We start from the raw sequence: 112569 nt of genomic DNA, 5'->3' as shown, positions 1-112569 counted from the left end.
GAGCTGGGCGGCATAGATCAGCGGCAGCCCGGTCTCGATCACCTGCTTCAGCACCACCTGATGGCGGATATCGACCTTGCCCCGATAATAGGGCGAACCGTTCGGCGACAGCAGGATTTCAGCCCCGCTTTCGGCCAGCGTCTCACAGACGCCGAGATCGCCCCAGATATCCTCGCAGATCGGAATGCCGATGCGCACGCCACGAAAATTCACCGGCCCCGGCATGGCGCCCTGATCGAAGACACGCTTCTCGTCGAACTCGCCGTAGTTCGGCAGGTCGATCTTGTCGCGCACCGCGATCACCTTGCCGCCGTCGAGCACGGCGACCGAATTGTAGCGCCCGGTCTCGTCCTGCCGGGGAAAGCCGATGATGACGCCCGGTCCGCCATCGGCGGTATCGGCCGCGAGATTCTCGACCGCCTTCCAGCAGGCGCGGATGAAGGCGGGCTTCAGTACAAGGTCCTCCGGCGGATAACCGGAGATGAAAAGCTCGGTCAAGACGAGCAGATGCGCGCCCTCCCGGGCAGCGTCAGCGCGCGCCTCACGCGCTTTGGCGAGATTGGCTGCGACGTCGCCGACAGTTGGATTGAGCTGGCCGATGGCGATGCGGAAGATATCAGAGAGCGCGTTTTCCTGTGTCATGTCATTTATTTAGCCTGCAGCTTCCGCAACGGCAACATGTTCGCTGCGAAAGCACCACCCGGCAGTGACCAAATTTTTATGAAGGGTGCGCCAGAGCGCCGCGGGACTCGATACACATTGCAATTTACAGACGGAGCGGAATACTGCGCCGGAAGCGACAGCATCGGAAACACAGCCATGAATAACTTTTCGAACTTCGTGCACCATCATTTCGACAAGCCAGCCGAAGAGCTCGGCACGATCGAGAAGCGCGTGCTGGCAAAAGCGCACGCGCGCAAGATCATCTCGACCGACGTCAATGCCGCCTTCTCCGCCGAAGCCTCATTCGGCGAGCGTATCGCCGACGGCATCGCCCGCGTCGGTGGCTCCTGGTCCTTCATCATCGCCTTCCTCGCCTTTCTCGTCGTCTGGACTGTGATCAACACCATCATCCTGGCGACCGGCGCTTTCGACCCCTACCCCTTCGTCTTCCTGAACCTGATCCTGTCGATGCTTGCCGCCATCCAGGCGCCGATCATCATGATGTCGCAGAACCGCCAGGCCGAGCGCGACCGCTTCGAGGCCGCCAAGGATTACGAAGTCAATCTCAAGGCCGAGCTCGAAGTGCTCTCGCTGCACCAGAAGATCGACATGAGCGTGCTGACCGAACTGACGGCCCTGCGCGAGGATGTGACCCGCCTCACAGCCGCGCTCGCCGCCAAGGGCTAGTGCATGTCGCCCAAAAGTGTGCCGCGGTGGGATAACGACATGCATCGGATAAAGACTTAAAGGGCGTCGCATGAATCGATGCGACGCCCTTTAAGCCGGATTCACCGCATATTGCGGCAAGCCGTCCGATATCTCGTAGAAATCGCCCTTGTCGGCGCAGTAGATATGATGGCCGAAGGCAAGGCCGCTCGGCGTGTCGAAGGCGCCCGCCATGACCGAAATCTCCGCCGATCCATCGGCCTGCCAGAACAGCGCGGAGCCGCAATTCGAGCAGAATCCGCGTTGCGCCTCTTCGCTCGACCGGTACCAACGGACCGCCTCGGTACCTTCCAACGAAAGAGCCGCGCGGGCGACGTTAACCGCAGCGTAATAAAGCCCCGTCTGCCGGCGGCATTGCGAGCAATGGCAGCCGACGACGGGTCCGGGCTTTGCCGCACTTGAAAATCTTACAGCGCCGCAAAGGCAGCCGCCTGTATGTCGCTCGGTCATGGTCGCTCCCCTGTTCCCCGGGCAAGGTTGCAGCCGATCGCCCCGTCGTCAAATCCATTTCCCTGAACGAGTCATCAGGAATCCTGAAGGCGCAGGCCCGTGCGTATCACAGCGAGACACAGGCTCAGTAGGGGACTGGTGAGGTTCCTTTTGCGTGCACCTCCACTGCGAATACCCGTTGAAAACCTATAGTTGCAACAAAAGAGGAAACCCACAGGAAATTTTGCTTTTTCGGCCAAAATATGAATTTGATAACATTCTAATGCATCCAATACGTTTATTAGATAATGCAAAATTAATACTTTACGATCTAGGGTCACAACCGTTGATCGATATCAAGACCGGTCGGCATGAGAGGTGAAAGATGAAAATTCTCCAACGTCTCCCTTCGAACGAACGCGGCGCCGCAGCAATCGAATTCGCCATCGTCGCGCCGCTCTTCCTCCTGGTGGTCCTGACGATGATCGCCTACGGCATCTATCTGAGCGCTTCCCACGCGGTACAACAGCTGACCGCCGATGCCGCGCGCACCGCCGTTGCTGGCATGACCAGCCAGGAACGATCGCAGCTGGTCAATGATTTTATCAGTCAGTCGACCATCGACCATCCGCTGCTCGATAAGAGTAAATTGTACGTCACCGTTACTACCGACCCCGGCAATGCCAACCAGTTCACCGTGACGGCGGAGTACGACGCCAACAACCTGCCGATCTGGAACCTCTACACTTTTCCTCTGCCCGACCACATGATCCGACGCTTCGCTACCATCCGGATGGGAGGGCTTTGAGATGCGTACCTTCAAGGCCCGCCTGCGGTACCTCGCCACCAATGCGTCAGGCAACATCGCCATCATGGCAGCGCTCTCAGCTCCCCTCATCCTCTATTCGCTCGGTCTCGGCGTTGACTACGGCATGATGACGCTGCAGCAGCGGCGCCTGCAGCAGCTGAGCGATATCGGCGCCATCGTCGCCGCCGCTGACATCAACCACGCCGCCGATAACCTCGTCGCCAATTTCGACCAGAACGGCCTCAACATCGCCGTCCGCACCGACACGGCGTATGCGACGAAGAAGGGCTCGCTGCCGCTGACAGCGGACGTCACGCAATTCGACGCCGTCGCCGACTTCACGCCCGGCACCTATCTCGCCGATGTCTCGGTGCCGCTCGGCAGCCGCTTTGCCGCTGGCGCCCAACCCTACGACGCCGTCAAGGTCGGCATCACCCAGAAGGCGGAGCTGATATTCGCCACTGCCTTTGCCACCGCTCCCAACCTCAGGGCAATCGGCACAGCCTCGGCCTCGAAGCTTGCCGCCTTCTCGATCGGCTCACGGCTGGCAAGCCTCAATGACGGCGTGCTGAACACGCTGCTCGGCAGCCTGCTCGGCACGAGCATCTCGCTGAAGGTGGCCGACTACGAGGCGCTAACATCAGCCGATATCAAGCTGCTCCCCTTCCTCGACATGCTGGCGACCGATCTCAACCTCACCGCCGGCACCTATGACGACCTGCTGGCAACCGACATCTCCTATCCCAGGCTCTTGAAGACGCTCGGCAAGACCGGTGGACTAACGCCCACCGTCACCAATGCGCTCAACACGATCGAAAAGGCGCTCGGCACGACGCAGGTCAAGATCAAGCTCGAGGATCTCTTCGACCTCGGCCCGACCGGCGAACGCGTCATTGGCAGCGGCTCCCAGCTTTCAGCCGAGGCGAGCGTCATGGATATCGTTTCGGCGGCAGCCGTTGCGGCCAACCAGAAGAAGCAGGTCGCCGCCAATCTCAACGGCTCCGTGCCCGGGCTTGCCACGGTCAAACTGACGCTTGCCATCGGAGAGATGCCGAAGGGGGCAGCTTCGAACGGGATCGGCGCCGTTGGCGCCACCGTCCGCACCGCGCAGGTGCGCCTGGCGCTCGAAGTGTCGGTGCTCGGCGCCAATTCCCTCGCCGGGCTGAAGGTACGCGTGCCCCTCTACCTCGAGGTCGCCCATGCCGAGGCCAGGCTCGCGGCCATCACCTGTCTCGGCGGCAGCGCCAAAAACGCGGGCGTTGGCGTCGACGTGGTACCCGGCGTCGCCGAACTGTCGCTCGGCGACGTCGATCCCAAAGCCTTCGTCAACTTCGACAGCCCGCCGCGCGTCACCCGCGCCACGCTGATCGATGCGTTGCTACTCAGCGTCTCCGGCATGGCTCATGTCAACCTGAGCAACCTCAGCAAAAGCAAGCTGACCTTCCAGCCGACCGACATCGCCGCCAAGACGATCAAGAACGTCTCGACCAAAGATACGCTGACTTCGGCCTTGCAGTCGCTGATGAAGGAAACCGAGCTTCAGGTGAGCGTGCTCGGACTCGGCGTCGGCCTGTCGAAAACAGTGGTGCAGGGTGCCGTCGCCGATACGCTCTCGGGCCTGACCAAGCCACTCGACGAACTGCTCTTCAACCTCCTGACCCTGCTCGGTATCAAGATCGGCGAGGCCGACGTGCGCGTCACTGACGTACGCTGCCAGCAATCGGTGCTGGTGCAATAAGACCCCTTCCATCGCCCGAGCCTTGTCCGAAATTGCAGCTGGAATCTGTTGCCGGTCGACAACACCCGCCAACCTCGTCCCATCGCTGCATTGAATCGGCGGCAGTTGTCGGCGATACTTACAGCACCGCACGTCTTTTCAGACGCGCAAAGGACGCTGTAACACCTAGAATTTCTCAATCAACCTCAGGAGACTGACATGAGAGCGACCCTGTCCGAACAGAAAGGAAACATCCCCGACAAGGACATTCAGCTTCATGAACATTCGGTTCTCCCGCGCGAGGAAAAGCTCGCGACGCCATAATTCCTTCCTGAAATTCTTCCGCGATGATGCGAATGCCGCCGACCGCGAGCAGCGTTGGTCGCGTATGTGCAAATTCCTCTCCTACTACCGTCCGCACCTGCCTTTGCTGCTGGCGGATCTGCTTTGCGCCATCCTGATCGCCGGCACGGCAGTCGCCCTGCCGCTCTGCGCCAACGTCGTCACGAGCCGTCTTCTGGCCCTGCCCGACGCGCCGCAGGCCTTCGTACAAATCTTGGCGATGGGCGGCGTCATGCTGGCCGTTCTGGCGGTCCAGATCGCTGCGATCTTCTTCGTCGATTATCGCGGCCACGTGATGGGCGCGCGCATCGAAGCGACGGTGCGGCAGGAACTCTTCGAGCACTGCCAGAAGCTCTCGTTCAGCTTCTACGACCGCCAGCGCACCGGCCAGCTGATGAGCCGCATCACCAATGACAGCCTGTGGCTGGGCGAACTCTTTCACCATGGTCCTGAGGATATCTCCATCGCCTTGCTTAAATACGGCGGGGCCATGCTGGTGCTGTTCTTCATCGATCCGCCATTGGCAGGCATCATCCTGCTGCTCACTCCGGCGGCGGTGACCTATGCGCTCTATTTCAACCGGCGCATGAACCGCGCGCTCGAAGCAAGCAAACGCCAGATCGCCGCCGTCAACGAGCGAGTGGAGGATGCTCTTGCGGGCATCCGCGTCGTCCAGTCCTTCGCCAACGAGGCGCTGGAGAAGGAGCGCTTCGCCGAACAGAACCGGCGCTTCCTGCAAAGCCGCGCCGAGGGCTACCGCAGCGAGGCCTGGTTTTCGGTCGGCACCGAAACCTTCGCCCAGCTCATCACCATATTGGTGATCATCGTCGGCGGCCTGCGCATCCTGGCGGCGGAGCTGACCGTCCCTGATATGCTGACCTTCCTGCTCTGCGTCGGTGTGCTGGTCGATCCCGTGCAGCGGCTGGCGAATTTCGTGCGCCTCTGGCAGGAGGGTTACACCGGCTTCGTCAGGGCCATGGAGATCCTGGAGATTGCCCCTGACATCACCGATCGGCCGGGAGCGCGGCCGATACCGGCGCCACGGGGCGAGATCAGTTTTTCCAATGTCGCCTTCGGTTACGAGGCCGATGGCCCGCGGGTGCTCGAGCAGCTGTCGCTGACCATCGCCCCCGGGGAGTTCGTTGCCCTGGTCGGCCCTTCTGGGGTCGGCAAGAGCACGCTTTGCGCACTGATACCGCGTTTCTACGATGTCGAGGCCGGGGCAATCCAGATCGATGGCATCGATATCCGCGAGGTGACGTTGGCCTCGCTCCGGCGCCATGTCGGAGTGGTGCAGCAGGATGTCTATCTGTTTGCCGGTACGGTGGCGGAAAACCTGCGCTACGGCCGACCCGACGCCAGCGATGCCGAGCTGGAAGCGGCCGCGCGCGCCGCCAATGCGCACGACTTCATCATCGCCCTGCCTCATGGCTATGACACCGATATCGGTCAACGCGGCGTCAAGCTCTCGGGCGGCCAGCGCCAGCGCATCACCATCGCCCGCGCCTTCCTCAAGAATCCGGAGATCCTGATCTTCGATGAGGCGACCAGCGCGCTCGACAACGAGAGCGAACGGGCGGTGCAGCAGGCGCTGCTCAGCCTGGCAAACGGCCGAACCACCCTGGTCATCGCCCACCGCCTGTCGACCGTCCGCCATGCCGACCGCATCCTGGTTCTGACGACTGATGGCATCGTCGAACAGGGCACCCATGACGAGCTCATGGCGCAAGACGGCGTCTACGCCAATCTGCACAGCGTCCAGGCGAGTATATGAGGGACTGGTGCGCCTCCACTGCAATAGAAAAGCCCGGCATCGCCGGGCTTTTCTTCATCATCTGAGGCTGATCTCACCCGTTGGCAACCATCCGCTTCTCGTCGCGGCCGCCCTTCATGCGTTCGGCAAGCAGGAAGGCCAGCTCGAGTGCCTGGTCGGCGTTGAGGCGCGGGTCGCAATGGGTGTGGTAGCGGTCCTGCAGGTCTTCTGCGGAGACCGCGCGGGCGCCGCCGGTGCACTCGGTCACATCCTTGCCAGTCATCTCGATATGGATGCCGCCCGGATGCGAGCCTTCGGCGCGGTGGATCTGGAAGAAGCTTTCGACTTCCGACAGGATCCGCTCGAAGGGGCGGGTCTTGTAGTTGTTGAGCGTGATCGTGTTGCCGTGCATCGGATCGCAGGACCAGACGACCTTGCGGCCCTCGCGCTCGACGGCACGAATGAGCTTCGGCAGGCTGTCGGCGACCTTCTCATGGCCGAAGCGGCAGATCAGCGTCAGACGTCCGGCTTCGTTGGCGGGATTCAGGATGTCGATCAGTTGCAGCAGGTCGTCGGCCTGCAGCGACGGGCCGCATTTCAGGCCGATCGGGTTCTTGATGCCGCGGCAATATTCGACATGCGCATGGTCGGCCTGGCGCGTACGGTCGCCGATCCAGATCATGTGGCCTGACGTTGCATACCAGTCGCCCGACGTGGAATCGACGCGGGTCAGCGCCTCCTCGTAACCGAGCAGCAGCGCCTCATGGCTGGTGAAGAAGTCGGTCTCGCGCAGGCTCGGATGGTTTTCCGAGGTGATGCCGATCGCCTTCATGAAATCCATGGTTTCGCTGATGCGGTCGGCAAGCTTGCGGTAGCGCTCGCCCTGCGGGCTGTCCTTGACGAAGCCGAGCATCCACTGATGCACGTTTTCGAGATTGGCGTAACCGCCCATCGCAAAGGCGCGCAGTAGGTTCAGCGTTGCAGCCGACTGGCGATAAGCCATGGCCTGGCGTTCCGGATTCGGAATGCGCGACTCCTCGGTGAATTCGATGCCGTTGATGATGTCGCCGCGATAGGCCGGCAGCGTCACGTCGCCCTGCTTCTCGACATTTGAGGAGCGCGGCTTGGCGAACTGGCCGGCGATGCGGCCGACCTTGACGACCGGCAGCTGCGCGCCGAAGGTCAGCACGACGGCCATCTGCAGGAAGGCGCGGAAAAAGTCGCGGATATTGTCGGCGCCGTGTTCGGCGAAGCTCTCGGCGCAGTCGCCGCCCTGCAACAGGAAACCGTTGCCTTCGGCGACATTGGCGAGATGCTTCTTCAGGCGGCGCGCTTCACCTGCAAAGACAAGCGGCGGATAGCTGGCGAGCGTGGCTTCCGTTGCCGCCAACGCGGCTGCGTCGGGATATTCGGGAACCTGCAGGATCGGTTTTTGCCGCCAGCTGCTCGGGGTCCAATTGTCTGCCATCTCACTCACCTGTTCTCACATCCATACCTCAGGATGCCCTCAATATGCGGCGGCTTATAGACCTTTAGTTCAGGCTTGCAAAGACCATTCGCCGAGAGTTGTCGCCTCGCCGCCGCCCGCCCTGCTCTAGTTAAACCAGCATATACCATGTCGATTTTCCCATATTTTAGACTTTCAATGTAGAACCGGAGAGAGTTTCAATTTCGGGGACATGGCATGGCAATCCTTCCGCCCGGTTTCATATCGGACCGCTCGGGCAATTTCGGCATCATGACGGCACTGCTGGTGGTGCCGCTTTTCGGTGCGGCCGGCATGGCGGTGGATTTCGCCCACGCACTCAGCCTGAGGACGCAGCTCTACGCCGCTGCCGATGCCGCCGCCGTCGGTGCGATCTCTGAAAAATCCGCCGCCGTCGCCGCCGCGATGAAAATGAGTGGCGACGGCACGATCTCGCTCGGCGAGGACGACGCCCGCAACATTTTTACGTCGCAGATGTCCGGCGAGCTGACCGGCGTTCATGTCGATCTTGGCATCGACGTCACCAAGACCGCCAACAGGGTGAATTCGCTGGTCTCCTTCAGCGCCACCATGCCCACCACCTTCATGCGCATCCTCGGCCGGGACACCGTCACCATCTCCGGCACGGCCACGGCCGAATACCAAACCGCCACCTTCATGGATTTCTACATTCTGCTCGACAACACCCCCTCGATGGGCGTCGGCGCAACCGCCAACGACGTCGCGACCATGGAAAAAAACACCAGTGACACCTGCGCCTTTGCCTGCCACGAAACCGAGAACAAAAACAATTACTACAAACTCGCCAAGAAGCTGGGCGTCAGCATGCGCATCGACGTCGTGCGCCAAGCGACCAAAGAACTGACGCAAACCGCCAAGACGACGCGTGTTTCCGACAATCAGTTCCGCATGGGCGTCTACACCTTCGGCACCAAGGCCGAAGACGCAAAGTTGACGACCATATCCGACCCAACGGACGATCTTGATCAGGTGCGCACCTATACCGATGCCGTCGATCTGATGACCATCCCGAGGCAGGGCTACAACAACGACCAGCAGACGAGCTTCGACAGCGCGCTGGACCAGATGAAAACCATCATCACCACCCCCGGCGATGGCAGCACCTCCGCGACACCTCAAAAGATCTTGTTCTTCGTCTCGGACGGCGTCGGCGACAGCGAAAAGCCGCAGGGCTGCACGAAGAAACTCACCGGCAAACGCTGCCAGGAGCCGATCGACACATCTTTCTGCCAGCCGCTGAAGAACAAGGGAATCAGAGTTGCGGTGCTTTACACCACCTATCTGCCGCTGCCGAAGAACAACTGGTACAAAGACTGGATCAGGCCCTTCCAGAACGAGATCCCCACGAAGATGCAGGAATGCGCCTCGCCCGGCCTTTATTTTGAGGTATCGATGACCCAAGGCATCACCGAAGCGATGAAGGAACTCTTCCTCAAGGTCATCCGCGCGCCCCGCATCACCAGCTAAGTGGGCTCAGAGGCAGAGGTCAAATCCGCTTGCCGTCGCGGATCCGATAGCTCGGCGCATACATGGTGACGAGCTCTTCGGCCGCCGTCGGGTGCAGCGCCATCGTCCGGTCGAAATCATCCTTGGTGCAGCCGGCCTTCAGCGTGACGCCGAGCAGCTGTGCCATCTCGCCGGCATCGTGGCCGAGGATATGGGCGCCGACCACCTTGCGGCTCGCCGCATCGACGATCAGCTTCATGATCATCCGCTCGGCCCGCCCGGAAAGCGTGGCCTTCAGCGGCCGGAACTGGGCGCGGTAGACCTCGAGTTCGGGAAAACGCTTGCCCGCCTCCTCTTCCGAGAGGCCGACGGTGCCGATCTCAGGCTGCGAGAAGACGGCAGTCGGGATCAGCTCGTAGTCCGGCCGGGTCGGATTGTTCTTGTACTCGGTCTCGATGAAGCACATCGCCTCGTGGATCGCCACCGGTGTCAGCTGTACCCGGTTGGTGACATCGCCGAGCGCATAGATGTTTTCGACATTGGTGCGGGAATATTCGTCGACGATAACGGCGCCACGCTCGTCGACGGCGACGCCGGCCGCCTCGAGGCCGAGGCCTTCGGTGTTCGGATCGCGCCCGAGCGCCAGCATGACGACGCCGGCTTGCAGCGTGCCGTTGTTCAGCGTCTCCAGAATGAGCCCGTCCTCACCCTTCGAAACCTTCTGCAGCGTGTCGTGGCAAAGGATGCGGATGCCCTTGGCGGCCATCGCCTCATGCAGCCCACGCCTCAAATCCTCGTCGAAGCGGGACAGGATCTCAGCGCCGCGATAGATCAGCGTCGTCTCGACGCCGAGGCCATGGAAGATATTGGCGAACTCGACAGCGATATAGCCGCCGCCCGCGATCAAGATCGATTTCGGCAGCTCTTCGAGATGAAAGGCCTCGTTGGAGGAGATGCAGAGCTCGTGACCGGGAAGCGCTGCATGCGGGTTCGGCCGTCCGCCGGTGGCGATCACGATGGTCTTTGCCGTCACCGTCTGTCCGGTCTTCAGCAGCCGGACCGTATGGGCATCGACGAGTTCCGCGCGCGTTTCCAGGATCTCGGCATTGGCGCCGGCGAGACCTTTCTTGTAGAGGCCCTCCAGACGGGCGATTTCAACATCCTTGGCCGCCACCAGCTTCTTCCAGTCGAAGCTGCTTTCGCCAACCGCCCAGCCGAAGCCCGCCGCATCCTCGAAATGCTCGTGGAACTGCGAAGCATAAACGAAGAGTTTCTTCGGCACGCAGCCGCGGATGACGCAGGTGCCGCCGTAGCGATACTCTTCGGCGATCGCCACTTTCTTGCCGAGCGATGCGGCGACACGGGCGCCGCGCACGCCTCCGGAACCGCCGCCGATGACGAAGAGGTCGTAGTCGTAGGAAGACATGAAGAGCTCCGGAAGGGAATCGCAGGAAGGATGTCCCTGATATAGGGGCGATCGTCATGAAAACAAAAGCCCGCTCCTGCGTCATCCGGTTCCCATCATCGAATCTTCATTGTAAACGGCTGCACCGTCTGCGGTTGACCCGGTCACCGTTTACGGTTGACCCGGTCACCGTTTACGGTTGACCCGGTCGGCCGAGGCTGGCAGGCAATCCATGGGATGGAAAAGAATGGCGGAGCAAAAGATGGATCAAACTCTCTTCAGCAACCTGTGCAAGGCTGGCAAGTTCAAGGAAGCGCTCGGCCTCGCCATTCAAGGCCACGAGCATGAAAAATATACCCCAAGCCGCTTCTCGATCGACAAGAAGACGAGGCTGCCGATCTTCTATCGTGGCAACAAGCGCGTAGAGCCGGATGAGACGGGTGAATGGCAACTTGCAAAGAACCCGAACCCATAGGGGCTGAGTTGCTGCGCACATGCGTTGCCAATTACATCTGCCTAGATCGGGATGATTTTAGGCCCGATCGGCTCTAGCGATTGCTGCTGTCAACGGGTAATGCGGAAATCCGTCGGGTTCTTCTCAAGCTGGGCCATTTCCGTCTCGACGCCCGAAACCGACGCCCCCGGAGGCCCGCGCCTGAGACGCTCGATCATTGTCGTGACGGCGGCGTCGGGTCCTGCGATCACAGCGACGACGGCCCCGTCCTCTTCATTGCGAACCCAGCCCGTCAAACCGAGCCGCACCGCCTCATCACGCGTCCAATAGCGAAAACCCACACCCTGGACCTTGCCGGATATCCGCACTCGGACGGCCTTATCATGATCGGACATGTCTGCAGTCACCTGAAGCCTCGTCAGCGTCATTTGCCGCATCATAACAAAAAAGCCCGGACGATGCCGGGCTTTCGCAAATTTGATGGACCAGGCCTTACTGCTGGGCAGCCGGCGCCGGAGCCGGAGCGGTCGGGCTGTCGGTTGCCGGCGGCGGTGCCTTGATCACCTTGGAAAGCTCGGCGTTGCTCTGCTTTTCCAGGTCGCGGGAAATGCCCTGCGCCCAGATGTCGGCAGCCTTCGCCGTCTCGCGCGAGGCGACCGGGCCATCGCGCAGCAGCTTCTTGCCGACGTCGGAATTATAGAAGTCGGCGATCGCCTTCAGCTCGTCGACGGTGAAGGTCTTGGCATAGGTCAGTGCCGCCTCCTTCTCCAGATCGCCGCGGCGCGGCGCCAGCGCCAGCGCCTGCGCATCGACCGTCGACGAAATGATGTCCTGGTAGTTCGGCGAATCCTGGATCAGGCCGGCCTTCAGACGCTCGGCCAGACCGGGCAGGATGTTGTCGAACTGGGCAGTCGCGCCGATGGCGTCGATCGCAGCGCGAGACGCCTTCAGCTGCTCCTCGGAGACTTCCTGCGCCTTGACGGCGGAGCCGAAGGCAAGCCCGGAAAGAACGACGGTCGCAGCGGCGAGACGGCCAAGACCTGCAATGTTCATCATGAGTATATGCTCCTGTTATCTGTTTGCCTGCAGCGTGCGCGCACCCGCAGGACCGGCAATGATCGCAAGTGCCGCCATATTGATAAAGAGCCCGTGTTCAACGACGCCGGGTATGGAATTCAGCTCGCTCGAAAGCGCCTCTGCATCAGGAATGCGGCCAAAAGATGCATCGATGATGTGATGGCCGCCATCCGTGGTAAACTCTCCGTCACCCGACTGTCGCAGATCGAGTTCACCGGAAAGACCGAGCCGGGCCGCGACCTTTTCGATGGCGATCCGCGTCGAGACGAGCCCGAACGGATTGACCTCGATCGGCAGCGCGAAGGCCCCGAGCGTTTCCACCAGCTTGCTCTCGTCGGCAATGACGATCATTCGCTCTGAGGCGGCCGCGACGATCTTTTCGCGCAGCAGCGCGCCGCCGCCGCCCTTGATCAGCCTGAGCGCCTGATCGACCTCGTCGGCGCCATCGATCGTCAGGTCGAGTGCCGGCAGTTCGTCGAGCGACTTCAGCGGCACGCCGAGTTCGACGCAGAGCCGCGCGGTTCGTTCGGACGTCGGAACGCCTTCGACCCTGAAACCGCCCGCGACCTTCTCCGCCAGCAGGCGAACGAATTCCTCCGCCGTGCTGCCGGTGCCGATCCCGAGGCGCATCCCGCTTTCGACATGGGCGAGTGCGGCCTCGGCGGCCTTGATCTTCATTTCGCGGGCATCCATGCGCCGCCAGCTCCTGATATTGCGTTGGATGTGCTGTTTACACGGCTCGCCTGGCAAACGAAAGTCAAAATCATCACGGAAAATGAAAAGCCGAAACAGAGGCCTGCAGCCTTCCCGACCATCGCCGGACGTTGCTTTCCGCCGCACGATCGCCTACCTCAGGGACGATCCATCGTTCCCTAAGACGATCCATCGCTCCTCAAGACGACCATCGCTCAAAGAGACATGCCCTTGACCTCTGTTTTCGCTCGCCCGGCGCTCGTAGTCTTCGATCTCGACGGCACCCTTCTCGATACCCATGTGGATCTGATCGAGAGCCTGAACCATACGATCGCGGCCCTTGACCTCGAACCGGTCAGCTACGACGACCTCACTCATCTCGTCGGCCAGGGCGCGCGCGTCATGATCGAGCGCGCCTGTCGGCTGCGCGGCCATCCGCTTGAAAGCGACGCCTTGCCGCCGCTGGTCGAGCGTTTCGTCGCCCATTATGCCGGCAACATGCCCGGCCGGACCGAACCCTATCCGGGCCTTGTTGCCGCGATGGACCGGCTGAAATCTCAGGGCTACCGCCTCGCCGTCTGCACCAACAAGATGGAGAGCCTGGCGCTCGGCCTGCTCGGCAAGCTCGAGCTTACCCGATATTTCGACGCCATCACCGGCGGCGACAGCTTCGAATATCGCAAGCCCGACGCCCGCCACCTCACCGGCACCATCGAACGCGCCGGCGGCAACATCACCCGCACCGTGATGATCGGCGACAGTGTCAATGACATCGCCGTTGCGAGAAACGCCGGCGTACCGTCGATCGCCGTGCCTTTCGGCTATTCCGACGTGCCGGTTTCGAGCCTCGATCCGGATGTTATCATCACCCATTTCGATGAGTTGACGCCGGAGCTGGTGGAGAGGCTGTTGCGAGAGTACGCTGCGAAGGTTGCTGTTTGAGGCTTAGCGACCAGGCCGATGTATTTGCGACCGCGGCCCCCTCAACCGACCCTTCGGGCCACCTTCTCCCCGCTGGGGAGAAGAGGGGAGCCAGCGGCACGGCTGCAACCGCATGAACCGCTTTGATCAAGAGCGAGGCGTCGCCGCAACGTCCCTTCTACCCAGCGGAGAGGGTGCCGGCAGGCGGATGAGGGGGCCATACGGCGCGCCCTCTCCTCTTATTTCTTGCACACAGACACCCCAAAACAAACCGGGCGGCCCGAAGACCGCCCGTTCGCATAACAATCAAATCCGATATCAGATCTGCGCCCCACGCGCCTTAGTCGTCGCTTCGAAAGCCTTGTCGACATAAGCGTCGCGGCCGTAGACGTCGTCGAAATATTCCACCACGCCGTCCTTGTTCGGCCAGGCGGTGAAGTAGGAGACGTAGACCGGGATCTTCTGCGGCACGCGGACCGCATGGTTCTGCCCACTGGCGATCTGCTTGGCGATGTCGTCGACCGTCGTACCGAGCACGGCGGCCGCCATCGCCCGCGGATCGGCAAGGCGTACGCAACCGTGGCTCAACGCCCGCATGTCGCGCTTGAAGAAGCTCTTCGACGGAGTGTCGTGCATGTAGATCGCGTGGCTGTTCGGGAACAGGATCTTCAGTTCGCCGAGCGCATTGTCGCTGCTTGGCGGCTGGCGCACCGAAACATTATTGGTCGAGCCGTACCAGTCGACACTCGACGAGGCGACGGCGTGGCCGTTCACCTCGACCTCATAACCGAGTTGGTCGAGATAGTTCGGATCCGAGCGCAGCTTCGGCAGCATCTCGTTGATGATGATCGACTGCGGTACGCCCCAGAAAGGGTTGAACTCGACCGTCTCGATTTCGTCGTCGAAGAAATAGGTCTGGTTGTTCTTGCCGCCGACCACCACGCGCATCGACAGCTGTTCCTTGCCGTCATTGTGGTAGTAGACCATGTAGGCCGGCTGGTTGATCATGACGTAGCGGGAACCGAGATCCTCCGGCAGCCAGCGCGCCTGTTCCATGGCGACGACGAGCTTGTCGATCTTCGAGGCATTTGTATCGCCGCCGGTCATGGCACGCACTGTCGCCTGGCCGATGACGCCATCGGGCTTCAGCCCACGCTCTTTCTGGAAATCCTCGACCAGCGAAACGATGTCGGGCGAATAGTCGATGCTGCCGGCGTAAGCAGCAAGCGTTGCCGCATGATCGGTCCTCAGCGTTTCGGAACCGTGCTTCCCGATCGCCTTGACGATATTGGCGATCTCCGGCGAGCTGTCGCCGGGCCTCAGCAGCCTGTCGAGCGAAACGACGATTCGCTCCTCATTGCCGCCGTCGGCGGCGCGAAGCTTGGCAAGCTCCGCCTTCAGCGCCTGGAATTGCGGACTATCAGGCGAGCGGCTGGCGAGGTAGGCGCCGACATCTGGGCTCAGGCGGGCAAGCTTCAGCACCGGGGCCAGATTGACCACCTTGCGCTGGAAGTCGTGATAGCCGGAGATCTTGTTCGGATCGATGCGGCCGCGCACCGTGTCCTGCACGAAGGCGAGCACCTTGGCGGAGAGATCGAGCTCGAACTGTGTCAGCGCCCGGTCGCGGAAGGCGGGATCGGGATTGGCCGGGTCGATATCTGGCGTCTGGACGGCGTAATCCGCCGGGTCGAGGCCAACGAGGGCCGCATCGGCAAGTGCCAGCATCGCCGACTTAGCGCGGTCGTTGATCTGGTTGCCCTCGACCCAGACGAGCGGATTGCGGCTGTCGCCGTAATAGGCTTCGAGCGCCTTTGCGACGTCGGCATTGGCCCTCACCTTGGCTTGTGCCAGGAAACGACGCTGCACGGCGGGTTCGGCGGCGGCATCGCCGCTGCCCGAGACATCGGCGACTGCGCCGGTGACGACGGGATCGGCGAACCTGCCGGTGTCGACGAACTGCAGCGTCTCAGTTTTATAGGTGTAATAACGCGGACCGCTCACCTTCGGCAGCGGCGCTTCCGGGTCGAGCCCGCCAAGCGATCCGCCAACGCCGCCTCGCTGGCCTACGCGGCCGGGCGGCATCTGGTCCATGAAGATAGTGCTTTGGGTCCGCTGCCTATCGCCGCGCAGCATATCCATCAGTGTGTAAGCATGCGCGGGAGCGGCGCTCATCACTGCCACGCCGCAGGAAATTGCCAACGCGGATGCCGCGCTTTTAAAAACGAAGGTCATATATATTCCAGTCCCGGTGTCATGCTGTTCTCAGCTCAAATCCCGCGAAACTCAAGCAGCGTAGGGCCTCATTGATCAGAAACCGGCCTGCGCCGCCAGCGCCGGCGGACTCAATTTTGTGTGACGGAGATCCTGCACGGCGCCGTGCAGCAGTTCACACAAAATTATGAAATTATTAGTTAATTTTTTACCGAATTTTTGCCGGCAGACCAGTGCGGCGAAAACGCCTCGGCGCATAAAATATCCAAAGTGGCCTAAAAAGCACGCCGCCAGGCCAGGGCAAACATGAGTTCCGCTTTCAATATTTCGCACGGCGTCCGGTTTTCTTATCAAGCTTTCCAACCTATAAGACCTCATCTTCGAAAATGTCCGAAAACAGCATGTAAAGGGAAGGCAAGGCTGATGACCGCAACCCGCACCGAAACCGATACTTTTGGCCCGATCGAGGTCGCCGCCGACCGATATTGGGGCGCCCAGGCCGAGCGTTCGCTCGGCAATTTCAAGATCGGCTGGGAAAAGCAGCCGCTGTCGATCGTGCGCGCGCTCGGAATCGTCAAGCAGGCCGCCGCCCGCGCCAACATGTCGCTCGACCAGCTCGATCCTGCCCTCGGCAAAGCGATCGTCGACGCCGCCCAGGAAGTGATCGACGGCAAGCTGAACGACCACTTTCCGCTGGTCGTCTGGCAGACCGGTTCAGGCACGCAGTCCAATATGAATGCCAACGAGGTGATCTCCAATCGTGCGATAGAAATGCTCGGCGGTGTCATGGGTTCCAAGAAGCCGGTGCATCCGAACGATCACGTCAACATGAGCCAGTCGTCGAACGACACCTATCCGACGGCCATGCACATCGCCTGCGCCGAGCAGATCGCCCATCACCTGCTGCCGGCCCTGAAGCACTTGCATGCCGCCCTCGACATGAAGGTCACCGAATTCAGCCACATCATCAAGATCGGCCGCACCCACACCCAGGATGCGACGCCGCTGACACTCGGCCAGGAATTTTCGGGTTACGCCGCCCAGGTCGGCTCCGCCATCAAGCGCATCGAGATGACCCTGCCCGGCCTTTGCGAGCTCGCCCAGGGCGGTACTGCCGTCGGCACCGGCCTCAACGCGCCGGTGGGCTTTGCCGAAAAGGTCGCCGAAGAGATCGCCGCCATCACAGGCATGCCTTTCGTCACTGCGCCGAACAAGTTCGAGGCGCTCGCCTCGCATGACAGCATGGTCTTTTCCCACGGCGCCATCAACGCGGCAGCCGCCGCCCTCTTCAAGATCGCCAACGACATCCGCCTGCTCGGTTCCGGCCCGCGCGCCGGCCTCGGCGAGCTGGCGCTGCCGGAAAACGAGCCTGGCTCCTCGATCATGCCCGGCAAGGTCAATCCGACCCAGTGCGAGGCGCTGACGCAGGTCTGCATCCATATCTTCGGCAACAACGCGGCTCTGACCTTCGCAGACAGCCAGGGCCATTTCGAACTCAACGTCTATAATCCGATGATGGCCTATAACTTCCTGCAGTCGGTGCAGCTGCTCGCCGACGCCGCCGTCTCCTTCACCGACAATTGCGTCGTCGGCATCGAGGCGCGCGAGGACAATATTAAGGCGGGCCTCGAACGCTCGCTGATGCTGGTCACTGCACTTGCCCCGAAGATCGGCTACGACGCAGCCGCCAAGATCGCCAAAACAGCGCACAAGAACGGCACGACGCTGAAGGAAGAGGCGCTTGCAAGCGGTCTGGTGACGTCGGAAGAGTATGACGCGATCGTGCGCCCGGAAACGATGATCGGGCCGAAATAACAAGGTCGGGGGACACGCCCTAGATGCCGGTGCCTTTTCCCCTCTGCCAAGGGGAGAAGGCTTACGCTGCAGCCGACACCGCAAGCAGCGCCTCAATCACGTCCTTTGACTCGGCCGTCCAGCCGAATAGACGCTCGATGGCGAGCAGTGACGCTTCATGGTTGCTGCGTGGAGCATCCGCGGCAATTAGTTCCGCCGTGCAGTCGCGAAGCACGATGGGGCGGTAATCGCGGAATGTTGCATCACGTACAGTCGACTCGACGCATATGCTGGTTGTCGCGCCGACGAAGATCAGCGTGCCGATCCGCCTGGCGCGCAGGATGGCGTCGAGTGGCGTTTCGAAGAACGCACTGTATCGATGCTTGGAAATCACCACGTCGCCTGGCTGAGGCGCGAGTGCCGGAACGATCGCCGTATTCCAGGTATCGCGCACCAGAACCATGCTTGCGCTACCGTCAGGGGCCGTGACAGTGCGCCCGATATTCATGCGCCTGTGTTTGATCCTGTGCGGAGCATCATCGTTTCCGGCATCAGAGAGGTCGGAATTGTGCTCTTGCCTGGTGTAGACGATGAGCAGGCCGGCTTTGCGCGCAGCGTCAAGCACCAGCGAGATCGGCTGGACGAGGCGCTCGATCGGCGAAATGTCGAGGCCGGCAAGATGGAACATGCCGCCGCGGCTGCCAAAATCGTGCTGCATGTCGATGACCATGACGGCCGTTCGATCCGGATCGAAGCTAACCGGTTCAGGCCGCGCCGTGATAGAATATCTGCTTCCCATGTGGCAACCCCTCCGCAGGTGTGGACATCCGACGTCAAACCAACAGCGAAAAATTATCCATCACCACCGAATTGCCCATGAAGTCGAAACGGATTTCTTCGATGTCTTCGAGATTGACCTCGAGATTGGGGCCGGTGACCTCAAGCTCCTGCTGATAGACGACCTGGCCGTCGTTCAGCGCAGTCAGCGTCAGGTGAAACGGCGATGCCGACAATTCGGCAATCGAAACGCTCTGAAAGGTGAACTCCCCGCCGTCGAGCATTTTCAAGCTTACCGACGCGGAACCCGGAGATAGGACGGTATCGCTGAAACCATCTTCGGTGATGGCGTCGACGCCTGGAATGGTATCATAAACGATACCGTTCAGAAGCGTGAGCTCTTGACTTTCGTTCACGGACAGGGCGAAGCCCCGGTAATCGGGGAGAACGAAGTCATCTGCTCTGGATGTAACGCCCAGGTCGTCGAAATCCAGGACCTCGTGATACTTGTCCTCTTCATTGACGCCATCGATCGCCAGCGTCAGAACCGCAACATCCGTGCCGCCTGCGCCATCGGAGATCTTGTAGCGGATCTCTTCGATCAGTTGTTCGTGCGCCCGCAAGTTTTTCACGATGTCGAGCGTGTAATCCAGCTCGTAGGTGAAATGACCGTCGGGGCTCACGGTGAAGGTTCCATAGTCCCCTCGTATGACCGTTTCCTGTGCAAGCCCCTGTTTCGCGTCAACGCGCACGCCGTCGAAAAAGCGAAGATAAATGGTCGATCCCTCGGGATCGCTGTCATTGGGGAGCAGATCCCCTCGGATCCAGTCATGCTCGAAGAAAATGAAGAGGTCGTCGTTAGCAGTTGGCTTTGCATTCGTCATCGGAAGCTCCAGCAAGTTAACGCGGCTGGGAATATGGACTGGCTTCGAACCGTAGGCAACTTCGAGTCGTCTTTGTCGAGGCGATTACGCTAGCCTCATCCGCTGCGCGTGGTGCAGCGCGCGCGACCCTGGCTTAACCGGCCGGACTCCGGCGCATCCTGATTGCTTTTGCCCCGCGGCGGATTTAGACCGGTTCCAATCTAGCGACGCCCTACCAGAAAGGTCACTTCGATGGCTGACGATCTCTTCCCTCTCGGCAAGGATACCACCCCCTATCGCAAGCTCAGCGGCGACCACGTCTCGGTCGACACGTTCAAGGGCCAGGAGATCCTGACCGTCGAGCCGGAAGGCATCCGCCTGCTGGCCGAAACCGCCTTTGCCGACATCAACCACCTGCTGCGCCCCGGCCACCTGAAACAGCTCGCCTCGATCCTCGACGATCCAGAAGCGACCGACAATGACCGTTTCGTTGCCTACGACCTCTTGAAGAACGCCAATATCGCCGCCGGCGGCGTGCTGCCCATGTGCCAGGACACCGGCACGGCGATCATCATGGGCAAGAAAGGCCGCAGGGTCTGGACCGAGGGCGAGGATACGGCGGCGCTCGCCCGCGGCGTCATGGACGCCTATGAGAAGAAGAACCTGCGTTACTCGCAGCTCGCGCCGGTCAAAATGTTCGAGGAGAAGAATACCAGGAACAACCTGCCGGCCCAGATCGACATCTACGAGGAAGGCACCGACGCCTACGAATTCCTCTTCGTCGCCAAGGGCGGCGGCTCGGCCAACAAAACCTTTCTCTACCAGGGCACGCCCTCGCTCTTGACCCATGACCGGATGATCGACTTCCTTAAGGAGAAGATCCTGACGTTAGGGACGGCAGCCTGTCCTCCCTACCATCTGGCGATCGTCATCGGCGGCACCTCGGCCGAAATGAACCTGAAGACCGTCAAGCTCGCCTCCACCCGCTATCTCGACGAGCTGCCGACCGAAGGTTCCGAGAGCGGCCACGCCTTTCGCGACGTCGAGATGGAGAAGGAAATTCAAAAGGTGACCCAGCAGATGGGCGTCGGCGCCCAGTTCGGCGGCAAGTATTTCTGTCATGACGTGCGTGTCATCCGCCTGCCCCGCCACGGCGCCTCGCTGCCGATCGGCCTCGGCGTCTCCTGTTCCGCCGACCGTCAGGCCAAGGGCCGCATCACCCGCGACGGCATCTTCGTCGAGCAGCTCGAAACCGATCCTTCGAAATACATGCCCGAGATCGACGAGGCGAAACTGTCGGAATCAATGGTGCGCATTGATCTCAACCGGCCGATGGCCGAGGTGCTCGCCGAACTCTCCCGGCATCCCGTCAAGACACGCCTGTCCTTGACCGGCACCATCATCGTCGCCCGCGACCTCGCCCATGCCAAGATCCGCGAACGGCTGGAAAAAGGCGAAGGCATGCCCGATTACCTGAAAAACCACCCGGTCTATTATGCCGGCCCCGCCAAGACGCCGGTCGGCTACGCCTCCGGCTCCTTCGGCCCGACCACGGCAGGCCGCATGGACAGTTACGTCGACCAGTTCCAGTCCTTCGGCGGCTCGATGGTGATGCTCGCCAAGGGCAATCGTTCGCGCGCCGTGCGCGAAGCCTGCAAGAAACACGGCGGCTTCTATCTAGGCTCGATAGGCGGCCCCGCCGCCCGTCTTGCCCAGGACTGTATCCGCAAGGTCGAAGTCTTCGAATATCCCGAACTCGGCATGGAAGCGGTCTGGAAGATCGAAGTCGAAGACTTCCCGGCCTTCATCGTCATTGACGACAAGGGCAATGATTTCTTCCAGGAGCTGAATTTGGGGTGATGGGCAGGCTGTGTTGGCGCCCGCTCTACCGTGCCGACGCCTTATCCGACGCGCTGACATTCCGCGCCGTCACCGCCTCGCCCACGCTGACCACATCCCCGGCATCAACCCTTGCCAGGATCTCCGTGCGGAACGCGTCGGCGAAGAAGCCGGTGTGCTCCAGCAGCAAGGTGCCGGCGGCGACGACGGTGAAGGTCAGGATGGCGAAAGAAATATGACGGGAGGTTTCCATGATCTCACGCCCTGATTTGTGGGCTACGATTGGGTCCGTTGCAGAAAATACGACCCCAAAAATGTCGAGACTGCAATACGAAACGGCCAAAACCAAATGTCGACAAGATGAATACGGTCTCCGGCAGAGAAGAACTGTAAGTTTTTCAGACACTGTACCCGCTCAGCGAGTATGCCCTGCCCCACTAAAGATACGTTTTTCCATGGAGAATCATAGGCCTGATCGAACTATTGCCCCATGGGGCATTTGTCGTCTGTAATCTTTGGTATATATCGCTTTAATCTTTTCCCAAGAAATTTAAGCTAACAAATAGAATATTGCCTTTGAATATATGAGGAGTTCGCCGGATGAACACGGCTGTCGCGCCCAAGGTGCCGGTTCCCGACGTTGCGGGTCAGATCACCTATGCCATGCGCTCCATGGGCGTCGCGCCGATACCGCGCAATTACCAACTCTTCTACGAAGCCTATATCGGCTCTAATCCAGCCCTTACCCGGGAGCTTGCGGCCCTTGGCGGCCAGGTGACCCAGGCCGAACTCGATGCGCTTGGCGCGCAGCACTTCACCCACAGCCCGGCCCGTGTCTTCGATGATGCCCATACGCGCATTGCCGGCGAGCTCGATGGCCTGCTGCGCATTCTCAGGCAGGAGCAGAGTTCGCTCGAAAGCTACACCAGACTGCTCGGCGAGACCCACAAGCGCATCACCTCCAAGAGCAACGCCAGCGTCGAACTGATCGAAAACGCCATCGATCTCCTGAGCCAGGCAACCGGAGACACCATGGCGCATGGCGAACGCACCGTCGAGAACGTTGTCCAGCGCTCGCAGGAGATGGATCAGGTCCGCAAGGAACTCGACGAATACAAGCGCATCGCCAACACCGACTCGCTGACGCGCCTTTCCAACCGCCGCGCCTTCGACGACCGTCTCGCCGCCATCTTCGACAATTCGAGCATGCGGCCGGTGACGGCGTTGCTGCTCTGCGACATCGACAATTTCAAGAAGATCAACGACACCTACGGCCATCCGGTCGGCGACAAGGTGCTTGCCACCGTCGCCTCTGTCATCCGCAGCAATGTTCGTCGCGACATCTTCGTTGCCCGCACCGGCGGTGAGGAGTTCGCCCTCATCATCGATGGCAACACGCCCGAGGAAGTGACCGCGATCGCCGAACGCATTCGTCGCACGCTGGAGACGACGCCCTTCAAAAACTCCCGTACGCGAGTGAATTACGGTCCGATTACCGTCTCGATCGGCATCTGCATGGCCTCCAGCGCCGGGGATGCCGGCGAACTCTACAGCAAGACCGACATCGCGCTCTATGGCGCCAAGAATGCCGGCCGCAACTGCACCATCCTCTATCAGGACGGCATGCAGAAGGATTTCACCAAGAGCTGGCTGATTTATAAGACGTGAGGGTAGTGCCGCGCCGCGCGCAGTCACCGGCAGGTGACGGTTTGATTTGTTGACAAACCTCGTTGCTTACCCGGCGCCATCCTCGGCCTTGTGCCGAGGATCTGCTGCACCGGCTGCAGATGCTCGAGACAAGCCCAAGCATGACGAAAGAAAAGTTGGCCGACTTTGTCAGCAGCCTGAGCCGGGTGACGATGCCCTACCACATCGTCTTCGCCGCCCGCCCCGGCCATTCCCGGTCGTAGGTTTCCTGATCGAAATCGCCGGTTGCGGCCTTCAGCATCTGCCCGGGCGTCGGCAGCTTCGCCGGATCGGCGAAGTGTTCTCCATTCCAGAGCTCGGCGCGCATCACGGCACGCGCGCATTGGAAATAGACCTCGTCGATCGAAATCACGACGACGGTGCGCGGATGTTTGCCGTCCATCTCGAAGCTCGAAAGCAGCGCCTCATCGTCGGAGACGACGCCGCGGCCGTTGATGCGCATCGTCGTGTTCGAGCCAGGGATCAGGAACATCAATGCCAGGCGCGGATCGCGTACAATGTTGGAGAGCGAATCGACCCGGTTGTTGCCGCGCCAGTCCGGCAGATGCAGCGTCTCGTCGTCGACGACGCGCACCACGCCGCCGAGATCGCCGCGCGGAGAACAGTCGAGACCCTCGGGGCCGACAGTCGCAAGCGCCGCAAACGGTGAGATCTCGATCATCTCACGATAGAGCGGGGTCAATTGCTTCGTCACCTTGGTGACGGAGGCCGGCGAAAGCCCCGCGCCATAGATCGTATTGAGCTCTTCGATGCTGCTGATGATTCTCATGAGGCGTCCCGCCGCGGCTTGATCTTCGCGACGGACGCTACAATGCCGCGCGCCTTGCCGGAAGCTCAAAAACGGAATGATCTCCGCATCTTTTTTGATGCTTTCATCGGGCGCTTCATCCACGCCCCGATCGCCGTCGAGAAACGCCGCGATCGCGGCAAGAACCGGCGCGGCGCCGATGATGCGCCGGTGGCCGAAGCCGTTCGCCCAGAGAAGTCGAACGGCCTTTCCCGCCGCGCCGTAGCGCCTGGCATGGAGTGACGACACCTCCTTGTCATCTTCGGCATGGATGACGAGCACCGGCCGGCCGATGACGCTCGCCGCTGCGCCGGCGTCGAAATCCTCAAGTCTCCGCCTGGTGACGCGATGGACTTCATTTTCCAGTGCCGCTTGCGCTGCAGCGCGAAGGCCGATCATCCGGCCGAAATCGGTAAACAGCCAGCCCATCTCGCTCGGCGCGCCGATCAGCACCAGGCGATCGCCGCCGACAGGGGTCACGCCGGGCAGCAGGCCAGCCGCCGAAACCATCAGCGCCGCCCCACCGAAGGAATGGCCGATCGCCGCATCGAATGCGCCGAAGCGCGCCTCGGCCGCCGCGATCGTCTCGACGGCAAGCCCCATATGCAGGAAGCGCCCGCCCGAACGGCCGTGGCCGGGAAAATCGAGTGCCACGACCTCCGCGCCCGTCGCCGCAAGCATCGAGACGAGTTCGGCCATGTAAGCCGCGCTCGATCCCCAGCCATGCGTCACCAGATAGCGCTTGCGTTTGCCCCTCGCCCCGCCGTTCAGCCGATAGGCATGCGCTTGGCACCCGCCGGCAAGCCGGAGGCTGAAGCGTTCGGCACCGGCAAGCCGGGCCGCGCCCGCTGCATGCGCCGCCTTCGCCTTTGCTCCCTTCGGCTTTGTCGATGGCGTCCGGCAGAACAGCTGGAACGCTGCTCTGCCTGCCAGATCAGGAGAAACCGCCTGCAGAACCGAAAACCCGAGGCGGGTGACGTCAAGCGCAAAGTTTGCCATAGTGGGATTCCAAAAGACTGTTCAACACTGAACAATAAAGTACAACGATGAACAAAAATCAATCCCTTCCCTGGGATCATCCGCGTTTTCGCAGCTGGATCGCGGTGGCTCGCGCCTGCCAACTGATGCAACAATCCCTTGCCCGCTCACTTGCCGATCTCGACATCAAGCCGCCGCACCTCGATATCCTGGTCAATCTCTATCGTTTCGAAGGCATCTCGCAGCAGGAGCTGGCGCGTAAGCTGCTGGTCGGCCGCTCCAATATGAGCATGCTCTTGCCACAGATGGAGAAGCGCGGTCTGATCCTTCGCCGCGATGACGAGCGCGACAAGCGCGTGCTGCGCCTCTATTTGACGCCAGAGGGTCGAAAGCTGAGTGAGGAAGCCATGGCCATCCAGACCGGCCTCATCGACCACGTGCTGTCGGACGAGCCGATAGAGCAATGCATGGCGACCGCCGCATCGATGGAGCGGATCATCACCGTGCTGCTCAGGGACCTGCGCGACGAAGATCGAGCAGAGAGCTGAATTGGTTCCGGCATCGCGTGGGTGTGTGCTATCTTCGAAACCTGTAGCGCACAAGCGGAGTAAGCGATCATGTCGGGATGGGACGACAAGCTTGCAATCGATGAGCTTCTCCACAACTGGGCGATCCGGCGGGATGCCGGACATTGGGAGCGTTTCCAGACCGTGTGGCACGACGACGGGTGGATGATGGCAACTTGGTTCCAGGGGCCCGCAACGGAGTTCATTCGGGTCAGCAGGGAGGGCTGGGACAAAGGCGTCAATATCCTCCACTTTCTCGGAGGCAGTTCGATCGACATCAGAGCGCATCGGGCGATCGCTCAGACCAAGATGACGATCTCCCAGCGGGCATCGATTAACGGCTGCCTTTGCGACGTCGTCTGCACCGGCCGTTTCTACGATTTCCTTGAAAAAAGAAACGACCGCTGGGCGATCGTGATCCGGCAACCGATCTACGAGAAAGACAGGATCGACCCCGTTTCGCCGGCTGACGTACCCGAGCTCGACCAGGGGTCTTTGCAGGCATTTCCGGAAGGATACCGGCATCTCGCCTATATGCAGGAGCAGATCGGCTATCGCGTAAAGCGCGACATGCCGAGTCTGAAGGGTAAGCAGGTGGAGGCGCTCTATCAGCGCGGCGATCGATGGCTGGAGGGGCTTGCCGTTACGCCACAGGAGTTTCTGTCGGTTACGTGAGCTTATGCCTCGGCGCCAGACGACGCTAGTGCAGCGTCGGCGCCGCCTCCGTACCCGTCAGCGAGCGATATTCCCAGGCGGCGACGATGATCAGCACCAGCGTCGCCAGAATGCCCATCAGATAGACCTCGATGAAGGGCGCGACAAAGGCAAGCAGGATCAAAAACACCAGGCCGGCAAGATGCGACAGCGGCATCCGCCCGCTGGTCGCGCCCTTGAACCAGAGATTGCCGATCAGGAACAGGCCGGAGCCGCCGAGCACCGCCGCGGCGATGCCGAGATTGCCCGTCTCGTGCGGATGCGAGAACATGAACTCGACCGCAACCGCATGGACGATGATGCCGGCAAGAATTGGGATATGACCATAGGTGAAGGCCTGCCGCGCCAAGCTTCCCGGCGTCTCTTCATGCTCGATGCGGTGGGCGGCGCGTCCATGGCCGAAGCGGAAGTAGAGCCACCACATGGCGACCGTGCCAATGAAGGCGGTGACGAAGACGATGCTCGTCAGCCCGGAGAACGGCAGCTCCGAAAATGTGCGGCCGGAAACGAGGATCGCTTCGCCGAGGCAGATGATCACGAAAAGTGCACAGCGCTCCGCCATGTGCGCGCCGGAAACGTCCCAGTCCCGCGCCGTCGAGCGGCCGAGCCCCGGCACCGCAAAACCCGCGGCCGGCCCGGCATATTCGATCGCAAGCGCTATCACCCAGGCGATCAGCCGGGCTTCGTGCTCGAGCAGCCCGCCGGCGATCCAGAAGACGCCCGCTGCCACGAGCCAGGCGGTGATGCGCACGAAATTCAGCGTATTGGCGCGGTCGACGCGCGTCATCGCATAGGTGGCAAACAGCGAGCGCCCGACCTGCATCGCCACATAGGCGCCGGCAAACAGCAGCCCCTTGTCGCCGAAAGCCTCGGGGATGGAGGCAGACAGCAGCAGCCCGAGCATCATCAGCGCCACCAGCATCCCGCGCACCGGCATCTTGTCCGGATCGAGCCAGTTCGTCACCCAGGTGGTGAATATCCACACCCACCAGACGGCGAAGGTCATCAGCGCCGCTTCGGCGGCACCGAGCGGCGTGTAGTGGGCGGCGAGCGCATGCGAAAGCTGCGAAATCGAAAAGACGAAGACCAGGTCGAAGAACAGTTCGAGGAAGGTCACCTTGTTGCCGCTGGCGCTGCCCTTGGCGCGCAGCCAGTTCTTTCCGTTCGTTTTCGCCATATGGCCCCCGATGGCTGGAATTATGGGTCTATTGAAACTGATAGCGGCGCTCTCGTAAGCGTCAGCGTGGCTTCTCCGCCGTGTCGCGGTTCATGCCCTTTTCGCTCAGCTCGGCCTCATAGGCGGAAAACAGCTCAGCGCCCCGTTCACCCAGTTCGCGCAGATAGGTCCAGGTGTAGATGCCGGTATCATGCATGTCGTCGAAGCCGATCCGAACCGCATAATTGCCGGTCGGCATCATCGAGATAATCGCAACATTGCGTTTGCCGGGCACCGTCACCTTCTGCCCCGGCCCGTGGCCCTGCACCTCGGCCGACGGCGACAGCACACGCAACAGCTCGGCCGACAGGTCGAAGCTCTGGCCGTCGTTGAAGGTCACCACCAGCCGCTGCCTGTCTTTCGAGACGCGAAGTTCGCTCGGCCAGATATCGCTCATCATTTTGTCCTCTTCTCATGCGAGGAGTAGGCGCTGATCTTTTTAAGCGCAAGCTGAAATTGGCATGCTCACGCGGGCTGTTTCCCTTGACGCGACAATAGCATATGCCCACATTGATGAGAGTACGGAGATACAGGTGAACACCAGAGTCGGAACGATAGGCACTGCATCGCCGCTGGTGGCGGATGCACATCCGATGATCGACCCCTTCGGGCGGGCGGTCACCTATCTTCGCGTCTCCGTCACCGACCGCTGCGATTTCCGCTGCACCTATTGCATGGCGGAGAACATGACCTTCCTGCCGAAGAAGGATCTCTTGACGCTGGAAGAACTCGACCGGCTCTGTTCCGCCTTCATCGCCAGGGGTGTCAGCAAGATCAGGCTGACCGGCGGCGAGCCCTTGGTGCGCAAGAACATTATGTATCTGGTGCGTCAGCTCGGCCAGAAGATCGGCTCCGGCCTCGACGAATTGACGCTGACCACCAACGGCTCTCAGCTTTCCCGCCATGCCGAGGAGCTCTATGATTGCGGCGTGCGCCGCATCAACGTCTCGGTGGATACGCTCGACCCCGACAAGTTCCGCAAGATCACCCGCTGGGGAGACTTCGCCAAAGTCATGGAAGGCATCGACGCGGCTCAGAAAGCCGGTCTGAAAATCAAGCTCAACGCCGTGGCGCTGAAGGATTTCAATGATGCCGAGATGCCGGAGCTGCTGCGCTTCGCCCATGGCCGCGGCATGGATCTCACCGTCATCGAAACCATGCCGATGGGCGAGATCGAAGAAGATCGCACCGACCAGTATCTGCCGCTTTCAAAGCTGCGCGCCGATCTCGAAGAGCAGTTCACCCTTGCGGACATCGATTACCAGACCGGCGGCCCGGCGCGTTACGTCAGGGTCGAAGAAACCGGCGGCCGCCTTGGCTTCATCACGCCGATGACCCATAATTTCTGCGAAAGCTGCAACCGCGTGCGCCTCACCTGCACCGGCACGCTCTACATGTGCCTCGGCCAGAACGACGCCGCCGATCTCCGCGCCGCACTCCGCGCCACCGAAGACGACGCCCTCCTCCACGCCGCCATCGACGAGGCCATCACCCGCAAACCCAAAGGCCACGACTTCATCATCGACCGCAAGCATAATCGCCCTGCCGTGGCCAGGCATATGAGTGTTACTGGTGGGTGAGAAGCGGTCCCGCAAGCGGGAGCAATCGATCCAGTGAATCGATTGCAGCTTCGAACGCCCTGAGCCATGCGAAGGGCCGGGATAGGGTGCGGCAGACTCCATCTTCTCTTCTCCCCAGCGGGGAGAAGAGGGAGCAAGTGGCACCGCCGCGCCAACCCCATCACCCAGGCTTACGCGCACAAATCGCAAACCGCTCCTGCACCATCCGCTCAAGCCCGCGCAGAAACGGCATCTTTCGAGCCTGCGCCCAGTGGATATCGCTAAGCTTGCGGTCGACCACGATTTCCGTAAAGCCGGCCTTCTGCAGAAGATCGACCACCGCTTCGGCCGGCATCTCATTTGCGAAATGCACGCGTGAGCGGATCTTCTGGTGGCGCGCCAACATCTCTGGCGACATGTGGCTTGCCGGCGGTTTGCCTGTTACCTTCGACCATAGCTTCTGCAGGCCCTTGACCCAGGTCTCCCTACCCATGTTGCCGTCGAGGATCAGCACTTTGCCGCCCGGCTTCAGCACCGAGAACCATTCCTTGAAGGCCGACGCCGGGTCCACCAGTGTCCAGACGAGATGCCGGTTGGTGATGACGTCGTAGCTGTTCTTGGGCTCCATCGTGTTTTCGGCGTCGCCGGAAACGAAGCGGATATCGGTGCCGCGCTTCTTCGCCTTGGCGCGCGCCTGCGCGAGCATCGCATCCGACCAGTCGAGCCCCGTGACCGCAAAGCCGGCATCATGCATCAGATGCGAGATGACGGCGGTGCCGCAGGCGAGATCGAGGGCCGCGCGCCCCTTCCCTTCGCCGAGATGTTTTCTGATCAGCCGCTGCCAGCCTTTGCGCTCCGCTTCCGAAAAGATTTCATGGCCGACGCTCTGGTCGAAGGTCGCCGCCCTTTCCGACCAGAAGTCGCGAATTTCGTCGCGGATCGAGTAGTTCGTATTCATGGAATTCATCTTGGGCATCCCGGCTTTGGATCACTTTGGAAACGCTCTAAAACATAAAACTTGATTCACAAAGTCATATTTCATATGCCTGCGGACATTATTCAGACATCGGGGGAATTTCCAGATGAATTTCGTAAAAATGCTCGCAGTCTCCGCAGCTGCGATTGCCGGCTTCATGCCGCTTTCGGCTTGGGCGCAGTCCTTCACCATCAAGGACGTGGCAGGCCGTGAGGTGACCTTCGACAAGCCGGTCGAGCGTGTGATCCTTGGGGAAGGCCGCATGCTCTATGCAATCGCGCCGATCGAGAAGGAAGATCCCTTCGCCAAGATCGTCGGTTGGCGCAACGATCTCTGGACCACCGACAAGGACGGCTTCAACGCCTATGTCGAGAAGTTTCCGAAGGGCAAGGACCTGCCCTTCCTCGGCAACCTGACCGACGGCACGCTGCAGACCGAAACAGTCGTCAAGCTGGATCCCGACGTGCTGCTGCTGCCGATCGGCAACAAGACGGCCGCCGACGAGGTGAAGCTCGAGGACATGCTCGCCGGCATCGGCGTGAAGATCGTCTACATCGATTTCCGCGAGCACATTCTCGCCAACACCGAGCCGAGCCTGAAGATCCTCGGCCAGATCTTCGGTCATGAGGACCGCGCCGAGGCCGTCGCCAGCTTCTGGAAAGAGCAGATGGCCCGCGTCACCGACAAGCTCAAGGCCGCCAATCCTCCGAAGCCGAATGTCTTCATGTACCGCGCCGCAGGCCTCGTCGAATGCTGCGGTACCTTCGGTCCCGACAATTTCGGCCTGATGGTCGATTGGGCCGGCGGCCACAATCTCGGCTCCGATTTCCTGCCGGGCTATACCGGCTCGATCAATGCCGAGCAGGTTGTTGCCTCCAATCCTGACGTCATCGTCGTCACCGGCTCCAACTGGAGCCAGACCAAGAATGCCAAGGACTTCGTGAATGTCGGCCCGAATGCGGCCGCCACCTTCGACGACAGCCGCAAGGCGCTGAACACGCTGATGGAAAACCCGGCCTTCACCGGCTCCAGGGCGGTTGCCGGCGGCAATGTCCATGCGATCTGGCACCAGTTCTATACGAGCCCCTACCAGTTCGTCGCCGTCCAGCAGCTGGCCAAATGGTTCCATCCCAACCTCTTTGCCGACCTCGATCCCGATGCCACCTTCAAGGAATTCCACGAAAAATTCCTGCCCGTCGCCTACCAGCCGGGTTACTGGGTGGACGCCAAGGCGGGTCGGTAATCCGAAATGGTCGAGATCGCCGCCATATCGATCGAAGCCGAAGCCGGGAGGGAGCGCTACCGCGCCCTCGCCCGGCGCAAGCTGCTGATCCTTGCCATTATGACGACCGCGCTCTTCCTGTCCTTTGCCGTCGATCTCGCCTGGGGCCCGGCCCGTTACAGCCTCGGTGAGGTCGTTTCCGCCCTTCTCAACCCCTCCTCCGTGTCGGACCAGGTGCGCGCCGTCGTATGGGGCATCCGCATGCCGGTTGCCGTGATGGCGATCGTGGTCGGCGCCTCGCTCTCCGTCGCCGGCGCGCAGATGCAGACGATCCTCGCCAATCCGCTCGCCAGCCCCTTCACGCTCGGCATTTCGGCCGCGGCGAGCTTCGGCGCAGCCCTTGCGATCGTCACCAGCGTTCCACTGCTGCCGGTCGCCGCCGGCCTGCTGGTGCCGGTCAATGCCTTCATCATGGCGCTGATCGCCACGCTCTTCATCCATTTCGTCTCGCAGGCCCGCGGCGTCTCGGTGCAGACGGTGGTGCTGCTCGGTATCGCGCTGGTCTTCACCTTCAATGCGTTGCTCGCCTTCCTGCAATATCTCGCCTCCGAACAGGCGCTGTCGGCTGTCGTCTTCTGGACGATGGGCAGCCTCACCAAGGCCACCTGGCCGAAGATCTGGGTGACGCTTACGGTGCTGCTGATCGCGCTGCCGCTCTTTGCCCGCAATGCCTGGGCGTTGACGGCGATCCGCCTCGGCGAGGACAAGGCCGCAAGCTTCGGCGTCAATGTCCGCCGCATCCGGCTGGAGACCATGCTCGTGGTCTCGCTGCTTGCCGCAGTCCCCGTCAGCTTCGTCGGAACGATCGGTTTCGTCGGCCTCGTCGGGCCGCATATCGCCCGCATGATCCTCGGCGAGGATCAGCGCTTCTTCCTGCCGGGCTCGATCCTGTCGGGCGCGCTGCTCTTGTCGCTGACCTCGATCGTCTCGAAGTCGATCATTCCAGGCGTCGTCTTCCCGATCGGCATCATCACCGCGCTGGTCGGGGTACCCTTCTTCTTCTCGCTCATCCTCTCGAACAGGAGCCGGTCGTGGTAGCGCTTCAGTTGCAGTCGGTCGGCGCCTATCATGGCCGCAAGCTCTTCGTCGAAGACGTGACGACGCCGGTGATGAAATCGGGCGAGGTCGTCGCGGTGATCGGCCCGAACGCCGCCGGCAAGTCGACCCTCTTCAAGCGCATCACCGGCCTGCTCAAGGGACCGGGCCATGTCATCGTCGAAGGCTCGAAGACAAGAAACGCCATCAGCTACATGCCGCAGGATACTACGGCCAACGCGGTGCTGACGGTCTACGAATCCATCCTGCTTGCCCGCAAGCAGGGCCAGTCCTGGGCCGTAAGCGACAACGACCTACGTTTCATCGACGAGATCATGAAGGCGCTTGATATCACCGCCATCGCCTTCCGCGATCTCGGCGCGCTCTCCGGCGGCCAGCGCCAGCTCGTCTCCATCGCCCAGGCTCTAGTGCGCGAACCTGAGATCATGCTGATGGACGAACCGACCAGCGCGCTCGACCTTCACCGCCAGGTCGAAGTTCTCGATTTCATGCGCCGCCAGGCCCGCGCCAAGGGCATGATCGTCCTGATCGCCCTCCACGACCTCAACCAGGCGCTCCGCTTCGCCGACAAAGTACTCATCATCGCCAACGGCCGCATGCACGCCTGCGGCGCCCCAAGAGATGTCGTCACTGCCGAGATGCTGCGCAAGATCTACAGGGTCGAGGCCCGGGTGGAGAAATGCTCGATGGACCACGATCATGTGATTGTGGATGGGACGGCGCATTGACCCAAGAGAGCCTATCCGGAGGCGCGTAGCCCATAGGGCGAAGCCTCGAGGGACGAGGCGGGCGCCCCACCCTGCCCCGTCAGTCGATCAATCGCTGCGCGGTAAACTTGTCCGTAACAAGCATGTCGATGACGCCCACGCGGAGCGCGCCTGCGATAGCGTCAGTCTTTTTGGACCCGCCGGCAAGAGCAATGACCCGGTCCACCCGTTCGAGATCCTCGAGTGGAAGCCCTATGACCCGGTCGTCCAGGGGCGTCTTGACCGGCTTGCCGTTTTTATCGAAGAAGCGAAGCGAGATGTCGCCGACAGCTCCAGCTTCCGCGAGATCAGACAGTTCGCGAGATGAAAAGATGTTGCCGGACCGTGCAAGAAGTTCGGACGGTTCGACTGCTCCGATTCCGACAATCGCAAGCGTTATGCTGCCGAAGAGGTCCATCGTCTCCCGCACGTATGGATCGGCCTGCATAAGAAATTTTGCCTCTCTGGACGTCGTAACACCCTGCACAGCGAGCAGTTTTGGCTCAGCGCCAGTCAGCCGAGCAAGCCGCGTGGTAAGCTGCGTCGCATGCGTCTGCACTGAAGGATCGCCCATGCCTCCAAGGGTCTGGACGACGTACTTCGCCTGAGCGCTCTTCAGGGGATGAATGTTCTCGACCATCTTGGAGATGGTCTGGCTCCAACTCGAAACGCCGATGATTTCCCCTGGCGCAAGCGTCACCTCGAGGAGATGAGCCGCTGCCTCTCCGATACGGGCCATGATGGCTCCGTCCCGATCTTCCGTGCACTCCACGACGACCGCCTCCGGCAAATCGTATTTCTCGCGAAGGGCGCCCTCAAGCTCGCTGTAGGTGCCAACGGGGGGCGTCACGCTGGTTCGCACGATATCTTCAGCCTCGGCACGCTTGAGCATGCGCGACACCGTCGCCTGCGACAGGCGAAGGTGCTGTGCGATCTCCGCCTGTCGCCGTCCCTCCAAGTGGTACATCTGGGCGACCCTTGAGATGAGGCGGAGTTCATTGAGGCGAGTCATCGCTAATCCTAGGGTGAATTTTTATTCATCATTAGCCGTTGTTTCGCGTAACGTCGAGCGGGCAAGCGCATCATTCCAGGTATTCAGAAGCACCGCTCGATCCACGGGTTCCGGGTCAATGATATGTGAGCTCCGGGGGAGCTCTGCGATAGCCTGAAGATCGCTCCACAGGCCAAGTGAGAGACCCGCGAGATATGCGGCCCCCAAGGCCGACGCCTCGGGTGCTTCGCATTGGATCACGGGATGTTCGATGAGGTTGGCGACACTCTGCATCAGGAATCGGTTTTGACTCGGTCCGCCGTCTACATAGAGCGCCCCGAGCTCGCCGCCGCTTTGTGCCCGCATGGCGGCGATCACGTCGTGCACCTGGAGGGCAATAGAATCGGTTACCGACCGCGCCATTTGCGCACGTGTCGTATTGAAGTTGATCTGGGAGAACAGGGCACGGGCGCCGGAGTTCCAATAGGGTGCGCCCAGTCCCACGAATGCCGGCACGAAGCCCGGTCCGCCCGGTTCGGCGCTCGCCGCAAGTTCGACAAGGGCCGCGACGTCCGAAAGGCCGAGAATGCCTGCCATCCAGGGGAGACTGGCGGCGCAAACGAGAATATTGCCTTCGAAAGCGAAAGTCGGCCTTCCCTTGATACGCCATGCGACGGTGGTTGTGACCCCGTTGCGTGGGGGAATGAATCGCGAAAGCGTCGTCATCACCGAAGAGCCGGTACCGAAGGTTACCTTGCCATCACCCGGCTTGAAAGCTCCATGACCGAACAACGCTGCATGACTGTCTCCGATCGCGGCCATTATTGGAGTTCCATCAGGCACGCCCGACAATCCTTGCGTCGCGCCGAAATCGGCAGAGCTGTCGAGCACCTCGGGAAGGAGCGCGATATCGACGTCGAAAATCTCGCCGAGTTCCTCGCTCCATCTCTGCTCCTGGAGATCGAACAACTGGCTCCTGGCGGCATTGGAAGCATCGCAGACATGCCGGCGCCCACCCGTCAGGCAGTGCACGAGCCAACTGTCGACCGTTCCCAGCCGCACTGATCGCCCGGCTGGAATACGGTCGAGCAGCCATCGGAATTTCGAACCCGGGAACATCGGATCCAGCGGCAGGCCTGTGAGCGCCTGCACACGGTGAAGGTGGCCTTCGACAATGAGACGTTCGCAATCCTGTGCCGTTCGACGGCACTGCCAACTCACCACCGGTCCAAGTGCTTCTCCCGTTTCGGCGTCCCAGGCAGTGACCGACTCGCGCTGATTGGAAATCGCCACGGCCTCGATAACCACGTCGGGGGCGGCCTTCAGGCAGACGTCGATCGCCTCGCAGACGGATGCGTAGAGCCGGCGTGGGTCTTGTTCGACCCAGCCTGGCCTCGGATAGGTGATGCCGACAGCAGCCGAACCTCTGCCGACAATTTCTCCCTTTTCGGAAACGAGAACGGCCTTTGAATTGGTCGTGCCCTGGTCAATTGCCAGAATTGCCCGCATTCTATCCTCCCCAGATCAGACGGCAGCCGGGATGACAAATAGGCGTCCCGGCCGATACGTAATCCCAGTTACTTGCGCCTGATCAGCGACTGCGCGGCGTCGGCGATCGCGGACGGCGCCATCCCGAATTCGTCGAGCAGGAACTCTGCCGAACCGGTCGGAGCGTAGACGCCGGGAACGCCGAGACGTTTCATCGGGACTGGAGCATTGTCGACCACCACTTCGGCGACCGCGGAACCGAGACCGCCAAAAATAGAATGTTCTTCGGCTGTGACGATCGCTCCGGTTTCCTTCGCTGCAGCGATGATGGCGTCCTCGTCGATGGGACGAACCGTTGCAAGGTTGAGCACTCTGGCGTTGATGCCGCGTTCTGCGAGGATCTCGGCAGCCTTCAGAATTCGATGGGTCAAAGTACCGTTTGCGATAAGGGTGACGTCGGACCCCTGGCGAAGGAGGTTTGCCTTGCCAAGTTCGAACTTGTGACCCTCCGGAAGGAGATCCGGCACCCCTACGCGAGACAGACGCAGAAAGCAGGGACCGTTGTAGGTCGCGGCCCACTCAACCGCAGCAGCTGTTTCGATCCGGTCACAAGGCGCAATGACCGGAAGATTAGGCAGAACCCGCGTCCAGGCGAAGTCCTCGATAGAGTGATGGGTCGGGCCGAGTTCGCCATAGGCCATTCCAGAAGAAATGCCGACCAGCTTGACGTTGGCATTCGAATACGAAATATCGGCTTTGATCTGCTCCAGCGACCGTCCCGTGAGAAACGGAGCGGCAGCGCACACGAACGGAAGGCGTCCGCCGTTGGCGAGGCCTGCTCCAACCCCCACCATGTTCTGCTCGGCGATACCGACATTGACCAGGCGCTCTCCAAACTTCGCCTTAAAGCCGCCGAGCTTGGAGGAGCCGACGGAGTCGTTGCAGACGGCAACGATCATTTCGTTTTCGGCTGCCAGCCGCTCAAGCGTAGAGGCGAATGCGTCGCGGCAATCGTAGAGCTTGGGTGCGTTTATTGGCGCGTTCATTACTGTGCCTCCGACAATTCTGCCAATGCGATTTCGTATTGTTCCTTGCTCGGTACCTTGTGGTGCCAGTCGACTCGGTCTTGCATGAACGAGATTCCATGCCCCTTGTTGGTATGGGCCACGATGCAATGCGGTCTCGATCCCCGGTGTTCGAGGGCTGAAACCACTTCGCTCATATTGTTCCCATTGATCTCGGTGACTTCCCAATCGAAAGCTTCAAGCTTCGGACGAAGCGGGGCGAGATCGTTGGTTTCCGCCAGGGCGGCGCCCTGCTGGAACCTGTTGTGGTCGATGACCAGCGTCAAGTTATCGAGCTTGAACTGCGCGGCCGCCATGATCGCTTCCCAGTTGGAGCCCTCCTGCATCTCACCGTCGCCGGTGACGACGTAGGTGTGATATTTCGCGCCCGAGAGTTTGGCGGCTTTCGCCATTCCTATTGCGACTGGAAGACCGTGCCCGAGCGGCCCGGTATTCGTTTCGACGCCAGGAACCTTGTTGCAATTTGGATGCCCGTTCAGCCTCGAATGCGGCTGCAAGAAGGTGGAAATCTCTTCCTCCGGGATGAAGCCGCGTTTTGCGAGCGTCACATACAGAGCGCATGCAGTATGTCCCTTTGACAGAACGAACCTATCGCGGTCGGGGTGCTTCGGCTGATCGGGCCAAACATTCAGCACGCGAAAATAGAGGGCAGTCAAAATGTCGATAACCGACATTTCCCCGCCTATATGGCCGGCGCCCGCTTCGAAAACCGCCTGGAGATCGCGCAATCGGATCTCGCGAGCGACCCGCTCGAGTTCTGTCGTATTCATGGATTCCTCTCATGCATAAATATTCAGTTATCAATATTTTTGCACACGGCGCCGATTAGTCAAGCCCTTTAAGCAGTGTGCCGGCAGTTGCAAGTCCAGAAAATCCTATTGACAGCTCGGAGGCAACTTGTTAATGAATTTTCCAGCATCGGTGAATATTTATTCGCGGCGTGATTTAGCGAATAGCCTAGGCATAGGGAGGAACAATGGTGGCGCTCGATATCAATGAACACGGGCTCTCGTCCGGCGCCTGGTTGAGCAAGCTCAAGGGCGCCACCGGCCCACTTGTGGGGCTGCTCGCGCTTTGCGTCTTTCTGAGCCTTAGCACCGACACGTTTCTTTCGGTTCGGAACGGCCTCAACATCCTCGATCAGATCACTGTTCTCGGCATCATGGCCGTCGGTATGACCTTTGTCATTCTGATCGGCGGCATCGATCTCTCCGTCGGCTCGGCACTTGCTCTTGCGATGATGGTCATGGGCTGGACTGCGAATGTCGCCGGCCTACCGCTGCCGGTCGGGATCGCTTTTGCTCTGGTCGCATCGGGCGTTTCGGGGCTGATCGTCGGACTTCTGGTGACGCAGTTCAGGGTTCCAGCGTTTATCGCCACTCTTGCGATGATGTCCGCGGCTCGCGGCGTCGCAAATATGATCACGGACGGCCAGCAGATCGTCGGATTCCCCGACTGGTTCATGATGCTGGCAATCGATCGCCATTTCGGCGTGTTGACAGCCACTGTGTTTCTCATGCTTGCGGTTGTTCTTGCCGCGTGGCTTTTCCTGCACTTCCGGTCTGAAGGTCGCATGCTCTACGCGGTGGGAGGAAATCCGGAAGTCGCTCGGCTGGCGGGTATCAACGTCCCGCTCGTGACGATTGGCGTCTACGTCGCAAGTTCAGTCCTTGCGGGGCTCGCAGGCATCGTGCTCGCCGCGCGGCTGGATTCCGTCCAGCCGTCCAGTGGTCTGGGGTATGAGTTGGACACCATTGCCGCGGTCGTCATCGGCGGGACTTCGCTCTCTGGCGGTGCGGGCGGCATCGGTGGAACGCTGATCGGCGTTCTTATCATCGGCGTCCTTCGCAACGGTCTCAACCTTCTCAACGTCTCACCGTTCCTGCAGCAAGTGATCATCGGCATCGTCATCGTGCTCGCGGTCGGCGCGGAGACCATTCGTCGGCGTCGCGCCTGACGAGCGGGGTTCGCCGGGTTGGCGCACCCAGAATTCCGCTCCAAAAATTTGGGTCGGATCAATACCCCGAGGGGGAGGACATACCCGAGGGTTCCATCTAACAACGGAGGAAATACAATGAAAATTGCGCGCACCATGCTCGCGTCTGCTGCACTGCTCGGTCTCATGCTCGGCCCAGTACACGCGGCGGAACTGAAGAAGCTCGGCTTGGCCGTTGCCAACCTTCAGGCAAACTTCTTCAACCAGATCAAACAATCCGTCGAAGCCGAAGCCAAGAAGCGCGGCATCGAAGTCATCACGGTCGACGCAAAGGGCGACGGGCCGACGCAGGTCAATCAGATCCAGGACCTCCTGACCCAGAAGATCGACGCGCTGATCTACATTCCGGCAGGTGCGGCAGCTGCGACCGTTCCGGTCAAGCTCGCGAAGAGCGCTGGTATTCCGGTCGTGAACGTTGACCGCAACGCCGAGGGAGCACCCGGCGATACCTTCCTTGCAACGGATTCCGTCGCGTCTGCCAAGGCCGTGTGCGACTACATCCTGAAGGAAGCCGGCGGCAAGGGGAAGATGGTCATCATCCACGGTCAGAAGGGCACAACGCCGGAAGTCGATCGTTCGAAGGGTTGCGCTGAATCTCTCAAGGCATATCCGGACGTCAAGGTTGTCGCCGAGCAGTTCTCGAACATCTGGAGCCAGGACGAAGGATTCCAGATCATGCAGAATATGCTGCAGGCAAATCCGGACGTTTCGATCGTGTTCGCCCAGGCCGACGGCCTCGCCCTTGGCGCCGCGCAGGCGATCAAGGTCGCCAACCCTTCCCAGAAGATCGTGGTTGGCGGCTTCGATGGTGACACCGCAGCTCTCGAAGCGCTCAGCAAGGGCGTCTTCAACGTAACGGCGACCCAGCAGACGCAGAAGATGGGCCGCGAAGCGGTTGAAAACGCCGCCAAGCTTGTCGCCGGAGAAAAGGTGCCACCGGTCCAGCTCCTGGATGCCACGCTGACAACCAAGGAAAACGTCGCAGGCTTCATCGCCAACCATCCGTGATGAAGTTGAGGTCTTGAGGAGGTGTGCCGTGACTGATCCAGTTCTTTCCCTGAGGGGCATATCCAAATGGTATGGGCCGCTCCAGGTTCTGAAGAATGTCAGCTTGGACGTTTATCCCGGCGAAGTGGTTGCACTTCTCGGTGAAAACGGCGCAGGCAAGTCAACGCTATCGGGCATTATCGCCGGGTCACGCACGCCGTCCGAAGGATCAATGACATGGCTGGGGCAGCCTTATGCCCCGGCCACCCCAAGGGAAGCGATCGACAAGGGCGTTGTCCTGATCCATCAGGAGCTGCAGCTTCTGCCGCAGCTGTCGATCGCGGAAAACGTCTTCATCGGACGTTGGCCGATGAAGAATGGCGTCGTCGACCGCGCCCAGATGGTTCGCCGGGCCCAGGACCAGCTCGCTCGCTTGAACCTTCACATCCCAGCAACGCGGACGGTCGCCGGCCTTTCCACAGCAAATCAGCAACTCATCGAGATCGCCAAGGCGCTGGCTCTCAACGCAAAGCTCCTGATCCTCGATGAGCCGACGGCCGCCCTTGGCGGCGCGGAGACGGAAGCTCTTTTCGAACAGGTTAGAAAGCTTCGGTCGGAGGGCGTCGGCATCGTCTACATTTCCCACCGCATGGAAGAGATCAAGCGAATAACCGACCGGATCGTCGTTCTTCGCGATGGCGAGCGCGTGCAGGAATTCTCCGACAGCGCGACACCGGTGCGAACGATCGTCGAGAGCATGGTCGGACGCCCGCTTGACCGCTTGTTCCCTGCCCTGCCGGTTCCGACTGACCATCCAGTACTCCAGGTGTCGGGGCTGTGCTCGCCGGACAACTCGTTCCGTAACGTTACCTTCGATGTGCGCGCCGGGGAAATTCTCGGAGTCGCCGGACTGGTTGGCGCCGGCCGCACCGAACTTGTCCGCGCGATTTCGGGCGCGGACCCAATCAGTGCAGGTTCGATCAAGCTGGAAGGCGAAGAACTCAGGCTGCGCGATCCGGCGGATGCGATCGCCAAGGGCATCGTGATGGTCCCGGAAGACCGCAAGGAGCAAGGCCTGGTTGTCGGGCACCGGATCGGCGAGAACATTATCTACGCCAATCTCGACAAGCTGGGCGGGCGTTGGATTACGCCGAGCGTCAAGCGCTCGTTTGCAGAGAAGGCAGTTGCCAAGTTCGGCGTGAAAGGCCGTGCGGAGCAATATGCCTCGGACCTGTCCGGCGGCAACCAGCAGAAGGTCGTCATCGCGAAATGGCTGATGCGCGATCCTAAGGTCGTCGTACTCGACGAACCGACGAGGGGCATCGACGTCGGGGCCCGAGCGGGCATCTACGACATCATCGTCAATCTTGCAAAACGGGGCGTGGCGGTCATCGTCGTAAGCTCGGACCTTGAGGAAGTTCTCGGAGTCTCCAATCGCATTCTCGTGCTTGCGCAAGGCAAACAGGCAGGCATTCTCAATCGTGACCAGGCAAATGACGTTTCGGTCATGGAGCTAGCCACCATCTAAACAGAAAGAGAAAGGAAGAGCGGTGTCCGACATCACTCTGAACGCCCCGAAGCTTTTCGATCTTGGCGGCCAGGTTGCCATCGTTACCGGAGCCGGAAGCGGCATTGGGCAGCGCATTGCCATCGGCCTTGCGCAATGCGGGGCCGACGTGGCGTTGCTTGACCGCCGAACCGACGACGGGTTGGCCAAGACGGCTGAACATATTCGCGCCGCCGGCCGCCGCTCGATCCAGATCGCGGCGGATGTCACGAGCAAGTCTTCCCTTGGAGAGGCAATAGCACGTACCGAGGCCGATCTCGGCCCATTGACACTTGCAGTCAACGCGGCAGGCATCGCTAACGCGAACGCGGCGGAAGAGATGGAGGAGGACCAATATCAGACGTTGATGGATATCAACCTGAAAGGCGTCTTTCTTTCGTGCCAGGCCGAGGCTCGCGCCATGCTGAAGAATGGACGCGGCTCCATCGTCAACATCGCTTCCATGTCCGGCGTGATCGTGAACCGGGGACTGAGCCAAGCGCACTATAACGCCTCCAAGGCGGGCGTGATCCATATGTCGAAGTCCATGGCGATGGAATGGGTCGACCGCGGCATTCGCGTCAACACCATCTCCCCGGGATACACGGCAACGCCCATGAACACCCGTCCGGAGATGGTCCACCAGACCAAGCTCTTCGAAGAGCAGACGCCGATGCAACGCATGGCAACGGTGGACGAGATGGTAGGTCCGGCGGTGTTCCTGCTGTCGAATGCAGCAAGTTTCGTGACCGGCGTCGATCTTCTCGTCGACGGCGGTTTCTGCTGCTGGTGACAACTGGAAAAATGAACGGTCTCGCTCCCTCCCTGGCTGAGATCGAGGCGCTGAAGGGACCAACGGGCAAGACGGCGTGCGATATCGTCGTCTTGCCCGCCCTCACGCCGAATGAACGGGCGGAGGGCTCGGGCGTCGTCATCGGTGCTCAAGACTGCCCGAATTCTCCGGGATTATCTCGGGCACCCGCTTGAACTCAAATAATGATCGCAGGGTAGATCGCGCCGAGATTTGCTGTTTATCGACGGATACCGGGAAGGAAAGAGCATGAAACGCTTTGAGCAAAAGACTGTCGTCATTACCGGAGGCAGCCGCGGCATCGGCGCGGCGATCGCCAGGCGCTTTGCGCGCGAAGGCGCTAATCTTGTCGTCTCGGCCAATGAGGATCTGGTCCACGGCGTTGCCGATGGAATCCGGGCCGAAGGCGGCAAGGCGATCTCCTTCACCGGCGACGTCACCGATAAGGCGAGCGTCACCGCCCTCTACGATGCCGCCGAAAAGGAGTTCGGCTCGGTCGACGTCTCGATCCAGAACGCCGGCGTCATCACCATCGCCCGCATCGAGGACCTGACCGAAAACGAGTGGGACAAGGTCATGGCCGTCAATACCAAGGGCGTCTTCCTCTGCGCCCAGGAGGCGATATCAAGAATGCGCAAGCAGAAGCGCGGCGGCCGCATCATCAATACTGCCTCCGGCCAGGCCCGCGACGGCTTCATCTTCACGCCGCATTATGCCGCTTCGAAAATGGGCGTCGTCGGCATCACCCAGAGCCTGGCCAAGGAAGTCGCGACCGAGAAGATCACCGTCAATGCCTTCTGCCCCGGTATCATCGAGACCGACATGTGGGCCTATAACGACCAGGCCTGGGGCAAGCTGCTCGGCAACTACGCCCCCGGCGAGCTGATGAAGGAATGGGTCGAAGGCATCCCGATGAGACGGGCCGGCTCCGGCGAGGATGTCGCCGGCCTGGTGACCTTCCTCGCCAGCGATGACGCCGCCTATATCACCGGCCAGACGATCAATGTCGACGGCGGCCTGATCATGTCCTGATGCAGGTCGCCCAAAAGTGCGCAGCGGTTTTGGGACAACGACATGTATGGAACAACAAACCACCAACGAAGCGCGGAACGCGACACGGTCGTCGCCTCCGTGTGAACAGTGTGTCCATCGGCGTTAGGGCAGCTTTGCATTTTTGCCGGGTCGAGAGACCTTGCCATCTGCCTGTTTTTGATCCTATCTTTGAAATGTTCTCAGGGCGGGGTGCAATTCCCCACCGGCGGTATCAGGAGCAATCCTGGAGCCCGCGAGCGCTTCCGGCAGTACAGCGCCGCGCGTCTTTCAGACGCGCAAAGGACGCTGTAGAATTTTGAATTGCTGGAAGGTCAGCAGATCCGGTGAGATGCCGGAGCCGACGGTATAGTCCGGATGGAAGAGGACAACACGGGCAGTCGCACTCCATCCCGGAGTCGGCTGACGTTTGTTCGCCCAAGGGCAGAAGGCTCGCTCACGGATTGAGCCGAGCAGACCATGTCAGCCCGCTGACATAACCCTTGAAAGGCCAGACAGCATGACTATCGCAACAATTGAAGATGCCATATCAGCCATTGCCAGCGGCAAGATGGTCGTCGTCGTCGACGACCAGAACCGGGAAAACGAAGGCGATATCGTGGTCGCGGCCGATGCCGTCACCCCGGAAACAATCGCCTTCATGATGACCCACGCCCGCGGTCTCGTCTGCATCGCCATGGAAGGCCAGCGCCTCGATGCGCTCGATATTCCGCTGATGGTGCCCAACAACACGGAATCGCACAAAACTGCCTTCACGGTCTCGGTCGATTATCTCAAGGGCACGACGACGGGCATCTCTGCGGCGGACCGCGCCGCCACCGTCCGCGCCCTCGTCGACGATCGCGCAAAGGCTGACGAATTCGCCCGCCCCGGCCACATCTTTCCGCTGCGCGCCAACCCCAGCGGCGTCCTCGGCCGCCCCGGCCACACCGAAGCCGCCGTCGATCTCGCCCGCCTCGCCGGAAGGATCCCGGCCGGCGTCATCTGCGAAGTCGCCAACGACGACGGAACCATGTCCCGCCTGCCCGAACTCACGCTCTTCGCCGAACGCCACAACCTCCCCCTCGTCACTATCGAGGACCTGGTCGCCTATCTCGACCGCCAGGTAGCAAGAGACATACGCGAAGTCGCCTGATCGGCGCAAAGCGGCCAGCCCCGTCCTTCGAGGCCCCTTCGGGGCGCCTCAGGATGAGGCTGGAGAGAGGTTGCGGCTTGGTTCAACGGGAAGCGCAGCGGCAAGACACACCGACCAGCCCTTCATCCTGAGGCGCGCAGGCCGCAGGCCGGAGCCTCGAAGGACGAGGGCGGGTGGCTGGGTCCCAGACGCGCACGGCTGGTTGCCACAGCACACCCTATTTCCTGCCCCTATGTCCGGCTGATCGAAACGCCGCCATCCGCCAGCATTGCCGTGCCGGTCACGAAGCTCGACATGTCGGAGGCGAGGAAAAGCGCCGCATTGGCGATCTCTTCGGGTTGCGCCATGCGTTTCAGCGCATGCAATCCCTCGACGAAGGCGAGCACCTCCGGCGTGGCATCAGGTGCGTTGGTGATGCTGGCGGGAGTATCGGTGCCACCGGGCAGCAGGGCGTTGACGCGGATCTTCTGCGCTCCGAGTTCGGCTGCGAGCACCTGCACGAAGCCGATCAGACCCGCCTTGCTCGCCGCATAGGCGGCCATGCCGGGCATGCCGACGGTGTGACCGACGAAAGTCGAGGTGAAGATCAGCGATCCGCCACCTTTTCCCATCGCCGCCGACTGGTGCTTGGCGCCGAGGAAGGCGGCGGTGAGATTGGTCTCGATCGTCTCGCGCCAGCCCTCCAGCGACAACCCGGCGACCGGCCCCATCTCACCGATGATGCCGGCATTGTTGAAGGCGATGTCGAGCCGGCCAAAACGCGAGACTGCCGTCTCGACGAGCCTTGCCTGCAGAGCCTCGTCCCTGACATCGCCGGATATAGCGACGGCCTGACCACCCTCCGCCTCGATTTCGGCGATGACGGCATCGAGCGCGTCCTGCCGCCGGCCGGTAACCACGAGCTTGGCGCCTTCCCGCGCAAAGAGTTTCGCCGCCGCGCGGCCGATGCCGGAGCTTGCGCCGGTGATGATTGCGATCTTGTCGTTGAGAAGTGTCATATCGGTCTCTCCTGGGTTGTTGCGAGATCTCAGATGCTCAAACATCAGGCGATACAGCCACCCGTTTCCCGCGCAGGAAGAGAAAAACGTCTATGGCCCGAACCGGCAATGCGACGGCGCCTCGTCGTCGACGCCTTGATTGCGGCGTCGGAACTATCAGAATTCCGCGTATAAAACGGAGATTTGCCTGGACTTCCACCCACACGCCTACGTTGACATCAGTGCCATTGTGCACCGCATCATCGATTTATGCCTGGTGTGACATTCAACCGATTCCCTTCATGCATCTTCGCGACTAAAAGGGGCGCACAGGTAACGGGAATCTGTTCATGCCGCGGTCACGCAATACTCAGGGCGCCATCTATATGAGCATGGCGATGGCCGGCTTTTCCGCGAGCGACGCTCTATCCAAATCGGTGATCGCCTATATGAACGCCGGCGAAATCATGTTCCTGCGCGGCCTTTTCACCAGCCTGCTCGTCTATCTGATCGCCTGGAAAATGGGCGCACTGCGTTCCTGGCGCATCATGCTGCAGCCGATGATCATCTTCAGGATCATCTGTGAGACGCTCTCCGCCGTCACCTATATAACCGCGCTCGGCATGATGCCGATCGCCAATGCCTCGGCGATCCTGCAATCGCTGCCGCTGGTCGTCACCTTCGGTGCGGCGCTCTTCTTCAGCGAGCCGGTCGGCTGGCGGCGCTGGTCGGCGATCCTCGTCGGCCTCGTCGGCGTGATGATCATCATCCGCCCCGGCCCGGAAGGATTCACCGCCGCCGCCCTGCTCTGCGTCGCCGCGGTGCTAACGACGGCCGGCCGTGATCTCGCCACCCGGAGCATCAGTCCGGAAATCCCCTCGCTGATGATAACCGTCATCACCGCCATGTCAGCCTCCTTCTTCGGCGCGCTGCTCATCCCGGTGCTCGGCGGCTGGCAGCCGGTCAGCGCCAGCGCGCTCGGGCATCTCCTGCTTGCCTCTGTATTGGTGCTCGTCGGCTACCAGTCGGTCATCCTCGCCATGCGCACCGGCGAAATCTCATTCGTCGCGCCGTTCCGCTATACCAGCCTGATCTTCTCCTCCCTGCTGGGTTTCTTCTTCTTTGCCGAAGTGCCTGACAGCTGGACGCTCGTGGGGGCTGCAATCGTCATCGCCTCCGGCCTCTATACGTTCTATCGTGAGGCCAAGCGCCGCGTGTCTCCTATCGCGCAGGAATCCGCGCCGCGCGCGCCGGTCTGAGGAAGGATTCTGAGGCAGTGTGATGACTGAATTCTCGCTCGACAGATCTAACATAGCAGGCGTCGTGTTGGCCGGCGGCCGCTCGCAGCGCATGGGCCACGACAAGGCGGGCGTAATGCTCGGGGCCGAGAGCCTGCTCCGCCATGCACTGACCCGCCTCTCGCAACAGACCTTGCTCGTTGCGGTCAATGCCGATACCACCGCCGAGGGCGTGCCTGTCGTTCCGGACCTTTTTCCCGGCAAGGCCGGGCCGATGGCCGGCATCCATGCGGCCATGGTCTATGCCTCCGGCCTGCCCTCGATCACCCATGTCGTCACCGTCTCGGTCGATTGCCCGTTCTTCCCGGCCGATCTGGTCGCCCGGCTGGCCGCAGCGGTCGAGCACCCCTCGCAGATCGCCATTGCCGCCTCCGAGGGCCGCAGCCATCCCGTCTTCGGGCTTTGGCCGGTGACGCTGTCCGCCGATCTCGAAGCCTGGATCGCCACCGACGAGAAGCGCCGCGTGCGCGACTTCCTGTCGCGGCATGACGTTACGGAAGTCGTGTTCCCGCTGCATCCGACCCGCGCCAGCCTGCTCGATCCCTTCTTCAACATCAACACGCCCGACGATCTCGTCGAGGCGGAACGCTGGCTGGAGGCCCTTCGCGCATGACCGCACCGAAAATCTTCGGCATCGCCGGCTGGAAGAACTCGGGCAAGACGGGTCTCGCCGTCCGGCTGGTGACGGAGTTCACCCGCCGTGGTTACAAGATTTCGACGATCAAGCACGCCCATCACGATTTCGACATCGACAAGGTCGGGGCCGACAGTTACCGCCATCGCCAGGCCGGAGCCCATGAGGTCACCATCGTCTCCGGCACACGCTACGCCATCATGCACGAACTGCGCGGCGCCCCCGAACCTGAGTTCGAGGAGATCCTCGCCCGTCTCGCACCCTGCGATCTCGTGCTGATCGAAGGCTACAAACGCGAAGCGATTCCGAAGATCGAGGCCCGCCGCCTGGAGGCCGCCAATCGTGAACCGTTGGCGCCGAGCGATCCCCATATCTGCGCCATCGCTGCTGATCATGCCGTTACGGATACGGCCCTGCCATTCTTCGATCTAGACGACACAGGCGCCATCGCCGATTTCATCGCTGACATCGTTGGCCTTGGAGAGGCGAGGCATTGAACCACCTGCGTCAATGCCGGATCTAAGAAGCGAAACCGTTTCGCTTGCCATCGCCTTGGCGATTTCCTTGGCGAGCTGAGTCTGATCATAGGGCTTTGCCAATCTCGGAAGATCGATATCGGTACCGGCAGGAAGATCGGCGTAGCCTGTCGCCAGCACGATCGGCAATTCCGGATGAATGTCGCGCGCAGCCTGGGCGAGCTGTGCGCCGGTCATACCGGGCATCGAATAGTCGGTAATGACAAGGTCGAAATGCTGACCGCTGCTGATCAGTTCTAGCGCCTGCGAGCCGGAGTTTGCTTCGACGACCTCGTGGCCGAGATCTTCAAGCATGTCGACCGAACTCATGGCAATCAAGGCATCGTCATCGACGAGCAGAATCTTCAGTCTGGATGCCGCTTGCGGGACGGGCAGCTCCGCCTCGGCTGGCCGCTCGGGGCGCCGTTCGGTCGCCGGAAGCCACAGTTCGGCGGTCGTTCCGACACCAAGCTCGCTGGTCAGAAGAAGTGCGCCATTGAGCTGAACGGCAAGTCCGTGGATCATCGATAAGCCGAGGCCTGTGCCCTTTCCGAGTTCCTTGGTCGAGAAAAACGGATCGACCGCCTTCTTCAATGTTTCCGCGTCCATGCCGGTGCCGCTGTCGGCCACTGCCAGCACAAGATAGCCCCCTTTACCGAGAGCGCCGCCATCGCCGACAACCTCTTCCTCGCGCAGCGATATGGCCAACGTCCCGCCATCCGGCATCGCATCACGGGCATTGACTGCAAGGTTGAGCAGCGCCAATTCGAGCTGGTTCGCATCAACCAGGGCCGGCGGCAGGCTTGTCGGCAGATTGGTTTCGATGCTGATCGAGGATCCGACCGAGCGCTGCAGCAGGTCGTTCATGCCCGAGACTAGCTCGGCCAGATCGACAGGCTTGACCTGCAGATCCTGCTGCCGGGCAAAAGCCAGCAGCCGTTGCGTCAGAGCCGCTCCGCGCCTCGCACCCTGCACTGCCCCCTCAACCAGACGCGTCGCCTTGGCATCTCCGGCAACGTGCTTGCCGAGTAATTCCAGATTTCCAAGAACGACCATCAGCAAATTGTTGAAATCGTGGGCGACGCCGCCGGTCAACTGACCGATTGCCTCCATCTTCTGCGATTGGCGTAGCTGCTCCTCGGCTTTTTCACGCTGGGCGACTTCTTCGAGCAGCGTCTGGTGAGCGGCGTTGACCTCCCTCGTCCGTTCCCGCACACGCTCTTCGAGGTTTTCATTGAGGCGTCTCAGATTTTCCTCGATGGTCTTGCGGGCGGTGGTATCGGAACAGACCCCGACGAGTTTCCTCGCGGAACCATATCTGTCGGAATAAAGCTGCGCATGGACCTCCGTCCAATGGAGTGAACCATCCGGCCAGATTGTCCTGTGCTCGATCGAATAGTCGCGTCCGGTATCGATCGTCTCGCGCAGGCGTGCCAGCACAAGATCTCGGTCGTCGGGATGGATGCTTGCGATCAGATCGTCGCGTGTGACATCATCGTCCGGCTTTCGGCCGAAGACTGCCTTGCAGGTGGCCGAGGCAGACAGGGCCATCGAGGATAGCTCCAGCTCCCACGCCCCAAGACGACCGGCTGCAAGCGCCGTCTGCAACCGTCGCTCGCCCTCGCCCAAAGCCTCGAGCTGAGCTTGAGCCTCATATTGGCGCAGGCGCCCTTTTAACGCGGTCCGCGCAATACTGATGAAGGAGGTCGCATGGAACGGCCTTTCCAGGAAAGTGACGTTGCCGAGAACCTCTGAAAGCCTGGCAGCGGCCGGATTTCGTTCAGGTCCGCCGCCGCGCGTGGTGAGCACGATGAACGGTAGATCGGACCAGCTTGGCTGGGCGGAGACCCAGGCAGCAATTGGCTTCAAATCGCTCCAGCGAACGGCCTCTTCGGTCAGCACGCCAAGCGCGATCTCATCGTTAAGTAAAGAGGCAAAGACATTCAGGTCGGCAGCCGCGATCGATGATAGGCCGGCTTCGTCGATTAGCGATACCGCCACCTGGGCATCGCGTCCGGCAGGAGTATAGATCAATGCTTTCGGCTTTACGGAGTTAGGAATTGCCGCGATCCCCGCCATCAGTCGACAGGAGCGGCTCTGCGCTAGTGACAAATTCGGGAACGCCGCGAAGCACACCCTGGAACCCGACCAGAGGATCCCCGAACGTCAGCCCCGAACTGTCGATACGATACTCTCGGATTGTATCCTCATGCAGCCCAGTTCTTTTCTTGATCACGGACACCGCTCGCCGCACCCTCCCCGCGGCCTCGAAGTAGCGCAACAGTATGACTGTGTCCGCAAGATAGGTCACGTCGACAGGCGCCTTCATGTCGCCGACAAGTCCATGCTGTGCAACGGTAAGGAAGGTATTGGCGCCTTGCCTGTTCAAATATTGAAGCAACTCATGCATGTGAAGGATCAGCGAATTTTCATCCGGCATCGATGCTTGATAGCCGTTGATGCTGTCGATGATGACGGTCTTGGCATTCGACTTGTCCACGCACTCGCGCACGCGATGCGCGAATTCACCTGGTGACAGTTCAGCGGCGTCGAGCTGTTCGATGTGAATTAGACCGCTGCTCCTTAGAGTCTCGAGATCTATTCCCAGCGCCTTGAGCCGCGTAAAGAGCAGGCCAAGCTCTTCGTCGAAGATGAAGGCCGCGGCTCTCTCGCCACGCGCAACCGCCGCGACCAGGAATTGAAACGAGAAAGTGCTCTTGCCGGTACCGGATGGACCGAGGATAAGTGTACTGGAACCTCTCTCCAACCCCCCGCCCAATAGAAGGTCCAGTTCCGGAATATTTGAGGATAACTCATCGCGGACATAGGTCGACCGATGTTCGGCGGCGACGAGACGTGGAAAAACAACGACGCCGCCGGTTTGAATGGTGAAATCGTGGAAACCGCCGCGGAAGGCTTGCCCACGGTATTTCGTGATCCTGAGCCGCCGGCGCTCGGCCCCATAGCTCGGCGCCATCTCCTCGAGATGGATGACGCCGTGCACGACGCTATGAACCGTTTTGTCAAGCACGTCGGACGTCAGATCATCGAGCAAAAGGACTGTCGCCCCCTGCCGGGCAAAATAGTGTTTGAGCGCGAGGATCTGCCGCCGGTAGCGCAGCGAGCTTTGCGCCAGCAGCCTGATCTCCGACAGGCTGTCGAGAACCACACGACTGGGCTTAACCCGCTCGAAAGCGGCAAAGATCTCCTTTGTCGTCTCTCCGAGTTCCAGGTCTGATGAATAGAGCAGGCTCTGCTGCTGGTCGGCATCCAGCAGGCTTTCCGGAGGCACGACCTCGAAGACCTCGATATGGCCGTCGATCACCATCCCGTGCGATGCCGCACCGGCACGAAGCTCACCATCGGTTTCGGAAAGGGTGATGTAGAGCCCCTGCTCGCCGATCCGCGCACCCTCGATCAGAAACTGCAATGCAATCGTTGTCTTTCCCGCCCCTGGATTTCCCTCCAGGAGAAACACGTGCCCCGGCGAAAGCCCCCCTGCCAGAATTGTGTCCAAACCGGACACGCCAGTCCGGGCTTTCATGGCAGGTATAGCAGTATTCATTCATTGTTTCCTTCAGCTTATAACGGGAATTAGTGGCGACCGATGGAATGTCAAATAGTCAAGCGCGCATGATTTCACCTTCGCCAAGAGCCAATCGATTGGACGTCAGGTAGTTCGGATCTATGCCCTGTCCGGCCAGCTCGAAACGGCGAGACTTATCCCCGATAGCGAAGTGCATCGACGACGAGGGCGAATGCCGGCGACATATGCCTGCGGCTCGGATAGTAGAGATGGTAGCCGGAAAACGGCAGGCACCAATCCTCGAGGACCCGCACCAGCCGCCCATCGGCAAGATGCGTCTCGACCAAGTTCTCCGGCATATAGGCGAGGCCCAGACCGGCCAGCACGGCATTCAGCCGGAGCGCTATATTGTTGAAGACCAACTGTCCTTCGACGCGAACCCTGAGCTCGCGCCCATCCTTCTCGAACTCCCACGCATAAACGCTGCCATAGGTCGGCAGGCGCAGATTGATGCAATTGTGATCCGTAAGGTCCTGCGGCGTCAGCGGCTTCGCCCTGGTGTCGAAATAGGCGGGAGCGCCGACAACGGCCATGCGCATATCGGGGCCGATGCGCACCGCAATCATGTCCTTCGCCACCTGTTCTCCAAGCCGCACCCCCGCATCGTAGCGCTCCGCGACGATGTCGGCCAGACCGTAGTCAACGATGATCTCGACATTGATATCGGGATAATCAGGCAGGAGCTTTTGCAAGGCGGGCCAGAGGACGGCGTCGGCCGCATGCTCGCCGGCATTGATGCGGATGGTGCCTGCCGGCTTCTCCCGGAACGCGCTTAAAGCAGCCAGTTCGCTCTCGATCTCGTCGAGCCGCGGTCCTATGGAGACGAGCAGGCGTTCGCCGGCCTCCGTCGGCGAAACGCTACGGGTCGTGCGTGTCAGCAATCGCAGTCCAAGCCGTTCCTCAAGCCCTCGGATGGTGTGGCTGAGCGCCGACTGCGACACACCGAGCTTGCCCGCCGCCTTGGTGAAGCTTTGAGCGCGCGCGACGGCGATGAAGGCGACGAGGTCGTTGACGGCAGGGCGCGGCATTTATGAAAATTTCTCATGGGTTCTTGCCGTTTATACTATCTAATCACGACCAAGCGCACGCGCTAAATATCCTGTCATCCCGGGCAGACGCATCTGCCCAGGCAGACCTATCTGCCCAGCCAGACCTGTCCTGCCCAGGCGGACTTGTCCTGCCCAGGCGGACTTGTTCACCTGGACCCACCCCGACGTTGGAAGGAAGACGAGATGGAGATCAAGCGAAGCGGTTCGCAGCCTTCGGCCAAGGGACCAGCCGATTGGTTCACCGGCAGCGTGCGCGTGGATCCGCTGTTTGCCGTGGCCAGCCCTGCACGCGCGGCCGGCGCCAGCGTCACCTTCGAGCCCGGAGCCCGCACCGCCTGGCACACCCATCCGCTCGGCCAGACGCTGGTCGTCACATCAGGTTGCGGTCGCGTCCAGCGCGAAGGCGGTCCCATCGAGGAGATCCGCGCCGGCGACGTCGTCTGCTTCGGACCGGGTGAACGCCATTGGCACGGCGCATCGCCGACGACGGCGATGACTCATATCGCCATCCAGGAACAGCTCGACGGCGAGGTCGTCGACTGGATGGAGCATGTCACCGACACGCAATACCAAGGTTAGAAAAGGAAACTTCTATGCAGAAACGTGGACTTGGAAAGAACGGACTTCATGTCTCGGCTATCGGTCTCGGCTGCATGGGGCTGAGTTACGGCTATGGCCCGGCGACAGATATTCAGGAAGCGACCGCACTGATCCGCCGCGCGTTCGAACGCGGCGTGACCTTCTTCGACACCGCCGAGGCCTATGGCCCCTATAAGAACGAAGAGCTTCTGGGAGAGGCGCTCGCCCCCTTCCGCGAGGAGGTGGTGATCGCTACGAAATTCGGTTTCAACTTCGATACCAGTGGTGGCCAGAGCGGCATGAACAGCCGGCCGGAGCAGATCCGCGCGGTCGCCGACCAGGCGCTGAAGCGCTTGAAGACCGATGTCATCGATCTGTTCTACCAGCATCGCGTCGATCCGGATGTTCCGATCGAGGACGTCGCAGGCACGGTCAAGGCACTGATCGCCGAGGGCAAGGTCAGGCATTTCGGTCTCTCGGAAGCGGGCGTCCAGACGATCCGCCGCGCCCATGCCGTCCAGCCGGTGGCGGCGTTGCAGAGTGAATATTCGCTATGGTGGCGCGAACCCGAGCACGAAATCCTGCCGGTGCTCGAAGAGCTCGGCATCGGTTTCGTGCCCTTCAGCCCGCTCGGCAAGGGCTTCCTCACCGGCGCGATCAGCGAAACGACGACCTTTGACAGCGAGGACTTCCGCAACATCGCGCCGCGCTTTTCTCAGGAAGCGCGAAAGGCCAACCAGACCCTCGTCGATCTCCTCGCCGAAATCGCCGCCTGCAAGAACGCCACCTCCGCCCAGGTGGCTCTCGCATGGCTGCTGGCGCAAAAAACTTGGATCGTGCCGATCCCCGGCACCACCAAACTGTATCGCCTGGAGGAGAACATCCGGGCCGCCGAGGTCGAATTGACGGCCGAGGATCTCGGCAATATCGAAAGCGCGCTCGCCACCATCAAGGTGGAAGGCGATCGATATCCTGCGCATCTGCAGGCAAGGGTCAACCGCTGAGAAAAGAAACGGCCGCCATCGTTTGCGGTCGCTTCTTCATCGATCGCATCATCGTCTCGGCGCCGGCGCATTCTCCTGGAAAGCCGGGATCGCCTCGAGCCTGCCGACAATCTCCGCGATATTGGGCCACAGGGCGAGATCGAAGCCCATGCGCCGGGCGCTGATCGCCTGCGGGAAGAGAAAGATATCGGCAATACCCGGCCGATCGCCGATGGCGAAGGCGCCTTGCCTGCGGCCTGCTATCATCGTCTCTACAGCGGCCATTCCCTCGCCAACCCAGTGACGGCTCCAGGCAGCAATGGCATCGGCATCCGCCTGGAAGGCCGTTTTGAGATGCAGGCCGATGCGCGGCGGCAGCAACGCATGGATCTCTGTTGCGATCGCTAGCGCGATCGACCGCGCCAGCGCCCTGCCCTCCGCCGTGCCAGTCAGCAGCGGCGGTTCGGGGTGAATCTCGTCGAGATATTCGACGATCGCCAGCGACTGGGTGATGAGGACGCCGCTATCCGTCAGCAAGGCCGGCACCAGCCCTTGCGGATTGACGCTGCGATATCCGGCCTGCCGGCTCTCGGCATCTTCGCCGAGGATGGTCACCGGCAGTGTTTCCGCCGTCAATCCCTTCAGGGCGAGCGCGATACGGACTCGCGACGTCGCCGAGGAAATTTCATTCTGATAGAGCTTCACGGGTCTTCTCCCTGATGACTTGAAAGAGGGGCTGGAACGGCCGCGGCTCCCCGGAGGACGACGCTGCCGCCGTCACAAGGCCCGCAAGCGGCGAAGGCTCCTGTGAGCTTACGTCGTAGATGCAGGGCGCGGCGAAGACTGCCGCCCCCAGAATGCAGATGATCAGCAATCTCATCAGATCCTCCATCGGCGAGGCCCGGTCGGCCTCGCCCTGTTTGCTTTCGGCTCCTGTCCTTTGTCGCCGCAGGCAATGGCCTTCGGCGGGCAATGTATTCGTCAGGCAACGCTCAATTCGACATGAATATTACCGCGTGTAGCCTTCGAGTAGGGGCAGGTCTGGTGAGCCTCTTCGATGAGTGCTCTTGCCACATCCGCTTCGATCCCCGGCAGGCTGACCTTGAGACGGGCCTGCAGGAAATAGCCGCCATCGGCCGTCCCCAAATCGACCTCGGTGTCGACGGCAAGATCGGCGGGGAGCTTGACCTTTTGATTGGCCGCGGCAAAGCCGATCGCGCCGATGAAGCAGGCAGACCATCCGGCGGCGAAAAGCTGTTCTGGATTGGTGCCGGTGCGGTTGCTGCCCGGAGGCGAAAGCTTGATCTCCAACTGTCCGTCGTCGCTGCGCGAGGCGCCATCGCGCCCGCCCGTCGTGTGGGTCTTGCCGGTATAGAGAACCTTGTCGATCTTTGTCATGGAACACTCCTTGTGTTGCGTCGCTCCAAGCGACTGGCCGCGCAGCGCGGCCGGGTTGACGGAGTGTGGTTTGACCGACGGATATATCCGCCATGTTTCCGAAATCGCCCGAAATGTCACAAAACGTAGCATCCGATGTCGAGGACATCTTTACATACAAACATCTCGAAATTTTGCGGCGACTGCCGACGTCAACGAATGGTGACTTCTGCCGCCAGACCACCGCCGGCGCGATTGTAGAGCCGGAGTGATCCGCCGATCTTGGCCGTCAGCTGCTGGGCGATCGCAAGACCGAGACCGGTGCCGCCGGTCTCCCGGTTGCGGGATTGCTCCAGCCGGAAGAAAGGCTGCATGGCGGCTTCCAGCATCTCGTCCGGAATTCCCGGCCCGCGATCCATGACTGTGATGACGATATCGTTCTCGGCGCTGCGCTCGACGCTGATCTCGGCAGCACCGGCGAACTTCAGCGCATTGTCGATGAAGTTCGACAGGATTCGGCGAAGCGCATGCGGCTTGGTGACGACAGCGCCCTGAACCAGCCCGGCGACGGTGACGGCCTTTCCGGTATCCTGGTAGTCATAGGCTATGCTGTCGATGAACGAGGCGAGATCGATGCGGGTGCTCTTCTCGCCGTTGCCATGCGCGCTGCGCGCATAGGCAATGCCATCCTGGACGAGACGCTGGATCTCGCCGAGATCATGCACCAGCTTGTCTTTCTCCGGCGACTCCTCCGCCATGTCGGCGCGCAGCCGCATGCGGGTGATCGGCGTCTGCAGGTCATGCGAGATTGCCGCCAGGATCTGGACACGCTCTTCGAGGTAATGGGCAATCCTCTCCCGCATCGCGTTGAACGCCCTTGCCGCATGCGCGACCTCGCTCGGCCCCGCCTCGCTCAAGGCCGGACCGTCCTTGTTCGGGTCGAGAGCATCGGCGGCGGCGGCAAGCTCGCCGAGCGGCCGGATCGCCTGGCGAACCGCAAACCAGGTGCAGAGGATCAGCAGAGCCATCTGGACGATAAAGACATAAGGCAGCCATGCGGCAATCGGCATGACGCCCTTCGGCGTGACGTCGATCGTCAAGGGGCTTCCGTCGCTCAGCGTCAGATGCGCCTGCAGCCGGTTCACATCGCCGGGAATCCGTTCGATCCGGATGGGAAAGCGGTGCCCGATGGCCTCCTCGATCTTTCCTGAGATTTCCGCCCCTTTGCTTGACGTGTCGGGCACGCCGGGAAGGCCGGGTCCGAGCACGAAACGGTAATTGCCGCGGCTCAGCCGGTCCAGCAGATCGCCGCGTTCGGCTGGCGGAAGCCGGTCGAGAACGGCAATCGACGTTGCGACGTCGTTTTCCAGCGTGCCGAGCATCACCGCCTTGGCCGACATGTACCGCTCCATATAGAGCACACTGAAGGACAGCCCGTAGGCCAAGGCCAGTCCGATCAGCAGGATCAGGAAGATCCGCGACCGCAACGTACTCGGCCACGTCAGGCCCGAAGGCAAGGGGATTGCCGCCTTCATTGGCGCGGCTCCGATATTTCGACGGGAACCGAAAACACATAACCTTCGCTGCGCACCGTCTTGATGTAGGTCGGCTCGCGTGCGTCGTCACCCAGCCGCTGACGCAGGCGGCTGACCAGGAGATCGATGGAGCGATCGAAGAGATCGGCGTCGCGGCCCTGCGTCAGGCTCAGAAGCTGGTCGCGATTAAGCACACGTTGCGGGTGATCGATGAAGACGCGGAGCAGACGGTATTCGGCGCCGCTGAGCGCAATCGCGGTCCCTTCGCTGTCGAGAAGGTGCCGGGCGACCGTATCGAGCCGCCAGTCACCGAAAGTCAGCAACTGTCCGGCCTCACTGATCTGCAGGTTGGGCGGCAGCATCCGCGTGCGCCGCAGCACCGCCTTGATGCGGGCGAGCAGTTCACGCGCGGCAAAGGGTTTGGGAAGATAGTCGTCGGCGCCCATCTCCAGGCCGAGGATCCGGTCCATCTCGTCGGTGCGGGCCGTCAGCATCAGGATCGGGATCGCCTTGTGCCGGCCGGAGCGCAGTTCGCGGCACAGCACCAGCCCGTCGTCACCGGGCATCATAACATCGAGTACGATCAGGTCGACGGCATTGGCCTCGATAAAACTGCGCATCTGCCGTCCGTCGGCAGCAACACTCGTGCGCAGGCCGTTCTTCTGCAGATAGCCCGAGACCAGCTCGCGGATTTCGCGATCGTCATCGACGATCAGGATGTGATCGACATGATCCATATTTCCCGGCTCCTTACCGATAGAAGCGGCCGCGTCCTCCGCCCCATATCGAGGCGGTTGACACGACCTACGCATATTCCGGCGGCCGGAGCAACGAGGCCCTGCAGCCCGATACCGTCGACTTAAAAGCGATCGACGTCTATGACAGCCTGCGCGAAGGCCTGAGGCGCCTCCTGAGGCAGGTTGTGGCCGATGCCTCCGCCGATCGTGCGATGCTCGTATCTGCCGGAGAACTTTCCGGCATAAGCGGAAGGCTGCGGATGCGGCGCACCGTTTACATCGCCCTCCATGGTGATGGTCGGCACCGAAATGACGGGCGTTGCGGCGAGCGTCGTCTCGTAGGCATCGTACTTTGCCTCGCCTTCGACAAGCCCCAGGCGCCAGCGATAATTGTGAATGACGATGGCGACATGGTCGGGATTGTCGAAGGCAGCGGCCGATCTGTCGAATGTCGCGTCGTCGAAGTTCCACTTCGGCGAAGCCGTCTGCCAGATGAGCTTTGCGAAATCGTGGGTGTTGCTCTCATAGCCCAGCCGACCGCGTTCGGTGGCGAAATAGAACTGATACCACCAGGCAAGTTCGGCCTTCGGCGGCAGCGGCTTCTTGTTGGCCTCCTGGCTGCCGATCAGGTAGCCGCTCACCGAGACCATCGCCTTGCAGCGCTCCGGCCAGAGCGCCGCCATGATGTTGGCGGTTCGCCCGCCCCAGTCGTAGCCGGCAATGACCGCCTTCTCGATATCGAGCGCATCGAGCAGCGCGATCATATCGGCGGCGAGCGCTGACGGCTGGCCGTTGCGCGGCGTCTGGTCGTCCAGGAAGCGGGTCGTCCCGTAGCCGCGCAGATAGGGCACGATCACCCTGTAGCCTGCCGAAGCAAGCAGCGGTGCGACATCGACGAAACTATAGATGTCATAGGGCCAGCCATGCAGCAGCAGCACGACAGGGCCATCCGCCTTCCCCGCCTCGGCATAACCGATGTCGAGTACGCCGGCCTTCACCTGCTTCAGCGCTTCGAAGGACGTGTGGGTTCCCACCTTGACATCAGGCAGGGATGCGGCGGTCGCTGATTGAGCGGCGGCCGTGCCGGTCACGCCGAATTCGATGGCCGCAAGGGCGACGGCCGTCATGCCGAAGAAACGGCGGCGGTGATGGTTGATTGGCTCTGACATCGGTCTCTCCTGTCGAATGGATCACGGTGCTGATATGAGGTTGCGCTTGTATCGCCCATATGTCGCGAGCCGTCGGTTATTGAATGCGGATGTAGCTTCCGGCCGCCGGGATACATTCTGATACAATCGCGCCGACCGAGCAAAGCCTCGCACCGGACGCGGCGCTTTCGCCACAGCCCGCCGCCGGGCGGCAGTTTGTATCGCTTTGTATCGCCCGCCCCCGACCGCAATAGTTCGGTACATTTCCCCGAAAAACCGGACACATCGAGGATACGTCCGCCCGGCCATATCCCCACGTTGCTGGTTCAGGCCCATCGCCGCCCAGAGCCCGATCAATCGGTTTCAAAGGAAACGATGATGACACTTCTGATCATTGCCTATCTCGGAGGCGCGCTGACGATCCTCAGCCCCTGCATCCTCCCCATCCTCCCTTTCGTCTTTGCCCGTGCCGGACAGCCCTTCGTCCGGAGCACGCTGCCCATGCTGGCGGGCATGGCTGCCACCTTCGCGCTGGTCGCAACGCTTGCCGCAGTCGGCGGCAGCTGGGCCATTCGCGCCAATGAATATGGCCGCCTTGCCGCCATCGTCCTGCTTGCGCTCTTTGGCGCGAGCCTGCTTTCGCCGCGTTTCGCAAGCACGCTCGCACGGCCGGTCGTCGACCTTGGGAACAATCTTGTGAACGCCAGCGGCGGCGGGCGCGGCACCACGACCGTGAAGAGTGCGCTTCTTCTCGGCGTCGCCACCGGACTGCTCTGGGCGCCCTGCGCCGGTCCGATCCTCGGCCTGGTGCTGACCGGCGCCGCATTGCAGGGCGCCAATCTGCAAACGACCTTCCTGCTGATCGCCTACGCCGCTGGCGCTGCGAGTTCGCTTGCCGTCGCCCTGCTGGTCGGTGGCCAGATATTCACCGCCATGAAACGTTCGCTCGGCGTTGGCGACAGGATTCGTCAAGGGCTCGGCGCTGCCGTCCTGGCGGGTGTCGCCGTCATCGCGCTTGGACTGGATACCAGCCTGCTCGCCCGGCTCTCCTATGCCAGCACCACATCGCTGGAACAGGCCGTGCTCGACAGGCTGCATGCAAAGCCGCTCAGTGGCGCATCTTCCGAGCTGGCGAGCAACGAGGTGGTGATCGCCGCAGCTGATGCGCAGAAACCCTTCCACAGCGACTTGCCCGTCGAAGGCCGCGCCCCTTCGCTCGACGGCGCGGTCGAATGGCTGAACTCTGAGCCTCTGACATCAGAGCAATTGCGGGGCAAAGTCGTGCTCGTCGACTTCTGGACCTATTCCTGCATCAACTGCATTCGCACCATCCCCTATGTCAGGGCCTGGGCAGAAAAATACGCCGATCAAGGCCTCGTGGTGATCGGCGTCCACGCCCCGGAATTTGCCTTCGAGAAGAAGATCGACAACGTCAAAAGCGCAATCGACGATTTCAAGATCGGCTATCCCGTTGCGATCGACAATGATTACAAAATCTGGCGCGCTTTCGAAAACAGCTACTGGCCTGCCGCCTATCTGATCGATGCCAAGGGTCAGATTCGTTACCACCATTTCGGCGAAGGCAATTACGACAGGACCGAAAAGGCCATTCAGGACCTGTTGCGCGAGGCCGGCAGCCAGGCGACGGCAAGCGCGCCGGCCGCGCCGGAGGCCAAGGGCGTGGAAGCAGCCCCTGATCTCCGCAATATCCGCTCCGGCGAGACCTATCTTGGCTACGAACAGGCGACGAACTTCGCCTCTCCGGAAGGGCTGCAAGCTGACCTGGCACAAAATTATACGATCAGCGAACCGGGCCTCAATGGATGGGGCCTCTCCGGAACCTGGATCGTCGGCCCGGATCAGGCGGCCCTTGATCAGCCGGGCGGCGGCATCACTTATCGCTTCAGCGCGCGCGATCTGCATCTCGTTCTCGGATCCGGCGCCGGCGGCAAACCGATCCGCTTCCAGGTGAAGGTCGACGGCAAGGCGCCGGGGCTTGACCACGGCGCAGACATCGATGCCGACGGCAACGGAACGGTGACGGCGACGAGACTTTACCAGCTTGTCCGCCAGTCCGGCCCGGTCGCCGCCCGCAATTTCGAAATCCGCTTCCTCGACCCCGGAGTGCAGGCCTACGCCTTCACATTCGGCTGAACCTGAAACGCATCAATATCCCGATCATGAACAATGACCAAAGGACTGATAGTCATGAACAAACGTCTTCTTTTCACTGCAGCGCTTGCATTTGCTACCACCGCCATCGCGTTCGCAGCAGAAGCTGCCGCAGTCAAGAACATCGTGATCGTCCACGGCGCGCTGGCCGACGGCTCGGGATGGCGCAAGGCGACGGACATTCTCGAGAAGCGCGGATTCAACGTCACCATCGTCCAGCAGCCCATCACCTCGCTCGACGACGATGTGGCGGCGACCAAGCGTGTTCTCGACCTTCAGGACGGACCGGTCCTGCTCGTTGGGCACAGTTACGGCGGCATGGTCATCACCGAAGCCGGCAACGATCCCGCGGTCGCGGGCCTGGTCTATGTCGCTGCCTTCCAGCCCGACAAGGGCGAAAGCCTACTCGGCCTCGCCAGCTCCAAGCCCGCCGGCAGCATGGATATCAAGGAAACGAAGGACGGCAAATATCTCTATCTCGATCCGGGCGCCTTCGCCGCGGCTTTCGCGGCCGACCTTCCGAAAGCCGAAGCCGATTTCATGGCAAAGTCGCAGGTCTTCGCCTCGAAGCAGGCTTTCTCGGCCAAGATCACCCAGCCGGCATGGCGGACAAAGAAAAGCTGGTCGATCGTCGCCACCGAGGATCGCTCCATCAACCCCGAGCTGGAGCGTGACATGGCAAAACGCGCCGGCAGCGAAGTGACCGAGATCAAGGCCAGCCACGCCGTCTTCGCGTCCCAGCCGGAAAAGGTCGCCGATGTGATCGAAACGGCAGCAAGGAAGGCCGGCGAGTAGCACGCGCAGCCAGCAATATTCTCTGCAATCGCGAGGATGAAGCCTCTGGTCGGAGGGCCACCCGACCAAAGGCGCGACGAAGTCACCCCCTGCCGGCCGAAATGTCGATCTCGTCGTCCCCCTTCCCGCAGGCGAAGTGGGCAACATCTATGCGATCTTGTGACTATTCAAACAAAAAATGAAAGATCATTCACAAATTCTCATTTCAAAATGCGGGGTTTCTCTATAAAATTGCGAGGATATCCCATGTGCGCGCAATCGGCTGGTGCAGAAGCTGCATCTCAGCGCAGGTGCCGAATCGTGGGTCGAGGGGCAAACGAGATGAGAATGGCAGTCCCTTGTTAAATTATCATCAGAACACTATTCCAGTGTGAACGATTAGGGAGACATGCGATATGGATAGTCGCAGGGGCCGGCGCATAGCAGTCTTATCCGAGGCCCTTTCACAACATCGCATTCTGCACATCAAGAATGCTGCCGAGATCCTGGGCGTCTCAGAGATGACGGTTCGGCGTGATGTCAGTGCCAATGCAGACCAATTCGCGTTTCTCGGCGGCCATATCGTTGCGGCTGTCGAAGCGGAAAACGATCCCTATGAAATTTCCAAGGCAGCCGACAGTCATGCCGCGGCAAAACGGCAAGTCTGCACACAAGCCATTGATTACATTCACCATGATGATACGGTGTTTTTCGATTGCGGCACTACGTTACCCTATCTGGTCGATCTGCTCCCAGACCGGATTCACATAACGGCGATCTGTTACGCCATGAATGTTGCCGATCGTCTGACGCGAAAACCTAACGTTCGCCTTGTTATGCTCGGTGGTCTTTACCACCCTGCATCGGCAAGCTTTTCCGGTGCCTCGGGGCTGGAAATGCTCGATCAGCTTGTGATCAACGTGGCATTTCTTTCTGCAGCCGGTGTCGATGCTCGGCGTGGCGCGACCTGCGCGCATTTTCACGAAGCGGAGATCAAGAAAAAGGCGATGTCCCGGGCACGAAAGAATATTCTTCTCGCCGACAGCAGCAAAATCGGCAAGCTCAAGCCGGCCTTTTTCAGCGACATGAGGTCGTTCGATGTGGTCATCACCGAAAACGGTATGAACGACTTCGACTGAGAGATCCGCATTTTTTCTGCGCCTATTGAAATCTAAACTTGACGCAGCGGCGCGGTGATGCAAACGTCACAAACAATGAAAAAAAAATCACATTTGACCCAGTTGTGAAGCTTCCGCTTCGTGCGTCTGCACTGATGGCAACAGGACTTTCACGCTCTGGCCAGGAGGATTCGATTTGGAAACCGTTGCTGTTCACAATGCGGCAAACGCGGCGCATCACGCAGCCCCTTCGCGATTGCCGGACGGCACCCATAACCGGCCGCGCAATACCGGTATGGAACTCGATTTGTCTTGGGTGCTTGATACCCGGGTCAACCTGTCTGCCACCGAGCGCCGCGTAGCCTCGCTTCCCGGACGCCGCACCGTCAAAAAGGACGCACAGGCGGCTTGGCTCCTGAAGGCGGTGACCTGCATCGACCTGACGACGTTGAACGGCGACGATACCCCCGAACGCGTCAAGCGGTTGTGCGCGAAGGCGATGAATCCGATACGTGCCGACATTATGGATTCCCTTGGCATGAGCGGCCGTTCGATCACCACCGGCGCCATCTGCGTCTACCATCGTTTTGTTACAACGGCCGTTGAGGCGCTCGGAGATTCCGGCATTCCGGTCGCCGCGGTTTCGACCGGTTTCCCTGCCGGCCTCAGCCCGCACCACCTCAAGGTCAAGGAAATCGAGGCGTCAGTTGCCGATGGCGCGAAGGAAATCGACATCGTCATCACCCGCGAGCATGTGCTGACCGGCAACTGGACAGCACTCTACGAGGAAATGAAAGAATATCGCGCCGCCTGCGGTGATGCGCATGTCAAAGCCATTCTGGCGACCGGCGACCTGAAGACGCTCCGCAATGTCACCAGGGCCTCGCTGGTCTGCATGATGGCGGGAGCCGATTTCATCAAGACCTCGACCGGCAAAGAAGGCGTCAATGCGACGCTGGCCGTGACATTGACCATGCTGCGGGCGATCCGCGCCTATCAGGAGCGCACCGGTATCAAGATCGGCTACAAGCCGGCCGGAGGCATTTCCGCGGCGAAGGACGTGTTGAACTACCAGTTCCTGATGAAGGACGAACTGGGGCGCGAGTGGCTGGAGCCCGATCTCTTCCGCATCGGAGCATCAAGCTTGCTTGCGGATATCGAGCGGCAGCTCGAGCATCACGTCACCGGCGCCTATTCGGCCCTCAACAGACACCCGATTGGATGATCCAAATGACGGTTGCAAAGCATTTCGACGAAATGTCCTACGGCCCTGCCCCTGAATCTGATATCGAAGCTCGCGATTGGCTAGCGCGCCACGCTTCCGGTTTCGGTCACTTCATCAATGGCGCATTCGTGCCCTCCGTGTCGGGCAAGAGCTTCGACACGTTCGAGCCAGCCACCGGCAAGGTCCTGGCGAAGCTCGCCAACGGCGGTGCGGCGGATGTGGACAATGCGGTTGCTGCGGCCCGCAAGGCACAGGCGTCATGGGCGCGACTGCCAGGCCACGCGCGGGCGCGCCATCTCTATGCGCTTGCCCGGATGATCCAGCGCCATGCGCGTCTGATTGCCGTGGTCGAGGCGATCGACAACGGCAAGCCGATCCGGGAAACCCGCGATCTCGACGTGCCGCTGGCAGCCCGTCATTTCTATCATCACGCCGGATGGGCGCAGATCCAGGACACGGAATTCGCCGATCATGTGCCGGTGGGCGTCGTCGGCCAGATCATCCCGTGGAATTTCCCATTCCTGATGCTGGCCTGGAAAGTGGCGCCGGCTTTGGCGCTCGGCAACACCGTCATCCTGAAGCCTGCCGAATTCACGTCGCTGACGGCGCTTCTCTTTGCCGAACTGGCATCGGCGGCGGGCCTACCGCCGGGCGTGCTCAATATCGTGACGGGAGAAGGCGAAACAGGCGCGCTGCTCGTCGGGCATGAGGATATCGATAAAATTGCCTTTACCGGATCGACCGAGGTCGGGCGCCTTATTCGCGAGCGTACCGCAGGCAGCGGCAAATCATTGACGCTGGAACTCGGCGGCAAGTCACCTTTCGTCGTTTTTGACGACGCCGATATCGACGGCGCCGTGGAAGGCGTGGTCGACGCGATCTGGTTCAATCAGGGACAGGTCTGCTGCGCCGGTTCGCGGCTTCTGGTGCAGGAAGGCGTTGCCGATCTTTTCCACGAGCGGCTGAAGCGCCGCATGCAGACATTGCGGGTCGGTCAGCCTTTGGACAAGTGCATCGATATGGGTGCGATCATCGCACCCGTGCAATTGACGCGTATCGAAACCCTGGTGAAAAAGGGAGTTTCAGAGGGCGCGACGCTCCATCAGGCGAAGATCGACCTGCCGAAGGGCGGCAGCTTCTACCCGCCGACGCTTCTGAGCGGCGTGCAGCCGACATCGATCGTCGCGACCGAAGAAATCTTCGGGCCAGTTGCGGTCTCCATGACTTTCCGCACACCGGAAGAGGCCATCCAGCTTGCCAATCACACCCGCTACGGCCTCGCCGCGAGCGTCTGGAGCGAGACGATCGGCTTGGCGCTGAACGTTGCGGCAAAGCTCGCAGCCGGCGTGGTCTGGGTGAATGCCACCAATCTTTTCGATGCTGCCGTCGGTTTTGGCGGCAAGCGTGAATCCGGATTCGGCCGCGAAGGCGGACGGGAAGGTTGCTACGAATATCTGAAGCCGAAGACTTGGGTCGGCCGCAAGGCGCGCGCAGCAATGCCCGCACTTTCGCAAGTGAAGCCGGTTGCCGGCGATTTCGCCCTGCCAAGCATCGACCGGACGGCAAAGCTCTTTATCGGTGGCAAGCAGGCGCGCCCAGACGGCAATTATTCCCGGGTCATCGCCTCACCCAAGGGCAAGGCGATCGGGGAGGTCGGCGAAGGCAACCGCAAGGACATCCGCAATGCAGTGGTTGCTGCTCAGGCCGCCTCTGCCTGGTCGAATGCGACCACTCATAACCGCGCCCAGATTCTCTATTACATCGCCGAAAACCTCAATGGTCGCGCCGATGAGTTCGCCTCGCGGATAGCAGCGATGACCGGAGCTTCCGCAGCCAATGCAAACGCCGAGGTCGATGCCGCGATTTCGCGTCTCTTCACTTATGCAGCCTGGGCGGACAAATATGAAGGCGGCATTCATCAGCCGCCGCTTCGCGGCGTTGCCCTGGCCATGCCGGAAGCCATCGGCGTCGTTGGCGTCATTTGCCCGCCGGAAGCGCCGCTGCTCGGTTTTATCAGTCTGGTTGCGCCGTTGATTGCCACCGGCAATCGTGTCGTGGCGGTGCCGAGTGAGCCCTTCCCGCTTTCGGCGACGGATTTCTATTCCGTTCTGGAAACGTCGGATGTGCCTGCCGGTGTCGTCAATATCGTCACCGGGTCGGCGATCGAACTGGCAAAGATCCTTGCCGCGCACAATGACGTTGATGCGGTATGGGCCTTCGGCTCGGCGGAACTTTCGACGGTGGTGGAGAAGCTGTCTTCGGGCAATCTCAAGCGAACCTTCGTGGACAATGGCAAGGCGACGGACTGGATGGACAGAGCCGCTGCCGAAGGCGCGCTATACCTTCGCCGCGCTGTGGATGTGAAGAATATCTGGATCCCCTACGGAGAATAAGGGCTCCAACTCTGGTCATCCGGGCGGGAGGAGAACCGCACCGGCAGGCGAGAACGACGGAATTTGAGGGAATCGCAGAGCTGTAAACGGAGCTGCGGTTATTGGGCTCTGCTTTGCAGCACGACGTGCTGCGAAATGGTGCAACTAAGGGAGGATTTTCATGCTGAAGAATATCGATCCGGCTCTGAATGCGGATGTGCTGCACGCGCTCCGGTCCATGGGGCATGGCGACACGGTCGTCGTTTCCGACACCAATTTTCCTTCGGATTCCATTGCCCGGCAAACGGTGCTCGGCAAGCTGTTGCGGATAGACAATGTGTCTGCTGCCCGCGCCATTAAAGCTATTCTTTCGGTAATGCCGCTGGATACGCCGCTGCAGCCGTCCGCCGGGCGAATGGAAATCATGGGCGCGCCGGACGAGATCCCTCCCGTGCAGCAGGAAGTCCAGGCCGTTATCGATGGCGCCGAGGGCAAGCTGGCGCCGATGTATGGCATCGAGCGTTTCGCCTTCTATGAGGAGGCCAAGAAGGCCTATTGCATCATCACCACGGGCGAAAACCGCTTCTACGGCTGCTTCCTCTTCACCAAGGGCGTGATCCCGCCGGAAACCGTTTGAGGGGAAACGATAATGAAGGTGGGTGTTTCGATCCTCGGGATTTTCGTCGCCGACACGGCCTATCTGGCCAAGCGCATGCCAAACATTGGGGAGACCATCACCGGGACCGGTTTTGCAGTAGGCCCCGGCGGCAAGGGATCCAACCAGGCTGTCGCTGCCGCCCGCGCCGGTGGAACAGTCTCCTTCATCTCGAAGATCGGCCGCGACACCTTCGGCGACATGGCGCTGAAGACCTATGCGGAAGCAGGCGTGACGCCGAAGGTTGTACAGATGGACGATATGCCGACCGGCGCTGCCTTCATCTACGTCAATGACGGTAACGGCGACAATGCCATCATCGTTTATCCAGGTGCCGCAGGCACCATTGGCGTTGGTGATGTTGAGGCGGCACGCGAAACCATCGAGCAATCGGCTGTTTTCGTGACCCAGCTCGAACAACCGGCTGAAGCGGCGCAACACGCCCTCGAAATCGCCCATGCAGCCGGCGTTACCACTGTTTTCAATCCAGCGCCGGCCGAGCCGTTTCCGGACACGATCTATCCGCTCTGCGACTATATCGTGCCGAACGAAACCGAGGCAGCCGCCATCGTCGGTTTTCGGCTCGACACGCTCGACGACGCCAGACGGGCTGGCGACGCCTTTCTTGCCAAGGGCGTGAAAGCCGCGCTGATCACCCTGGGCGGTCGCGGTGTACTCTATCATACAGCCGGGCAATCGGTTCATGTTCCGGCGGTCTCGTCGGGAGCGGTCATCGATACCACCGGCGCCGGCGACGCATTTGTCGGTGGCTTCTCGGCAGCACTCTCGCGGGGCGCAAGTCCGGTCGAGGCCGTGCGCTTCGGCTGCGCGACCGCCGGAATTGCGGTCACGCGGCGGGGCACCGCACCTGCAATGCCGAAGATCGAGGAAATCGAAGCGCTTCTCCATGAGGGAGGAGCAGCATGACCCGCAATGATCCGATCAAACACTTCTTCATCTGGCCGGCGTTGCTGATCGTGCTTGTGATCTCGATCTTTCCGCTGATCTATTCGCTGACCACCAGCTTCATGAGCCTGCGGCTCGTGCCGCCGATCCCCGCGCGGTTCGTCGGCTTCGGCAACTATACGGAACTGCTTCAGAATCCGCGCTTCTGGAATGTCGCGTGGACGACGACGATCATCGCTTTTGTGGCGGTGACGCTGCAGTATGTCATCGGTTTTTCCGTGGCGCTGGCGCTTAACCGTCGGGTGCCCGGCGAAGGTTTGTTTCGGGTCAGCTTCCTGGTGCCAATGCTTGTAGCGCCCGTTGCCGTCGCACTCATTGCCCGCCAGATCCTCAATCCCACGATGGGCCCGCTCAATGAGCTGATGACCGTCTTCGGTTTTCCCAACCTGCCGTTTCTGACTCAGACCAGATGGGCTATCGGCGCCATCATTTCCGTCGAAGTGTGGCAGTGGACACCCTTCGTCATCCTTATGCTTCTTGCCGGGTTGCAAACCCTGCCCGAGGACGTCTACGAGGCTGCCGCGCTTGAAAATGCCAGCCCCTGGCAACAGTTCTGGGGGATCACGTTCCCGATGATGTTGCCGATTTCGGTGGCCGTGGTCTTCATCCGCCTCATCGAGAGCTACAAGATCATCGACACGGTGTTTGTCATGACAGGCGGAGGGCCCGGCATTTCGACCGAAACGCTGACCTTGTTCGCGTATCAGGAGGGCTTCAAGAAGTTCAACCTCGGCTACACATCCGCCCTGTCCTTCCTGTTCCTGATCGTCATTACCGTGATCGGGCTCGTCTATCTCGCCATCCTGAAGCCCTATCTGGAGAAGCACAAATGAGCGTGCGTGACCTCAAAGGATCCGGCCGCTGGTGGGCGCTCGCAGGCTGCCTGCTCTGGCTGGCCTTCACCTTCTTTCCGCTTTACTGGGTCGCGATCACCTCGTTCAAGTCGCCGCTCGGCGTCGTCGGCGGGCCGACCTATATTCCATTTGTCGACTTCGACCCGACGCTGACGGCCTGGAGCGAGCTCCTGTCGGGTGCGCGCGGCCAGTTCTACAACACCTTCATCGCCTCGACGATCGTCGGGCTTTCCGCATCGGTGCTGGCCACCTTCATCGGATCGATGGCAGCCTATGCGCTGGTGCGCTTCACCTTCGAGGTCAAGCTGCTGTCCGGCGTGATTTTCGTCGTTGTTGCCTTCGGCGGATATCTACTTGGCCGTCATGTGCTGGGCTACGGGCAGGCTATTTCGCTGATCTTTGCCTTTGTTGCTGCGCTTGCGCTCGCCATCGGCTCTAGCCGAATGAAGCTTCCTGGGCCGCTCCTCGGCAATGATGATATCGTCTTCTGGTTTGTCAGCCAGCGCATGTTTCCGCCGATCGTCGCCGCTTTTGCCTTGTTCCTGATGTATACGGAAATGGGCAAGTTGGGGTTCAAGCTGGTGGACACCTATACGGGCCTCACCTTTGCCTATGTCGCCTTCTCGCTGCCGATCGTAATCTGGCTGATGCGCGATTTCTTTGCGGCACTGCCGGTGGAAGTCGAAGAGGCGGCGATGGTCGACAATGTGCCATCGTGGAGAATTTTCTTCGGTATCGTCCTGCCCATGTCCAAGCCGGGCCTGATCGCGACATTCATGATCACGCTCGCCTTCGTCTGGAACGAGTTCCTGTTCGCACTCTTCCTGACCAGTTCCAAATGGCAGACACTTCCCATTCTCGTCGCAGGGCAAAACAGCCAGCGCGGTGACGAGTGGTGGTCGATATCGGCAGCCGCCCTGGTCGCGATCATACCTATGGTCGTCATGGCGGGCATTTTGAGCAGGCTGATGCGGTCTGGCCTGCTTTTAGGAGCAATAAAGTGACCGTTCGATAAGCCTAGTCATTGTTCAATTCCGGGGAGGAAAACATGAGAAGATTGCTATTGAGTTCAACGGCCGCAGGACTACTTGCTGCGGCGGGCGTCACATCCGCGCTCGCGTGCGAACCAGACTACACCGGTATCACGCTCACCGCCACGACGCAGACAGGCCCCTATATTGCCTCTGCGCTGCAACTCGCGGCCAAGGGCTGGGAAGAAAAGACCTGCGGTAAGGTGAATGTCGTCGAATTTCCGTGGTCGGAACTCTATCCGAAAATCGTAACTTCGCTGACCTCGGGCGAAGACACGTTCGACGTGGTTGCCTTTGCGCCGGCCTGGGCACCGGACTTCACCGACTTTCTTTCGGAAATGCCGAAGAATATGCAATCAGGTGCCGACTGGGAGGACATCGCCCCGGTTTACCGCGAGCAACTGATGGTCTGGAACGGCAAGGTCCTGTCGCAGACCATGGACGGCGACGCTCATACCTATACCTACCGCATTGATCTGTTTGAAAACGCGGAAAACCAGGGCGCCTTCAAGGCGAAGTATGGCTACGATCTGGCCCCGCCGAAAACATGGAAGCAGTATCTCGACATCGCTGAATTCTTCCAGCAGCCGGACAAGGGCCTCTGGGGCACGGCGGAAGCCTTCCGCCGTGGTGGCCAGCAATTCTGGTTCCTGTTCAGCCATGTTGCCGGCTACACAAGCCATCCCGACAATCCGGGCGGCATGTTCTTCGATCCGGATACGATGGATGCGCAGGTCAACAATCCGGGCTGGGTTCGCGGCCTTGAGGAATATATCCGCGCTTCGAAACTGGCGCCGCCGAACGCGCTCAACTTCTCCTTCGGCGAAGTCAATGCCGCCTTTGCCGGTGGCCAGGTCGCGGAATCGATCGGCTGGGGCGATACCGGCGTCATCGCCGCCGACCCGAAGCAGTCCAAGGTCGCCGGCAATGTTGGTTCGGCATCGCTGCCGGGCTCGGACGAGATCTGGAACTACAAGACCAAAAAGTGGGACAAGCAGCCCGAGGTCGTCCAGACTTCCTTCATGGCCTTCGGCGGTTGGCAGGCAGCCGTACCGTCGTCCTCCAAGAACCAAGACGCCGCTTGGAACTATATCCAGTTCCTGACGAGCCCGGCGGTTTCCGGTCAGGCGGCCATCACCGGCGGCACAGGCGTCAATCCTTACCGTCTTTCGCACACGACAAATACGGAGTTGTGGTCGAAGATATTCTCCGAGCGTGAGGCCAAGGAATATCTTGGAAGCCAGAAGGACGCGGTGACCGCCAAGAACACGGCGCTCGACATGCGCCTGCCGGGCTATTTCTCCTATACGGAAATTCTTGAGATCGAGCTTTCCAAGGCATTGGCTGGAGAAGTGACGCCGCAGCAGGCGCTGGATACCGTGGCTGCCGGATGGAACAAGCTGACGGACGAGTTTGGCCGCGACAAGCAACTGGCAGCCTATCGTTCGTCGATGGGTCTGCCTGCGAAGTAAGCCCATCCTCAACAACCCATCCCGGCGGTGCCGGGATGGGATTAGACATCGTTGGAAGAAGAAGCAAACCATCGCCGCTTAGAGCGCCGTGCGTCCTTTCGGACGCACAAAGGACGCTCTAACACTTTGAATCTACGCATGATGCGCTGGGCCAGGCGATGGAATTCTCATGAAAAGGTTACAGCATGTCCCAGGTGCGTTTGGATCAGGTCACCAAATCCTTTGGCAGCGTTGAGGTCATCCCTCCGCTCGATTTGGCAATTGCCGACAAGGAATTCGTGGTTCTTGTCGGACCTTCCGGCTGCGGGAAGACAACCACCCTGCGGATGATCGCGGGGCTGGAACAGACAACATCCGGGGAAATCCGTATCGGCGAGCGGGACGTTACTGCGCTACGCCCGGGTCTGCGCAATTGCTCCATGGTGTTTCAGAATTACGCCCTTTATCCGCATATGACAGTCGCCGAAAACATCGGCTACGGCATGAAGGTGCGCGGAACACCGAAGCAGGACATCGATGCCGCCGTTGCAAATGCGGCGCGCATTCTCAATCTCGGTGCCTATTTGAAACGCAAGCCGAACGCGCTCTCAGGTGGCCAACGCCAACGCGTGGCGATTGGCCGAGCAATCGTTCGCCAGCCGGATGTGTTCCTGTTCGACGAACCGTTGTCCAATCTCGACGCCAAATTGCGCATTGAAATGCGAACGGAAATCAAACTCCTACATCGCAGGCTCAAAACCACGATCGTGTACGTTACACATGATCAGGTAGAGGCGATGACGATGGCAGATCGGGTGGTGGTTATGAATCAAGGGCGGATCGAACAGGCCGCTGATCCGATCACCCTTTACGAATCTCCGAAGAATCTCTTTGTTGCTGCCTTCATCGGCTCGCCAAGCATGAACTTCATCGAGGGGCAACTTGTGCAAAACGCCGGTGGAATTGCCTTCCAAGCCGAGGGTGGGGTCGACATTCCGGTTCCGACACAAAGAGCCGAGCGCCTTTCGGTGGCAGTGGGACAGTCAGTGGTTCTGGGCATCCGACCGGAACATACTATGGTTGGGGACCCCAACGTTTCAACTGTGAGCCTTCATGTCGCCGATATCGAGCCCCTTGGTCCATACACACTGGCGATCGGCAAGGTCGGGTCAGCGGCCTTTACTGCCCAGATTCACGCGTCATCGCGGGTTGGCCCGGATGACAGGATTAGCGTTCCAATTGATACCCAAAAAATGCACTTTTTCCTTAAAAGTACCGGAGACACGGTGGGCTAAAATCACCGTAAACTTATACGGCAATCCACCAAGAGGACATTCGGACATCGCGATCTAGGCCGTATGAATTCAAAGATACGGGGCGTCGGCGCCCACCGCATAGACGCTAAAGGGCGTCGCAATGCCCCCGATGATCGACGACAATCCGCTCTCCTGCCGGCACCCCCCGCTGGGGAGAAGAGGGAGCGAGCCGCACGTCTCAATCACCCTTCAAGCAACTTGGAAAGAAGAAGCAAGACCGAAATGCCCCTCCCCGGAAACGGGGAGGGGCAACATCATTACCTGTTGGCAGCGACCGGGCGGACCAGTGCCGTGACGCGGCGGATGGTGACGCGGCGGTTTTCCTGCTCGGGACCTGACGTGTTGACCTTCAGATACTGCTCACCATAACCCTGCGTCGCGAGGTTCTCCGGCGCGATGCCATAGACGTCGGTGAGCACGTTGGCGACCGATTCCGCCCGCTGGTCGGACAGGATGAGGTTGCTCTGGTCTGAGCCGACAGCATCGGTATGCCCCTCGATCAGGAAGGTCTCGCTCGGATCCTTCTCTAGCACCTGGCTGATCGCGTCGGCGACCTTGCGCAACGTGCGCGCCTGGGTCATCGGGATCTCCGCGCTGCCAGTCGCGAAGGTGATCGTGTCGAGGTCGATGCGGCGCACCTTGTCGCGGATACGGGCCGAATACTTCACCTCGTCAAGCGAGTAGACGCGTTCCACAGGCTCGACCGGCGGCTCGCTCAGGAACTCGTAATAGTCCCGATTCGGGTCGCTGCGCGTGTCGATGATGTAGTCGCTGAGCGGTACGCGCAGCCGCATCGGCGGCAGGTCGGCGCCCGGATCCTCGAAATAGTCGCGGTCCGGATCGTCATAGAGGTCCTGCGAATAATAGAGCACGTCCTCGCGTCCGCGGGCATCGACGCGCGACCGCTGGATGATGTCGCCGTAACGGTTGCGGATCGTCACGATGCGGTAGCCTTCCGGCCGCGTGATCGTCTCGCGGTAGCGGTCGCCTGAAAGCTCCTCGTAACTCGGCCGCTCGCCGTCGCGCAGGAAGCGCCTGTCGTCGTCGCCGCGCACGATCGTCCTGTTGTCGTACTGGATGATCACACGGCTGTCGTCGCCGCGGTCGTCGAAGCGCGCGCCGTCGGGACGGACGAATCGTGGCCGCTCATCGAGCTTCCTGCCCTTCTCACGGGTCACCGCCTCGAGCTTGACCGGCGCCGGCGCTTTGGCGCCGCTCAAAGCCTGTGCATCGGCATCCGAGGTCGGCACCTTCACCTCCTGGCTGTCGGCGCGCTGCCTATCGCGATCGCGGCGGCCTTCCCGGCCCTTGCTGCGGTCGGCATCCTTGTCGCTGTCGAGCACAGCGGCACCGTTCTCCACCGGCAGCACGACGGTCTCGTTGCTCTTGGCCGGATCTGCGGCGATCTTCTTGCGGCGCTCCAGCTCCTCGGGCGAAACCTTTTCCGGCGCAGGAATGGCCTGCTCCACCTGCTGGCCGCCACTGGCGTCCGGCAACGGCTGGGCGGTGTCGGTGGCGGGCGCGGTCGGCTGTTCGCCGGCGGGCTGTTCGCCGGTAGGCTTTGCAGCTTCGCCATCCTTGGGCGTTTCGGCGGGCGCGGCTTCGGGAGCGGCCGCCTTGTCTTCGGTTGGCTTCTCTGCGGGTGCTGCAGCCTCGCCCTTTGTCGGCTTCTTGGCAGGCGCTTCGGCAGCGGGTTTTGCCTCCGGCTTCACCTCGGGCTTTGCCTGTTCTTCGGCCGGCGACACTGCCTCGGGAGCGGCAGTTTCGGTCTTAGCCTTGCCCTTGTCTCGGCCCTGGGCCTTATCCTGCCCTTTTTCCCGCTTACCGCCTTCAGGCTTGGCCTCGGGCTGGGCCTGTTCCGTCTCCGGCTGAGTTTCCTTGGCGGCGGGTTGCTGCTCGGGCGCAGGCTGCGCCTCAGGCTCGGCTTGCTGCGTCTCCTGCTTCTTCGGCTTTCTCGGCTTTTCCTGCGTTACGGGTTGCTCTTCCTGCTGCGGCTCGGGTGCCTGCTTGGCTTTCCGCTGCGGTTTGCTTTCGGGCGCAGGCTCCTCCCTCGGCGCTTCGGCCTTCGGCGGTTCCGGCTCTGCCTTGGGTGCGGGCGCAGGCGCCTCCTTCCGCTCGGCCTTCGGCTTCTCGGCGGGTGCCTCCTTCGGCGGCTCGGCGGCCGGCGCCTGTTCAGCCGGTGCTTCCTCCTTCTGCTTGCGCTTCTTCTTTAAGAGCTCCTCCTCGGAGGGCGCGTCCTGCGCCACTTCGAAACTGCCCTGTTCAATCTGCCGCACGGCTGCAGTCTCGGTTGCGGCGCCGCGCACGGCAGCCATCGCCATTGCCGGCTGCAGAGCCAGCGAAAGAGAAAGCAACGGAAAAGCCGCGCTCGCGAACAATCTTGATTTCATGCCCATCGGGTTTCCTCGATCCTGTTTGAGCTTCTTGAGGCCGCCAGGCCCTGGTTCCGCCCCTAGCTTCGCATTGAGGCGAAACGGCGGAATGGCAATTGCCGAGCCGCCGATTTGTTCCGGTTCTAGGAAGTCGGGGATTAACCTCGCGTGAATGTTGCAGTCTGCCGGCGTTCATCTCGCCTGTTATTTGCACCGCACAATTGCGATGGGATTTATGTTGCAATTCCATGAAAAAAAGTCTGATTATCGCCGCAAGGCGGTCTCAGCACCGTTGAACTGCGGCCGTCAGCCCAACAGAAAAAGGAGCGACGGCTACCAACAGAGAGGATCCTCATGCTTAACTCCACCCGTATTTTCGCGGCAGCCTCGATCGCGGCGATGTCCCTTTTTGCCGGCTCGGCCATGGCCGATGGCGAGAAGTATGTGATCGGCACCGATTCGACCTATCCGCCCTTCGAATTCGTCGATGCCAGCGGCACGATCCAGGGCTTCGACATCGATATCACCAAGGCGCTCTGCGCTGAAATGAAGGCCGAATGCTCCTTCGTCAGCACCGACTGGGACGGCATCATCCCAGCCCTGAATGCCAAAAAGTTCGACATGATCGTTTCCTCCATGTCGATCACGCCGGAGCGTCTGAAGCTCGTCGACTTCTCAAACAAATACTACAACACTCCGCCGGCCATTGCCGTGCCGAAGGACTCGACGATATCGGACGTCGCCGGCCTCAAGGGCAAGGTGATCGGCGCGCAGACCTCCACGACGCACGCCAACTATGCCGAGAAGCATCTCGCCGACACCGAACTGAAGCTCTATCCGACCGCTGACGAATACAAGCTCGACGTTGCCAGCGGCCGCGTCGACGCCGTCATCGACGACGTCGTCGTTCTCTCCGAATGGGTCAAGTCCGACGCCGGCGCCTGCTGCAAGATCCTGACGACCCTGCCGGTCGACAAGGAAATCAACGGCAACGGCGCAGGCATTGCCATTCGCAAGGGCGATCCGCTCAAGGAAAAGCTGAATACGGCGATCGCTGCGATCCGCGCCAATGGTGAATACAAGAAGATCCAGGACAAGTACTTCGACTTCGACGTTTACGGCGAATAAGAAATTCGCTATCTGGCCGATGAAGATAATGGCGGAAGGCTTGCTCTTCCGCCATTTTTGTTTGACAAAGATGGCAAGATCAAAACGGCAAAAGCCGTGAGGGGAATTCTCGCATGAGCGGATTATTTTCCGCGCTGGGCTCCTTCTGGAGCTGGATTGTGCATATTTTCGATCCGCTGTGCGGACCCGTTGGCATCTTCACTTGGTTAGGTCCGTCGACGATTCTTGCCTGTGGCGATACCGGCTGGGGCGACGAGATCGCGCTTGGCCTGCAGGTCACCATTTCGGTGGCGATCGTCACCCTGCCGATCGGCCTCGCCATCGGCTTCCTGGTGGCGCTCGGCCAGCAGTCGGAGGAAAAGCCGCTGCGGCTGGCGGCCGGCATCTACACGACGATCTTCCGCGGCCTACCGGAGCTTCTGACGCTCTTCATCATCTATTACGGCATGCAGATGCTGATCCAGTCCCTGCTCGCCTTCGTCGGTTATGACGGACCACCGGTCGAGATCAACGCCTTCCTCGCCGGCGTCATCGCGCTTTCGGTCGTCTTCTCCGCCTACTGTTCGGAAGTGCTGCTCTCGGCCTTCCGCGCCATTCCCAAGGGGCAATATGAGGCAGGCGACGCGCTCGGGCTGCATAGCGGCCGCACGCTACGCCTGATCATCCTGCCACAGCTCGTACGCATCGCGCTGCCGGGCCTGACGAACCTCTGGATGGTGCTGCTGAAGGACACCTCCTACGTCTCGATCATCAGCCTTGCCGATATCCTGCGCCAGACGAGTGTCGCCGTGCGCGTGACCAAGGAACCCTTCTTCTTCTATGGTCTGGCCTGTTGCCTCTATCTGGTGCTCGCCATCCTCTCTTCCTTTCTGCTCGTCTATGTCGAGCGTTGGGCCAAGCGTTCGGAGATCCGCCGATGAGCTACGCCGAAACGCTGATTCCGCCGCAGCCCGCACCCCGCGAAGTGACGAAGCCGATGACGCCGGCGCGCATGGCCGGCTATATCTTTGTCGCCGTCTGGGCTCTGCTCGCGGCGCTCCTTGTCTATTCCGTCGTCAACGGCTGGGATCCGGAAAAATTCGCCCGCTACGGGCCGCGTTACCTCCATGGTCTCTGGATAACGTTGAGCCTCGTTTTCATTTCCGTCATCTGCGGCGCCATCCTTTCGCTGCCGCTTGCCGTGGCGCGCATGTCAAGGAACCGGGTGCTGAATGCTCTGGCCTACAGTTACATCTACTTCTTCCGCGGCACGCCGCTGCTTGCCCAGCTGTTCCTGGTCTATTACGGCCTCGGCATATTCCGGCCGCAGCTTGAGGCCGTCGGCATCTGGTGGTTCTTCCGCGATGCCTGGTATTGCGGCCTCTTTGCCATGACCATCAATACCGCAGCCTACCAGGCCGAAATCCTGCGCGGCGCGATCGAAAGCGTGTCGCATGGCCAGCACGAGGCGGCCGCCGCACTCGGCATCCACAAGTTCATCGCTTTCCGCAAAATCATCCTGCCACAGGCTCTCATCGTCGCGCTTCGCCCTTATGGCAACGAGATCATCCTTCTGATCAAGGGCTCGGCGGTCGTCGCCATCATCACCGTGCTCGACCTGATGGGCGAAACCCGCTACGCCTTCTCCCGCACCTTTGACTACCAGACCTATCTCTGGGCGGCGATCTTCTATCTCGCCATCGTCGAGGCTCTACGCCATCTCTGGGCCTGGATCGAACGCCGCTTGACCCGGCATCTCAAGCGCTGATGAGTGTCGCAGTTTTGGGATAACGGCATGCATGACACAAAAGCAGACTTGGCAGCACTCTCTGCATGATGCTGCCAAATCATTGATATAAAAAATAAATTGTCCTTTTGTGAAGTATCTGTAAAGTTTTCATTAACCACTCGCATGTTTCCATATCACGTAGCGCTAATAAGCGCGCGAGTGGGAACAAGAAGAAGTGGAATGCGATGCACAAGGACATGGAAAAACAATTGCAGGGCTACGGTCTGACGACCGCCCAGATCCTCTACCACCTGCCGGACCACCCGGCGATCCTGCAGACCTATGTCTGGCAGGACTACGACCTCGCCCCCGATTTTCCCGAAATGCGCGGTTTCCTGAAATTCTGGGAAGAGAGGCTCGACGGGCCGCTGCATTCGGTGCGCTACATCCACCGCAAGCTGATCTCTGCAACCGAGTGGCGGGCGCTGAAAGGCGAGTTCATCCTGCACTGATCGGAGCTCGCTACGTCAGACATGCGCCTCGCCATGGCCGAATTCGCCTTCGTCGCGATCCGGGCGAAGCGCGAAGCCGAGCATGCCGAGATAGAAGGCGACGACAATGGCGATGACCGCAAAGCCGGGAACCGGCCCGAGCACGGCATTGTCGATGACATAGGCCCATGACTGCGCCTGCAGCGCCGGTATGCCCTCCGTCTGCAGTTTCGGCGTCGAGATCTTCAGGCACCAGGCGAGCAACAGAATGAAATACATCCAGCCGTAATTGCGTTTGAGCCGGCGGTGCATCGCCTCTTGATAGCTGAGCAGGAAGCGCGGTTTGCGCAGGCTGCGGGCGATCACCATCGCCCATTCGCCGCCAGTCCCGACCTCCGGCGCGAGAATCTGCGCGAAATAGTAGCGCTCGATCTGGCGAATGCGGGCGCGGTAAATATCGAAGAAACGGTAGCGCCGCGCTTCGATCATCAGCAGCAGCGTCACCAGCATCATCCCGAACAGCAGGACTCCGTGATGCGAGGTCGGCGTCGACAGCGATACCGAGAGCAGTGCTGCGACGACGGTGATCGCCCAGTTCGACGTCCGGTCGATGCGGTCGCGCCAACTCGTCATCCGTCCGAGTTCGCCGCGGTAATAATGAATGAGCGTGTTCGTGACCTCGCCTGGTGTACTTGGCAGCAGCAATGGCCGCGCGCCCTCTCCTTCCCGTACCGATGACGTCCTGTCTTCCTCCATTTTCATGGCTCGTTCCTCCCTTCGTCTTCTTTTCGGCCATTCTGCGCCTGCAAACGCGCCATTGCAAAACATCGAAAGCGGCCTTAGAGCCATGCCTGAAACAAAGAGACGGTGAATTGCGATGGCGAAGAAGATCGACGAAGAAGCCCTCGGTGAAGCCTATAACCGCGCGCTGGCGCTGGAAAAGGCCGGCAATGTCGACGCGGCCGTGGCAGCCTATGAGGAAGTCCTGGCAATCGACCCCGACGATCACGGTGGCGCGGCCGTGCGCATCGCCGCGATGGGTCGCGGCGAAACACCGGTCAAGGCACCCGACGCCTATGTCGAGACCTTGTTCGACCAGCATGCCGAGGTTTTCGAGGACGTGCTCGTCGAGCAACTCGGCTATCACGTGCCGATGCTGGTGCGCCAACGCCTGCAGGCGCTGAAGCTCGGGCCGTTCAAGCGGCTGCTCGATCTCGGCTGCGGCACGGGCCTCACCGGCGGCGCACTGCGCGATCTCTGCGCCGATATGACCGGCATCGACATATCGGAGAAGATGGTCGAGATTGCCCATGAGAAGGATCTCTACGAGACGCTCTTCGTTGCCGAGGTCGAGGATTTCCTCGACGACAATGACGAGGAAGCCTTCGACATCATCGCCGCCACCGACGTACTGCCCTATCTTGGCGCGCTCGAACCGCTGTTTTTCGGCGCCGCCGAGAACCTGGCGCCAGGCGGCCTGTTCATCTTCTCCTCGGAGACCCTGTCCGATGAGATTCTCGCCGGCCGCGCTTACATGGTCGGCCCGCACCAGCGCTTCGCCCATGCCGATGCCTATGTGAGAGAACGGCTGGCGGCCACCGGTTTCGAACTTGTCGAAATAACCGATATCAACGTGCGCATGGAAGACGGCCAGCCCACTCCCGGCCATCTGGTAATCGCCAGATATATTGGCTGACGGAACAGTTATACGATTGGCAAAGTATCTGTTGCGCACTCCCTTTCGACCTGATACTTAGTCGATTGGTAAAGTTTACCGCAACGATAGGAAAGGTCGCCGCATGTCGCTTGTGCTCTATGGGCATCCGCTCGCCTCTTTCTGCCACAAAGTGCTGATCGCGCTTTATGAAAACGGCACCCCTTTCGAAAATCGCATCGTCGATCTTTCCGACGAAAGCTCGCGCGCCGATCTCTTCCGCTTCTGGCCGATCGGTAAGATGCCGCTGCTGCGGGACGAAGCACGCGACAGCACCATTCCCGAGACATCGATCATCATCGAATATCTCGAGCAATATTATCCCGGCCCCGTTCGCCTGCTGCCGCTTGAGATCGACCGCGCGCTGCAAGTCCGCCTTTGGGATCGCTTCTTCGATCACTATGTCCAGGCGCCGATGCAGACGCTGGTCAGCAATCACCGGCGTCCTGAGGGCACGGCCGATGAAATCGAGGTGACGGCCGCCAAGGCGACGCTTGCCACCGCCTACTCGATGATCGAAAAGCAGCTCGCCGACAAGCAATGGATATCAGGCGACCGCTTAACCATGGCCGATTGCGCCGCCGCCCCCGCGCTCTTCTATGCCGAGACGCTGATCCCCTTCACTCCGGAACAGCCGAACCTTCGCGCCTATTACGATCGGCTGCTGGCGCGCCCGTCCTTTGCAAGGGCGCTGGAAGAGGCCCGCCCCTACTTCAAGTTCTACCCCTACAAAGAGAGGCTGCCAGCCCGCTTCCGGGATGCGGCAGGATGATCGAAAGCCAGGCGAATCTCGACCGTATGTTCCACGCGCTTTCCGATCGCAGCCGCCGCGGTATGATCGATCGCCTCGGTCGTGGCCCGGCCTCCGTCACCGAACTGGCCGCACCGCTTGCGGTTGCCCTGCCGACGGTGATGAAACATCTGCAGGTTCTGGAGGAGAGCGGCCTCGTACTCTCCGAAAAATCCGGCCGGGTGCGAACCTACCGCCTGCAGCAGGACGCGCTTGCCGCCGTCGAGCGCTGGGTAGAACAGCGAAAGACCCGCTGGAGCGCCGCCTTCGACAGGCTGGATCAATATCTCGCTGAGGAAAAGGAGACCCTTCCCGAATGACGACACGATCCGCCGAACACGCTACCTTCATCATCGAGCGCCTCCTGAAGGTGCCGATCGCCCGGGCCTTCCGCGCCTGGTCGACGCCGGAGGCCAAACGTCAATGGTTCGCCTGCCACGGCGAGTGGGTGCCGCTGGACTACGGGCTCGATTTCCGCCCGGGCGGTACGGAGAGGAACCACGTCGCCGATACCGACGGCCTCCTGCACGCCTACGACGCCCATTACATCGATATCGTGCCCGATGCCCGCATCATCTATGCCTATGAGATGAAGCTTGGGGAAAGCCGCATCTCCGCGTCGCTCGCCACCGTTGCTTTCGAAGCCGCACCCGGCGGCACGAAAATGGTCTTCACCGAACAGGTGGTCTTCCTCGACGGCTACGCCGATAACGGCGCCCGCCTCCAGGGCACCGAGATTGGCCTCGACAATCTGGAACTCTTCCTCGAACGCGAGGAAAGCCCGATCCACTAATCGCATGTTCGGCGCGTTTCAGGCGATCTTGCCAGGCGTCACGCGTTGCTTGGTTTCTTCCGCGAGCCGGCGGGGCGAGCGGCCGTGCGCGTTGACATATTGAGTGCGACGGCGGCGCGAACGAGCGTCTTCAAGGCATCCTCGTCGACCTCATCGCCCTCATGGAAATCGATGGCGCGTCTGACATTGCCGTCAAGGCTGGAGTTGAAGAGGCCCGAAGGATCCTCCAGAGAGGCGCCCTTTGCGAAGGTCAGCTTCACCACGCTCTTATAGGTCTCGCCGGTGCAGATGATGCCAGCGCGCTCCCACACCGGAACGCCTCTCCACTTCCATTCCTCAACCACCTCGGGCTCAGCCTGCCGGATGAGCATTCGGACGCGGGCGAGCATCTCGCCCCGCCAATCGTGCAGTTCCTCTATCCTCGCATCGATCAGCTGAGAGGGAGAAGCGCCCTCGTTTCCTTCTCCGGAATCGCTCTTCTTCATGGCTGCTGTCGCCTTCCTGGTTGTTATTGTTCGCTTGGGTGCCGATGACTTGGCGCTCGCTCACATCCGCGCGCCGGGCAATTGGCTGGCCTGCTCCACCCAGGCGGCGAGCTGGGCTTCGTCGATTTGGTCGTTCTCGCGGATGTCGAGGTAGCGTACTTCCTTCTGCTTGGATTGGCCGGGCGGCAGAGGATGCAGCGACGTGCCGCGGAAGAAAGCCACCTTGACGTATTTCGCGAAGCAATGAACACCGAGGAACCAGCCCTGCCCTTCGATGCCGTAGAGGGGCGAGTTCCATTTCACGGCCTTAAATACGCCGGGCACCATGCGCGTAATCAGCGCATCGAGGCGGTGCCCGACGTCGCTTTTCCAGCCCGGCATGGCGGCGATATAGGCTTGCACCGGAGCGTCGCCATAACCCTTGGCGATCTGTGGGTTGCCGCCCGAGAGAAGGGTCGGCTCCCCGGTGGCCGGCTTGGCGGCTGCCTTCTTGGTGACCTTCGCTTCGGTCTTGGACGTCTTGTCGGCCATCGCCTTCACTCCTATCCGCCGTTGCGTCCCGAGCCGCGCCACTTGGTGGCATATGGCAGGACGAACAAGTAGAGACCGGTAAGCAGGAGCAAGGTGAGCGGCAACAGCGCCAAGAGGCCTACCCAGACGAACGATTTTTCCTGCACCACGGCGATGATATTGGCGATGACCGCCACCGTAAAGGCAATGGACAGCCATCGGTGGATCTGCCGAAACCCGTTGTTCCAGTTCAATTGCAACCTCCTCCTCCTCGAAAATAAGCCTGGACGATGGGCTGCTTGCTGGGCGGGCGCCCCTCATTCTGTCCGCGCGAGAACTTGCTCCAGCTTTTTGAAGAACTGCGGCCACCCGCTCCTGGCGCCCCCATAGGCCTGCCGCTGATCCGGCCGGAAACCCGACTGCTCCATGCGCAGATGCGTGCCCGTGCCCGTCGGCGTGAGCGTCCAGGTGACGACGGTTTCGAGGCCATAGGCGCCCCAGCTATAGGCGAGCGTCTTGTTCGGCTCGACCTCCAGAACCCGGCAGTCGACCGAGCCCCAATCGGCATTGAAGTTGAAACGATGGTCGACGACCGGTTTGAAGTCGCTCTTCATCAGCCACTCCTGGATCAGGTGCGGCTGGGTGAGCGCCCGCCAGATCTTGTCCGTGGGAAAAGGCATCTCCCGTTCGATCACGACGGAACGTGTTTCGGTCGATATATCGGTCATTGATCCATCCTCTTCAGCAAGTCTTCGAGAGCATCGAAACGGCTTTGCCAGAAGCCCGCCATCTCGCTTGTCCAGTCGACCAGCGGCGCCAGCGCACCGAGCCGCGCGCTATAATGCGTCTGGCGACCTTCGTGGCGGTCGCGCACCAATCCGGCCTGCTTCAGGATTCCGAGATGTTTTGAAACGACCGGTTGCGAGACCCCTGCCCGCGCCGTCAGAGCTCCGACCGTCTTCTCTCCTTCACGGCACAGCCGCTCGAAAAGCGCCCTCCGGGTCGGATCGGCGAGCGTTCTGAAGAGCATGTCCTGAGCGTTCGACATCTATGATCCATACCCCGATAGCTATGAGTTAACGTATAGCCATAGAGGTATGAGTGAGTCAAGCTGGACGTGAAACGGCTTGAGGGAGTTGTTGGTGCCGAGTGCACATCCCGCAACATGCCGCGGCAGAGACGAGTGATCTCATACCCAGACGCCTATACATATTCGCTATCGGTATTGCATGCTCGCATCGACACGCCTCGACTATGCCGAGATCATGCAGCTTTGCGAACAGCGCTGGGATCAATGATCGCCGTCGGTGCCGAGGATCGCGGCGAGCAGCCGGCCTTCGAGCTCGGCAAGGTCGGGGTTGCCGTGCCGGCGCGGATGCGGATAGGGAATCGGAAGATCGAGTGCGATCCGCCCCTCGTCGAGCACAATGACCCGGTCGGCGAGATGCACCGCCTCGCTGACATCATGGGTGACGAGCACGGCGGTGAAGCCGAGTTCGCGCCAGACACGGTTGATGAGTTCCTGCATGCTGATCCGCGTCAGCGCATCGAGTGCGCCGAGCGGTTCGTCGAGCGCCAGCACGCCGGGCCGGCTGACCAGCGCCCGCGCCAACGCCACGCGCTGCCGCTGCCCGCCGGAAAGCCGCGCCGGCCATTCCCTGGTCTTTTCGCCAAGCTGGACTTCGGCAAGCACGGCATCGGCCGCCTTTGCCGCCGCCCGACTGTCGATGCCATCGCCGAGCCCGACGACGACATTATCTGCGACACTGAGCCAGGGCAGCAGCCGCGGCTCTTGAAAGACGATGCGCGTGTTCGGGCTCGCCTGCGCGCCGTCGGCATCTTCGAAATCCAGCTCGCCGGCACTCGGCTCGTCGAGGCCCATCAGGATGCGCAGCAGCGTGCTCTTCCCGCAGCCGCTCTTGCCGATCACGGCAACAAACTGGCCGGCCGGAATATGCAGGTTGATGCCGCGTAGCACGCGATTGGCCCCAAAACTCTTTTCAAGCCCCGTCAGGCTGATCGCCGCTGGCGCACTACGGCCCACTGCCGGCGCGTTTTCGCGCGCATAAGCTGGCTCTTCGGCGACGGCGTGAAAACGCTCATGTGCGATCGATGTCATGGCGTCTCTCCTATTTCTGATAGACCGGGTTCCAGGCAAGCAGCCGCCTCTCCAGAACCCGGGCGATGACATCGGCAAGCTTGCCGAGCACGGCATAAATGACGAGGGCGAGCACGACGACATCAGTCATCATGAACTCGCGGGCATTGTTGGCCATGTGGCCGATGCCCGAGGATGCGGCGATCGATTCCGATACGATCAGCGTCAGCCACATGATGCCGAGCGCATATCTGAGGCCGACGAAGATCGACGGCAGCGCACCTGGAAAGATTACCTTGCGGAACAGCGTCCAGTTGCCCATGCCATACACCTTGCCCATCTCGATCAGATCGCGATCGACATTGCGCACTCCATGATAGGTGTTGAGATAAACCGGGAAGAGCACGCCGAGCGAAGTCAGAAACAGCTTCGATTCCTCGCCGATCCCGAACCACAGGATGACGAGCGGGATCATCGCCAGATGCGGAATGGTGCGCAGCATCTGCAGCGTCGTATCGGTCAGCTGCTCGGAAATGCGCGATACGCCATTGGCAATGCCGAGCATGAAACCGATCGAGCCGCCGACGAGAAGGCCCGCAAAGGCGCGGCCGGCGCTCACCAGCACGTCATTCGGCAACTGGCCGGAAACCATCGTCGACCAGAAGGCGAGGCCGACATCGGCCGGCGACGGCATGATGCGCGATGAGATCCAGCCGACAGAGGAGGCAAGCTGCCAGAACGCCACGATCGCCACCGGCACCAGGTAGGGCGTCAGCTTCTCCAGGCCGGGCAGCGGCAGGCGCAGACCCGCCTTCCCGGCCTTTTCGGAAGCGACCAATCGTACGAACGGAGTATCGAAAGTCGACATGCTTTGTCCTCGCGCTTATCGAAAGCAGGATGTCACGCTCTGTTCGAGCTCAGGAGCCGGAGACGACTTTCAGATTGCCGCCATGGCTGCCGCCAGCGAAGACCTGTTTGCGGCCGAACTCGTTGTTGAAGCCCAGGCGCTGCTGTTCGCGGGTGATGCCGAGTTCGGGGAAAAGCAGCTCGGCGACGCGATAGGCTTCTTCGAGATGCGGATAGCCGGAACCGATCACCGTATCGATGCCGATCTCCTGATATTCGCGAAGGCGCGCGGCAACCGTCTTCGGTGACCCCACAAGCGCCGTGCCCGCGCCGGCGCGCACCAGGCCGACGCCGGCCCAGAGGTTCGGCGAGACTTCGAGCTTGTCGCGCCGGCCGCCGTGAAGGGCGGCCATGCGCTTCTGGCCGACCGAGTCGGACTCGTGGACGAAGCGCTCCTGCGCCTCGCGGATCGTATCGTCGTCGAGATGGCGGATCAGTCGCTCAGCAGCCTCCCATGCCTCCTCGTCGGTTTCGCGGACGATGAAGTGCAGGCGAATGCCGAAGCTCACCTCGCGGCCGCGCTCGCCGGCAGCCTTGCGCACCTTGGCGACCTTTTCGGCCACCTGTGCCGGCGGCTCGCCCCAGGTCAGGTACTTGTCGACACGGCCGACGGAGAAATCGATACCCGCATCCGACGACCCGCCGAAATAAAGCGGCGGACGCGGGTTCTGCACCGAGGGGAAGCCGAGGCGCGCATTGGTCGCCTTGATGTATTTGCCGTCGAAGCTTGCCGTTCCCTTTTCCAGCAGCTCCTCGAAGACGGTGAAGAACTCCTCGGCATGGGCGTAGCGCTCGTCATGCTCGAGATGGATGCCGTCGCCGGCAAGCTCCGCCGGGCTGCCGCCGACGACGATGTTGAGCAGCAAGCGGCCGTTGGAGATGCGGTCGAGCGTCGTCGCGAGACGCGCGTAATAAGCAGGCGACGCCGTGCCGGGGCGGATCGCCACCAGGAACTGCAGCTTCTCGGTCTTGGCGGCGAGGGCTGCCGCCGTCACGAAGGATTCCTCGCAGGCAACCCCGGTCGGCAGCAGCACGCCGGAATAGCCGAGCCGGTCGACGGCCTGAGCGATCTGCGTGAGATAGCCGATCTCGGGCGCGCGGTTGAGCTCGGAGGAGCCGAGATAGGTGCCGTCACCCGAGGTCGGGATGAACCAGAGGAAATTGATGGGATTTGAGGTGGCGGTCATGGAAGACAGTCCTTTGCTGCGAATTCGAAAATCAACTCACGTGGTCGAGATGGCTCCCTGGCCAGCGACAACATACGCAAACCGTCTGCCTGCGCAGCGCCGCCGCGCGGATGCTTGGGAGGATCGCGGTGGCGGCGGAGGTCGTGAGAAGGCCGGGTGGCTGCATCTGAAATATTCCTGTCGATCGGCTGGATACCTTCCCGGCATCCACCCACGGATCGCGAGAATAGTGACATAGCCCACTAATTAGATCGATAATATCAATTTGCTTTTGTAGTCCATTTTGGAGAATATTTTTCCGGATTGGCGACATGGAGACCATCTCCATGCCGCCCCGCGAAAAACTTGGCCCCGGGCGAAAAATCAGCTCGCCTTGGGACGCCAGACGATATCGCCTGTCGTAAGCTTCTTCGGGAGGATGCCGAGCCCGTAGAACTCGTCGGCGAGCGACTGCTGATAGGCGGCAGCGGCATCGCTGATGGTCGAGACGCTGCCGAGATCGGCGCCCTTGCGCGTCAATGTCACGCGCGTCACCTCAGCCGGCACACCGGTGATTTCGGAAAGCTCCTTCACCGTCGCGTCGAGATTGCTTTGTGCCGACTTGCCGACCTTGGCAAGCTCATCGATCACGTCGACGATCACCTGCCCGTTCGCTTCGGTGAAATCACGGTTGGCGAGGAAGAAACTATAGGAGTCGACAATGCCTTCGGCGGTCGTCAGGATATGCGTCTCCGGATCGGCTTCGGCAATCGCCAGATAAGGATCCCAGATCGACCAGGCGTCGATGCTGCCGTTCTTGAAGGCGGCGGCGGCATCCGGCGGCGAAAGGTCGACCTGCTCGACATCTTCGGGCTTCAGGCCCGCCTTACGCAGAACCTTAACAGTTACGTTGTGGGCGCTGGAGCCGCGCTTGAAGGCGACCTTCTTACCCTTGAGGTCTTCCAGCGTCTTGATGGGCGAATCCTTGCGCACTACGATGGCCGAGGCTGCCGGGCTGCCCTTGTAGAGACCGACATAATAGAGCTGCCCGCCGGCCGCCTGGGCAAACAGCGGCGGCACATCGCCGGTCGCGCCGAAATCGAGGGCGCCGGCGCCCAGCGCTTCAAGAAGCGGCGGGCCGGAGGTGAATTCCGACCAACTGACGGTAATGCCGCGATCGGCAAGCCGCTTTTCAAGTGCGCTGCGACGCTTGGCGAGCGCCAGCACGCCGTTCTTTTGCCAACCGATACGGAATTCGCTGGCGGCAGCGCGTGCGGGCCTGACAGCCGGCAGGATTGCCGTGGCCGCGGCTGCTGCGAAAAGCCCGAGCGTTTGTCGACGTGAAATCATGACTTTCCCCTTTTTGATGGTGCCGGCCTGTTTTCGCCTGGTCGACCCTGTCAGTGATGAATACCATGATGATGAAATCTATAATTTATATCGACAATTTTCTTTGCAAGATTACGCCTTTGCTGAAATTTTGCGGCCCGAAAATCGCCCTCAAGCGAAATTTTTTCGCGTGTCCCTCATGCTGTCTGCTATCCCGGCTCACTCCCGACCTTCGGCGGCCAGCCGATCGCGAATGAAGGTTGGGCCGCCGGCAAGACGCTTCGCAAGCAGGCTTGCGGGATCAACCATGCGCCAATAGGGCGTGACCGTCGAAACCGGCTCGCCCTTCTCCAGCGCGCTGAAGGACAGCTCGGCGATCGCACGCAAATGCCGCTGCACGGTCACCGGGCAACAGGCATCCGCCCCATATTGAGCGGCAAGACGGCGGCGGAGGACGCCGCGGTCGGTGAGAATACCTTCAGGTGCCGATCGTATCTGCTCTGCGACCATCTCGTGCGATGGAATGAGCATCGCCTGCATTCCGCTGCGGCCTTTGCGCCGCGGCTTGATCGTCGGAATTTCGCTCATGTCACCCCCGGAACATAATGCCTTCCCTCCAATCTAGGGCCCGTCCGAAAGGCCGCCAGCCTCATATGCGTCAATCGGAAGGAAGTCCGCCTTCACGGGCTTTTCTGCTCCCGCCGTTTCGGTTAATCCTCGGACCTGCACTTGAGGAAAAGGATTGGACATATGGCTAAAGTCGCGTTCATCGGTCTCGGCGTCATGGGTTTCCCCATGGCGGGCCATCTGAAGACGAAGGGCGGCCACGATGTTACCGTCTACAACCGTACCGCCGAAAAGGCCGCCGCCTGGGCCGAGAAATTCTCCGGAAAATCTGCCCCCACCCCGGCCGAGGCCGCGGCCGGCGCCGATTTCGTCTTCGTCTGCGTCGGCAATGACGAAGATCTCCGCTCGGTGACATCGGGTGAGAACGGCGCCCTGCACGGCATGAAGCCGGGTTCGGTGTTGATCGACAACACCACCGCCAGCGCTGAGGTCGCCCGCGAACTTTATGCCGCGGCAAAGGAAAAAGGTGTCGATTTCATCGATGCTCCCGTCTCCGGCGGCCAGGCCGGCGCCGAAAACGGCGTCCTGACCGTCATGTGCGGCGGTGACGAGGCCGTCTTCGAACGCACCAGGCCTGTCATCGACGCCTATGCCCGCATGGTTGGCCTGATGGGACCGGCAGGCTCGGGCCAGCTGACCAAGATGGTCAACCAGATCTGCATCGCCGGCCTCGTTCAGGGACTTGCCGAAGCGCTGCATTTCGGCAAGCGCGCCGGCCTCGATATTGAAAAGGTCGTCGAGGTGATCTCCAAGGGTGCAGCCGGTTCCTGGCAGATGGAAAACCGCCACAAGACCATGAACGCAGGCAAATATGATTTCGGCTTCGCGGTCGACTGGATGCGCAAGGATCTCGGCATCGTGCTCACCGAAGCCCGCCGCAATGGCGCCAAGCTGCCGGTCACCGCCGTCGTCGACCAGTTCTACGGCGACGTGCAGGCAATGGGCGGCAATCGCTGGGACACATCCTCGCTGCTCGCCCGCCTCGAAAAATGATCGGCCCCTCATCCGATGCAGGCGAATTGATCGCGCATCTCGAAACGCTGCGTTCGGAGGAGAATGTTGCCGGCATGGCGCGCTTCGGCATCGTCACCGATCGCGCCCTCGGTATCTCCAATCCCGATATCAAGGCGGTCGCCAGACTAGCGAAGAAGGATCATGTCAGGGCAATGCAGCTCTGGCGAAGCGATATCCGCGAGGCCCGCCTGCTTGCCCTCTACACAGCCGAGCCGAAGCGGTTGACGATGGAAGAAGCCCGAAATTGGGCAACTGATTTCAACTCCTGGGAGATCGTCGATTGCGCCGCCGATCTCTTCGTTGAAGCCCGGCTGGACGAGCTCATCTGGGACTTCGCCGCCGACGACCGTGAATTTATCAGGCGCACCGCCTTCGCCATGATATCAGGTGCCGCCGTCCATCGGAAAAAGGAGTGCGACGCGACTCTTCTCGCCTGGATGCCGCTGATCGAGGCCCATGCCGGCGACCCGCGAAACTTCGTGCGCAAGGCGGTCAACTGGGCGCTGCGGAGCATCGGCAAGCGCAATCTCGCTTGCCATGCGCCGGCACTGGCACTCGCAAAGGCCCTGGCGGAAAGCCCTGATAAAACCGCCCGCTGGATCGGCAAGGACGCCGTCAGGGAGCTGGCCGGTGAAAAGCTATTGGCACGGCTGAGATAAGGCGGATGCCGGCTCGAATAAGACGCGCGGCGCAGTAAATCAATGCTGTTTGGATTTTTCGACCAGGAAATCGATCAGGACCCGCACCGCCGGCGGCATGCCCTTGGCCGTCGTGAAGACGATGTAGAACTGGCTCTCCTCGGACTGCCAGTCCGGCAGCACCCGCACCAGCTTGCCGGCCTGGAGATCGGCCTCGCAGGCACTTTCGAGCAGAAGCCCGAAGCCGAGGCCTGCACGGGCCGCGTCAAGGATAGCGGTCATGCTGCGGCAGGTGAGCCGCGGCTGATGCCGAATCACTTGCTTGACATTATTCGGACCGACCAGTTCCCAGGTGTGGAACGACACCCATGACGCCATTGCCAGGGTCGGCAGCTCGGCGAGTTCGTCCACGCAATTCAAGTTGCCGGTCCGCTCGACGAGCGACGGACTTGCCACCAGGATACGCCTGATACGGTCGAGCTTGCGCATCGTCAGGCTCGTCTGCGTCTCCGGCTCGTTGGTCGCCCTCACCTCGAGGTCGATCCGTTCGTTGATGAGATCGGCGCGCCGGTCGGAGCCAATGATCTGCAGCTTGATCTTCGGATAACGTTCCAGGAATTCGGGCAGGATCCCCCCGACCGAGATGTCGACGAGACCCAGCGGGCAGCCCATCCGCACCACACCTTGCGGGTCGGACTGAGCCTCGCTGACGATCGATTTGGCACGATCGGCCTCCTGCAGGATGGTCTGGCATCTTTCGTAGAAAGCCTGGCCGATTTCAGTTACCCGGAAGTGACGGGTCGAGCGTTCTATGAGTCTCGCGCCAAGCCCTTCCTCAAGCCGGCTGACCCGCCTGCTGAGTTTCGAACGTGGTATTTTGAGATCACGACTCGCAGAAGCGAAACCGCCGCTGGAGACGACAGCGGCGAAATAATAGTAGTCGTTGAGATCGTCCATGAGAACAAGCTGTCCGAGAGTAGGAATGAATGCCGGCCCCCAGCAAGGTTGTATCCTCTCTCCTAAAAAGCTGTGATCACATTGTCGGCATTGGATTTTCTTTTCGCGACTTGTTGCGGCATAGCCAGCCGACACCGAATAGGACAACGGACAACCAGCCGCCCGCACGACAATCTATCGGTCGATCCAGCTCGTTCAAAAGGTTGAAAAACGGGATGCCTCGGGAAACAAGGCTGGCAGGAAGCCGACGTGCGATACGCAACGTAACGGTTCCGCTTACCAACGGCCATCGTGATCGGCGGCCTTGAAGACGGTACACCAGAAACGCTGCAAGGACGGCCCGGCAGGGAAGACCGGGCCCGTCCCCGTAGCTGATCGGAGGTCACTCGGATCAGAAACTTATTGAAGTGCCCCCGGTCCGAAGACCGGGAGCATCCACCAAGTGGATTAGAACGAACGCTGCAGGCGGAAGAAGCCCGAAGTGGAGTCGTCGCCATCATCCGGATCAAGGTACGATACGGTAGCCTTGGCGTAGAAATTGTCGACGATCTGGTAATCAACCGTCAGACCGACCTTCCAGGCATCGCCGAGACCGTCGAAGTCGTCCGGAACGACCGTGCCGCCGCCGAAGTAGTTGCCGTAGTACTGGACGGCCGGGGTGATCTTGAGCTTGTCGGTTGCCTTGATAGCGTATTCGGCAGCAACAGCCCATTCAGCCGAAGAGTAGTAGGAGTTCGGGCCGGTGGAGTATACGCCGGCGAGGCCGAGCGTACCAGGACCGATGTCAACCGTACCCATTGCACGGATAGCACCGTCTTCGTTGTCGACGTCATAGCCACCGGTGATCTGGTAGCTGAACGCACCGGCAGTGCCGCCAACGCCGAAGGCAACGCCAACGTTGTTGGCTTCTTCGCCAGCCTTGTAAACGCCATCTTCCAGTTCGTCGACGCTGAGACCAGCGTAGAAGGTGCCGCTTTCGTACTGATAACGGATCGAGTTGTGCAGCGTTACGACCGAGCCGATGTCGTCGGTTTCACCGGAGAGACCATCGTCCCACCAGCTGTAGAACAGACCGGCGCGGAAGCCCGCGACGTCGAGGTAAGCGGAGTCGAGGATGGCGTCCTGATCGGTGGCATTGTCAGCATTGAACTGCATGACGATGACGCCGGTCAGCGGACCATACTCGGTGTCGCTCTTGGCCGTGAACTGAACCTGACCGCGAGTCACTGCATCCCAATCAGAATCGTTGTCACCACCTGGCTGGTCGCCAACGTTGACCTGGAAACGGATGTAACCTTCGATCTTGAGGCAGGTTTCGGTGCCCGGGATATAGAAGTAGCCGGTGCCGTAAGCGTCGCAGACGCGAACATATTCAACCGGTTCCGGCTCGGCAGCAACGATAGCGTCAGCTGCAAGAACCGGCGTCGATGCAGCAAATGCTGCTGCTGATGCAAGCAAAACCATTCTGATGTTCATTTACCAATCCATTCCTTTGTCGATCGGGGCTGGCTTCACATCGGGTAGTCGATTTGAAGCCAGCCCAGTTTGAACAGCCATCTCGGCGTGCGGATCGATCGAACCGCCAAACCGTCATCACATACGAGGCCCTATCAAGCAATTCACGATACTCGCCGGATGGTCCCCTTGAGACACTTTCACCGGCAACGTGATTTTTATACAACAATTTCAAATAGTTAGACGAAAGACACCAAAAGGCTCCGCGACGGAAATCCATCGCAAGCCGCAAACGCTATACCCCCATTGTTAAATTCTCCACCGTCCAACCCCCGTCAGACATACTGGTGAAGCGCGTAAATTCTACCGCCGGCTAACAAGCACAAACAAGGCGACGGATTAGAACATGGTGTTCTGAATTCGATACCAATGAGACAAATTTATGACATTCGCCCAATGGTTACATCGACCGCAACCCTGGAATCCTTACCAGGCCATACACCTTTCCAGGATTGTGGGTCGATTTGAGCGTTTTTTCGCTATTTTTGCGGCTTTTTTGCAATCGCTGCCGGATATGCCAAAACCCGGTCTTTGCCGAACCGACATTCCCGCGCGCAGCCAGGGTGTCACATCTCGCCTCCAACGGGCATATCGCCGGTCAGACTGACTCCTGGTCCCAGTCCTCGTTGGATTTTGCAAGATTGCGCGCGGTCATCGCCGCACGCTGGACCTCAATCCTCGTTGGATTTGGCATTGTCGAGAATCATGTAGTCGAGCGGCAGTTGCGTCGAATACTTGATCTGCTCCATCGCAAAGGCGGAGGAAACGTCGCGAATCTCGATCTTGGCGATCATGCGCTTATAAAAAGCATCATAGGCAGCGATATCGGGCACGACAACTCGCAGGAGATAATCGACATCGCCGCTCATTCGGTAGAATTCAACCACTTCGGGGAATTCGGCGACCACCTCGGAAAAGCGGCGCAACCACTCAATCGAATGGGTGGCAGTGCGAATCGACACGAAGACGGTGACCTTGGTGTTGACCTTCTCGGGATCGAGGATGGCGACCCGGCGCTTGATGACGCCGTCTTCTTCCATTTTCTGAATGCGCCGCCAGCATGGCGTCGTCGAAAGCCCCACTTTCTTGGCGAGATCGGCAACGGCAAGCGTCGAATCTTCTTGCAGAAGACGCAGTATTTTTCGGTCGAGGCGATCCATGCGCACAACAGTCCTTTCGAATTATTTTCTTTGTATAACTCGATTCCGCGCAACGAAAAGAATTTTGTTTCAGGAAAGCAGCATTTTCGTCCGATCCTGCAAGACCGGGAGCAATTCTTGCTCGAACCAGGGATTGCGCTTCAGCCAGCCGCTGTTGCGCCAGCTCGGGTGCGGCAGCGGCAGCACCGCCATCGATCGGTCGGACAGAAGACTGTCGCGCCACGCCCGCACCGTCTCGGTCATATTGTCCCGCCTTTCGCGGGCCATATGCCAGGCCTGCGCATATTGGCCGATGACCAGCACCAGTTCGATCTGCGGCATGGCCGAAATCACTCTTTGCCGCCAAAACGGCGCGCATTCGCGCCGCGGCGGCAGATCCGCGCCCTTGTCGTCGTAGCCAGGAAAGCAGAAGCCCATCGGCACGATGGCGAATCGGTCTCGGTCGTAGAAGCTTGCCCTGTCAACGCCGAGCCATGATCGCAGCCGGTCTCCCGATGCATCGTCGAACGGCAGGCCGCTCTCATGCACCCGAAGCCCGGGCGCCTGCCCGGCAATCAGGATGCGCGCGCTCGATGAGATCACCGCTACCGGCCGCGGCTCGTGCGGCAGCCGGTATTCGAGGCCTTTCGCCGGTGCGTCTCGACAGATGCGACAGGAGCCGATCTCCTGCCGCAGCGTCTCCAGCATGGCTTCGTCGCTCATGGCTTTACTCCCATCCGACAATCTGCCCGATGAAGCGCACGGCACCGTCGAAAACGGAAGTCTGGCGCGCATGATCGCGCACATCGCGCGGCCGCTCGAAAGTCCCGGCCCAGAGACCCGCCTTCTGAGCCTTGGCCTCGGCCTCCTCCTTGCCATAATCGCCATAGGAAATCGCCATGCCCCGGCGCACCATGGCGGCATTGATGTCGCCGCCTACCCCGCTCCGGCAGACGACGAGCAGCCTTTCGTAGCGGTCGCGCTGGCTGCCCTGGCAAAGCGTTCCGGATGCCAGCACCATGCCCTGCAGCGCCTCGCGCGCCGCGCGCCCGCAGGCCCAGGTTTTGCCCGCCCTCTCGCAGCTCTGGTTGAGCTCCGGCGCATCGATGCCTTCGAGGCGCAAACGTTCGTCTCCCAATACCAGACTATCCCCGTCGGCAGCATGGAAGGCGCCCGTATGCTCGATTTTTGCTGCATCGTTGAGCTTGGCGGCGATCAACGCCACGAGCGCCAGCAGGGCAAAAGCGGTCACGCCGTCGCGAATCAGGCGCAGGCCCCGTGTCACGCTTTTGCCTCCTTAAAAAACAAATCCTTGGCAAAGATGGCAAACATCTTCTTAAGAATTGCCGGTTAAGCTCTTATCCACCCTGGGATGAAGTTTCAACGTGCACATGAGTACCGGCGTAAGCACATCGACCGACAAGATCATCGTCGACAGGTCGCGCAGCCACCGCAACAAGGCCGTTTCGAAGGCCGTGCGGCAGACGCGCGAACGTCTTCAGTCCGGTCATGCGTCCAATTCCTCCTTCGATCGTGACGTGCTCAATATGTATGTGGCGTCGGTGCTGCAGGGCGCGACGATCATGCCGCTCTTCGTCGTCATCATCACCGCGCTTGGCGTCTATTTCACCCAGAATACGCAATTGCTCTTCTGGGCGCTGCTCACACTCACCTGTCACGCCGGCAATATCCTGCTTGCAAGGCGCGCGCGCCGGCAGGAGATCACCTCCGAGGGCGCCCGCAAATGGCGCCGCCTGCTGCTTCTCGGCCAGTTCCTGCTCGGCTGCTGCTGGGCCGTCTTCGCGCTGCAGGGCTGCGACACTTGCGAGCCATCGAGCTTCATTCTCTATAAGGGCGCGACGCTGCTGATCGCGCTCTCCGTCACGGCGATGTCGAACTTCATGCTGACGCCCGCCGTGCTCGCCGCCTTCTCGCCGGCGGTCCTGGCGCTTGCCGCCAAGAGCGGCCTGTCGCGCGACCTCCTCGAAATCAGCCTGACGGGGCTCTTCACGACCACCCTCGTCTTCTTCAATTACATCAGCGACCGGCTGTTCAAGTCGAACCTCAGGATCCTTTCCTACCAATCGGAGAAGGACGACCTGATCGCTGAGCTGGAAGTGGCGAAGTCGATGTCGGACGAGGCCCGCCGCCGCGCTGAAGAGGCAAACCTCGCCAAATCGCGCTTCCTTGCCTCCATGTCGCACGAACTCAGAACCCCGCTCAACGCCATCCTTGGCTTTTCCGAGGTGATGACGGCCGAAGTCATGGGGCCGCTCGCCAATCCGACCTACAAGGAATATGCCGGCGATATCCACCGCTCCGGCCAGCATCTGCTCGATCTCATCAACGAGATCCTCGACCTCTCCCGCATCGAGGCCGGCAAATACGAGCTGAGCGAGGAGGCGATCTCGCTTCTCGATATCACCGAAGATTGCATAGGCATGGTCCAGCTGCGCGCCCGCGCCAAGAACATTGCCATTTCGGACCAGTTCGAGCGGCAGTTGCCGGCCATCTGGGCCGACGAGAAGTCGATGCGCCAGGTGGTGCTCAACCTTCTCTCCAATGCCGTCAAGTTCACGCCACAGGGCGGCGAGATCCACGTCAAGGTCGGCTGGACGGCCGGCGGCGGACAGTACATCTCAATCAAGGACAACGGCCCCGGCATTCCGGAAGAAGAGATTCCCGTTGTCCTGTCGGCTTTCGGCCAGGGCTCGATCGCCATCAAGAGCGCCGAACAGGGCACCGGCCTCGGCCTGCCGATCGTCCAGGCGATCCTTGCCAAGCATGACGGACAGTTCCTGCTGAAATCGAAGCTGCGCGAGGGCACCGAAGTCATCGCCATCCTGCCCGCCAAGCGCGTGCTCCAGAGCCTGCCGGCCGTCGAGGAGGCGCAAGCCGTCGCGCGCAAGCGCAAGAGCTTTGCCTAACTCAGCGAAAGCATGATGCCGAAAAGTGTGAGCGGTTTTCGGGCGACATCATGCTCCAATTTTTGACTTGGATCCGGATGACCTCAAGCCGATCCAGCGTGAAATCATCCGGATCTAAAGAACAGGTGCTCAGCGAAGACGAAGCCCAGATAGAGGCAGCAGGCGGCGATCATGCAGGTCACCGCGAAGGAGCCGAGATCCTTGGCATGTTTACCGACGATCGAAATCTCCGGCGAAATCCGATCGATCACCTCTTCGACGGCAGTATTCATCGCCTCCATCGAAAAGAGCCCGAGAAACAAGAGCACCGCGACGACAATCTCGCCGGCACTTGCACCGACGAGCGCTAGTGCCGCGATCGAAACGACGAAGAAACCGAGCTCCTGACGAAAGGCCGCCTCCTTCAACACCCGCTGGAAGCCCGCCCAGGAATAGCTGGCGGCGGCGATGAAATGCCGAAGTCCGGTCTCTTTCGTCACCACAGGCTTCGTCAAGATGCTCTCCCCTCTTGCCGTTGCATCACACCGGGAAGAGCTTTGCCGTCCCCTTCGATGAGCGAATACGCAAATACCGAATCCATTTGAGCGGCGCAAGCGAACGCGTGCAGATCGGCGGCGCCGACCGCAGCATCAATGTTTGTTGGTCACACCTGCCTGGGCGAAGGTCGCCATGCCGGAATGACAGGCGGCAGCCGCCTTGACGATGCCGGCGGCCAGCGCCGCCCCGGTGCCTTCGCCGAGCCGCATGCCAAGCGCCAGAAGCGGCGTCTTGCCGAGCATCTCGATTGCGCGCAAATGTCCGGGCTCGCCGGAGACATGGCCGATCAGGCAATGATCGAGTGCCGACGGATTGGCGGCTTTCAGGATCGCCGCCGCTGCGGTCGCGACATAACCGTCGATCAGCACCGGGATACGCTCCATGCGGGCGGCAAGGATGGCGCCGGCCATCGCCGCGATCTCGCGGCCGCCGAGCCGGCGCATGACCTCCAGCGGATCATCGAGATGATCGCTGTGCAGCGCCACCGCCTTTTCCACCGCCGCGATCTTGCGCTCCAGCATCTCGCCCTCCGAACCGGTGCCAGGCCCTACCCAGTCGCGCGCCGAACCGCCGTAAAGCGCATAGTTGATGGCCGCCGCAATCGTCGTATTGCCGATGCCCATCTCGCCGATGCAAAGCAGGTCGGTGCCGCCGGCGATCGCCTCCATGCCGAAGGCCATGGTCGCGGCGCAATCGCGCTCGGAAAGCGCTGCCTCCTCGGTGATATCGCCGGTGGGATAATCGAGCGCCAGATCGAAGACTTTCAGTCCGAGATCATAGGCGACGCAGATCTGGTTGATCGCAGCACCGCCGGCTGCAAAGTTCTCGACCATCTGTTGCGTCACCGCAGGCGGAAAGGGCGTGATGCCTTGCCTGGTGACGCCGTGATTGCCGGCAAAGATCGCCACCAGCGGCCGGTTGACGGCAGGTGTACGGCCCGTCCAGGCGGCAAGCCAGAAAGCGATTTCCTCGAGCCGTCCGAGCGCGCCCGGCGGCTTGGTTAGCTGCGCGTCGCGTTCGCGCGCGGCCACCAGCGCGCGGGCATCCGGCCCAGGCAGGTCGCGGAGAAGGGTACGGAAATCGTCGAACGGCAGGCCTGATACGCTCATCTGTGCGGTTTTCCTATAAATCCGGGTATTCTTGTTTTTTCCACGCAAATCAGCTTCTTTGCGGATGGCCACTCTCTTAAAGCGGGCGGACGAGGCGAACAACTCCAAAAGCGCCGCCGCGACCATAAGCCGAGACCACAAGCCGAAACCTCTGGCAGAACGAAGCAGAATGAAGATCAAGGACTATGCGGTCGATACCGCCCGCGCCGTCGCCTTCCTCAGCCGCATTCCCATGCCGCAATCGCTGTTCAAAGGCTATGACGGCAGGCTCGGCCGGCTGGTGCGCGCCTTTCCTTTTGCCGGCATCGTCATCGGTCTCGTCCCCGCACTCGCCCTCCTCCTCCTTTTGGGGCTGCGTGCGGACCCGCTGATGGCAGCCCTGATCGCGCTTTCCATCCAGGTCCTCGTCACTGGCGCGCTGCACGAGGACGGTCTGGCCGATACGGCCGACGGCATCGGCGGCGGCAAGAGCCGCGAACAGAGCCTCCTCATCATGAAAGACAGCCGGATCGGCACCTATGGCGCGATAGCGCTGATCCTCTCCTTCGCGATCCGCGCAGCCGCGCTTGCTGTGATCGCCCGCCATTCCGCGCCGCTCACTGCAGCCCTCGCCATTCCCGCCGTCGCGGCTCTCAGCCGCGGCGCCATCGCCTGGCACTGGCAGCGGTTGGCACCGGCAAAGGCCGATGGCGTGGCCGTCTCGACGGGCCAGCCGGACGAGGCGGCGATGCAGTTTGCGCTCGCCTCAGCCGGCCTCGTCGCAGCGCTTCTGATCTGGCCGGCATTCGGCCTACGGCCGCTGGTCGCAAGCCTGCTCGCCACCGGCATCGCAGGGCTTGCCTTCACCGATTTCATCCGCCGCAAGCTTGCCGGCCACACCGGCGATACGCTGGGCGCAACGCAGCAAATTTGCGAGATCGCCACTCTTTGCGCCCTTGCCACGGCTCTTTGAAACTCCGATATATCCTTCATGCAAACGCCCTGCATTCACCTCTGCTCCCTGGAGCCCACCACCGGATTTTGCGCCGGCTGCGGCCGGACTCTTCAGGAAATCGGCAACTGGATGAGCTATTCCGACACCGAGCGGCAACGGATCATGGCGCTGCTGCCGGCAAGGCTTGCAGGCGCCACCACGCTGTCGAACCATTTGAAAATGAGCCTCGCTGGTGGGCCGGAGCGGCCTCTATGATTCGTTTGACCGTCTTCCTCGTCGTAATCGGCATCGGCCTTGCCGTGCTGATCGTCAACAATGACAATAGCCGCATCCTCGGCCTGCAGAGCGATGACTTCGGCCGCGTCGTCTATCTGCTGCCGATCGCGCTGATGCTGTCTGCCGGCGTCTGGGCGAGCCGGCGCAGCGTCGGTGAAACGATGCGCCAGATGATGATCTGGCTGGTCATCATCCTGGCGCTCGTGACCGTCTATCTCTATCGCCAGGAAGCGCTCGGCGTCGGCAACAGGCTGCTCGCCGGCCTGGTTCCCGGCCGCGCCGTCGTCGTCACGACAAGCGAGGGCGGCCGGGAGATCATCCTGCACAAGCTGCTGAACGGCCATTTCGAAGCCGATGTCGCGGTCAACGGCCAGACGATCGAGATGCTCGTCGATACCGGGGCCAGCATGGTGGCGCTGTCGCGCGAAGATGCCGAACGGATCGGCATCGACCTCTCCCGCCTCACCTATTCCATGACTGTCATGACGGCCAACGGCCGCGGCCGCGCAGCACCTGTCACGCTCGATCAGGTAGCGATCGGCCCGATCGTCCGCAACAATGTAGCAGCCAGCGTCTCCGAGGATGGCCGGCTCGACCAGAGCCTGCTCGGCATGAGCTTCCTGGAAACGCTGGGCTCGCTCCAGATGCAGACCGACGAACTCCGCATGCGCGACTAATTGCGGCCCCGCCGCTTTACGGCGGAGACGGGATCTGCCAGCTTGAGCGCAAGAACAACAAGACCACAAAGAGCAAAAAGAAACTCCTAGTCCGGTGGCACCGCATGTTCGACCGGCCTTGCCCACAGCGAGGCCTTGACCCATGGGTGCGACAGGAGTTTCCCAATGAATTCACTCTGGCCGATCGTCATCGGCGGCGTTCTGCCCGCCCTCTTCTGGGGCATTACCGCCATCTTCCAGAAACAGAGCGCCACATCGGCCACCGGCTCCGCCGTCTATCTGATCGCCTTCGGCGCTGCCTGCGCACTCGCCGGCATGATTGCCGCCCTGATCTGGCGCCCTGCCCCCTGGACCGCCGAAGGTCTCGGTTTTGCCGCCACCGCCGGCGCCTGCTTTGCTATCGGCACCGGCCTCATCAGCTTTGCGCTTTTCACTTATGGTGTCCCGGTCTCGAAGCTCGCCCCCATCTGGAGCTGCAACGTGCTGGTGACGCTGGCAATCGGCGCCGTCTTTCTCGGCGAAGCCTCCGAACTCGACATAATAAAGCTCGCCGCCGGCACCCTCCTCATCATCTCGGGCGCCGTTCTCGTCAGCAGCGCCTGACGGGAACTGGTGCAATATACAGCAGCATAAGACAAGCAGTTCGCCGCCACATGCTCCTGCGTTGCAGCGCCTTCTGCTTTGTTGATATCCTGCGTCACGGCGCCTCCGCGCCATGCCGGAGCTCGATATGAACCCACGACAATTGAAGACATTCCTCGCAGTGATCCGGCACGAAAACCTCACGCGCGCCGCTGCCGAGGTCAATCTCGCTCAGTCGAGCCTCAGCGACCAGATACAGGCGCTGGAAGAGGAACTGGGTGCAGAACTCTTCCTCCGCTCCCGCCAAGGCGTAATCGCGACACCCGCAGGCGCGGTCCTCAAGGCCTATGCCGAAGAGATACTGGCGCTGAACGAGGAGGCGAAGGCCGCCATCAGTGCTGCAGCCGGCAATGCCGAACAGTCCGTCACCTTGGGTACGCTCGAAACCATCGCCGCCGAGCGGCTGGCGCCCTGGCTATCACTCTTTCGCAAGAAGAACCCAGACGTCGGCCTCAAAATCAAGATCGGTAACAGCGGCGGATTGCTGGCGCAATTGCAGCACGGCTCGATCGATGTCGCCTTCACCTTCGATCGCGGGCAGCAGGATGAGCGCTTCTTGACGCGCCGAATCTGCAGCGAACCGCTGGTGCTGATTGCCGGGCGCGATTTTCAAGCCCGACCACCCGCAAGGCTCGCGGCACTGAGCACCGCGCCCTTCGTCGCCACCGAAACCGGCTGCGTCTACCGGCACCTGTTCGACACTGCCTTTGCCGAAGCGCAGATTGCAGCGCCTTCAATCGTCACGGAAGCCGACAGCATCGCGACGATCGTCCGGCTCGTTGCATCCGGCGCCGGCTTTGGCCTCGTCCCCCGCCTTGCCGTCGGTCCGGCCGCAACGCTGGGCAACGTCGTAGAACTGCCATGGCCGGGCGAACCGCCTGCCGCCTCGCTGGTGATGATGTGGCGGCGCAGGCGCGTACAGCCGCCGGCGCTTACTCTCCTGCTGCAATCGGCAAGCGAAGAACTCTCGCCGCTCAGACCAGCCGATGCCCGCCTTCGACATGCAGGATAGTGCCGGTGGTGAATCCGTTGCCGATCAGGAAGCGGATCGCATCGGCAATATCATCGGGCCGCCCAACGCGTCCGGCCGGCAGGCGCTGGGCCATAGCCTCAAGCGTCGCCTGCTTGGCGTCGCCGGCGACGAAGCTCCAGATCGGCGTATCCACCCATCCGGGCGACACCGCATTGATCCGGATCGGCGCTAGTTCGACAGCAAGCGCCCTGACCAGGCCTTCCAGCGCCGCATTGACGGCTGCGACCACCGATCCACGCGCCGCCGGCCGGTAGGCCGCGACACCTGACGTATAGGTGATCGATCCTGACGGCGGCAAATGGTTGGCCCCGTATTTCGCCAGCAGTAGTGGCCCGTAGAACTTACTTTCAACCACCCGTTGTGCCGCTGCAAGCTCGATCGAAGGCAGCAGCTGATAGGCGCCTACGATATCGGCCGCCGTGCTGACGATGTGATCGACTGTCCCGCTACTGCCGAAAAGCGCCGCGACCTCATCCTCGCGCGATATATCGACGGCATACGTCTTAAGTTTCGGATGGTCACCGAGATCGCGGCGGGCCGCAGCAAGCTTATCTTCGCCGCGTCCTGCGATCGTCACCGCCGCCCCTTCCGCGAGCAACCGCCTCGCCAGCGCCAGTCCCATTCCGGAACTGCCGCCAACAATAATGATCTTCGCGCCTTCGATTCTGATATCCGTCATCTGCCGTCTCCTTCTTGGCTAACGCAGCAGATGCCTCGGGCCGGAGCGGAAGAAAAACGGAAGAAACCGATGACGTCATCGGGTTTTCCGATGGCGCTGTTCGGGTGATTGATCAGTTGCGCAGCCGGTAGCCGGTCTTGAAGATCCAGGACGAGTGTTCCCAGGCAGATCACCAGGAACACCGTGATCATCGCCAGGCTGATCGCCGGGTTGACGTCGGCGATCCCGTAAAAACTCCAGCGGAAGCCGCTGACGAGATAGAGCACCGGGTTGAGGTGGCTGACCGCCTGCCAGAATGGCGGCAGCATGTTGACCGAATAGAAGCTGCCGCCAAGGAAGGTCAGCGGCGGCACGACGAGCATGGGAATGAGATTCAGCTGTTCGAAATTGCCGGCCCAGATACCGATCATGAAGCCGAACAGGCTGAAGGTGATCGCCGTCAGCAGGAAGAACAGGATCATCATGAAGGGATGCTCGATCCTGACGTCGACGAAAAGATTGGCGGTCAGGAGGATGATGAAGCCGATGATCATTCCCTTAGTCGCCGCCGCACCGACATAGCCGAGCAGGATCTCCGTCATCGCCACCGGCGCGGAAAGCACCTCGTAGATCGTCCCGGTGAATTTCGGGAAATAGATGCCGAAGGAGCCGTTGCTGATGCATTGGCCGAGCAATGTCAGCATGATCAGGCCGGGCGTGATGAAGGCGCCGTAGGACACGCCCTCCACCTCCTGGATGCGCGACCCCACTGCGGCGCCGAAGACGATGAAATAGAGCGATGTCGAGATGACGGGCGAGATGACGCTCTGCAGCAGGGTGCGGCGCGTGCGCGCCATCTCGAAGAAATAGATCGATTTGACGGCCTCGACGTTCATTTATCCGCTCCCACCAGCGCCACGAAGATGTCCTCAAGCGAGCTTTGCCGCGTCGAGAGATCCTTGAAATGGATATTGTTCTCACCGAGCCGCGTCAGCAGGGCAGCGATGCTTTCCTGTTCGTTGCCGGTGTCGAAATCATAGGTCAGCCGGTTGCCATCAGCTTCCAGCGTCAGCCCGTTGCCGGCAAAACAATCCGGCAGGCGGCTCAGCGGTTCGGTGAGATCGAGGATGAGCTGTTTGCGGCCGAGCTTCGCCATCAATGCCGCCTTATCCTCGACGAGCAGCAACTCGCCACCATTGATGACGCCGACGCGGTCGGCGATTTCCTCGGCCTCTTCAATATAATGGGTGGTCAGGATGATGGTGACGCCGGAAGCCCGAAGCTCTTCGACGACATTCCACATGTCCTTGCGCAGCGTCACGTCGACGCCGGCGGTCGGCTCATCGAGGAAAAGGATATCCGGCTCATGCGAGAGTGCCTTGGCGATCAGCACCCGCCGCTTCATGCCGCCGGAGAGCTGGCGCAGCATATTGTCCTTCTTGTCCCAGAGCGAGAGCGAGCGCAGCACCTTCTCGATATGGGCAGGATTGGCTTTCTTGCCGTGCAGACCGCGCGAAAAGCTCACCGTATTGAATACCGTCTCGAACTGATCGGTCGTCAGTTCCTGCGGCACCAGCCCGATCATCCCGCGGGTGGCGCGGAAATCCTTCACCACGTCGTGGCCGGCGACCAGCACCCGGCCGCCACTCGGATTGGCGATGCCGCAGATGATCGAGATCAGCGTCGTCTTGCCCGCGCCGTTCGGCCCGAGCAGCGCCAGGATCTCGCCCTTTTCGACGTCGAGATGGATGCCCTTCAGGGCCTCGAACCCATTGGCATAGGTCTTGGTGAGGTTCTGAACGGAAATGATGGGGGCCATGCGGGACTCTTGCGGATTCTCGGAAGTTACTTCGGCCGCTATATAGTCCCTTTGTAACGCTTTAACATCCTTACGCGCATGAACACTGCATTCGCTTGCTGCCAACACAGTTGGCCCGATGGCGTAGTCGACCCGCTGATGCACTCGGTCCGCTGCCGCAGTCGGCCCGCTGGCGCAGGTGAGTTAGCCGGCATCGAGTCTTCGCAAGCAAGCCGACCTCGCCGGCGAAAAGAAAGGCGGCAGCTGGTTTCAGATGTCATCATCCGGTGATATTCGTGCCCGATAAGAGAACCGAGGCCAGCACCGGCATCCGCCCCGCCGCCCACCCCTTTGCGGAGCCGTCTCGGGTGTTCTCGTTGCGCCCCTTTTTTGCTGCCTCGGCATGTAGTGACAGTTATTGTTCAGTCACGAAGTGCTTGGAACCGGCCAGTATCCCCTGTCCAGCCGCGTTCGTCTTAGCCGGCCTTGCGCCGGCTTCTTTTTTGCGTTCCTTCCGCACCTTGCTCTTTCCGCCCGTGCGGATAAACGGGACCAGGGTGCCCCTCACAGCTCGTCGTAATTGAACCAGTCGAAATCCGCGGTCTTCGCCCGGCCTGACGTATCGAAGGCAAACACGCCAGCGAAAGCGCCGGTGAAGGAGCCGTGTTCGCCGCGTCCGCCTTCGTCGGAAATCACCCCGGCGTCGAGGACCGGGCCGATCGGCTGCCAGGCGCCCTTGCCCTCGGTCTGCCAGAAGAATTGCAGGTCGTTCTCGCGGATTTCCATGGCGAGTTGGACGCGGCCCTCGGCGGCAATCGCCACGCCGCTTTCTGCGGGAAAGCTGAGGCGTCCGTTCGGGTAGTCGCCGTTGCAGGAGAGGATCGTCACGCAGCGGCCGAGTGTTTCGTGCAGCGTCACCGCAACGGCGTGAAATTTGTGGCGGTTGTAGTAATGCGTCAGCCCCGCCACCTGCTGATAGGTGTCGGGCGAGAATTCGACCACGGTCTCGGCGCGGAAACTGTGATGTTCCTGGCGGCGGGCAACCAGCGACTGTTCGAACCAGGAGCCGATGCTTTCGCGCGCAATCAGCCGCAAATGGCCGGGACGATCCGTCAGGTTGAAGATGCGCGCGGGCTCTGGCGTGCGCAGCCATTGGAAATCGGCGGGCAGCGTGCCGCCATCGAAGCTGTATTCGCTGCGCATCGGCTTTTCCACGGGCACCGCGCCGGAGAGGCCGGGCACATCGACATCGGGCACGGTGGTTCCGTTTTCGAGATAAAGCCAGTCGTCGTCGCGCCAGACGCACTTTTGCAGGGCAGTCTCGCGGCCCAGCGTGCAGCGCCGCTTTGGGGGTAGCGGCCGGCCGCAAAGATGGGTGTGATAGGCCTCGCCCTCGGGCGTTTCGACATATTGGCCATGCCCTGCCCGCTGCAGTACCGCGCCTGGATGATCCTTGGAGGTGATGAGATGCATGTTCGGATGCATCTCATAGGGTCCGTCGATATTACGCGACCGCGCCATGGTGACGGCATGGTCGTAGCCGGTGCCGCCCTCGGCGGTCGTCAGGTAGTACCAGCCGTTGCGCTTGAAGAGATGCGGGCCCTCGACGAGGCCGAGCGGGCTGCCGGCGAAAATGTTCTTGATCGGCCCTTTCAGCGCCTTTGCCGCCGAATCCCATTCCTGCAGCAGGATGCCGTCGAAGGCCGGCGATTTCGGCGAGCCGCCATAGCTTTCGGTCCGGTGGTTCCACTGCATGTTGACGAACCACTTGCGGCCGTCATCGTCGTGAAAGAGCGAAGGGTCGAAGCCGGAGGAATTGACATAGACCGGCTCGGACCATTCGGCCTCGATCGAAGGTGCGGTGACGATGTAGTTCGGCGCGTCCTTGAAACTGCCGTCGAAGCGTTTGACGTCGGTATAGACCAGCCAGAATTGCCCGTCGGCATAGGAAAGACACGGCGCCCAGATGCCGCAGCTATCGGGATTGCCGCGCATGTCGAGCTGCGATCTCCGCTCCAGCGGCCGGCGCACTAGCGTCCAGTTCACTAGGTCGCGCGAATGGTGGATCTGCACGCCGGGATACCACTCGAAGGTCGAGGTGGCGATGTAATAATCCGCGCCGACGCGGCAGATCGACGGATCGGGGTTGAACCCCGGCAGGATGGGATTGCGGATCATGAAAGCGGTCTCCTCCCAGCGGCGGTGCTACTTGCTGCGCGTAAGTCAGATTGTGGTAGAGTAAGGCCGGAAAGCTTGCCTCCGGGCCTGTCTTGACTATTCGCGTTCGGCCGACTTGGCCCAAAGGTTGATGTCGGCTTCACGGGCGTAGACGTCGATCTCGGCAAGCTCCTCGGCGGTGAAATCGAGATTGTCGAGCGCCTTGACGCAATCGATGATCTGCGACGAGCGGCTGGCGCCGATCAGCGCCGAGGTCACGCGGCCGCCGCGCAGCACCCAGGCGATCGCCATCTGCGCCAGCGTCTGGCCGCGCCTTTCGGCGATCTCGTTGAGCTTGCGGATATTGTCGATGATCGAGGGGCGGATGTAGTCGCGCTTGAGAAAGTGGTTCTGCGCCGCGCGGCTGTCTTCGGGAATGCCGCCGAGATATTTCATCGACAGCATGCCCTGGGCGAGCGGCGAGAAGACGATCGAGCCCATGCCGACCTCATCCAGCGTATCTAGCAGCCTGTCGTCCTCGACCCAGCGGTTGAGCATCGAATAGCTCGGCTGGTGGATCAGGCACGGTGTACCGAGTTCCTTGAGGATCGCGGCTGCTTCGCGCGAGCGCTGCGAATTATAGGAGGAGATGCCGACATAGAGCGCCCGGCCGGAACGGACGATATGGTCGAGCGCGCCGCAGGTCTCTTCCAGCGGTGTTTCCGGGTCGAAACGGTGTGAATAGAAGATATCGACATAGTCGAGGCCCATGCGCTTCAGGCTCTGGTCGCAGGAGGCGACCAGATACTTGCGGCTGCCCCATTCGCCGTAAGGGCCAGGCCACATGTCGTAGCCAGCCTTGGAGGAGATGATCAGCTCGTCGCGAAGCCCGACGAATTCGCTGCGCATGATTTCGCCGAAGGCGGTCTCGGCGCTGCCGGGAGGCGGGCCGTAATTGTTGGCGAGGTCGAAATGGGTGATGCCGAGGTCGAAGGCCGTGCGGCACATATCGATTTTGCGGTCATGCGGCGTGTCGCCGCCGAAATTGTGCCAAAGGCCGAGCGAGACGGCCGGCAGCTTCAGGCCGGAACGGCCCGTGCGGTTATATTTCATTTTCGAATAGCGGTCTGCGGCTGGTTGCCAGCTCATGAGACTCTCCTTGATAAGAATATCTGTCTAGTCGTCATGCTCGGCCCTTGCCGAGCATCTGCCATCCTGTTTGCAGATCCTCGGCACAAGGCCGAGGATGACGGTTCTGGCGGGATGCCTCGCGATCCAGTGAGATCCCCGCAGCATCTTCTTATCACTTCAAAAGCGCCTGCGCTTCTTCGATGCCGAGGGCGGCCGGTTGCGTGCAGGTCGTGGTCAGGTCGATGAAACGGCCCTCCTCGCCCGACTTCAGGATCGAGGTCATGACGTCGACGCCGTGCAGCGTGCGGTCGAGCGAGCAGCGCGCATCACGGCCCTCGATCAGCGACATGGCCATGTCGGCAAGTCCGGCGGTGCGGTAGTTGGCGCGCGACCCGTTCGGGCTTTCCTGGTTGATCTTGCCGAAGGGATGCTCCCAGGCATCAAGCGGTTTGATGTCCTTGTCGCGGCCGCTTGCCTCGACGGTGCCGCCGAAGAAGTTCGGATCCGGCACGTAGAGCGAGCCGTCGGTGCCGTAAAGTTCCATATTGGCATGGCGGTGCGACCACACGTCCCAGCTCGCCGTCAGCGTCACGGTGGCGCCGTTGACGAATTCGAGCAGCGCCTGGATGGTCGTCGGCGTCTTGACCGGGATGATTTCACCGTTGCGTGGCTGACTGGTGATGGTGCGGGTCGGCGACGCCATCGAGGTCATGCCGCCGACACGTTTGACCGGGCCGATCAGGTTGATCAGGTTGGCGATGTAATAAGGGCCGAGATCGAGGATCGGGCCGCCGCCCGGCAGGAAGAAGAAATCCGGGTTCGGATGCCACATCTCCATGCCGGGGCTCATCACATAGCAGGCGCCCGAAGTCACCCGGCCGATGCCGCCGTCATCGATGAACTTGCGGGCGAGCTGATGGGCGCCGCCGAGGAAAGTATCGGGCGCGCAACCAACGGCAAGGTTCTTTTCCTTGGCGATGCGGCGAAGCTCCTCACCCTCTTCAAGTGAAAGCACCAGGGGTTTTTCGGAATAGACGTGTTTTCCGGCCTCGAGAATCGCCTTCGATACACGGAAATGCGCATCCGGGATCGTCAGGTTGACGACGACGTCGATCTCGTCATTGGCGAGAAGCTCGTCGATCGTCTGCGCTTTGACGCCATATTCCTTGGCGCGCGCCTCGGCTGCCTGCGCGTTGATATCGGCGCAGGCCAGCACCTTCAGCCCCTTGAAGAGCGGTGCCAGTGAGAAGTAGGTGGTGGAGATGTTGCCGCATCCGATGATGCCGACGCCAAGTTCCCTGGTCATGATGAAGCCTCAGTAGGTCTGGAAGGATGCGATCGAGCGGCTGATATTGCGGTCGATGTCATTCGGGTTATCGTGTTCGACGACGTAGTGCTTGGCCTTGGTGGCGCGCAACGCCGTCATTAGCCTGGCCCACTCGACCTTACCGTGGCCGACATCGGCCCAGCCGCTCTCATCCGTCGCTTCGCCGGCCGGCGCGATGTCCTTGACATGCACGGCGGTGATCCGCGGTCCGAGCTTCTCGACGCAGGCGAAGGGATCGGCGCCACCACGGATAACCCAGGCGATGTCGGCCTCCCAGGAAATGTCCGGCGCGCCCTCGAAGATTCGCTCGATCGGCCGCGAACCGTCCTGCAGCTTGAAGAATTCGAAATCGTGGTTGTGCCAGCCGAATTCGTAGCCGGCAGCCTTGTAGGGCTTGCTGATCTCCTGCAGGCGCTTGCCGAAGGCGACCCAGCCGGCGGCGTCGGACGGGCGTTCGTCGGCGGCGAGATGCGGCGCATAGATCGAATCCATGCCCAGGATCTTGGCAATATTCAGCGACTTCTCGACTTCCTTCTCCAGGAAATCGGGGCTGAAATGGCCGCTCGCCATGACCAGGCCGTTCTTGTCGAGATCGGCGCGAAGGCTCTTCAGCCCGGCATCATCGAGATCGGCATAGATGCCGCCGAAGCCCTCGACTTCGGCATAGCCAGCCTTGCCGAGCTTTTCGAAGATCGCCGAATAGGGCTGGAAGTTACGGGCGCTATAGAGCTGGTAGCTAAGTTTCGTCATCATGTTCTCCTTGGGCCTCGTGCCCATTCTTGCAAGATCAATCCGCCGACTGGCAGGAATAGAGGTCGTAGAACCGGAACTCCGGGAGCGCGCCACGATCAAGCGGCCGTGCCGGGGTAAAGGTGATGCGGCGGCTTTCGCCGGCCGCAAGATCGAAGGCGTTGTCGGAATATTTGCCGTCGGTCTCGGTTTCGATCATCACGAAAAGCGCAAGTCCCCTAGCGGTGACGTTGATGTCGACGGAGCCGTTTTCCTCGACATATTCGTGGGTGACTGTCAGCCCCGCGGGTTCCAGTTCCAGCGCCTTGTAGGTACCGTTGACATGGTGCCCCTCGCCGCCCGTGCCGTTCGACGCGGTGAAACGCCAGGCAAGCAACGTTCCCTCGGGAATATCGGAAACGTCGATGCTCGTGGCAGTGACGGCCGCATCCGGCGAACATATGGCCCGTACGTCTCTCAGGTGCCGGCGCTCGCCCTGCGTCGTCAGCAGCGAGATCGAAAGGTCGACGCTGACATCGGCAAGTGTGTCGTTGACCAGCGAGAAGCGGATCGTCTTTCCGTCGTCGGAAGGAATGGCCGAGACCGCGACTGGCTGGAAGAAGCGCTTGACGAGATAATGCATCGCCTTCCAGCGGCCGCCATAGTCGAGGCTCGACCAGGAAGCGACCGGCCAGGTGTCGTTGAGCTGCCAGTAGATCGTGCCCATGCAATGGGGTTTGAGCGACCGCCAGTATTCCACCGCCGTCTTGATCGCCAACCCCTGCTGGATCTGGGAGAGATAGACGAAGTTCAGAAAATCCTTGGGGAATCGGAAATAACGGAACATCGTGCCGGCGATGCGCTCGTTGCCGCCGGCATTCTTCTGGTGCAGCTCCATGACCGGGGAAGCGACGTTCATGTCTTTCGCCTCGGCATAGGTCTTGATTACAGGTAGCGACGTATAGGACTGGAAGCCGAATTCCGAACAGAAGCGTGGACGCACCGAGCGGTAATTGTCGAACGACTTGTTCTCGTGCCAGACCGACCAGTAATGCATGTCGCCGGACCCGTCCGCATGCCAGGCATCGCCGAAATCGAGATAACCGGACGCCGGGCTCGACGGCCACCAGAGCGCGCCGGGCAGCGCCTTTTTCACCGCCTGCTCGATCGTGCGGTTGAGGCGATCATAGGAGACGAGATAGCGGTCGCGGTCCTTCCGCGATTCCTCGAACCAGGTGAGCGCTCCGACCAGTTCATTGTCGCCGCACCAGAGCACGATCGAGGGATGCGAGGAGAGCCGGCGCACCTGGTAGTCGACCTCGATCGTCACATTGTCGAGAAAGTCCTCGGTCGAGGGATAGAGGTTGCAGGCGAACATGAAGTCCTGCCAGACCATCAGGCCCAGCCGGTCGCAGAGATCGTAGAAATGATCCTGCTCATAGAAGCCGCCGCCCCAGACACGGATCATGTTCATGTTGGCGGCTTTCGCCGATTGCAGCAGGTCTTCGGTCTTTGCAGGCGAAGACAGCGAAAACAGCGCGTCGGCCGGGATCCAGTTGGCGCCGCGGCAGAAGATCTCGCGGCCGTTGACCTTGAACGCGAAGCGGCTGCCGGCCGCATCCGGCGTGGTGATCAGCTCGACGGTGCGAAGGCCGATCTGCTTGACCATTTCATCCGTCGGCGTTTCGACCGAAAGCCTGTAGAGCGCCTGCTCGCCGCTGCCGGAGGGCCACCAGAGGCGCGGATTGTCGATATGGAAGAGATGGTTGACATGGGTCTCGCCATTGACGCCGACATCCAGGCGCACGCGCTCGCCATCGAGGTCGAAATAAACTTGGGCAATGTCCTGCCCCTTGGAAAACAGCGTCGCGGTCACTTTGAGATCGACCGAGCCGTCATTATTGTGGTTCTGGCGGGTGACGACGTGTTCGATGCGCGCGGTTTCGAGCTTTTTCAGCGCGATCGTCCCGTAGAGGCCGAGCGGCGCAATGGCGATGTTCCAGTCCCAGCCGAAATGGCATTGCGGCTTGCGCAGCATGTTGCCGTCGGGAATCGGCGAATTGCCCGTGCTGTAGGGAATGTAAAAGGGCTGCTGCTTCTGTCGCGCAGCGCCGACGGCGATGTTCGAGGCAAAGACGATGCGGATGCTGTTGTCGCCTGATTTCAGCATGCTGGAGACGTCAGGCCGGTAGCGGCGGAAGCTGTTGTCGGCTTCGAGCGCCAGGAAGCCGTTGACGTGGACGCTGGCGACCGTGTCGAGATAATCGATATCGAGATACCAGTCGCCTTCGACCTCCTGAAGCGTGAAGCTGCGCTCGACCGCCCATTCCCGCTCGGCGACCCACTGCACCTTTTCCTCGTTGCGGCCGAAATAAGGATCGGGGATCAGGCTTGCGCGGTGGAGCGCGGTGTGCACGTCGCCCGGCAAGATGATCGCGGTGCGGATCTCGCCGTCGATGGAGGCAAGCTGCCACGAACCGGAAAGGTCGATGTTGAAACCGTTCTTCGGCAAGGATGTCATAGTAGTATCCCGATCGGGCCGCTCCTGGGATCGCCGGACAAGCCGGACCGCGGCCGAATTTGGCTGGCCTGATGGCCGATTGGAGGTAGGGCGGCGCCATTTCGGCCCCGCCCGCAGAGTTCTCTAGAGACGCAGCTCGCTTTCGGCGTCGAAGACCGAGGCGACAGTCATGTCGAAGCTGAGCTTCACCTTGGCTCCGACGTTGAAGCGGCGTGCGCCGTTGACACGTACCGACATCGTGTGACCGGCATGTTTCAGCCACAGCAGATTGTCCGCGCCC

At 61.0% G+C, this 112569-nt stretch carries 111 protein-coding genes, 2 pseudogenes and 1 riboswitch (2 of these 114 only partly in view); of the genes and pseudogenes, 54 read left to right on the top strand and 59 right to left on the bottom strand.

Features of this window, described 5'->3' with window-relative positions:
- Positions 1–642, bottom strand: the 5' end (the start) of a protein-coding gene (locus G9X64_RS26845; RefSeq protein WP_168311179.1) for an NAD+ synthase. Its footprint begins 1038 nt before the window's first position; 642 of the gene's 1680 nt are visible here — the first part of the coding sequence; the start codon lies at positions 640–642; the stop codon falls past the left edge of the window.
- A gap of 177 nt (positions 643–819) precedes the next feature.
- On the opposite strand from G9X64_RS26845, the gene G9X64_RS26840 reads away from it, so the two are divergent.
- Positions 820–1350 (top strand): DUF1003 domain-containing protein, encoded by a 531-nt coding sequence (locus G9X64_RS26840; protein ID WP_171377698.1) that lies wholly within the window; start codon positions 820–822, stop codon positions 1348–1350.
- A gap of 90 nt (positions 1351–1440) precedes the next feature.
- Here G9X64_RS26840 and G9X64_RS26835 read toward each other — a convergent pair whose 3' ends face one another.
- Positions 1441–1839 (bottom strand): GFA family protein, encoded by a 399-nt coding sequence (locus tag G9X64_RS26835; RefSeq protein WP_168310815.1) that lies wholly within the window; start codon positions 1837–1839, stop codon positions 1441–1443.
- A gap of 364 nt (positions 1840–2203) precedes the next feature.
- Between G9X64_RS26835 and G9X64_RS26830 the strand changes: the two genes are divergently transcribed.
- The 3 genes from G9X64_RS26830 to G9X64_RS26820 all read left to right on the top strand — a co-directional run bounded on the left by G9X64_RS26830 (position 2204) and on the right by G9X64_RS26820 (position 6459).
- Positions 2204–2626 (top strand): TadE/TadG family type IV pilus assembly protein, encoded by a 423-nt coding sequence (locus G9X64_RS26830; RefSeq protein WP_168313681.1) that lies wholly within the window; start codon positions 2204–2206, stop codon positions 2624–2626.
- Position 2627: 1 nt separating this feature from the next.
- Entirely contained in the window at positions 2628–4364 is a 1737-nt protein-coding gene (locus G9X64_RS26825) for a pilus assembly protein TadG-related protein (RefSeq protein ID WP_171377697.1), read from the top strand.
- A gap of 256 nt (positions 4365–4620) precedes the next feature.
- Positions 4621–6459 carry an ABC transporter ATP-binding protein gene (locus G9X64_RS26820; RefSeq protein ID WP_171377696.1) on the top strand — a complete coding sequence of 613 codons (1839 nt, stop codon included), beginning with the start codon at positions 4621–4623 and terminating at the stop codon, positions 6457–6459.
- Positions 6460–6532: 73 nt separating this feature from the next.
- Here the strand turns inward: G9X64_RS26820 and G9X64_RS26815 are convergent, their stop codons facing one another.
- Positions 6533–7906, bottom strand: coding sequence for a class II 3-deoxy-7-phosphoheptulonate synthase (locus G9X64_RS26815; RefSeq protein WP_029875504.1), 1374 nt, complete (start codon positions 7904–7906; stop codon positions 6533–6535).
- Between the two features lie 216 nt (positions 7907–8122).
- Between G9X64_RS26815 and G9X64_RS26810 the strand changes: the two genes are divergently transcribed.
- Complete coding sequence (locus G9X64_RS26810; protein ID WP_171377695.1) at positions 8123–9412, top strand: vWA domain-containing protein; 1290 nt, start codon at positions 8123–8125, stop codon at positions 9410–9412.
- A 19-nt stretch (positions 9413–9431) separates the two neighbouring features.
- Here G9X64_RS26810 and gor read toward each other — a convergent pair whose 3' ends face one another.
- Complete coding sequence (gor, locus tag G9X64_RS26805; protein ID WP_171377694.1) at positions 9432–10817, bottom strand: glutathione-disulfide reductase; 1386 nt, start codon at positions 10815–10817, stop codon at positions 9432–9434.
- Between the two features lie 241 nt (positions 10818–11058).
- On the opposite strand from gor, the gene G9X64_RS26800 reads away from it, so the two are divergent.
- Positions 11059–11271 (top strand): hypothetical protein, encoded by a 213-nt coding sequence (locus G9X64_RS26800; protein ID WP_168310938.1) that lies wholly within the window; start codon positions 11059–11061, stop codon positions 11269–11271.
- An 89-nt stretch (positions 11272–11360) separates the two neighbouring features.
- Here the strand turns inward: G9X64_RS26800 and G9X64_RS26795 are convergent, their stop codons facing one another.
- The 3 genes from G9X64_RS26795 to rpiA all read right to left on the bottom strand — a co-directional run bounded on the left by G9X64_RS26795 (position 11361) and on the right by rpiA (position 13020).
- On the bottom strand, positions 11361–11645 hold the full coding sequence (locus tag G9X64_RS26795) for an acylphosphatase (protein WP_168310821.1): 285 nt from the start codon (positions 11643–11645) through the stop codon (positions 11361–11363).
- A gap of 97 nt (positions 11646–11742) precedes the next feature.
- On the bottom strand, positions 11743–12306 hold the full coding sequence (locus tag G9X64_RS26790) for a DUF2059 domain-containing protein (protein WP_027667655.1): 564 nt from the start codon (positions 12304–12306) through the stop codon (positions 11743–11745).
- A 15-nt stretch (positions 12307–12321) separates the two neighbouring features.
- Positions 12322–13020 (bottom strand): ribose-5-phosphate isomerase RpiA, encoded by a 699-nt coding sequence (gene rpiA, locus G9X64_RS26785; protein WP_003540249.1) that lies wholly within the window; start codon positions 13018–13020, stop codon positions 12322–12324.
- 225 nt (positions 13021–13245) lie between these two features.
- On the opposite strand from rpiA, the gene G9X64_RS26780 reads away from it, so the two are divergent.
- On the top strand, positions 13246–13962 hold the full coding sequence (locus tag G9X64_RS26780) for an HAD family hydrolase (protein WP_171377692.1): 717 nt from the start codon (positions 13246–13248) through the stop codon (positions 13960–13962).
- A 297-nt stretch (positions 13963–14259) separates the two neighbouring features.
- Here G9X64_RS26780 and G9X64_RS26775 read toward each other — a convergent pair whose 3' ends face one another.
- Positions 14260–16173 (bottom strand): L,D-transpeptidase family protein, encoded by a 1914-nt coding sequence (locus tag G9X64_RS26775; RefSeq protein ID WP_171377691.1) that lies wholly within the window; start codon positions 16171–16173, stop codon positions 14260–14262.
- A 75-nt stretch (positions 16174–16248) separates the two neighbouring features.
- The gene (locus tag G9X64_RS26770; protein WP_168310814.1) at positions 16249–16515 is read right to left on the bottom strand and encodes a hypothetical protein; all 267 of its coding nucleotides are present in this window, start codon (positions 16513–16515) and stop codon (positions 16249–16251) included.
- A 60-nt stretch (positions 16516–16575) separates the two neighbouring features.
- Here G9X64_RS26770 and fumC point away from each other — a divergent pair, with 60 nt between their 5' ends.
- On the top strand, positions 16576–17967 hold the full coding sequence (gene fumC, locus G9X64_RS26765; protein WP_168310826.1) for a class II fumarate hydratase: 1392 nt from the start codon (positions 16576–16578) through the stop codon (positions 17965–17967).
- A gap of 61 nt (positions 17968–18028) precedes the next feature.
- On the opposite strand, the gene G9X64_RS26760 is transcribed toward fumC, so the two are convergent.
- Together G9X64_RS26760 and G9X64_RS26755 are read right to left on the bottom strand one after the other, a co-directional pair.
- A complete protein-coding gene (locus tag G9X64_RS26760; protein WP_168310827.1) occupies positions 18029–18745 on the bottom strand; it encodes a cysteine hydrolase family protein in 717 nt (238 codons plus the stop codon).
- A gap of 34 nt (positions 18746–18779) precedes the next feature.
- Complete coding sequence (locus G9X64_RS26755) at positions 18780–19607, bottom strand: Ig-like domain-containing protein (RefSeq protein ID WP_168310828.1); 828 nt, start codon at positions 19605–19607, stop codon at positions 18780–18782.
- A gap of 231 nt (positions 19608–19838) precedes the next feature.
- Here G9X64_RS26755 and G9X64_RS26750 point away from each other — a divergent pair, with 231 nt between their 5' ends.
- On the top strand, positions 19839–21446 hold the full coding sequence (locus G9X64_RS26750; RefSeq protein ID WP_168310829.1) for a fumarate hydratase: 1608 nt from the start codon (positions 19839–19841) through the stop codon (positions 21444–21446).
- Between the two features lie 25 nt (positions 21447–21471).
- Here the strand turns inward: G9X64_RS26750 and G9X64_RS26745 are convergent, their stop codons facing one another.
- The gene (locus G9X64_RS26745; RefSeq protein ID WP_168313692.1) at positions 21472–21678 is read right to left on the bottom strand and encodes a hypothetical protein; all 207 of its coding nucleotides are present in this window, start codon (positions 21676–21678) and stop codon (positions 21472–21474) included.
- 347 nt (positions 21679–22025) lie between these two features.
- Here G9X64_RS26745 and G9X64_RS26740 point away from each other — a divergent pair, with 347 nt between their 5' ends.
- Entirely contained in the window at positions 22026–23093 is a 1068-nt protein-coding gene (locus G9X64_RS26740; protein ID WP_168313693.1) for a GGDEF domain-containing protein, read from the top strand.
- Positions 23094–23289: 196 nt separating this feature from the next.
- On the opposite strand, the gene G9X64_RS26735 is transcribed toward G9X64_RS26740, so the two are convergent.
- Together G9X64_RS26735 and G9X64_RS26730 are read right to left on the bottom strand one after the other, a co-directional pair.
- Complete coding sequence (locus G9X64_RS26735; RefSeq protein WP_171377690.1) at positions 23290–23901, bottom strand: pyridoxamine 5'-phosphate oxidase family protein; 612 nt, start codon at positions 23899–23901, stop codon at positions 23290–23292.
- A 37-nt stretch (positions 23902–23938) separates the two neighbouring features.
- Positions 23939–24918 (bottom strand): annotated as a pseudogene (locus G9X64_RS26730) (alpha/beta hydrolase).
- Between the two features lie 47 nt (positions 24919–24965).
- On the opposite strand from G9X64_RS26730, the gene G9X64_RS26725 reads away from it, so the two are divergent.
- Together G9X64_RS26725 and G9X64_RS26720 are read left to right on the top strand one after the other, a co-directional pair.
- A complete protein-coding gene (locus tag G9X64_RS26725) occupies positions 24966–25445 on the top strand; it encodes a MarR family winged helix-turn-helix transcriptional regulator (RefSeq protein ID WP_171377689.1) in 480 nt (159 codons plus the stop codon).
- Positions 25446–25514: 69 nt separating this feature from the next.
- The gene (locus G9X64_RS26720) at positions 25515–26138 is read left to right on the top strand and encodes a nuclear transport factor 2 family protein (protein WP_171377688.1); all 624 of its coding nucleotides are present in this window, start codon (positions 25515–25517) and stop codon (positions 26136–26138) included.
- A gap of 25 nt (positions 26139–26163) precedes the next feature.
- Here G9X64_RS26720 and G9X64_RS26715 read toward each other — a convergent pair whose 3' ends face one another.
- Both G9X64_RS26715 and G9X64_RS26710 read right to left on the bottom strand, forming a co-directional pair.
- A complete protein-coding gene (locus tag G9X64_RS26715) occupies positions 26164–27354 on the bottom strand; it encodes a low temperature requirement protein A (protein WP_168313696.1) in 1191 nt (396 codons plus the stop codon).
- Positions 27355–27415: 61 nt separating this feature from the next.
- The gene (locus G9X64_RS26710; RefSeq protein WP_131628936.1) at positions 27416–27790 is read right to left on the bottom strand and encodes a gamma-butyrobetaine hydroxylase family protein; all 375 of its coding nucleotides are present in this window, start codon (positions 27788–27790) and stop codon (positions 27416–27418) included.
- A gap of 136 nt (positions 27791–27926) precedes the next feature.
- On the opposite strand from G9X64_RS26710, the gene moaA reads away from it, so the two are divergent.
- Positions 27927–28973, top strand: a complete 1047-nt coding sequence (gene moaA, locus G9X64_RS26705) for a GTP 3',8-cyclase MoaA (RefSeq protein ID WP_168313697.1) — start codon at positions 27927–27929, stop codon at positions 28971–28973.
- A gap of 160 nt (positions 28974–29133) precedes the next feature.
- Here moaA and G9X64_RS26700 read toward each other — a convergent pair whose 3' ends face one another.
- Complete coding sequence (locus tag G9X64_RS26700; protein ID WP_168313698.1) at positions 29134–29919, bottom strand: class I SAM-dependent methyltransferase; 786 nt, start codon at positions 29917–29919, stop codon at positions 29134–29136.
- A gap of 115 nt (positions 29920–30034) precedes the next feature.
- Between G9X64_RS26700 and G9X64_RS26695 the strand changes: the two genes are divergently transcribed.
- The 3 genes from G9X64_RS26695 to G9X64_RS26685 are packed head-to-tail and all read left to right on the top strand — an operon-like array spanning position 30035 to position 32994.
- Positions 30035–31171: an ABC transporter substrate-binding protein gene (locus tag G9X64_RS26695; RefSeq protein WP_168310837.1), complete on the top strand. Its 1137-nt coding sequence runs from the start codon at positions 30035–30037 to the stop codon at positions 31169–31171.
- Between the two features lie 6 nt (positions 31172–31177).
- Positions 31178–32248, top strand: coding sequence for a FecCD family ABC transporter permease (locus G9X64_RS26690; RefSeq protein ID WP_168310838.1), 1071 nt, complete (start codon positions 31178–31180; stop codon positions 32246–32248).
- Entirely contained in the window at positions 32242–32994 is a 753-nt protein-coding gene (locus G9X64_RS26685) for an ABC transporter ATP-binding protein (RefSeq protein WP_168310839.1), read from the top strand. The genes G9X64_RS26690 and G9X64_RS26685 overlap by 7 nt, the downstream gene beginning before the upstream one ends.
- Positions 32995–33073: 79 nt before the next feature.
- Here the strand turns inward: G9X64_RS26685 and G9X64_RS26680 are convergent, their stop codons facing one another.
- From G9X64_RS26680 to G9X64_RS26665, 4 genes are all read right to left on the bottom strand, one after another.
- Positions 33074–34024, bottom strand: a complete 951-nt coding sequence (locus tag G9X64_RS26680; protein ID WP_168310840.1) for a sugar-binding transcriptional regulator — start codon at positions 34022–34024, stop codon at positions 33074–33076.
- Between the two features lie 21 nt (positions 34025–34045).
- Positions 34046–35512: an FGGY family carbohydrate kinase gene (locus G9X64_RS26675; RefSeq protein ID WP_171377687.1), complete on the bottom strand. Its 1467-nt coding sequence runs from the start codon at positions 35510–35512 to the stop codon at positions 34046–34048.
- Between the two features lie 68 nt (positions 35513–35580).
- Positions 35581–36537, bottom strand: coding sequence for a transketolase family protein (locus G9X64_RS26670; protein WP_171377686.1), 957 nt, complete (start codon positions 36535–36537; stop codon positions 35581–35583).
- Positions 36537–37346: a transketolase gene (locus tag G9X64_RS26665; protein WP_171377685.1), complete on the bottom strand. Its 810-nt coding sequence runs from the start codon at positions 37344–37346 to the stop codon at positions 36537–36539. The genes G9X64_RS26670 and G9X64_RS26665 overlap by 1 nt, the downstream gene beginning before the upstream one ends.
- Before the next feature lie 206 nt (positions 37347–37552).
- Between G9X64_RS26665 and G9X64_RS26660 the strand changes: the two genes are divergently transcribed.
- The 6 genes from G9X64_RS26660 to ribB all read left to right on the top strand — a co-directional run bounded on the left by G9X64_RS26660 (position 37553) and on the right by ribB (position 44101).
- Positions 37553–38533, top strand: a complete 981-nt coding sequence (locus G9X64_RS26660) for an ABC transporter permease (RefSeq protein ID WP_064653858.1) — start codon at positions 37553–37555, stop codon at positions 38531–38533.
- A 117-nt stretch (positions 38534–38650) separates the two neighbouring features.
- Positions 38651–39580, top strand: a complete 930-nt coding sequence (locus tag G9X64_RS26655; protein ID WP_171377684.1) for a sugar ABC transporter substrate-binding protein — start codon at positions 38651–38653, stop codon at positions 39578–39580.
- A 28-nt stretch (positions 39581–39608) separates the two neighbouring features.
- Positions 39609–41087, top strand: coding sequence for a sugar ABC transporter ATP-binding protein (locus tag G9X64_RS26650; RefSeq protein ID WP_171377683.1), 1479 nt, complete (start codon positions 39609–39611; stop codon positions 41085–41087).
- Positions 41088–41109: 22 nt separating this feature from the next.
- Entirely contained in the window at positions 41110–41898 is a 789-nt protein-coding gene (locus G9X64_RS26645) for an SDR family oxidoreductase (RefSeq protein WP_168310845.1), read from the top strand.
- Positions 41899–42165: 267 nt separating this feature from the next.
- The gene (locus tag G9X64_RS26640; RefSeq protein ID WP_171377682.1) at positions 42166–42948 is read left to right on the top strand and encodes a glucose 1-dehydrogenase; all 783 of its coding nucleotides are present in this window, start codon (positions 42166–42168) and stop codon (positions 42946–42948) included.
- A 192-nt stretch (positions 42949–43140) separates the two neighbouring features.
- Positions 43141–43339, top strand: a riboswitch (FMN riboswitch).
- 126 nt (positions 43340–43465) lie between these two features.
- Positions 43466–44101 carry a 3,4-dihydroxy-2-butanone-4-phosphate synthase gene (gene ribB, locus G9X64_RS26635; RefSeq protein WP_171377681.1) on the top strand — a complete coding sequence of 212 codons (636 nt, stop codon included), beginning with the start codon at positions 43466–43468 and terminating at the stop codon, positions 44099–44101.
- A 230-nt stretch (positions 44102–44331) separates the two neighbouring features.
- On the opposite strand, the gene G9X64_RS26630 is transcribed toward ribB, so the two are convergent.
- Positions 44332–45099 carry an SDR family oxidoreductase gene (locus G9X64_RS26630; protein ID WP_168310849.1) on the bottom strand — a complete coding sequence of 256 codons (768 nt, stop codon included), beginning with the start codon at positions 45097–45099 and terminating at the stop codon, positions 44332–44334.
- A 329-nt stretch (positions 45100–45428) separates the two neighbouring features.
- On the opposite strand from G9X64_RS26630, the gene G9X64_RS26625 reads away from it, so the two are divergent.
- From G9X64_RS26625 to mobB, 3 genes are read left to right on the top strand one after another with little or no spacing between them, the layout of a single operon-like run.
- Positions 45429–46337 carry a DMT family transporter gene (locus tag G9X64_RS26625; protein WP_168310850.1) on the top strand — a complete coding sequence of 303 codons (909 nt, stop codon included), beginning with the start codon at positions 45429–45431 and terminating at the stop codon, positions 46335–46337.
- Between the two features lie 22 nt (positions 46338–46359).
- Complete coding sequence (mobA, locus tag G9X64_RS26620; protein WP_171377680.1) at positions 46360–46989, top strand: molybdenum cofactor guanylyltransferase MobA; 630 nt, start codon at positions 46360–46362, stop codon at positions 46987–46989.
- Positions 46986–47507, top strand: coding sequence for a molybdopterin-guanine dinucleotide biosynthesis protein B (gene mobB, locus G9X64_RS26615; protein ID WP_171377679.1), 522 nt, complete (start codon positions 46986–46988; stop codon positions 47505–47507). The genes mobA and mobB overlap by 4 nt, the downstream gene beginning before the upstream one ends.
- Here the strand turns inward: mobB and G9X64_RS26610 are convergent.
- From G9X64_RS26610 to G9X64_RS26600, 3 genes are all read right to left on the bottom strand, one after another.
- Entirely contained in the window at positions 47439–49604 is a 2166-nt protein-coding gene (locus G9X64_RS26610) for a hybrid sensor histidine kinase/response regulator (RefSeq protein WP_171377805.1), read from the bottom strand. The genes mobB and G9X64_RS26610 overlap by 69 nt on opposite strands.
- Positions 49579–51090: an ATPase domain-containing protein gene (locus G9X64_RS26605; protein ID WP_168310853.1), complete on the bottom strand. Its 1512-nt coding sequence runs from the start codon at positions 51088–51090 to the stop codon at positions 49579–49581. Before G9X64_RS26605 ends, G9X64_RS26610 begins: the two co-directional genes overlap by 26 nt.
- Before the next feature lie 155 nt (positions 51091–51245).
- A complete protein-coding gene (locus G9X64_RS26600) occupies positions 51246–52139 on the bottom strand; it encodes a LysR family transcriptional regulator (RefSeq protein WP_171377678.1) in 894 nt (297 codons plus the stop codon).
- A gap of 204 nt (positions 52140–52343) precedes the next feature.
- Between G9X64_RS26600 and G9X64_RS26595 the strand changes: the two genes are divergently transcribed.
- Both G9X64_RS26595 and G9X64_RS26590 read left to right on the top strand, forming a co-directional pair.
- Entirely contained in the window at positions 52344–52739 is a 396-nt protein-coding gene (locus G9X64_RS26595) for a (R)-mandelonitrile lyase (protein ID WP_171377677.1), read from the top strand.
- A 14-nt stretch (positions 52740–52753) separates the two neighbouring features.
- A complete protein-coding gene (locus tag G9X64_RS26590; RefSeq protein WP_171377676.1) occupies positions 52754–53743 on the top strand; it encodes an aldo/keto reductase in 990 nt (329 codons plus the stop codon).
- Between the two features lie 48 nt (positions 53744–53791).
- On the opposite strand, the gene maiA is transcribed toward G9X64_RS26590, so the two are convergent.
- From maiA to G9X64_RS26560, 6 genes are all read right to left on the bottom strand, one after another.
- Positions 53792–54427: a maleylacetoacetate isomerase gene (gene maiA, locus G9X64_RS26585; protein ID WP_168310856.1), complete on the bottom strand. Its 636-nt coding sequence runs from the start codon at positions 54425–54427 to the stop codon at positions 53792–53794.
- Positions 54408–54602 carry a hypothetical protein gene (locus tag G9X64_RS26580; protein ID WP_171377675.1) on the bottom strand — a complete coding sequence of 65 codons (195 nt, stop codon included), beginning with the start codon at positions 54600–54602 and terminating at the stop codon, positions 54408–54410. The genes maiA and G9X64_RS26580 overlap by 20 nt, the downstream gene beginning before the upstream one ends.
- A gap of 101 nt (positions 54603–54703) precedes the next feature.
- Positions 54704–55120, bottom strand: coding sequence for an organic hydroperoxide resistance protein (locus G9X64_RS26575; protein WP_171377674.1), 417 nt, complete (start codon positions 55118–55120; stop codon positions 54704–54706).
- Between the two features lie 191 nt (positions 55121–55311).
- Positions 55312–56634: a sensor histidine kinase gene (locus G9X64_RS26570; RefSeq protein WP_171377673.1), complete on the bottom strand. Its 1323-nt coding sequence runs from the start codon at positions 56632–56634 to the stop codon at positions 55312–55314.
- The gene (locus tag G9X64_RS26565) at positions 56631–57371 is read right to left on the bottom strand and encodes a response regulator (RefSeq protein WP_168310860.1); all 741 of its coding nucleotides are present in this window, start codon (positions 57369–57371) and stop codon (positions 56631–56633) included. The genes G9X64_RS26570 and G9X64_RS26565 overlap by 4 nt, the downstream gene beginning before the upstream one ends.
- 122 nt (positions 57372–57493) lie before the next feature.
- Positions 57494–58540 carry an alpha/beta fold hydrolase gene (locus G9X64_RS26560; protein ID WP_171377672.1) on the bottom strand — a complete coding sequence of 349 codons (1047 nt, stop codon included), beginning with the start codon at positions 58538–58540 and terminating at the stop codon, positions 57494–57496.
- A 357-nt stretch (positions 58541–58897) separates the two neighbouring features.
- On the opposite strand from G9X64_RS26560, the gene G9X64_RS26555 reads away from it, so the two are divergent.
- The 11 genes from G9X64_RS26555 (at position 58898) to G9X64_RS26505 (ending at position 72432) form a co-directional block, all read left to right on the top strand.
- The gene (locus G9X64_RS26555) at positions 58898–60673 is read left to right on the top strand and encodes a cytochrome c biogenesis protein DipZ (protein ID WP_171377671.1); all 1776 of its coding nucleotides are present in this window, start codon (positions 58898–58900) and stop codon (positions 60671–60673) included.
- Positions 60674–60727: 54 nt separating this feature from the next.
- Positions 60728–61486 carry an alpha/beta fold hydrolase gene (locus G9X64_RS26550; protein WP_168310862.1) on the top strand — a complete coding sequence of 253 codons (759 nt, stop codon included), beginning with the start codon at positions 60728–60730 and terminating at the stop codon, positions 61484–61486.
- A 395-nt stretch (positions 61487–61881) separates the two neighbouring features.
- A complete protein-coding gene (locus tag G9X64_RS26545; RefSeq protein WP_168310863.1) occupies positions 61882–62604 on the top strand; it encodes a DeoR family transcriptional regulator in 723 nt (240 codons plus the stop codon).
- A 175-nt stretch (positions 62605–62779) separates the two neighbouring features.
- The gene (gene deoC / locus G9X64_RS26540) at positions 62780–63808 is read left to right on the top strand and encodes a deoxyribose-phosphate aldolase (RefSeq protein WP_246271025.1); all 1029 of its coding nucleotides are present in this window, start codon (positions 62780–62782) and stop codon (positions 63806–63808) included.
- Between the two features lie 5 nt (positions 63809–63813).
- Positions 63814–66201, top strand: coding sequence for an aldehyde dehydrogenase family protein (locus G9X64_RS26535; protein WP_171377670.1), 2388 nt, complete (start codon positions 63814–63816; stop codon positions 66199–66201).
- A gap of 160 nt (positions 66202–66361) precedes the next feature.
- Positions 66362–66817 (top strand): RbsD/FucU family protein, encoded by a 456-nt coding sequence (locus tag G9X64_RS26530; RefSeq protein WP_168310866.1) that lies wholly within the window; start codon positions 66362–66364, stop codon positions 66815–66817.
- 12 nt (positions 66818–66829) lie between these two features.
- On the top strand, positions 66830–67762 hold the full coding sequence (rbsK, locus tag G9X64_RS26525; RefSeq protein WP_171377669.1) for a ribokinase: 933 nt from the start codon (positions 66830–66832) through the stop codon (positions 67760–67762).
- Positions 67759–68634, top strand: a complete 876-nt coding sequence (locus G9X64_RS26520) for a carbohydrate ABC transporter permease (RefSeq protein WP_003540324.1) — start codon at positions 67759–67761, stop codon at positions 68632–68634. Before rbsK ends, G9X64_RS26520 begins: the two co-directional genes overlap by 4 nt.
- Positions 68631–69659, top strand: coding sequence for a carbohydrate ABC transporter permease (locus G9X64_RS26515; protein ID WP_064250802.1), 1029 nt, complete (start codon positions 68631–68633; stop codon positions 69657–69659). Before G9X64_RS26520 ends, G9X64_RS26515 begins: the two co-directional genes overlap by 4 nt.
- 44 nt (positions 69660–69703) lie before the next feature.
- Positions 69704–71158, top strand: a complete 1455-nt coding sequence (locus G9X64_RS26510; protein WP_168310868.1) for an extracellular solute-binding protein — start codon at positions 69704–69706, stop codon at positions 71156–71158.
- 185 nt (positions 71159–71343) lie between these two features.
- Complete coding sequence (locus tag G9X64_RS26505) at positions 71344–72432, top strand: ABC transporter ATP-binding protein (protein WP_168313726.1); 1089 nt, start codon at positions 71344–71346, stop codon at positions 72430–72432.
- Between the two features lie 278 nt (positions 72433–72710).
- Here the strand turns inward: G9X64_RS26505 and G9X64_RS26500 are convergent, their stop codons facing one another.
- A complete protein-coding gene (locus tag G9X64_RS26500; protein ID WP_171377668.1) occupies positions 72711–74849 on the bottom strand; it encodes an OmpA family protein in 2139 nt (712 codons plus the stop codon).
- 330 nt (positions 74850–75179) lie between these two features.
- Here G9X64_RS26500 and G9X64_RS26495 point away from each other — a divergent pair, with 330 nt between their 5' ends.
- The 4 genes from G9X64_RS26495 (at position 75180) to G9X64_RS26480 (ending at position 78173) form a co-directional block, all read left to right on the top strand.
- Positions 75180–75953: a transporter substrate-binding domain-containing protein gene (locus tag G9X64_RS26495; RefSeq protein WP_168313728.1), complete on the top strand. Its 774-nt coding sequence runs from the start codon at positions 75180–75182 to the stop codon at positions 75951–75953.
- 113 nt (positions 75954–76066) lie between these two features.
- The gene (locus tag G9X64_RS26490) at positions 76067–76873 is read left to right on the top strand and encodes an ABC transporter permease (protein ID WP_168313729.1); all 807 of its coding nucleotides are present in this window, start codon (positions 76067–76069) and stop codon (positions 76871–76873) included.
- Positions 76870–77700, top strand: coding sequence for an ABC transporter permease (locus tag G9X64_RS26485; protein ID WP_168310873.1), 831 nt, complete (start codon positions 76870–76872; stop codon positions 77698–77700). The genes G9X64_RS26490 and G9X64_RS26485 overlap by 4 nt, the downstream gene beginning before the upstream one ends.
- A gap of 206 nt (positions 77701–77906) precedes the next feature.
- The gene (locus G9X64_RS26480; protein ID WP_168310874.1) at positions 77907–78173 is read left to right on the top strand and encodes an usg protein; all 267 of its coding nucleotides are present in this window, start codon (positions 77907–77909) and stop codon (positions 78171–78173) included.
- Between the two features lie 15 nt (positions 78174–78188).
- Here the strand turns inward: G9X64_RS26480 and G9X64_RS26475 are convergent, their stop codons facing one another.
- The gene (locus G9X64_RS26475) at positions 78189–78914 is read right to left on the bottom strand and encodes a DUF2270 domain-containing protein (RefSeq protein WP_168310875.1); all 726 of its coding nucleotides are present in this window, start codon (positions 78912–78914) and stop codon (positions 78189–78191) included.
- A gap of 115 nt (positions 78915–79029) precedes the next feature.
- On the opposite strand from G9X64_RS26475, the gene G9X64_RS26470 reads away from it, so the two are divergent.
- The 4 genes from G9X64_RS26470 to G9X64_RS26455 all read left to right on the top strand — a co-directional run bounded on the left by G9X64_RS26470 (position 79030) and on the right by G9X64_RS26455 (position 81449).
- Positions 79030–79848 (top strand): class I SAM-dependent methyltransferase, encoded by an 819-nt coding sequence (locus tag G9X64_RS26470; protein WP_171377667.1) that lies wholly within the window; start codon positions 79030–79032, stop codon positions 79846–79848.
- Between the two features lie 103 nt (positions 79849–79951).
- Positions 79952–80638 carry a glutathione S-transferase family protein gene (locus G9X64_RS26465; protein WP_171377666.1) on the top strand — a complete coding sequence of 229 codons (687 nt, stop codon included), beginning with the start codon at positions 79952–79954 and terminating at the stop codon, positions 80636–80638.
- Positions 80635–80976, top strand: a complete 342-nt coding sequence (locus tag G9X64_RS26460; RefSeq protein WP_168313732.1) for an ArsR/SmtB family transcription factor — start codon at positions 80635–80637, stop codon at positions 80974–80976. Before G9X64_RS26465 ends, G9X64_RS26460 begins: the two co-directional genes overlap by 4 nt.
- The gene (locus tag G9X64_RS26455; RefSeq protein WP_171377665.1) at positions 80973–81449 is read left to right on the top strand and encodes an SRPBCC family protein; all 477 of its coding nucleotides are present in this window, start codon (positions 80973–80975) and stop codon (positions 81447–81449) included. Before G9X64_RS26460 ends, G9X64_RS26455 begins: the two co-directional genes overlap by 4 nt.
- Positions 81450–81487: 38 nt before the next feature.
- Here G9X64_RS26455 and G9X64_RS26450 read toward each other — a convergent pair whose 3' ends face one another.
- The 10 genes from G9X64_RS26450 to G9X64_RS26405 form a co-directional block, all read right to left on the bottom strand.
- Positions 81488–81934 carry a DUF1801 domain-containing protein gene (locus G9X64_RS26450; RefSeq protein ID WP_168310880.1) on the bottom strand — a complete coding sequence of 149 codons (447 nt, stop codon included), beginning with the start codon at positions 81932–81934 and terminating at the stop codon, positions 81488–81490.
- A 60-nt stretch (positions 81935–81994) separates the two neighbouring features.
- Positions 81995–82465, bottom strand: a complete 471-nt coding sequence (locus G9X64_RS26445) for a DUF1801 domain-containing protein (RefSeq protein ID WP_171377664.1) — start codon at positions 82463–82465, stop codon at positions 81995–81997.
- 11 nt (positions 82466–82476) lie between these two features.
- The gene (locus G9X64_RS26440) at positions 82477–82698 is read right to left on the bottom strand and encodes a hypothetical protein (protein WP_171377663.1); all 222 of its coding nucleotides are present in this window, start codon (positions 82696–82698) and stop codon (positions 82477–82479) included.
- Between the two features lie 63 nt (positions 82699–82761).
- On the bottom strand, positions 82762–83172 hold the full coding sequence (locus tag G9X64_RS26435) for an SRPBCC family protein (protein WP_168313736.1): 411 nt from the start codon (positions 83170–83172) through the stop codon (positions 82762–82764).
- On the bottom strand, positions 83169–83492 hold the full coding sequence (locus G9X64_RS26430; RefSeq protein ID WP_171377662.1) for an ArsR/SmtB family transcription factor: 324 nt from the start codon (positions 83490–83492) through the stop codon (positions 83169–83171). The genes G9X64_RS26435 and G9X64_RS26430 overlap by 4 nt, the downstream gene beginning before the upstream one ends.
- A 243-nt stretch (positions 83493–83735) precedes the next feature.
- Positions 83736–84563 carry an ATP-binding cassette domain-containing protein gene (locus G9X64_RS26425; RefSeq protein ID WP_171377661.1) on the bottom strand — a complete coding sequence of 276 codons (828 nt, stop codon included), beginning with the start codon at positions 84561–84563 and terminating at the stop codon, positions 83736–83738.
- Between the two features lie 10 nt (positions 84564–84573).
- A complete protein-coding gene (ssuC, locus tag G9X64_RS26420) occupies positions 84574–85410 on the bottom strand; it encodes an aliphatic sulfonate ABC transporter permease SsuC (protein WP_171377660.1) in 837 nt (278 codons plus the stop codon).
- 49 nt (positions 85411–85459) lie between these two features.
- A complete protein-coding gene (gene ssuD / locus G9X64_RS26415; RefSeq protein WP_171377659.1) occupies positions 85460–86635 on the bottom strand; it encodes an FMNH2-dependent alkanesulfonate monooxygenase in 1176 nt (391 codons plus the stop codon).
- 363 nt (positions 86636–86998) lie between these two features.
- Positions 86999–87964 (bottom strand): aliphatic sulfonate ABC transporter substrate-binding protein, encoded by a 966-nt coding sequence (locus G9X64_RS26410; RefSeq protein ID WP_171377658.1) that lies wholly within the window; start codon positions 87962–87964, stop codon positions 86999–87001.
- 198 nt (positions 87965–88162) lie between these two features.
- Positions 88163–88531: a hypothetical protein gene (locus G9X64_RS26405; protein ID WP_171377657.1), complete on the bottom strand. Its 369-nt coding sequence runs from the start codon at positions 88529–88531 to the stop codon at positions 88163–88165.
- 162 nt (positions 88532–88693) lie between these two features.
- Here G9X64_RS26405 and G9X64_RS26400 point away from each other — a divergent pair, with 162 nt between their 5' ends.
- Positions 88694–89563 (top strand): NAD(P)-dependent oxidoreductase, encoded by an 870-nt coding sequence (locus tag G9X64_RS26400; RefSeq protein ID WP_168313740.1) that lies wholly within the window; start codon positions 88694–88696, stop codon positions 89561–89563.
- Positions 89560–90243 carry a DNA alkylation repair protein gene (locus G9X64_RS26395; RefSeq protein ID WP_168313741.1) on the top strand — a complete coding sequence of 228 codons (684 nt, stop codon included), beginning with the start codon at positions 89560–89562 and terminating at the stop codon, positions 90241–90243. The genes G9X64_RS26400 and G9X64_RS26395 overlap by 4 nt, the downstream gene beginning before the upstream one ends.
- A gap of 39 nt (positions 90244–90282) precedes the next feature.
- Here the strand turns inward: G9X64_RS26395 and G9X64_RS26390 are convergent, their stop codons facing one another.
- From G9X64_RS26390 to G9X64_RS26370, 5 genes are all read right to left on the bottom strand, one after another.
- Positions 90283–91179 carry a LysR substrate-binding domain-containing protein gene (locus G9X64_RS26390; RefSeq protein ID WP_168313742.1) on the bottom strand — a complete coding sequence of 299 codons (897 nt, stop codon included), beginning with the start codon at positions 91177–91179 and terminating at the stop codon, positions 90283–90285.
- Positions 91180–91626: 447 nt separating this feature from the next.
- A complete protein-coding gene (locus G9X64_RS26385; protein WP_168310893.1) occupies positions 91627–92655 on the bottom strand; it encodes a porin in 1029 nt (342 codons plus the stop codon).
- 710 nt (positions 92656–93365) lie between these two features.
- Entirely contained in the window at positions 93366–93854 is a 489-nt protein-coding gene (locus G9X64_RS26380) for an Lrp/AsnC family transcriptional regulator (protein ID WP_003540387.1), read from the bottom strand.
- A gap of 69 nt (positions 93855–93923) precedes the next feature.
- A complete protein-coding gene (locus G9X64_RS26375) occupies positions 93924–94556 on the bottom strand; it encodes a uracil-DNA glycosylase family protein (protein WP_171377656.1) in 633 nt (210 codons plus the stop codon).
- Positions 94557–94560: 4 nt separating this feature from the next.
- Positions 94561–95118 carry a thermonuclease family protein gene (locus G9X64_RS26370; RefSeq protein ID WP_168310895.1) on the bottom strand — a complete coding sequence of 186 codons (558 nt, stop codon included), beginning with the start codon at positions 95116–95118 and terminating at the stop codon, positions 94561–94563.
- Between the two features lie 106 nt (positions 95119–95224).
- Here G9X64_RS26370 and G9X64_RS26365 point away from each other — a divergent pair, with 106 nt between their 5' ends.
- On the top strand, positions 95225–96760 hold the full coding sequence (locus G9X64_RS26365; RefSeq protein WP_168310942.1) for a sensor histidine kinase: 1536 nt from the start codon (positions 95225–95227) through the stop codon (positions 96758–96760).
- A gap of 104 nt (positions 96761–96864) precedes the next feature.
- On the opposite strand, the gene G9X64_RS26360 is transcribed toward G9X64_RS26365, so the two are convergent.
- Positions 96865–97254, bottom strand: coding sequence for a diacylglycerol kinase (locus G9X64_RS26360; protein ID WP_171377655.1), 390 nt, complete (start codon positions 97252–97254; stop codon positions 96865–96867).
- Between the two features lie 135 nt (positions 97255–97389).
- A complete protein-coding gene (gene cobT / locus G9X64_RS26355) occupies positions 97390–98406 on the bottom strand; it encodes a nicotinate-nucleotide--dimethylbenzimidazole phosphoribosyltransferase (protein WP_171377654.1) in 1017 nt (338 codons plus the stop codon).
- 169 nt (positions 98407–98575) lie between these two features.
- Between cobT and G9X64_RS26350 the strand changes: the two genes are divergently transcribed.
- From G9X64_RS26350 to G9X64_RS26330, 5 genes are all read left to right on the top strand, one after another.
- A complete protein-coding gene (locus G9X64_RS26350) occupies positions 98576–99358 on the top strand; it encodes an adenosylcobinamide-GDP ribazoletransferase (RefSeq protein ID WP_168313747.1) in 783 nt (260 codons plus the stop codon).
- Positions 99359–99376: 18 nt separating this feature from the next.
- The gene (locus G9X64_RS26345; RefSeq protein ID WP_168310899.1) at positions 99377–99595 is read left to right on the top strand and encodes a DUF1289 domain-containing protein; all 219 of its coding nucleotides are present in this window, start codon (positions 99377–99379) and stop codon (positions 99593–99595) included.
- A complete protein-coding gene (locus G9X64_RS26340; RefSeq protein WP_168310900.1) occupies positions 99592–100293 on the top strand; it encodes a TIGR02281 family clan AA aspartic protease in 702 nt (233 codons plus the stop codon). The genes G9X64_RS26345 and G9X64_RS26340 overlap by 4 nt, the downstream gene beginning before the upstream one ends.
- Positions 100294–100458: 165 nt before the next feature.
- A complete protein-coding gene (locus tag G9X64_RS26335) occupies positions 100459–100896 on the top strand; it encodes an EamA family transporter (RefSeq protein WP_168313748.1) in 438 nt (145 codons plus the stop codon).
- A 127-nt stretch (positions 100897–101023) separates the two neighbouring features.
- The gene (locus tag G9X64_RS26330; RefSeq protein WP_168310902.1) at positions 101024–101947 is read left to right on the top strand and encodes a LysR family transcriptional regulator; all 924 of its coding nucleotides are present in this window, start codon (positions 101024–101026) and stop codon (positions 101945–101947) included.
- On the opposite strand, the gene G9X64_RS26325 is transcribed toward G9X64_RS26330, so the two are convergent.
- From G9X64_RS26325 to G9X64_RS26285, 9 genes and pseudogenes are all read right to left on the bottom strand, one after another.
- Positions 101910–102647, bottom strand: a complete 738-nt coding sequence (locus tag G9X64_RS26325; RefSeq protein WP_171377653.1) for an SDR family oxidoreductase — start codon at positions 102645–102647, stop codon at positions 101910–101912. The genes G9X64_RS26330 and G9X64_RS26325 overlap by 38 nt on opposite strands.
- A 112-nt stretch (positions 102648–102759) precedes the next feature.
- Positions 102760–103522, bottom strand: a pseudogene (locus G9X64_RS26320) (ABC transporter permease).
- The gene (locus tag G9X64_RS26315; protein WP_168310905.1) at positions 103519–104445 is read right to left on the bottom strand and encodes an ABC transporter ATP-binding protein; all 927 of its coding nucleotides are present in this window, start codon (positions 104443–104445) and stop codon (positions 103519–103521) included. Before G9X64_RS26315 ends, G9X64_RS26320 begins: the two are co-directional and overlap by 4 nt.
- Positions 104446–104988: 543 nt before the next feature.
- Positions 104989–106602 carry a glycoside hydrolase family 43 protein gene (locus G9X64_RS26310; protein WP_171377652.1) on the bottom strand — a complete coding sequence of 538 codons (1614 nt, stop codon included), beginning with the start codon at positions 106600–106602 and terminating at the stop codon, positions 104989–104991.
- Between the two features lie 96 nt (positions 106603–106698).
- Positions 106699–107730 (bottom strand): L-glyceraldehyde 3-phosphate reductase, encoded by a 1032-nt coding sequence (gene mgrA / locus G9X64_RS26305; RefSeq protein WP_168313754.1) that lies wholly within the window; start codon positions 107728–107730, stop codon positions 106699–106701.
- Between the two features lie 154 nt (positions 107731–107884).
- Positions 107885–109018 (bottom strand): Gfo/Idh/MocA family protein, encoded by a 1134-nt coding sequence (locus tag G9X64_RS26300; RefSeq protein WP_171377651.1) that lies wholly within the window; start codon positions 109016–109018, stop codon positions 107885–107887.
- A 9-nt stretch (positions 109019–109027) separates the two neighbouring features.
- Positions 109028–109789, bottom strand: coding sequence for a sugar phosphate isomerase/epimerase family protein (locus G9X64_RS26295; protein WP_171377650.1), 762 nt, complete (start codon positions 109787–109789; stop codon positions 109028–109030).
- Between the two features lie 37 nt (positions 109790–109826).
- Positions 109827–112289 (bottom strand): beta-mannosidase, encoded by a 2463-nt coding sequence (locus G9X64_RS26290; protein WP_168310909.1) that lies wholly within the window; start codon positions 112287–112289, stop codon positions 109827–109829.
- 123 nt (positions 112290–112412) lie between these two features.
- A protein-coding gene (locus G9X64_RS26285; RefSeq protein ID WP_171377649.1) for an ABC transporter ATP-binding protein crosses the window boundary here: on the bottom strand, positions 112413–112569 show its final stretch. The gene runs 935 nt beyond the window's last position; only the last 157 of its 1092 coding nucleotides appear in the window; its start codon lies beyond the right edge, outside the window — the gene reads right to left on this strand; the stop codon is at positions 112413–112415.

It is taken from the genome of Rhizobium sophorae, from assembly GCF_013087515.1.
Lineage (GTDB): Bacteria > Pseudomonadota > Alphaproteobacteria > Rhizobiales > Rhizobiaceae > Rhizobium > Rhizobium sophorae.
The sequence above is the reverse complement of the archived record's forward strand: the minus strand, read 5'-3'. Positions and strand labels throughout refer to the sequence as shown.

Bases quoted from the DNA above. Each gene is read 5' to 3' on its own strand.
- G9X64_RS26840 (WP_171377698.1), top strand. From the start codon at position 820: ATGAATAACTTTTCGAACTTCGTGCACCATCATTTCGACAAGCCAGCC.
- G9X64_RS26835 (WP_168310815.1), bottom strand. From the start codon at position 1,839: ATGACCGAGCGACATACAGGCGGCTGCCTTTGCGGCGCTGTAAGATTT.
- G9X64_RS26830 (WP_168313681.1), top strand. From the start codon at position 2,204: ATGAAAATTCTCCAACGTCTCCCTTCGAACGAACGCGGCGCCGCAGCA.
- G9X64_RS26825 (WP_171377697.1), top strand. From the start codon at position 2,628: ATGCGTACCTTCAAGGCCCGCCTGCGGTACCTCGCCACCAATGCGTCA.
- G9X64_RS26820 (WP_171377696.1), top strand. From the start codon at position 4,621: ATGAACATTCGGTTCTCCCGCGCGAGGAAAAGCTCGCGACGCCATAAT.
- G9X64_RS26815 (WP_029875504.1), bottom strand. From the start codon at position 7,906: ATGGCAGACAATTGGACCCCGAGCAGCTGGCGGCAAAAACCGATCCTG.
- G9X64_RS26810 (WP_171377695.1), top strand. From the start codon at position 8,123: ATGGCAATCCTTCCGCCCGGTTTCATATCGGACCGCTCGGGCAATTTC.
- gor (WP_171377694.1), bottom strand. From the start codon at position 10,817: ATGTCTTCCTACGACTACGACCTCTTCGTCATCGGCGGCGGTTCCGGA.
- G9X64_RS26800 (WP_168310938.1), top strand. From the start codon at position 11,059: ATGGATCAAACTCTCTTCAGCAACCTGTGCAAGGCTGGCAAGTTCAAG.
- G9X64_RS26795 (WP_168310821.1), bottom strand. From the start codon at position 11,645: ATGTCCGATCATGATAAGGCCGTCCGAGTGCGGATATCCGGCAAGGTC.
- G9X64_RS26790 (WP_027667655.1), bottom strand. From the start codon at position 12,306: ATGATGAACATTGCAGGTCTTGGCCGTCTCGCCGCTGCGACCGTCGTT.
- rpiA (WP_003540249.1), bottom strand. From the start codon at position 13,020: ATGGATGCCCGCGAAATGAAGATCAAGGCCGCCGAGGCCGCACTCGCC.
- G9X64_RS26780 (WP_171377692.1), top strand. From the start codon at position 13,246: ATGCCCTTGACCTCTGTTTTCGCTCGCCCGGCGCTCGTAGTCTTCGAT.
- G9X64_RS26775 (WP_171377691.1), bottom strand. From the start codon at position 16,173: ATGACCTTCGTTTTTAAAAGCGCGGCATCCGCGTTGGCAATTTCCTGC.
- fumC (WP_168310826.1), top strand. From the start codon at position 16,576: ATGACCGCAACCCGCACCGAAACCGATACTTTTGGCCCGATCGAGGTC.
- G9X64_RS26760 (WP_168310827.1), bottom strand. From the start codon at position 18,745: ATGGGAAGCAGATATTCTATCACGGCGCGGCCTGAACCGGTTAGCTTC.
- G9X64_RS26755 (WP_168310828.1), bottom strand. From the start codon at position 19,607: ATGACGAATGCAAAGCCAACTGCTAACGACGACCTCTTCATTTTCTTC.
- G9X64_RS26750 (WP_168310829.1), top strand. From the start codon at position 19,839: ATGGCTGACGATCTCTTCCCTCTCGGCAAGGATACCACCCCCTATCGC.
- G9X64_RS26745 (WP_168313692.1), bottom strand. From the start codon at position 21,678: ATGGAAACCTCCCGTCATATTTCTTTCGCCATCCTGACCTTCACCGTC.
- G9X64_RS26740 (WP_168313693.1), top strand. From the start codon at position 22,026: ATGAACACGGCTGTCGCGCCCAAGGTGCCGGTTCCCGACGTTGCGGGT.
- G9X64_RS26735 (WP_171377690.1), bottom strand. From the start codon at position 23,901: ATGAGAATCATCAGCAGCATCGAAGAGCTCAATACGATCTATGGCGCG.
- G9X64_RS26725 (WP_171377689.1), top strand. From the start codon at position 24,966: ATGAACAAAAATCAATCCCTTCCCTGGGATCATCCGCGTTTTCGCAGC.
- G9X64_RS26720 (WP_171377688.1), top strand. From the start codon at position 25,515: ATGTCGGGATGGGACGACAAGCTTGCAATCGATGAGCTTCTCCACAAC.
- G9X64_RS26715 (WP_168313696.1), bottom strand. From the start codon at position 27,354: ATGGCGAAAACGAACGGAAAGAACTGGCTGCGCGCCAAGGGCAGCGCC.
- G9X64_RS26710 (WP_131628936.1), bottom strand. From the start codon at position 27,790: ATGAGCGATATCTGGCCGAGCGAACTTCGCGTCTCGAAAGACAGGCAG.
- G9X64_RS26700 (WP_168313698.1), bottom strand. From the start codon at position 29,919: ATGAATTCCATGAATACGAACTACTCGATCCGCGACGAAATTCGCGAC.
- G9X64_RS26695 (WP_168310837.1), top strand. From the start codon at position 30,035: ATGAATTTCGTAAAAATGCTCGCAGTCTCCGCAGCTGCGATTGCCGGC.
- G9X64_RS26690 (WP_168310838.1), top strand. From the start codon at position 31,178: ATGGTCGAGATCGCCGCCATATCGATCGAAGCCGAAGCCGGGAGGGAG.
- G9X64_RS26680 (WP_168310840.1), bottom strand. From the start codon at position 34,024: ATGACTCGCCTCAATGAACTCCGCCTCATCTCAAGGGTCGCCCAGATG.
- G9X64_RS26675 (WP_171377687.1), bottom strand. From the start codon at position 35,512: ATGCGGGCAATTCTGGCAATTGACCAGGGCACGACCAATTCAAAGGCC.
- G9X64_RS26670 (WP_171377686.1), bottom strand. From the start codon at position 36,537: ATGAACGCGCCAATAAACGCACCCAAGCTCTACGATTGCCGCGACGCA.
- G9X64_RS26665 (WP_171377685.1), bottom strand. From the start codon at position 37,346: ATGAATACGACAGAACTCGAGCGGGTCGCTCGCGAGATCCGATTGCGC.
- G9X64_RS26660 (WP_064653858.1), top strand. From the start codon at position 37,553: ATGGTGGCGCTCGATATCAATGAACACGGGCTCTCGTCCGGCGCCTGG.
- G9X64_RS26655 (WP_171377684.1), top strand. From the start codon at position 38,651: ATGAAAATTGCGCGCACCATGCTCGCGTCTGCTGCACTGCTCGGTCTC.
- G9X64_RS26640 (WP_171377682.1), top strand. From the start codon at position 42,166: ATGAAACGCTTTGAGCAAAAGACTGTCGTCATTACCGGAGGCAGCCGC.
- ribB (WP_171377681.1), top strand. From the start codon at position 43,466: ATGACTATCGCAACAATTGAAGATGCCATATCAGCCATTGCCAGCGGC.
- G9X64_RS26630 (WP_168310849.1), bottom strand. From the start codon at position 45,099: ATGACACTTCTCAACGACAAGATCGCAATCATCACCGGCGCAAGCTCC.
- G9X64_RS26625 (WP_168310850.1), top strand. From the start codon at position 45,429: ATGCCGCGGTCACGCAATACTCAGGGCGCCATCTATATGAGCATGGCG.
- mobA (WP_171377680.1), top strand. From the start codon at position 46,360: ATGACTGAATTCTCGCTCGACAGATCTAACATAGCAGGCGTCGTGTTG.
- mobB (WP_171377679.1), top strand. From the start codon at position 46,986: ATGACCGCACCGAAAATCTTCGGCATCGCCGGCTGGAAGAACTCGGGC.
- G9X64_RS26610 (WP_171377805.1), bottom strand. From the start codon at position 49,604: ATGGCGGGGATCGCGGCAATTCCTAACTCCGTAAAGCCGAAAGCATTG.
- G9X64_RS26605 (WP_168310853.1), bottom strand. From the start codon at position 51,090: ATGAATACTGCTATACCTGCCATGAAAGCCCGGACTGGCGTGTCCGGT.
- G9X64_RS26600 (WP_171377678.1), bottom strand. From the start codon at position 52,139: ATGCCGCGCCCTGCCGTCAACGACCTCGTCGCCTTCATCGCCGTCGCG.
- G9X64_RS26595 (WP_171377677.1), top strand. From the start codon at position 52,344: ATGGAGATCAAGCGAAGCGGTTCGCAGCCTTCGGCCAAGGGACCAGCC.
- G9X64_RS26590 (WP_171377676.1), top strand. From the start codon at position 52,754: ATGCAGAAACGTGGACTTGGAAAGAACGGACTTCATGTCTCGGCTATC.
- G9X64_RS26580 (WP_171377675.1), bottom strand. From the start codon at position 54,602: ATGAGATTGCTGATCATCTGCATTCTGGGGGCGGCAGTCTTCGCCGCG.
- G9X64_RS26575 (WP_171377674.1), bottom strand. From the start codon at position 55,120: ATGACAAAGATCGACAAGGTTCTCTATACCGGCAAGACCCACACGACG.
- G9X64_RS26570 (WP_171377673.1), bottom strand. From the start codon at position 56,634: ATGAAGGCGGCAATCCCCTTGCCTTCGGGCCTGACGTGGCCGAGTACG.
- G9X64_RS26565 (WP_168310860.1), bottom strand. From the start codon at position 57,371: ATGGATCATGTCGATCACATCCTGATCGTCGATGACGATCGCGAAATC.
- G9X64_RS26560 (WP_171377672.1), bottom strand. From the start codon at position 58,540: ATGTCAGAGCCAATCAACCATCACCGCCGCCGTTTCTTCGGCATGACG.
- G9X64_RS26555 (WP_171377671.1), top strand. From the start codon at position 58,898: ATGACACTTCTGATCATTGCCTATCTCGGAGGCGCGCTGACGATCCTC.
- G9X64_RS26550 (WP_168310862.1), top strand. From the start codon at position 60,728: ATGAACAAACGTCTTCTTTTCACTGCAGCGCTTGCATTTGCTACCACC.
- G9X64_RS26545 (WP_168310863.1), top strand. From the start codon at position 61,882: ATGGATAGTCGCAGGGGCCGGCGCATAGCAGTCTTATCCGAGGCCCTT.
- G9X64_RS26535 (WP_171377670.1), top strand. From the start codon at position 63,814: ATGACGGTTGCAAAGCATTTCGACGAAATGTCCTACGGCCCTGCCCCT.
- G9X64_RS26530 (WP_168310866.1), top strand. From the start codon at position 66,362: ATGCTGAAGAATATCGATCCGGCTCTGAATGCGGATGTGCTGCACGCG.
- rbsK (WP_171377669.1), top strand. From the start codon at position 66,830: ATGAAGGTGGGTGTTTCGATCCTCGGGATTTTCGTCGCCGACACGGCC.
- G9X64_RS26520 (WP_003540324.1), top strand. From the start codon at position 67,759: ATGACCCGCAATGATCCGATCAAACACTTCTTCATCTGGCCGGCGTTG.
- G9X64_RS26515 (WP_064250802.1), top strand. From the start codon at position 68,631: ATGAGCGTGCGTGACCTCAAAGGATCCGGCCGCTGGTGGGCGCTCGCA.
- G9X64_RS26510 (WP_168310868.1), top strand. From the start codon at position 69,704: ATGAGAAGATTGCTATTGAGTTCAACGGCCGCAGGACTACTTGCTGCG.
- G9X64_RS26505 (WP_168313726.1), top strand. From the start codon at position 71,344: ATGTCCCAGGTGCGTTTGGATCAGGTCACCAAATCCTTTGGCAGCGTT.
- G9X64_RS26500 (WP_171377668.1), bottom strand. From the start codon at position 74,849: ATGGGCATGAAATCAAGATTGTTCGCGAGCGCGGCTTTTCCGTTGCTT.
- G9X64_RS26495 (WP_168313728.1), top strand. From the start codon at position 75,180: ATGCTTAACTCCACCCGTATTTTCGCGGCAGCCTCGATCGCGGCGATG.
- G9X64_RS26490 (WP_168313729.1), top strand. From the start codon at position 76,067: ATGAGCGGATTATTTTCCGCGCTGGGCTCCTTCTGGAGCTGGATTGTG.
- G9X64_RS26485 (WP_168310873.1), top strand. From the start codon at position 76,870: ATGAGCTACGCCGAAACGCTGATTCCGCCGCAGCCCGCACCCCGCGAA.
- G9X64_RS26480 (WP_168310874.1), top strand. From the start codon at position 77,907: ATGCACAAGGACATGGAAAAACAATTGCAGGGCTACGGTCTGACGACC.
- G9X64_RS26475 (WP_168310875.1), bottom strand. From the start codon at position 78,914: ATGAAAATGGAGGAAGACAGGACGTCATCGGTACGGGAAGGAGAGGGC.
- G9X64_RS26470 (WP_171377667.1), top strand. From the start codon at position 79,030: ATGGCGAAGAAGATCGACGAAGAAGCCCTCGGTGAAGCCTATAACCGC.
- G9X64_RS26465 (WP_171377666.1), top strand. From the start codon at position 79,952: ATGTCGCTTGTGCTCTATGGGCATCCGCTCGCCTCTTTCTGCCACAAA.
- G9X64_RS26460 (WP_168313732.1), top strand. From the start codon at position 80,635: ATGATCGAAAGCCAGGCGAATCTCGACCGTATGTTCCACGCGCTTTCC.
- G9X64_RS26455 (WP_171377665.1), top strand. From the start codon at position 80,973: ATGACGACACGATCCGCCGAACACGCTACCTTCATCATCGAGCGCCTC.
- G9X64_RS26450 (WP_168310880.1), bottom strand. From the start codon at position 81,934: ATGAAGAAGAGCGATTCCGGAGAAGGAAACGAGGGCGCTTCTCCCTCT.
- G9X64_RS26445 (WP_171377664.1), bottom strand. From the start codon at position 82,465: ATGGCCGACAAGACGTCCAAGACCGAAGCGAAGGTCACCAAGAAGGCA.
- G9X64_RS26435 (WP_168313736.1), bottom strand. From the start codon at position 83,172: ATGACCGATATATCGACCGAAACACGTTCCGTCGTGATCGAACGGGAG.
- G9X64_RS26430 (WP_171377662.1), bottom strand. From the start codon at position 83,492: ATGTCGAACGCTCAGGACATGCTCTTCAGAACGCTCGCCGATCCGACC.
- G9X64_RS26425 (WP_171377661.1), bottom strand. From the start codon at position 84,563: ATGACATCGATCGCACATGAGCGTTTTCACGCCGTCGCCGAAGAGCCA.
- ssuC (WP_171377660.1), bottom strand. From the start codon at position 85,410: ATGTCGACTTTCGATACTCCGTTCGTACGATTGGTCGCTTCCGAAAAG.
- ssuD (WP_171377659.1), bottom strand. From the start codon at position 86,635: ATGACCGCCACCTCAAATCCCATCAATTTCCTCTGGTTCATCCCGACC.
- G9X64_RS26410 (WP_171377658.1), bottom strand. From the start codon at position 87,964: ATGATTTCACGTCGACAAACGCTCGGGCTTTTCGCAGCAGCCGCGGCC.
- G9X64_RS26405 (WP_171377657.1), bottom strand. From the start codon at position 88,531: ATGAGCGAAATTCCGACGATCAAGCCGCGGCGCAAAGGCCGCAGCGGA.
- G9X64_RS26400 (WP_168313740.1), top strand. From the start codon at position 88,694: ATGGCTAAAGTCGCGTTCATCGGTCTCGGCGTCATGGGTTTCCCCATG.
- G9X64_RS26395 (WP_168313741.1), top strand. From the start codon at position 89,560: ATGATCGGCCCCTCATCCGATGCAGGCGAATTGATCGCGCATCTCGAA.
- G9X64_RS26390 (WP_168313742.1), bottom strand. From the start codon at position 91,179: ATGGACGATCTCAACGACTACTATTATTTCGCCGCTGTCGTCTCCAGC.
- G9X64_RS26385 (WP_168310893.1), bottom strand. From the start codon at position 92,655: ATGAACATCAGAATGGTTTTGCTTGCATCAGCAGCAGCATTTGCTGCA.
- G9X64_RS26380 (WP_003540387.1), bottom strand. From the start codon at position 93,854: ATGGATCGCCTCGACCGAAAAATACTGCGTCTTCTGCAAGAAGATTCG.
- G9X64_RS26375 (WP_171377656.1), bottom strand. From the start codon at position 94,556: ATGAGCGACGAAGCCATGCTGGAGACGCTGCGGCAGGAGATCGGCTCC.
- G9X64_RS26365 (WP_168310942.1), top strand. From the start codon at position 95,225: ATGAGTACCGGCGTAAGCACATCGACCGACAAGATCATCGTCGACAGG.
- cobT (WP_171377654.1), bottom strand. From the start codon at position 98,406: ATGAGCGTATCAGGCCTGCCGTTCGACGATTTCCGTACCCTTCTCCGC.
- G9X64_RS26350 (WP_168313747.1), top strand. From the start codon at position 98,576: ATGAAGATCAAGGACTATGCGGTCGATACCGCCCGCGCCGTCGCCTTC.
- G9X64_RS26345 (WP_168310899.1), top strand. From the start codon at position 99,377: ATGCAAACGCCCTGCATTCACCTCTGCTCCCTGGAGCCCACCACCGGA.
- G9X64_RS26340 (WP_168310900.1), top strand. From the start codon at position 99,592: ATGATTCGTTTGACCGTCTTCCTCGTCGTAATCGGCATCGGCCTTGCC.
- G9X64_RS26335 (WP_168313748.1), top strand. From the start codon at position 100,459: ATGAATTCACTCTGGCCGATCGTCATCGGCGGCGTTCTGCCCGCCCTC.
- G9X64_RS26330 (WP_168310902.1), top strand. From the start codon at position 101,024: ATGAACCCACGACAATTGAAGACATTCCTCGCAGTGATCCGGCACGAA.
- G9X64_RS26325 (WP_171377653.1), bottom strand. From the start codon at position 102,647: ATGACGGATATCAGAATCGAAGGCGCGAAGATCATTATTGTTGGCGGC.
- G9X64_RS26315 (WP_168310905.1), bottom strand. From the start codon at position 104,445: ATGGCCCCCATCATTTCCGTTCAGAACCTCACCAAGACCTATGCCAAT.
- G9X64_RS26310 (WP_171377652.1), bottom strand. From the start codon at position 106,602: ATGATCCGCAATCCCATCCTGCCGGGGTTCAACCCCGATCCGTCGATC.
- mgrA (WP_168313754.1), bottom strand. From the start codon at position 107,730: ATGAGCTGGCAACCAGCCGCAGACCGCTATTCGAAAATGAAATATAAC.
- G9X64_RS26300 (WP_171377651.1), bottom strand. From the start codon at position 109,018: ATGACCAGGGAACTTGGCGTCGGCATCATCGGATGCGGCAACATCTCC.
- G9X64_RS26295 (WP_171377650.1), bottom strand. From the start codon at position 109,789: ATGACGAAACTTAGCTACCAGCTCTATAGCGCCCGTAACTTCCAGCCC.
- G9X64_RS26290 (WP_168310909.1), bottom strand. From the start codon at position 112,289: ATGACATCCTTGCCGAAGAACGGTTTCAACATCGACCTTTCCGGTTCG.